Source organism: Roseovarius litorisediminis, assembly GCF_900172295.1.
GTDB classification, from domain to species: domain Bacteria; phylum Pseudomonadota; class Alphaproteobacteria; order Rhodobacterales; family Rhodobacteraceae; genus Roseovarius; species Roseovarius litorisediminis.
In genome coordinates this window covers 286609-399507 of sequence record NZ_FWFL01000001.1, presented here as the reverse complement: position 1 = coordinate 399507, position 112899 = coordinate 286609, and the positions used below count along the sequence as shown (strand labels likewise).

General features: G+C 56.7%; 117 protein-coding genes, 1 tRNA gene and 1 pseudogene (2 of these 119 cut by a window edge). 55 read left to right on the top strand and 64 right to left on the bottom strand.

Translation table 11 applies throughout. The features are described 5' to 3' along the window. Positions 1–803 carry the 5' portion of a serine/threonine protein kinase gene (locus PEL8287_RS01900; protein WP_085890653.1) on the bottom strand. The gene continues 319 nt to the left of window position 1, outside the view, so only the first 803 of its 1122 coding nucleotides appear in the window; it begins with the start codon at positions 801–803; its stop codon lies beyond the left edge, outside the window. A 527-nt stretch (positions 804–1330) separates the two neighbouring features. Here PEL8287_RS01900 and PEL8287_RS01895 point away from each other — a divergent pair. Next, positions 1331–1810 (top strand): hypothetical protein, encoded by a 480-nt coding sequence (locus PEL8287_RS01895; protein ID WP_085890652.1) that lies wholly within the window; start codon positions 1331–1333, stop codon positions 1808–1810. A 326-nt stretch (positions 1811–2136) separates the two neighbouring features. On the opposite strand, the gene tsf is transcribed toward PEL8287_RS01895, so the two are convergent. Together tsf and rpsB are read right to left on the bottom strand one after the other, a co-directional pair. Beyond that, a complete protein-coding gene (tsf, locus tag PEL8287_RS01890) occupies positions 2137–3012 on the bottom strand; it encodes a translation elongation factor Ts (protein WP_085890651.1) in 876 nt (291 codons plus the stop codon). A 77-nt stretch (positions 3013–3089) separates the two neighbouring features. Continuing rightward, complete coding sequence (gene rpsB / locus PEL8287_RS01885) at positions 3090–3875, bottom strand: 30S ribosomal protein S2 (RefSeq protein ID WP_085890650.1); 786 nt, start codon at positions 3873–3875, stop codon at positions 3090–3092. A 281-nt stretch (positions 3876–4156) separates the two neighbouring features. Between rpsB and PEL8287_RS01880 the strand changes: the two genes are divergently transcribed. The 3 genes from PEL8287_RS01880 (at position 4157) to PEL8287_RS01870 (ending at position 6677) form a co-directional block, all read left to right on the top strand. Then, entirely contained in the window at positions 4157–4909 is a 753-nt protein-coding gene (locus PEL8287_RS01880; RefSeq protein ID WP_085890649.1) for an SDR family NAD(P)-dependent oxidoreductase, read from the top strand. 30 nt (positions 4910–4939) lie between these two features. Next, positions 4940–5863 carry a pseudouridine-5'-phosphate glycosidase gene (locus PEL8287_RS01875; RefSeq protein WP_085890648.1) on the top strand — a complete coding sequence of 308 codons (924 nt, stop codon included), beginning with the start codon at positions 4940–4942 and terminating at the stop codon, positions 5861–5863. Between the two features lie 118 nt (positions 5864–5981). Continuing rightward, on the top strand, positions 5982–6677 hold the full coding sequence (locus PEL8287_RS01870) for a DUF502 domain-containing protein (RefSeq protein WP_085890647.1): 696 nt from the start codon (positions 5982–5984) through the stop codon (positions 6675–6677). A gap of 126 nt (positions 6678–6803) precedes the next feature. Here the strand turns inward: PEL8287_RS01870 and PEL8287_RS01865 are convergent, their stop codons facing one another. Beyond that, complete coding sequence (locus tag PEL8287_RS01865) at positions 6804–7577, bottom strand: 3-hydroxybutyrate dehydrogenase (RefSeq protein WP_085890646.1); 774 nt, start codon at positions 7575–7577, stop codon at positions 6804–6806. A gap of 272 nt (positions 7578–7849) precedes the next feature. Between PEL8287_RS01865 and PEL8287_RS01860 the strand changes: the two genes are divergently transcribed. The 3 genes from PEL8287_RS01860 to PEL8287_RS01850 are packed head-to-tail and all read left to right on the top strand — an operon-like array spanning position 7850 to position 10344. Then, on the top strand, positions 7850–9679 hold the full coding sequence (locus PEL8287_RS01860) for an extracellular solute-binding protein (protein ID WP_085890645.1): 1830 nt from the start codon (positions 7850–7852) through the stop codon (positions 9677–9679). Between the two features lie 30 nt (positions 9680–9709). Continuing rightward, complete coding sequence (locus PEL8287_RS01855; RefSeq protein WP_139837665.1) at positions 9710–9823, top strand: entericidin EcnA/B family protein; 114 nt, start codon at positions 9710–9712, stop codon at positions 9821–9823. Positions 9824–9867: 44 nt separating this feature from the next. Then, on the top strand, positions 9868–10344 hold the full coding sequence (locus PEL8287_RS01850; protein WP_085890644.1) for an arsenate reductase ArsC: 477 nt from the start codon (positions 9868–9870) through the stop codon (positions 10342–10344). Positions 10345–10514: 170 nt separating this feature from the next. Here the strand turns inward: PEL8287_RS01850 and rpsI are convergent, their stop codons facing one another. The 3 genes from rpsI to PEL8287_RS01835 form a co-directional block, all read right to left on the bottom strand. After that, entirely contained in the window at positions 10515–11009 is a 495-nt protein-coding gene (gene rpsI, locus PEL8287_RS01845) for a 30S ribosomal protein S9 (protein WP_085890643.1), read from the bottom strand. Beyond that, entirely contained in the window at positions 11009–11473 is a 465-nt protein-coding gene (gene rplM / locus PEL8287_RS01840; protein ID WP_085890642.1) for a 50S ribosomal protein L13, read from the bottom strand. Before rplM ends, rpsI begins: the two co-directional genes overlap by 1 nt. 164 nt (positions 11474–11637) lie before the next feature. Next, positions 11638–13014, bottom strand: coding sequence for an aminotransferase-like domain-containing protein (locus PEL8287_RS01835; protein WP_139837664.1), 1377 nt, complete (start codon positions 13012–13014; stop codon positions 11638–11640). Between the two features lie 91 nt (positions 13015–13105). On the opposite strand from PEL8287_RS01835, the gene PEL8287_RS01830 reads away from it, so the two are divergent. Continuing rightward, positions 13106–13336, top strand: coding sequence for a DUF1127 domain-containing protein (locus PEL8287_RS01830; RefSeq protein WP_235862111.1), 231 nt, complete (start codon positions 13106–13108; stop codon positions 13334–13336). 63 nt (positions 13337–13399) lie between these two features. Here the strand turns inward: PEL8287_RS01830 and PEL8287_RS01825 are convergent, their stop codons facing one another. After that, the gene (locus PEL8287_RS01825) at positions 13400–13819 is read right to left on the bottom strand and encodes a PaaI family thioesterase (protein ID WP_085890640.1); all 420 of its coding nucleotides are present in this window, start codon (positions 13817–13819) and stop codon (positions 13400–13402) included. Positions 13820–13877: 58 nt separating this feature from the next. Between PEL8287_RS01825 and PEL8287_RS01820 the strand changes: the two genes are divergently transcribed. The 4 genes from PEL8287_RS01820 to gluQRS all read left to right on the top strand — a co-directional run bounded on the left by PEL8287_RS01820 (position 13878) and on the right by gluQRS (position 18220). Next, a complete protein-coding gene (locus PEL8287_RS01820) occupies positions 13878–14666 on the top strand; it encodes an enoyl-CoA hydratase (RefSeq protein ID WP_085890639.1) in 789 nt (262 codons plus the stop codon). A 657-nt stretch (positions 14667–15323) separates the two neighbouring features. Further along, entirely contained in the window at positions 15324–16688 is a 1365-nt protein-coding gene (gene trmFO, locus PEL8287_RS01810; RefSeq protein WP_085890637.1) for a methylenetetrahydrofolate--tRNA-(uracil(54)-C(5))-methyltransferase (FADH(2)-oxidizing) TrmFO, read from the top strand. Between the two features lie 12 nt (positions 16689–16700). After that, positions 16701–17315 carry a class I SAM-dependent DNA methyltransferase gene (locus tag PEL8287_RS01805; RefSeq protein WP_085890636.1) on the top strand — a complete coding sequence of 205 codons (615 nt, stop codon included), beginning with the start codon at positions 16701–16703 and terminating at the stop codon, positions 17313–17315. Next, on the top strand, positions 17312–18220 hold the full coding sequence (gene gluQRS, locus PEL8287_RS01800) for a tRNA glutamyl-Q(34) synthetase GluQRS (protein ID WP_085890635.1): 909 nt from the start codon (positions 17312–17314) through the stop codon (positions 18218–18220). Before PEL8287_RS01805 ends, gluQRS begins: the two co-directional genes overlap by 4 nt. Here the strand turns inward: gluQRS and hisI are convergent. Continuing rightward, complete coding sequence (gene hisI, locus PEL8287_RS01795; protein WP_085890634.1) at positions 18217–18579, bottom strand: phosphoribosyl-AMP cyclohydrolase; 363 nt, start codon at positions 18577–18579, stop codon at positions 18217–18219. The two genes, gluQRS and hisI, sit on opposite strands and share 4 nt — an antisense overlap. Before the next feature lie 67 nt (positions 18580–18646). Between hisI and PEL8287_RS01790 the strand changes: the two genes are divergently transcribed. Continuing rightward, on the top strand, positions 18647–19102 hold the full coding sequence (locus PEL8287_RS01790) for an iron-sulfur cluster assembly scaffold protein (protein ID WP_085890633.1): 456 nt from the start codon (positions 18647–18649) through the stop codon (positions 19100–19102). Positions 19103–19340: 238 nt separating this feature from the next. Here the strand turns inward: PEL8287_RS01790 and PEL8287_RS01780 are convergent, their stop codons facing one another. The 6 genes and pseudogenes from PEL8287_RS01780 to sciP all read right to left on the bottom strand — a co-directional run bounded on the left by PEL8287_RS01780 (position 19341) and on the right by sciP (position 25737). Beyond that, complete coding sequence (locus PEL8287_RS01780; RefSeq protein ID WP_085890631.1) at positions 19341–19757, bottom strand: c-type cytochrome; 417 nt, start codon at positions 19755–19757, stop codon at positions 19341–19343. Positions 19758–20077: 320 nt separating this feature from the next. Beyond that, entirely contained in the window at positions 20078–20221 is a 144-nt protein-coding gene (locus PEL8287_RS19905; protein ID WP_176228516.1) for a hypothetical protein, read from the bottom strand. Between the two features lie 85 nt (positions 20222–20306). Continuing rightward, entirely contained in the window at positions 20307–22397 is a 2091-nt protein-coding gene (recG, locus tag PEL8287_RS01775; protein WP_085890630.1) for an ATP-dependent DNA helicase RecG, read from the bottom strand. Next, on the bottom strand, positions 22394–24514 hold the full coding sequence (gene ligA / locus PEL8287_RS01770; RefSeq protein WP_085890629.1) for an NAD-dependent DNA ligase LigA: 2121 nt from the start codon (positions 24512–24514) through the stop codon (positions 22394–22396). Before ligA ends, recG begins: the two co-directional genes overlap by 4 nt. A gap of 131 nt (positions 24515–24645) precedes the next feature. Next, the gene (gene ctrA, locus PEL8287_RS01765) at positions 24646–25362 is read right to left on the bottom strand and encodes a response regulator transcription factor CtrA (protein WP_085890628.1); all 717 of its coding nucleotides are present in this window, start codon (positions 25360–25362) and stop codon (positions 24646–24648) included. A gap of 96 nt (positions 25363–25458) precedes the next feature. Further along, positions 25459–25737 (bottom strand): annotated as a pseudogene (gene sciP / locus PEL8287_RS01760) (CtrA inhibitor SciP). A gap of 220 nt (positions 25738–25957) precedes the next feature. On the opposite strand from sciP, the gene mnmA reads away from it, so the two are divergent. After that, the gene (gene mnmA / locus PEL8287_RS01755) at positions 25958–27103 is read left to right on the top strand and encodes a tRNA 2-thiouridine(34) synthase MnmA (protein WP_085890627.1); all 1146 of its coding nucleotides are present in this window, start codon (positions 25958–25960) and stop codon (positions 27101–27103) included. A gap of 73 nt (positions 27104–27176) precedes the next feature. Here the strand turns inward: mnmA and PEL8287_RS01750 are convergent, their stop codons facing one another. Then, complete coding sequence (locus PEL8287_RS01750) at positions 27177–28580, bottom strand: MATE family efflux transporter (protein WP_085890626.1); 1404 nt, start codon at positions 28578–28580, stop codon at positions 27177–27179. A 216-nt stretch (positions 28581–28796) separates the two neighbouring features. Continuing rightward, the gene (locus tag PEL8287_RS01745; protein WP_085890625.1) at positions 28797–30020 is read right to left on the bottom strand and encodes an acyl-CoA dehydrogenase; all 1224 of its coding nucleotides are present in this window, start codon (positions 30018–30020) and stop codon (positions 28797–28799) included. A 115-nt stretch (positions 30021–30135) separates the two neighbouring features. On the opposite strand from PEL8287_RS01745, the gene PEL8287_RS01740 reads away from it, so the two are divergent. Then, complete coding sequence (locus PEL8287_RS01740; protein ID WP_085890624.1) at positions 30136–31044, top strand: LysR family transcriptional regulator; 909 nt, start codon at positions 30136–30138, stop codon at positions 31042–31044. Positions 31045–31207: 163 nt separating this feature from the next. On the opposite strand, the gene phoB is transcribed toward PEL8287_RS01740, so the two are convergent. The 10 genes from phoB to PEL8287_RS01690 form a co-directional block, all read right to left on the bottom strand. Further along, entirely contained in the window at positions 31208–31897 is a 690-nt protein-coding gene (phoB, locus tag PEL8287_RS01735; protein WP_085890623.1) for a phosphate regulon transcriptional regulator PhoB, read from the bottom strand. A 19-nt stretch (positions 31898–31916) separates the two neighbouring features. Next, complete coding sequence (phoU, locus tag PEL8287_RS01730; RefSeq protein ID WP_085890622.1) at positions 31917–32642, bottom strand: phosphate signaling complex protein PhoU; 726 nt, start codon at positions 32640–32642, stop codon at positions 31917–31919. Between the two features lie 9 nt (positions 32643–32651). Next, positions 32652–33449, bottom strand: a complete 798-nt coding sequence (gene pstB / locus PEL8287_RS01725; protein ID WP_085890621.1) for a phosphate ABC transporter ATP-binding protein PstB — start codon at positions 33447–33449, stop codon at positions 32652–32654. A 17-nt stretch (positions 33450–33466) separates the two neighbouring features. Continuing rightward, positions 33467–35239: a phosphate ABC transporter permease PstA gene (gene pstA / locus PEL8287_RS01720; RefSeq protein ID WP_085890620.1), complete on the bottom strand. Its 1773-nt coding sequence runs from the start codon at positions 35237–35239 to the stop codon at positions 33467–33469. Positions 35240–35249: 10 nt separating this feature from the next. Beyond that, on the bottom strand, positions 35250–36626 hold the full coding sequence (gene pstC / locus PEL8287_RS01715; protein WP_085890619.1) for a phosphate ABC transporter permease subunit PstC: 1377 nt from the start codon (positions 36624–36626) through the stop codon (positions 35250–35252). A 74-nt stretch (positions 36627–36700) separates the two neighbouring features. Continuing rightward, positions 36701–37699: a substrate-binding domain-containing protein gene (locus PEL8287_RS01710; RefSeq protein WP_085890618.1), complete on the bottom strand. Its 999-nt coding sequence runs from the start codon at positions 37697–37699 to the stop codon at positions 36701–36703. A gap of 281 nt (positions 37700–37980) precedes the next feature. Next, on the bottom strand, positions 37981–39030 hold the full coding sequence (locus tag PEL8287_RS01705) for a sensor histidine kinase (RefSeq protein WP_085890617.1): 1050 nt from the start codon (positions 39028–39030) through the stop codon (positions 37981–37983). A gap of 17 nt (positions 39031–39047) precedes the next feature. After that, complete coding sequence (locus PEL8287_RS01700) at positions 39048–39569, bottom strand: gamma carbonic anhydrase family protein (RefSeq protein WP_085890616.1); 522 nt, start codon at positions 39567–39569, stop codon at positions 39048–39050. Next, the gene (gene gmk, locus PEL8287_RS01695; protein WP_085890615.1) at positions 39566–40207 is read right to left on the bottom strand and encodes a guanylate kinase; all 642 of its coding nucleotides are present in this window, start codon (positions 40205–40207) and stop codon (positions 39566–39568) included. Before gmk ends, PEL8287_RS01700 begins: the two co-directional genes overlap by 4 nt. Before the next feature lie 95 nt (positions 40208–40302). Further along, on the bottom strand, positions 40303–41193 hold the full coding sequence (locus PEL8287_RS01690; protein WP_085890614.1) for a YicC/YloC family endoribonuclease: 891 nt from the start codon (positions 41191–41193) through the stop codon (positions 40303–40305). Positions 41194–41424: 231 nt separating this feature from the next. Between PEL8287_RS01690 and PEL8287_RS01685 the strand changes: the two genes are divergently transcribed. Both PEL8287_RS01685 and PEL8287_RS01680 read left to right on the top strand, forming a co-directional pair. Then, positions 41425–42099 (top strand): PAS domain-containing protein, encoded by a 675-nt coding sequence (locus PEL8287_RS01685; RefSeq protein WP_085890613.1) that lies wholly within the window; start codon positions 41425–41427, stop codon positions 42097–42099. A gap of 85 nt (positions 42100–42184) precedes the next feature. Beyond that, positions 42185–43306, top strand: a complete 1122-nt coding sequence (locus tag PEL8287_RS01680; protein WP_085890612.1) for an NADase-type glycan-binding domain-containing protein — start codon at positions 42185–42187, stop codon at positions 43304–43306. Between the two features lie 143 nt (positions 43307–43449). Here PEL8287_RS01680 and PEL8287_RS01675 read toward each other — a convergent pair whose 3' ends face one another. Continuing rightward, entirely contained in the window at positions 43450–44820 is a 1371-nt protein-coding gene (locus tag PEL8287_RS01675; RefSeq protein ID WP_085890611.1) for a class II 3-deoxy-7-phosphoheptulonate synthase, read from the bottom strand. 169 nt (positions 44821–44989) lie between these two features. Here PEL8287_RS01675 and PEL8287_RS01670 point away from each other — a divergent pair, with 169 nt between their 5' ends. From PEL8287_RS01670 to PEL8287_RS01620, 10 genes are all read left to right on the top strand, one after another. After that, positions 44990–45991 (top strand): GlxA family transcriptional regulator, encoded by a 1002-nt coding sequence (locus PEL8287_RS01670; RefSeq protein ID WP_085890610.1) that lies wholly within the window; start codon positions 44990–44992, stop codon positions 45989–45991. A 194-nt stretch (positions 45992–46185) separates the two neighbouring features. Then, positions 46186–47223: an alanine racemase gene (gene alr / locus PEL8287_RS01660; protein WP_085890608.1), complete on the top strand. Its 1038-nt coding sequence runs from the start codon at positions 46186–46188 to the stop codon at positions 47221–47223. After that, entirely contained in the window at positions 47220–48005 is a 786-nt protein-coding gene (locus PEL8287_RS01655) for an MlaE family ABC transporter permease (protein WP_085890607.1), read from the top strand. The genes alr and PEL8287_RS01655 overlap by 4 nt, the downstream gene beginning before the upstream one ends. Next, positions 48002–48748 carry an ABC transporter ATP-binding protein gene (locus tag PEL8287_RS01650; protein WP_085890606.1) on the top strand — a complete coding sequence of 249 codons (747 nt, stop codon included), beginning with the start codon at positions 48002–48004 and terminating at the stop codon, positions 48746–48748. The genes PEL8287_RS01655 and PEL8287_RS01650 overlap by 4 nt, the downstream gene beginning before the upstream one ends. A 401-nt stretch (positions 48749–49149) precedes the next feature. Continuing rightward, a complete protein-coding gene (locus PEL8287_RS01645) occupies positions 49150–49635 on the top strand; it encodes a paraquat-inducible protein A (protein ID WP_085890959.1) in 486 nt (161 codons plus the stop codon). 76 nt (positions 49636–49711) lie between these two features. Continuing rightward, positions 49712–51076 carry a DNA repair protein RadA gene (gene radA / locus PEL8287_RS01640; RefSeq protein ID WP_085890958.1) on the top strand — a complete coding sequence of 455 codons (1365 nt, stop codon included), beginning with the start codon at positions 49712–49714 and terminating at the stop codon, positions 51074–51076. A gap of 26 nt (positions 51077–51102) precedes the next feature. Beyond that, a complete protein-coding gene (locus tag PEL8287_RS01635; protein WP_085890605.1) occupies positions 51103–51663 on the top strand; it encodes a CvpA family protein in 561 nt (186 codons plus the stop codon). Positions 51664–51779: 116 nt separating this feature from the next. Beyond that, on the top strand, positions 51780–53234 hold the full coding sequence (gene purF, locus PEL8287_RS01630; RefSeq protein WP_139837684.1) for an amidophosphoribosyltransferase: 1455 nt from the start codon (positions 51780–51782) through the stop codon (positions 53232–53234). A gap of 169 nt (positions 53235–53403) precedes the next feature. After that, positions 53404–53667 carry a pilus assembly protein PilP gene (locus PEL8287_RS01625; RefSeq protein ID WP_139837663.1) on the top strand — a complete coding sequence of 88 codons (264 nt, stop codon included), beginning with the start codon at positions 53404–53406 and terminating at the stop codon, positions 53665–53667. Between the two features lie 35 nt (positions 53668–53702). Next, positions 53703–54140: a DUF1284 domain-containing protein gene (locus PEL8287_RS01620; RefSeq protein ID WP_085890957.1), complete on the top strand. Its 438-nt coding sequence runs from the start codon at positions 53703–53705 to the stop codon at positions 54138–54140. Between the two features lie 33 nt (positions 54141–54173). Here the strand turns inward: PEL8287_RS01620 and PEL8287_RS01615 are convergent, their stop codons facing one another. Beyond that, complete coding sequence (locus PEL8287_RS01615; RefSeq protein WP_085890602.1) at positions 54174–54743, bottom strand: biotin transporter BioY; 570 nt, start codon at positions 54741–54743, stop codon at positions 54174–54176. A 110-nt stretch (positions 54744–54853) separates the two neighbouring features. On the opposite strand from PEL8287_RS01615, the gene PEL8287_RS01610 reads away from it, so the two are divergent. The 6 genes from PEL8287_RS01610 (at position 54854) to PEL8287_RS01585 (ending at position 60328) form a co-directional block, all read left to right on the top strand. Further along, positions 54854–55510: an SDR family NAD(P)-dependent oxidoreductase gene (locus PEL8287_RS01610; RefSeq protein WP_085890956.1), complete on the top strand. Its 657-nt coding sequence runs from the start codon at positions 54854–54856 to the stop codon at positions 55508–55510. A 99-nt stretch (positions 55511–55609) separates the two neighbouring features. Continuing rightward, positions 55610–56392 (top strand): 5'/3'-nucleotidase SurE, encoded by a 783-nt coding sequence (surE, locus tag PEL8287_RS01605; protein WP_085890601.1) that lies wholly within the window; start codon positions 55610–55612, stop codon positions 56390–56392. Then, positions 56389–57045 (top strand): protein-L-isoaspartate(D-aspartate) O-methyltransferase, encoded by a 657-nt coding sequence (locus tag PEL8287_RS01600; RefSeq protein WP_085890600.1) that lies wholly within the window; start codon positions 56389–56391, stop codon positions 57043–57045. Before surE ends, PEL8287_RS01600 begins: the two co-directional genes overlap by 4 nt. A 59-nt stretch (positions 57046–57104) precedes the next feature. Then, the gene (locus tag PEL8287_RS01595) at positions 57105–58280 is read left to right on the top strand and encodes a peptidoglycan DD-metalloendopeptidase family protein (RefSeq protein ID WP_085890599.1); all 1176 of its coding nucleotides are present in this window, start codon (positions 57105–57107) and stop codon (positions 58278–58280) included. Positions 58281–58490: 210 nt separating this feature from the next. Continuing rightward, entirely contained in the window at positions 58491–59744 is a 1254-nt protein-coding gene (locus PEL8287_RS01590; RefSeq protein WP_085890598.1) for a PQQ-dependent sugar dehydrogenase, read from the top strand. Continuing rightward, positions 59741–60328, top strand: coding sequence for a c-type cytochrome (locus PEL8287_RS01585; RefSeq protein ID WP_085890597.1), 588 nt, complete (start codon positions 59741–59743; stop codon positions 60326–60328). Before PEL8287_RS01590 ends, PEL8287_RS01585 begins: the two co-directional genes overlap by 4 nt. A 19-nt stretch (positions 60329–60347) precedes the next feature. Here the strand turns inward: PEL8287_RS01585 and PEL8287_RS01580 are convergent, their stop codons facing one another. From PEL8287_RS01580 to PEL8287_RS01555, 5 genes are all read right to left on the bottom strand, one after another. Next, positions 60348–61142 (bottom strand): ATP-binding protein, encoded by a 795-nt coding sequence (locus PEL8287_RS01580; protein ID WP_085890955.1) that lies wholly within the window; start codon positions 61140–61142, stop codon positions 60348–60350. Between the two features lie 38 nt (positions 61143–61180). Then, positions 61181–62080, bottom strand: a complete 900-nt coding sequence (tatC, locus tag PEL8287_RS01575; RefSeq protein ID WP_085890596.1) for a twin-arginine translocase subunit TatC — start codon at positions 62078–62080, stop codon at positions 61181–61183. Then, positions 62077–62643 (bottom strand): Sec-independent protein translocase protein TatB, encoded by a 567-nt coding sequence (gene tatB / locus PEL8287_RS01570; RefSeq protein WP_085890595.1) that lies wholly within the window; start codon positions 62641–62643, stop codon positions 62077–62079. The genes tatC and tatB overlap by 4 nt, the downstream gene beginning before the upstream one ends. Positions 62644–62649: 6 nt before the next feature. Further along, on the bottom strand, positions 62650–62874 hold the full coding sequence (locus PEL8287_RS01565; protein ID WP_085890594.1) for a twin-arginine translocase TatA/TatE family subunit: 225 nt from the start codon (positions 62872–62874) through the stop codon (positions 62650–62652). A gap of 366 nt (positions 62875–63240) precedes the next feature. Continuing rightward, complete coding sequence (locus PEL8287_RS01555) at positions 63241–64329, bottom strand: ABC transporter ATP-binding protein (protein WP_085890592.1); 1089 nt, start codon at positions 64327–64329, stop codon at positions 63241–63243. 156 nt (positions 64330–64485) lie between these two features. On the opposite strand from PEL8287_RS01555, the gene PEL8287_RS01550 reads away from it, so the two are divergent. Next, positions 64486–64965, top strand: a complete 480-nt coding sequence (locus tag PEL8287_RS01550; RefSeq protein WP_085890591.1) for a DUF2059 domain-containing protein — start codon at positions 64486–64488, stop codon at positions 64963–64965. Here PEL8287_RS01550 and lpxB read toward each other — a convergent pair. The 13 genes from lpxB to pyrH all read right to left on the bottom strand — a co-directional run bounded on the left by lpxB (position 64962) and on the right by pyrH (position 77032). Further along, a complete protein-coding gene (gene lpxB / locus PEL8287_RS01545) occupies positions 64962–66131 on the bottom strand; it encodes a lipid-A-disaccharide synthase (protein WP_085890590.1) in 1170 nt (389 codons plus the stop codon). The genes PEL8287_RS01550 and lpxB overlap by 4 nt on opposite strands. Continuing rightward, positions 66131–66937: an LpxI family protein gene (locus tag PEL8287_RS01540; protein WP_085890589.1), complete on the bottom strand. Its 807-nt coding sequence runs from the start codon at positions 66935–66937 to the stop codon at positions 66131–66133. The genes lpxB and PEL8287_RS01540 overlap by 1 nt, the downstream gene beginning before the upstream one ends. 4 nt (positions 66938–66941) lie before the next feature. After that, positions 66942–67745 (bottom strand): acyl-ACP--UDP-N-acetylglucosamine O-acyltransferase, encoded by an 804-nt coding sequence (lpxA, locus tag PEL8287_RS01535; protein WP_085890954.1) that lies wholly within the window; start codon positions 67743–67745, stop codon positions 66942–66944. A gap of 5 nt (positions 67746–67750) precedes the next feature. Continuing rightward, complete coding sequence (gene fabZ, locus PEL8287_RS01530) at positions 67751–68215, bottom strand: 3-hydroxyacyl-ACP dehydratase FabZ (RefSeq protein ID WP_085890588.1); 465 nt, start codon at positions 68213–68215, stop codon at positions 67751–67753. A 69-nt stretch (positions 68216–68284) separates the two neighbouring features. Beyond that, a complete protein-coding gene (locus PEL8287_RS01525; protein ID WP_235862108.1) occupies positions 68285–68872 on the bottom strand; it encodes an OmpH/Skp family outer membrane protein in 588 nt (195 codons plus the stop codon). Between the two features lie 2 nt (positions 68873–68874). Beyond that, a complete protein-coding gene (gene bamA, locus PEL8287_RS01520) occupies positions 68875–71202 on the bottom strand; it encodes an outer membrane protein assembly factor BamA (RefSeq protein WP_085890952.1) in 2328 nt (775 codons plus the stop codon). A gap of 114 nt (positions 71203–71316) precedes the next feature. Beyond that, complete coding sequence (locus PEL8287_RS20420) at positions 71317–71442, bottom strand: hypothetical protein (RefSeq protein ID WP_268877790.1); 126 nt, start codon at positions 71440–71442, stop codon at positions 71317–71319. A gap of 203 nt (positions 71443–71645) precedes the next feature. Next, on the bottom strand, positions 71646–72992 hold the full coding sequence (rseP, locus tag PEL8287_RS01515) for an RIP metalloprotease RseP (protein WP_085890587.1): 1347 nt from the start codon (positions 72990–72992) through the stop codon (positions 71646–71648). 2 nt (positions 72993–72994) lie between these two features. Beyond that, the gene (gene dxr, locus PEL8287_RS01510) at positions 72995–74173 is read right to left on the bottom strand and encodes a 1-deoxy-D-xylulose-5-phosphate reductoisomerase (protein WP_085890586.1); all 1179 of its coding nucleotides are present in this window, start codon (positions 74171–74173) and stop codon (positions 72995–72997) included. Further along, entirely contained in the window at positions 74170–74949 is a 780-nt protein-coding gene (locus PEL8287_RS01505) for a phosphatidate cytidylyltransferase (protein WP_085890585.1), read from the bottom strand. Before PEL8287_RS01505 ends, dxr begins: the two co-directional genes overlap by 4 nt. Then, positions 74946–75671 (bottom strand): undecaprenyl pyrophosphate synthase, encoded by a 726-nt coding sequence (uppS, locus tag PEL8287_RS01500; RefSeq protein ID WP_085890951.1) that lies wholly within the window; start codon positions 75669–75671, stop codon positions 74946–74948. Before uppS ends, PEL8287_RS01505 begins: the two co-directional genes overlap by 4 nt. 17 nt (positions 75672–75688) lie before the next feature. After that, entirely contained in the window at positions 75689–76252 is a 564-nt protein-coding gene (gene frr, locus PEL8287_RS01495; protein WP_085890584.1) for a ribosome recycling factor, read from the bottom strand. Positions 76253–76300: 48 nt separating this feature from the next. After that, positions 76301–77032, bottom strand: a complete 732-nt coding sequence (pyrH, locus tag PEL8287_RS01490; protein WP_085890583.1) for a UMP kinase — start codon at positions 77030–77032, stop codon at positions 76301–76303. Between the two features lie 145 nt (positions 77033–77177). Between pyrH and miaA the strand changes: the two genes are divergently transcribed. Continuing rightward, positions 77178–78059, top strand: a complete 882-nt coding sequence (miaA, locus tag PEL8287_RS01485) for a tRNA (adenosine(37)-N6)-dimethylallyltransferase MiaA (protein ID WP_085890950.1) — start codon at positions 77178–77180, stop codon at positions 78057–78059. 137 nt (positions 78060–78196) lie between these two features. Next, complete coding sequence (locus PEL8287_RS01480) at positions 78197–78958, top strand: helix-turn-helix domain-containing protein (RefSeq protein ID WP_235862107.1); 762 nt, start codon at positions 78197–78199, stop codon at positions 78956–78958. A gap of 80 nt (positions 78959–79038) precedes the next feature. Here PEL8287_RS01480 and PEL8287_RS01475 read toward each other — a convergent pair whose 3' ends face one another. Next, complete coding sequence (locus PEL8287_RS01475) at positions 79039–79632, bottom strand: lytic transglycosylase domain-containing protein (protein ID WP_085890581.1); 594 nt, start codon at positions 79630–79632, stop codon at positions 79039–79041. Positions 79633–79826: 194 nt separating this feature from the next. Here PEL8287_RS01475 and PEL8287_RS01470 point away from each other — a divergent pair, with 194 nt between their 5' ends. The 4 genes from PEL8287_RS01470 (at position 79827) to PEL8287_RS01455 (ending at position 84123) form a co-directional block, all read left to right on the top strand. Further along, a complete protein-coding gene (locus PEL8287_RS01470; protein ID WP_085890580.1) occupies positions 79827–80324 on the top strand; it encodes a single-stranded DNA-binding protein in 498 nt (165 codons plus the stop codon). A gap of 274 nt (positions 80325–80598) precedes the next feature. Beyond that, positions 80599–81483 carry a GNAT family N-acetyltransferase gene (locus PEL8287_RS01465; protein ID WP_176228528.1) on the top strand — a complete coding sequence of 295 codons (885 nt, stop codon included), beginning with the start codon at positions 80599–80601 and terminating at the stop codon, positions 81481–81483. An 83-nt stretch (positions 81484–81566) separates the two neighbouring features. Beyond that, positions 81567–83387, top strand: coding sequence for a translational GTPase TypA (gene typA / locus PEL8287_RS01460; RefSeq protein WP_085890578.1), 1821 nt, complete (start codon positions 81567–81569; stop codon positions 83385–83387). A gap of 67 nt (positions 83388–83454) precedes the next feature. Continuing rightward, the gene (locus tag PEL8287_RS01455; RefSeq protein ID WP_503167644.1) at positions 83455–84123 is read left to right on the top strand and encodes a DUF6639 family protein; all 669 of its coding nucleotides are present in this window, start codon (positions 83455–83457) and stop codon (positions 84121–84123) included. Positions 84124–84127: 4 nt separating this feature from the next. Here the strand turns inward: PEL8287_RS01455 and PEL8287_RS01450 are convergent, their stop codons facing one another. The 4 genes from PEL8287_RS01450 to recA form a co-directional block, all read right to left on the bottom strand. Continuing rightward, positions 84128–84412, bottom strand: a complete 285-nt coding sequence (locus PEL8287_RS01450; RefSeq protein WP_085890576.1) for a DUF1330 domain-containing protein — start codon at positions 84410–84412, stop codon at positions 84128–84130. Between the two features lie 24 nt (positions 84413–84436). After that, positions 84437–84721 carry a DUF1330 domain-containing protein gene (locus PEL8287_RS01445; protein WP_085890575.1) on the bottom strand — a complete coding sequence of 95 codons (285 nt, stop codon included), beginning with the start codon at positions 84719–84721 and terminating at the stop codon, positions 84437–84439. A gap of 9 nt (positions 84722–84730) precedes the next feature. Next, the gene (gene alaS / locus PEL8287_RS01440) at positions 84731–87394 is read right to left on the bottom strand and encodes an alanine--tRNA ligase (RefSeq protein WP_085890574.1); all 2664 of its coding nucleotides are present in this window, start codon (positions 87392–87394) and stop codon (positions 84731–84733) included. Between the two features lie 128 nt (positions 87395–87522). Then, positions 87523–88605: a recombinase RecA gene (gene recA, locus PEL8287_RS01435; protein ID WP_085890573.1), complete on the bottom strand. Its 1083-nt coding sequence runs from the start codon at positions 88603–88605 to the stop codon at positions 87523–87525. A 194-nt stretch (positions 88606–88799) separates the two neighbouring features. Between recA and PEL8287_RS01430 the strand changes: the two genes are divergently transcribed. Then, positions 88800–89429, top strand: a complete 630-nt coding sequence (locus tag PEL8287_RS01430; protein WP_085890572.1) for a gamma-glutamyl kinase — start codon at positions 88800–88802, stop codon at positions 89427–89429. Positions 89430–89465: 36 nt separating this feature from the next. On the opposite strand, the gene PEL8287_RS01425 is transcribed toward PEL8287_RS01430, so the two are convergent. From PEL8287_RS01425 to guaB, 3 genes are all read right to left on the bottom strand, one after another. Further along, on the bottom strand, positions 89466–91754 hold the full coding sequence (locus PEL8287_RS01425; RefSeq protein WP_085890571.1) for an ATP-binding protein: 2289 nt from the start codon (positions 91752–91754) through the stop codon (positions 89466–89468). Between the two features lie 112 nt (positions 91755–91866). Then, on the bottom strand, positions 91867–93033 hold the full coding sequence (locus PEL8287_RS01420) for an RsmB/NOP family class I SAM-dependent RNA methyltransferase (protein ID WP_085890570.1): 1167 nt from the start codon (positions 93031–93033) through the stop codon (positions 91867–91869). A gap of 39 nt (positions 93034–93072) precedes the next feature. Next, positions 93073–94521 carry an IMP dehydrogenase gene (gene guaB / locus PEL8287_RS01415; RefSeq protein ID WP_085890569.1) on the bottom strand — a complete coding sequence of 483 codons (1449 nt, stop codon included), beginning with the start codon at positions 94519–94521 and terminating at the stop codon, positions 93073–93075. Between the two features lie 138 nt (positions 94522–94659). Between guaB and speB the strand changes: the two genes are divergently transcribed. After that, positions 94660–95619 carry an agmatinase gene (speB, locus tag PEL8287_RS01410; protein ID WP_085890568.1) on the top strand — a complete coding sequence of 320 codons (960 nt, stop codon included), beginning with the start codon at positions 94660–94662 and terminating at the stop codon, positions 95617–95619. A gap of 62 nt (positions 95620–95681) precedes the next feature. Here the strand turns inward: speB and yidD are convergent, their stop codons facing one another. Genes yidD through rpmH form a run of 3 tightly spaced genes read right to left on the bottom strand, consistent with a single transcriptional unit; the run spans position 95682 to position 96476 of the window. Beyond that, on the bottom strand, positions 95682–95924 hold the full coding sequence (gene yidD / locus PEL8287_RS01405; protein WP_085890567.1) for a membrane protein insertion efficiency factor YidD: 243 nt from the start codon (positions 95922–95924) through the stop codon (positions 95682–95684). After that, complete coding sequence (rnpA, locus tag PEL8287_RS01400; RefSeq protein WP_085890566.1) at positions 95921–96319, bottom strand: ribonuclease P protein component; 399 nt, start codon at positions 96317–96319, stop codon at positions 95921–95923. Before rnpA ends, yidD begins: the two co-directional genes overlap by 4 nt. Before the next feature lie 22 nt (positions 96320–96341). Continuing rightward, positions 96342–96476 carry a 50S ribosomal protein L34 gene (rpmH, locus tag PEL8287_RS01395; RefSeq protein WP_027241708.1) on the bottom strand — a complete coding sequence of 45 codons (135 nt, stop codon included), beginning with the start codon at positions 96474–96476 and terminating at the stop codon, positions 96342–96344. 284 nt (positions 96477–96760) lie between these two features. Between rpmH and PEL8287_RS01390 the strand changes: the two genes are divergently transcribed. The 4 genes from PEL8287_RS01390 (at position 96761) to PEL8287_RS01375 (ending at position 100464) form a co-directional block, all read left to right on the top strand. Then, complete coding sequence (locus PEL8287_RS01390) at positions 96761–97498, top strand: TVP38/TMEM64 family protein (RefSeq protein ID WP_085890565.1); 738 nt, start codon at positions 96761–96763, stop codon at positions 97496–97498. Positions 97499–97500: 2 nt separating this feature from the next. Next, a complete protein-coding gene (locus tag PEL8287_RS01385) occupies positions 97501–98919 on the top strand; it encodes a dihydrolipoyl dehydrogenase family protein (protein ID WP_085890564.1) in 1419 nt (472 codons plus the stop codon). 20 nt (positions 98920–98939) lie between these two features. Beyond that, positions 98940–100331, top strand: a complete 1392-nt coding sequence (locus PEL8287_RS01380; protein WP_085890949.1) for a sensor histidine kinase — start codon at positions 98940–98942, stop codon at positions 100329–100331. Positions 100332–100387: 56 nt separating this feature from the next. Further along, positions 100388–100464: transfer RNA gene (locus PEL8287_RS01375), tRNA-Arg, on the top strand. 505 nt (positions 100465–100969) lie between these two features. On the opposite strand, the gene trpB is transcribed toward PEL8287_RS01375, so the two are convergent. Beyond that, on the bottom strand, positions 100970–102196 hold the full coding sequence (gene trpB, locus PEL8287_RS01370; protein ID WP_085890948.1) for a tryptophan synthase subunit beta: 1227 nt from the start codon (positions 102194–102196) through the stop codon (positions 100970–100972). 301 nt (positions 102197–102497) lie between these two features. Between trpB and PEL8287_RS01365 the strand changes: the two genes are divergently transcribed. The 3 genes from PEL8287_RS01365 to PEL8287_RS01355 all read left to right on the top strand — a co-directional run bounded on the left by PEL8287_RS01365 (position 102498) and on the right by PEL8287_RS01355 (position 104209). Next, positions 102498–103001: a hypothetical protein gene (locus PEL8287_RS01365; protein WP_085890563.1), complete on the top strand. Its 504-nt coding sequence runs from the start codon at positions 102498–102500 to the stop codon at positions 102999–103001. A gap of 22 nt (positions 103002–103023) precedes the next feature. Then, positions 103024–103383, top strand: a complete 360-nt coding sequence (locus PEL8287_RS01360) for a hypothetical protein (protein ID WP_085890562.1) — start codon at positions 103024–103026, stop codon at positions 103381–103383. Between the two features lie 286 nt (positions 103384–103669). Then, on the top strand, positions 103670–104209 hold the full coding sequence (locus PEL8287_RS01355; RefSeq protein WP_139837661.1) for a hypothetical protein: 540 nt from the start codon (positions 103670–103672) through the stop codon (positions 104207–104209). Between the two features lie 108 nt (positions 104210–104317). Here the strand turns inward: PEL8287_RS01355 and PEL8287_RS01350 are convergent, their stop codons facing one another. From PEL8287_RS01350 to ihfB, 4 genes are read right to left on the bottom strand one after another with little or no spacing between them, the layout of a single operon-like run. Continuing rightward, on the bottom strand, positions 104318–104770 hold the full coding sequence (locus tag PEL8287_RS01350) for a GNAT family N-acetyltransferase (protein ID WP_085890560.1): 453 nt from the start codon (positions 104768–104770) through the stop codon (positions 104318–104320). Next, on the bottom strand, positions 104761–105408 hold the full coding sequence (locus PEL8287_RS01345) for a phosphoribosylanthranilate isomerase (RefSeq protein WP_085890559.1): 648 nt from the start codon (positions 105406–105408) through the stop codon (positions 104761–104763). The genes PEL8287_RS01350 and PEL8287_RS01345 overlap by 10 nt, the downstream gene beginning before the upstream one ends. A gap of 9 nt (positions 105409–105417) precedes the next feature. Further along, entirely contained in the window at positions 105418–105768 is a 351-nt protein-coding gene (locus tag PEL8287_RS01340) for a lipopolysaccharide assembly protein LapA domain-containing protein (RefSeq protein WP_085890558.1), read from the bottom strand. A 4-nt stretch (positions 105769–105772) separates the two neighbouring features. Further along, on the bottom strand, positions 105773–106054 hold the full coding sequence (gene ihfB, locus PEL8287_RS01335; RefSeq protein WP_085890947.1) for an integration host factor subunit beta: 282 nt from the start codon (positions 106052–106054) through the stop codon (positions 105773–105775). Between the two features lie 343 nt (positions 106055–106397). Between ihfB and PEL8287_RS01330 the strand changes: the two genes are divergently transcribed. The 4 genes from PEL8287_RS01330 to PEL8287_RS01315 all read left to right on the top strand — a co-directional run bounded on the left by PEL8287_RS01330 (position 106398) and on the right by PEL8287_RS01315 (position 110343). Further along, positions 106398–107339 (top strand): nucleoside hydrolase, encoded by a 942-nt coding sequence (locus tag PEL8287_RS01330; RefSeq protein WP_139837681.1) that lies wholly within the window; start codon positions 106398–106400, stop codon positions 107337–107339. Continuing rightward, a complete protein-coding gene (locus tag PEL8287_RS01325) occupies positions 107336–107782 on the top strand; it encodes a GNAT family N-acetyltransferase (protein WP_085890556.1) in 447 nt (148 codons plus the stop codon). Before PEL8287_RS01330 ends, PEL8287_RS01325 begins: the two co-directional genes overlap by 4 nt. A gap of 222 nt (positions 107783–108004) precedes the next feature. After that, the gene (locus PEL8287_RS01320; protein WP_085890555.1) at positions 108005–108826 is read left to right on the top strand and encodes an alpha/beta fold hydrolase; all 822 of its coding nucleotides are present in this window, start codon (positions 108005–108007) and stop codon (positions 108824–108826) included. 95 nt (positions 108827–108921) lie between these two features. Continuing rightward, the gene (locus tag PEL8287_RS01315; protein WP_085890946.1) at positions 108922–110343 is read left to right on the top strand and encodes a protein adenylyltransferase SelO; all 1422 of its coding nucleotides are present in this window, start codon (positions 108922–108924) and stop codon (positions 110341–110343) included. Between the two features lie 4 nt (positions 110344–110347). Here the strand turns inward: PEL8287_RS01315 and PEL8287_RS01310 are convergent, their stop codons facing one another. Beyond that, positions 110348–110983 (bottom strand): DUF2238 domain-containing protein, encoded by a 636-nt coding sequence (locus PEL8287_RS01310; RefSeq protein WP_085890554.1) that lies wholly within the window; start codon positions 110981–110983, stop codon positions 110348–110350. Positions 110984–110986: 3 nt separating this feature from the next. Here PEL8287_RS01310 and PEL8287_RS01305 point away from each other — a divergent pair, with 3 nt between their 5' ends. Both PEL8287_RS01305 and PEL8287_RS01300 read left to right on the top strand, forming a co-directional pair. Beyond that, positions 110987–111733, top strand: coding sequence for an endonuclease/exonuclease/phosphatase family protein (locus PEL8287_RS01305; RefSeq protein ID WP_235862106.1), 747 nt, complete (start codon positions 110987–110989; stop codon positions 111731–111733). 48 nt (positions 111734–111781) lie between these two features. Next, positions 111782–112899, top strand: the 5' portion of a protein-coding gene (locus PEL8287_RS01300) for a cation:proton antiporter (RefSeq protein WP_085890553.1). 130 nt of this gene lie beyond the right edge of the window; 1118 of the gene's 1248 nt are visible here — the first part of the coding sequence; its start codon is at positions 111782–111784; its stop codon lies beyond the right edge, outside the window.

Sequence of the window (112899 nt, the reverse complement as noted above, 5' to 3'; positions counted from 1 at the left end):
CGCTGCGGGTTGTTCAGAATCAGACCCGGGCGCAGAGGTGTGAACGTGGCGTCGATATGGATCGGATAAGGGTCTCCGGGGAAGTTCACCGTATGCACCCGGTGATCGGGAAAATGACGGCGGAGCCACTCGATCCCTTTCATATTCGTGGTGAACCCGTGCTGTACCACCAGATCACGACCAAAGCGCAGCACATCGGCGGCATCAAACAGTGGCTCTTCTTCGGTTGTGACAAAGAATTTCTCGGCGGCCCATTTCAGGCGCTTTTCCACGCCGATCTTGTCCGACAGGTAATCGGGGTGATAATCGGCATCCGTCAGGCGTGGCTTGGGCGCGGCCTCGTGGCGGAAATTCGGGTCTTCCTCCCAATATTGCTGCATCAAGGGACGATAATTGAGGTACTCGAACCAGCGGCATCGATAGGACATCGTCGCCTCAAGCATTTCATGCCCCACGGTCAGCAGCACATCACGCGGCGGCATGCAGCCAAACTGACTGTCGGTATGAAAATCCGGTGTGGTGGCAGGCAATGAATGGTCAATACAGGTCGGTCGGTCCACCCGAATGCCGCGCTTTTTCAGCATCGCGGCGAAATTGTCCAAAAGCTCATTGGCGCGATCTATGGTCTCCTGGGGCCGCCTGCCCCACTGGCCGCGCATATCGCTATCCTCGGGCACCTTGGCATCCAACGCGGGCTCTTCCGGCGGGATATGGCAATCATCGGCACGCCCGACGATGACATGTTTCAGCGGGTCCCATTCGTTCCAGCTGTTGACGACTGTTTTCTCTGGCGACCAAGACATGGCCTGCGTCTCCTCATGTGTCGGAGAAGAAGGCGGGGCCCTCAATCTCCCGATTGAAAGTCCCGGCGTACAGGAAAGTTGTCACGAGGCAAGAGCGCAAGTGCTCTTTGGCGACGCCATCGCCGATTGCCAGATCGGCTTATAGCACCGGCGGGAAAGGCACCGCAATCTTTTAGGTCGTTTGATAAGGCCGGGCTGCCGGACAAATTTTGATTGGGCGTTCGGCGAAATTATTCCTTGGATGGCCGTTTTGCGGGACTTAGCGGCCTGATGCTGTTGCAGTGAATTTTGATTGCCAGCGGCGTTCAATTCGTTGAACCGCTCGCTGCACCGGTGTCGGACGTCTGAGTTGCCGGACATATCTGGCATTCGCAAAGGCGAGATTGACTGACGTATTCCGCCCAAGCGGAGAGCAAGCAAACGCCGAACCAACATCTGACAGAACTTTTGATTTATATCAGCTTGGAGCAGACGCCATCCGGTATTCTTTCTCTGTCTGCTAAACAGTATACAGGGAGATAAATGATATGTCGCTGAAGTTGTTGATTGAAATTCTTGCGGTGGCAGGTCTAACGACTGTGTCGCTTTCCGGCCCTGCTCTGGCGCACGATGTCAACCACACCAATGGATGGCAAAACGGTTGGGGGCAAGGCTACATGATGGGTCAGGGCCACATGATGGGTCCGGGGTATATGATGGGTCAGGGCCACATGATGGGTCCGGGGTACATGATGGGTCCGGGGTACATGATGACCCCCGACTTCAACCAACGGGGCAATGTCGGTCCCGGGATGATGCAAACACTGCGAGAGGATCTCGGTATCGACGATGTCAGGCACATGATGGAGCACAGACTTCGCTGGATGAACAACCCGAATCTGAAACTGGGTAGTGTCGAGGAAAAGGATACCGATACCATCACCGCCGACATTGTCACGAAAGACGGCTCGCTTGTGCAGCGACTGAACGTAGATCGTCATACCGGTTGGATGCAGCCGAGCCAATAACAGCGCGTTCCGCCACTGCATCGCCGCGCGTACAGTTTGGTTGCGCGGTTTTGCAAAACATGGCGAATGTTATTCAGTCTCGTCGTGTCTGCTTTAGAAGGCGCAAAACTGCCCTTAGCCGCACACGGCACGAAGGTCCGGTATGGGCCCGTTCCAACGGGCTGGATTTCTGCTCATGCGAAATGCTGCGGGACGTTATTGGGTAAAGAGGGCTCAGTGCGGACATTGGTCCGGTGATTTGATGCAAGACCAAAGGTCTTCCTTATTGGGCTCTTAAACGAAAAAGGGGCACCAGAAGGTGCCCCCGAACTTGGAAGGGTGATGGCTCAGCCGCCTGCCGCCGTCTTGGCGACCTCGGCGGCGAAGTCTTCTTTTTCGACTTCGATGCCTTCGCCCACTTCAAGGCGCACAAAACCGGTGATTTCGGCACCTGCTTCTTTGGCTGCCGCCTCGACCGTCAGGTCGGGGTTCATCACGAATGATTGGCCCATCAGGGTAACTTCGGACATGAATTTCTTCATGCGGCCGACGATCATCTTTTCGATTACCTGCTCGGGCTTGCCGGATTCGCGGGCGATATCCATCTGAACCTGCTTTTCTTTTTCAACAACAGCGGGGTCCAGTTCGGCCTCGTTCAGCGCGGCGGGGTTGGTGGCGGCGATGTGCATGGCAATCTGTTTGCCAAATGCCTCGTCGCCTTTCAACGCGACCAGCACACCGATTTTTCCCATACCGTCCGCGGCGGCGTTGTGAACATAAGCCACGACCGTGTCGCCCTCAACACTGGCCATCCGGCGCAGCGACATGTTCTCGCCAATGGTGGCGATTTTGGCGGTGATCGTGTCGGCCACAGTTTTGCCACCCAGATCGGTTGCGGCCAGTGCCTCAACATCTGCTGCTCCAATAGCGGCAGCAGCGATATCACGCACCATCGACTGGAAGTCGGCGTTTTTCGCAACAAAGTCGGTTTCCGAGTTGATTTCGACCGCAACACCGCGCCCGCCATCAACCTTTACGGCCACCAGACCTTCGGCAGCTGTGCGTCCCGATTTCTTGGCCGCTTTCGCCAGGCCCTTGGTGCGCAGCCAGTCAACCGCGGCTTCCATGTCGCCATCGGTTTCGGTCAGCGCTTTTTTCGCATCCATCATGCCTGCGCCCGTCGAATCGCGCAGTTCTTTCACCATTGCAGCTGTGATCGCCATCTTGGCTCTCCTCAAAATTCGTCAAATTGGATGAGGGCGGACGTATCCGCGCCTCATATCAGTCAGGTAAAAGCGGTTCAGCTTTCTGCGGCTTCTTCTGCCGGGGCCTCTTCGGCAACCACTTCTTCAACCAGGGCCTCTTCCATCGCGCCCAGATCAACACCGGCAGCACCCATTTGGGCTGTCATGCCGTCCAGGGCTGCGCGGCTGACCAGATCGCAATAAAGGGCGATGGCGCGCGCTGCGTCGTCGTTACCCGGAATAAGATAGTCGATGCCATCGGGCGAACAGTTGGTGTCAACGACGCCGACAACGGGAATGCCCAGCTTGTTGGCTTCGGCCACGGCCAGCGCTTCTTTTTTCACGTCGATGACAAACAGCATATCCGGCACGCCGCCCATTTCGCGGATACCGCCAAGGCTGGCTTGCAGTTTGGCCTGGTCGCGCTCGATACCAAGACGCTCTTTCTTTGTCAGACCCTCGGCACCACCTTCCAGTGCTTCGTCAATCTGTTTCAGCCGCTGAATCGATTTCGACACGGTCTGCCAGTTGGTCAGCGTGCCGCCAAGCCAACGGTGGTTCATGTAGTACTGCGCGCATTTTTCAGCGGCTTCTGCCACGGGCACGGCGGCCTGACGCTTGGTGCCAACGAACAGGATACGGCCGTTTTTGGCAACGGTTTCACGGATCGCATTCAATGCAGCGTCCAGCATCGGAACGGTCTGTGTCAGGTCCATGATGTGGATGCCATTGCGCGAGCCATAGATGAACTCGCCCATACGGGGGTTCCAACGCTGCGTTTGGTGGCCAAAGTGAACGCCAGCTTCCAACAGCTGACGCATTGTGAACTCGGGAAGAGCCATCGTCGTATTCCTTTTCCGGTTTTCGCCTTGGCACGGGGTGTAAAGCGGATGCTTCAACCGGTGGACACAATGGGGATGTCTCCCCCATCAGCCCGCCCATGCCTGCGGATTTCAATGTCGCGCGTATAGCGGCCCCTACCAGACAGCGCAACCCTGTAAAACAAACTACGCCTTTTACACCAAACCAAAGCCACTGGTGATGACTAACACTGCATTTCGGTTTGGACATTCGCCTAAACTATGGCCAATCATGTCGTCAAACATGAAAGGGTTACTTGCGAATGATCACTTATGATTTTTCAAACCGCACCGCCGTCGTTACCGGCGCGGGCGGTGGCATGGGCTTTGAGATCGCAAACATGCTTCTCGATGCGGGTGGATCGGTTGTGATGATTGACGTCAAAGCTGAGCCAAGCGGCCTGAATGGTACGCCTGACCAGCGATTCTATGCGCAGGGTGATCTGACCGATACCGACTTTGTCGAGGAAACGATTCAGGCCGGTGCCAAGCGTTTCGGCGGCATCCACTATCTGGCCAACGTGGCTGGTGTTCTGTGGTTTGAGCAGGATGCCTCATTGCTTGAAATGGATCTGGATGTCTGGGACCGCGTATTTGACATCAACCTCAAATCCATGGTCCGCACCGCCCGCGCCGTTGTCCCGCACATGCAGCGCGCGGGGGGCGGGGCGATGGTGCATTTTTCATCCACGCAATGCCTGCGCGGAGACCCCCTGCCCCAGGATGCCTATTCAACCGCCAAGGCCGGCGTGGCTGCCCTGTCCCGTTCCCTGGCTATGCAGCTTGCCGGCGAAAACATCCGCTCGAACACTATTTATCCCGGTCTGACACAAACCCCGCTTCAGGCACGGTGGGACACGCCGGAAAAAATCAGGGATGTTGGTGGCTTTGTTCCCATGGGCCGCATCGGCACGCCTCAGGAATTGGCCGCAGTTGCGGTTTTCCTGCTGTCGGATGGCGCGTCCTACGTAACCGGCGCCGATCTGGTGGTGGACGGAGGACTGTTGCTGAAATAGCCGATCTGCCGTTCCGAAAGGTCTTGTCTTATGTCGATGCTTCAATTCTCACCCGAAGTTGCCGAAGCCAAACGCAATAACATCCCGTTGGTTGCGCTTGAAAGCACGATAGTAACCCATGGCATGCCGTTTCCCGACAACCTGGAAACCGCCTGGAAAGTCGAAGAAACCGTTCGGGACGCTGGCGCTGTTCCGGCTACAATTGCGGTTCTCGACGGCACCCTGCATGTAGGGTTGTCCGAAGGTGAACTTGAAGAACTTGCACAGGCGCAAACCGTGGCCAAGCTCAGCCGCGCCGATCTGGCGGTCTGCATGGCAACCGGGAACACAGGATCAACCACCGTTGCCGCGACGATGATCGCTGCCGCGAAGGCAGACATTGCGGTCTTTGCAACGGGCGGTATCGGTGGGGTCCACCGCGGGGCCGAAGACAGCTTTGACATTTCGGCTGATCTGCATGAATTGGCACAAACCCCAGTCACTGTCGTTTCCGCCGGGGCCAAGGCGATACTTGATCTGCCAAAAACGCTGGAAGTTCTTGAAACCCTTGGTGTGCCGGTTATTGCTTTCGGACAAGATGATTTTCCGGCCTTCTGGTCGGCCAGTTCGGGCTTGCGCGCACCACTTCGGATGGATGAGGCTGCACAGATTGCCCGCGCCCATCTGGTGCGATCAGAACTGGGCCTCAAGGGCGGACAATTGGTGGCCAACCCGATACCCGACGACAATCAGATCCCTGCATCCGAGCTTGAACCGTTGATCTACCGCGCCGCACGCGAGGCGCAACAGCAGGGTATCTCCGGCAAAGATGTCACCCCGTTCTTGTTGAACCGGATATTCGAGTTGACGCATGGCCGGTCGTTGAAAGCCAATATTGCGCTGATCTGTAACAACGCACGCGTCGCAGCTGCTATAGCTGCAGAAATAAACACCGCGCTCACATCCAGAGGTTGACCCTGGCCGCCAATTTGCGCTTGAGAACATCCAAAAGCGCATCTGCAGACTTTGCCCCATTGTCGCAGGACGGTTTTCTGCTTACATACCGACTGTTCCTAACCGTCTGCATTGAAACATGAACACACCCTTCGACGAAGAACCACCGCACCCCAAAAAACCGGGTATGTTCTCGGGCCTGCGCGCCAGTTTTCTGACTGGTCTGGTTGTTATCGCGCCAGTAGGGTTGACCGTCTGGCTGATGTGGACGCTTGTGGGCTGGGTAGATGGCTTTGTGCTGCCGCTGGTTCCGTATAAATTTAATCCCGAGAAATATATTGGCATCAACCTTCGCGGTGTAGGTGTGATATTTTTCCTGTTCTTCACGATCTTCGTGGGATGGGTCGCCAAGGGGCTGATTGGCCGATCTTTGATACGGTTCGCCGAGTCCCTGGTTGAGCGGATGCCGGTCGTCCGGTCGATTTATTCCGGCGTCAAACAGATCGCTGAAACGGTTTTTGCCCAGTCCGAACGCAGCTTTGAAAAGGCCTGCCTGATTCAGTATCCTCGCAAGGGCATCTGGGCGATTGGCTTTATCTCGACCACCGCCAAGGGCGAGATTTCACGCAGGGCAGAAACCGGAGGCGAGTTGATGAGCATCTTCCTTCCGACAACGCCCAACCCGACATCAGGTTTTTTGCTTTTCCTTCCCAAGGAAGACATCATTGAACTCGACATGAGTGTCGAAGAAGCGGCGAAACTGGTGATTTCGGCCGGGCTGGTCTATCCGAATATGGAAGACCCCGAAAAGCCCAAGATCGCCATCGCCAAATAAAATTTATCCCGTTGCCTGAAGGGTTTCGGCTACAGGTCAATCACGACGATTTTTTTATTGAAAATTGAAACGGAGGGGGCCGTGCCCCACCGCTTCTGATCAGACCAACGGCGCAGAGCAAATCACCTATAGCGCGGTCCAGCCACCATCAACGCTGATTGTGGTTCCTGTGATTTGGGCCGCCGCGTCTGAACACAGGAACAGGGCGGTTCCGCCCAACTGTTCAACGGTCGCGAACTCTTTGGACGGTTGCCGTTCCAGCATGACCTTCTTGATTACCTCGTCGCGGTCCATGTCGTATTTCTTCATGGTGTCGGGAATCTGGGCCTCGACAAGCGGAGTCAGCACATAACCGGGGCAGATGGCATTGGCGGTGATCGGCTCTTGTGCTGTTTCCAGTGCCACAACCTTGGTCATGCCGACGATCCCGTGTTTGGCGGCAACATAGGCCGATTTATAGGGAGAGGCCGTCAACCCGTGCGCCGAGGCGATATTGACCACCCTGCCCCATCTGGCCTTGCGCATCACTGGCAGGGCCGCGGCAGTGGTATGAAACGCTGATGACAGGTTGATCGCGACAATCGCATCCCATTTCTCAACCGGAAATTCGTCTATCGGCGCAACGTGCTGAATTCCTGCGTTGTTTACAAGAATGTCGCAGGTTCCGGCCTTTTCAATCAATGCGCGACATTGGTCCGCTTTTGACATGTCGGCCTGAATGTAGCGTGCGGTCACGCCATGCTTTCTGCCAATTTCCTCGGCCAGCGCATGATCTTCTTCCGAATCAGTAAAGGAGTTCAGCACCACATTGACTCCCGCCTTTGCCATCTCTTTCGCAATACCCAAACCGATACCCGAATTTGACCCGGTGATGACCGCGGTCTTACCTGCAACGCTCATAGTAAATCTCCCTTGATTTGCAGGTGCAGCATAGAAGCTGCCTTTGCAAATTGCACGTCTTAGAAGATCACGGTTTCGGGATAAAAAAAACGCCCGCACGAAGCGGGCGTTAAGTTATTGAGGCAGGTTTCATACAGGCAAGAAACCTATCGAGCAGTGATGCCTTTATAAGCAATCCGACGCCTTCCTCCAAGCTAAAAGTTTGATAAGGCTTAAAACCGGCTTTACGGTCGGCCACATATAAACAAGCGACGTCAGGGATTGTTGTCAAAATGAGATCAGAATTTTTCCGCGCATTCAGGGCGGCAATCGTGACGACGACAGTGATTTTTTCCACTCAATCAGCCCTTGCGGACAAGATGCATGGCATAGCTATGTATGGGCAACCCGCCCTACCACCTGATTTTGTGTCCCTCCCTTACGCCAACCCCGACGCCCCCAAGGGTGGCCGGGTGGTTACCGGCAATGTCGGCGGCTATGATTCGCTTAATCCCTTCATCCTGAAAGGCGAGCCGCCCTGGCAACTTAGATTCCTTTCATACGAGTCACTTATGGGGCGATCATGGGACGAACCGTTTACTCTTTACGGCCTTCTGGCCGAATCGGTCGAGGTGGGACCGAATCGGGAATGGGTTGAATTTACCCTCCGCGCGCAGGCCCGATTCTCGGATGGCAGCCCGGTCACGGTCGAGGATGTGATCTGGTCCTACAACACATTGGGTACGAAAGGGCATCTGCGCTATCGCGGGTTTCACAAAAAGATAGCCAGCATTACCGCCACCGGCCCCCGCTCGGTCAGGTTAACCTTCAACGAAGAAGACCGTGAACTTGCGCTGATCGCCGGTTTGCGTCCGATCCTTAAAAAGTCGCAATGGGAAGGCCGCGATTTCGCCGAAAGCAGCATCGAGGATATCCCTGTTGGCACCGCCCCCTACGTGGTCGACAATTTTGAGTTGGGCCGCAGCGTCGTGCTGCGTCGTAACCCCGATTACTGGGGAAACGATCTGCCTTTGCGCCGTGGAACCAATAACTTTGATGAAATACGCATCGAATTCTATGGCGACAACACCGTTCTGAAAGAGGCCTTCAAAGGCAAGGCGATCAGCTATGTCCGCGAATTCAATGCCGAACGCTGGGAAACCCAATATGATTTTCCGGCTGTTCAGCGGGGTGAGATCGTGAAATCGGAAATTCCCCATCAACAACCTTCGGGTATGACAGGGTTTGTGATGAACACGCGCCGCGCACCGCTGGAGGATTGGCGGGTACGCGATGCGCTGATCCATGCCTTTAATTTCGAGTTCATCAATGACACCCTGACCGGCGGACGCCAACCACGCATCACCTCGTATTTCTCGAATTCAGAACTGGGTATGAAAAACGGCGCTGCGACGGGCCGGGTACAAGAGTTATTGAAACCCTTCGCAAATCAGCTGCTTCCAGGCGCGCTCAAGGGCTATGCCTTGCCTAAAAGCGACGGCACCAAACGCAACCGCAGCAACATCCGCACGGCCATGAAACTTCTCCAAAAGGCTGGTTGGACCGTTCAAGAGGGTGTACTCAAAAATGCCAGTGGCCAACCGCTCCAGCTAGAGGTCCTGTTGCAACAGGACGGGCTTATTCAGCAGGCCACGGCGATCATGGATATCTATGCGCGCGCGTTGGAGCGTCTTGGGATCACCCTCACTGTGACGTCCGTCGACAAGGCGCAATATGCCGAGCGTGAGCGGAACTTTGATTTCGACCTGACCTTCATGCGCCGCTCGATTTCGCTTAGTCCGGGCAACGAACAAAAGTTCTACTGGGGGTCTGAAGCCGCCGATCAACCGGGCAGCCGTAACCTGATGGGAATGAAATCCCCGGCGGCTGAAGCCATGATCGACGCCATGCTCAAATCCGAAACGCGCGAGGATTTCATAGCCGCCAGCCGCGCGCTTGACCGGGTGCTGACAACCGGCCGCTACGTCATCCCGATCCATCAGTATGCTGTGGGCAGGATTGCCCATGTGAAGGAATTAAAGTACCCTGCCGATCGTCTGCCTATCTACGGTGATGGCATCGGATTCCTACCCGAGGTATGGTGGTATGAGGCAGAAGAATAAACAGGCAACGTTAACCGAAAGGCTGGACTCATGAAGAAACTGATTGCTTTGGGCCTGATCACAATCCTTGTCGGTTGTGGCACTGTCGAAGGTGCCGGGCGCGATATTTCGGGGGCGGCACGCGGCGTGAAAAGCTGGTTCTGATCTTCCGTCACATCAGTGTCATACAGATGTAGTTATAGAACAGCATGAATATTCTTGTTCTTTGCACTGGAAATTCCGCCCGCTCAATCCTGCTTGAAGCCATCTTCAATACCGCAGGCATGGGCCGCGTACGTGCCTATTCCGCCGGGTCGCAACCCGCCGGCAAAGTTCATCCCCAATCGCTGACCCTGTTGGATGAAATGGGTTACGACACATCGAATGCACGGTCCAAAAGCTGGGATGAATTTGAAGGGCCCGACGCGCCCCACATGGATATAGTTATCACCGTCTGCGGTTCTGCTGCTGCCGAGACCTGCCCGATCTGGCCTGGTGCCCCCATCCGTGCCCACTGGGAGGTCGAAGACCCGGCTACCGCACCCGAGGCCCTCTGGGATAACGCCTTTAGCACGGCCTATGACGTCCTCAACAGGCGGGCAACCGCACTGCTCAAACTGCCGATCGAGAGGATGGACGCAGAAGAACTGAAAGCGGCCCTTGACCGCATTGGAAAACTGGCCTGACTTAAGCGTTTCGAAATAAATCTGACGCACAAGTTTCTTCGATCATTAGGGTATGGGCGTTTCGTGAAAAACCCATGATCTAGCTTTGTCGCGAAACGCTGGAACCCAGTCCCGCGCAACGAAAAAGGCCGCCCTTGCTGGCGGCCTTTTCCGAAAGATATGTAATTGGCTTAACGCTTGGAGAACTGGAAGCTCTTGCGCGCTTTGGCCTTGCCGTATTTTTTACGTTCAACCACACGGCTGTCGCGGGTCAGGAAACCTGCGGCTTTTAGCGCGCCACGAAGGCTGGGATCATAAAGCTGCAGGGCCTTCGAGATACCGTGCTTTACTGCACCGGCCTGACCTGACAGGCCACCGCCTTTTACGGTGGCATTCACATCAAACTCACCGACGACACCGGCAACGCTGAAGGGCTGTGCCAGGATCATCTGCAACACGGGGCGTGCAAAATAGGCCTTCATCTCGCGACCATTGACCACCACTTTACCCGAACCGGGTTTGATCCAGACGCGGGCAACCGCATCTTTACGTTTGCCTGTGGCATAGGAACGGCCCAGTTCGTCGCGAACCTGCTCGTGGCGGACAAGAGTTTCAGTAGCGGCATCGGCGGTTACGCCTTCGGCAACCGCTTCCAGACCTTCGAGGGATTTGATTTCTTCAGTCATCAGTAAGCCACCCGCGTATTTTTGGGATTCATGGATTTGACATCCAGCACAACGGGGCTCTGGGCCTCGTGGGGGTGCTCGGCGCCAGCGTAAACGCGCAGATTTGTCATCTGGGTCCGGGCCAGAGTGTTGCCGGGCAGCATGCGTTTGACCGCCTGCATAACAACGCGCTCGGGGTGCTTGCCTTCCAGAATTTCACCGGTGGTGCGCGATTTGATCCCGCCGGGGTGGCCGGTGTGCCAATAGTTCGGCTTGGCGCGTTTGTTGCCAGTCAGCTGAACCTTTTCGGCATTGATGACGATCACGTTGTCACCCATGTCCATGTTCGGGGTAAAGCTAGCCTTGTGCTTGCCACGCAAGCGCATGGCGATGATCGACGCAAGACGGCCCAGAACAACGCCTTCAGCGTCGATCAGAATCCATTTCTTGTCGATATCTGCCGGAGTCGCAGAGAAAGTTTTCATTTCAGGTATAACCCTATATCTTGACGTGTCAGGACCGACGCATGCGCCTGTCCGGGTTTGATGGGCGGGTTATATAGAGAACGGATGTCACGTCAATGACGTTTGGCGTTAAATAATCTAATTAAATCATTAGCTTATTATTTGGGTATTATATTACCCCACCTTCAGACGCCAATTTCCTCTTGTGGATTGTCCAGAATGGTCCGTACCTTGTCGACAGCATTTTCAAAACATTCCGCGGCAATCTGCGAATTGACGGCCAGTCTAACGCAGTGAGGAGCGCGCGCATCCCGTGCAACGAACTCTTCCGATGATTTCAGGATCACCCCCTGCGCCTCGGCCACACGGACAAACCGACTGGCGCGCCAGCCCCTGGGCAATGAAATCCACAGGAATGGCACATCCTCATGCCACTTCACGTCATGACCACCCAGATGATTAACGGCCTGACGCACTTTGCTGGCTATTGTTGCCCGGGTCTCGCTTAGCGTGCTGTCCAAACGTTTGTCATTCAGAATCTCTAGGGTCGTATCGGTCAGGATCCTCGACAGTCCGAAACAACTAAACGCCACTGTGCGCGCCAGGTCACTGGCCTGTCCACTGGGGGCAATCGCCCAACCAACCCGCAAGGCCGGGCTGAACGATTTCGACAGCGAGGAAACATACCAGCCCAGATCAGGCAGCAGTGCACGATAGCTTTCGGCGCTGGCGGGCGTCACCTTGTAACAGTCATCATCGACGATATTCATGCCATAGCGACGCGCGACACGGGCAATCTGATACCGGCGCTCCGGCGTGGTGCGGCGTAGTGTAGGATTGTTCACCTCAGAGGAGGTCAGGAAAACCTGCGCGCCAAATTCACGCGCCGCAGATTCGATCTGATGAACTATTGGTCCGTCTTCGTCACAGTCGATTGTGATCACCCGGGCCCGGCACAGGTCGGCCGCACGTCGAAATCCGGGATAGGCTTGTGCCTCGATCAACACCACCGGATCAGGCCCCCGCAATACCGTCTGCAGAACAGCTATGATTGCACTTTGCGCCCCGTGTGTCAGTACAATGTCATCCACATCAAAGTTTCCAACTGGCAGATCAGCCAATAAGCGCCGCAATGTACTGCGCAATTCCTGATTTCCTTCACGGTTTGGATAATCGGTCAAGTCGACAACATCCCCGCGATCAGCCACCCTGTGCATCGCGTCTCGCGTTATCTCAACCTGACCGGCGTCAGGCAAAACCGGGCTGCGAAGATAAACCCTTTCCGGCCAGTCGGCTGGTTTTGCGCGCTTTGGTTTTTCGTCGGCTACATAGGTGCCTCGCCCCACCCCTGCAACCAAGCGGCCTTCACTGATCAATATGGAATACGCCCGCGCTGCTGTACCTGGCGTGACACCAACCCGATAGGCCAGGTCCCGCACCGGCGGTAATTTCTGCCCCGGCATCAGAGTTTTATCCGCAATGCCTTTCCGCAAAGCATCGGCCAACGCCAAATATTTGGAGCGTCCGGTTTTCGATAGGTCAGGCTGCCAAATTGTATCCATTACAATCTTTCTCTGGACGGTACACATAGCATTTTGTATCAGTATACCTGCAAGTAAATTTAACTTGTGTCAATACAAAATGGAGGTTCCCATGCCTGCAATGCGCACGATTAACCTGTCTGATAGCCTCAGCAAACTTGACCTTTACCAACCTCCCTTGGTGGCGCGCTGTGCCATCTGGCTTGCCGTGACGCTGACCGAATGGGACATGAAGCAAAGAACACGTCGACAGCTTGCTGGCCTGGATGACAGGCAATTGCGTGACATCGGCATCGAACGCGACGCGGCTGATACGGAGGCCGCCCGCCCCTTCTGGCGTTAACCATCCCCGACCGCCAGATTGGCCCTTGGGTCGGAGCATGCCTCCGGCCCATTTTTTTGGCCTTTACCTTGGCGGAATCGAATAGGTCAAGCTGGCACGCGCCACCGGTGACTCACCGCCCTCGGAAAAGATCAGCACCTCGCCTACAGCAAGAACTCGGCCAAGTTTCAGCAGCCGGCACTCGGCGATCAGATCAACGCCGGCTGCTGGTTTACGCATGAAATCGATGCTGCAGTTAGTGGTCACCGCCAACCCCTGCGGTCCGATCATTGCCAGAACAGCAAGGTAGACAGACACGTCCGCCAGCGCAAAGATCGACGGACCGGAAACCGTACCACCTGGTCGCAAATGACGCTCACCTACCTTAAGGCGGGTGCGGATCCGCATTTCACCCAGGTCCTCGATGGCAAAATCGCCCGTTACCTGAGGAAACTCACGGTCCAGAAAAACCATCAGCTCATCAGTGTTCATCTGCAATCCCATGCTTCCCTCGCAGCTTGTTCGACGATAAGAATGGCCACAACCCAGCAGGAGACACAAGATGGCAATTCTAGACCGAACAGATTCCGACGCCATTGCCCGGCTGACCCTGAACGCGCCTGAAAAACTTAATGCACTCAGTGATGCCATGTTGGCCGCCCTTCAGGCTGAATTCGACGCAATTTCAAACCAGCCCCAGATCCGTGCGGTGATTCTCGCGGGCAAAGGCAAAGCCTTTTGCGCCGGTCACGATCTGAAAGAAATGACCGCCGGTCGACAGGCCGAGGATGGCGGGAAGGCGTATTTCGCCGATCTCTTTTCCCGTTGTTCAAAGATGATGACAGCCATTCGCAACCTGCCGCAACCCGTGATCGCACAGGCGCATGGCATTGCCACTGCCGCAGGCTGCCAGTTGGTGGCGTCCTGCGATATGGCCGTTGCCGCCGAAGGCACGCGGTTTGGCGTCAATGGTGTAAATATCGGCCTGTTCTGCTCGACCCCGATGGTGGCCCTGTCGCGTAATATTCCGCGCAAACAGGCGTTTGAGATGCTGACAACGGGTAAATTCATCGAAGCAGACCGCGCGCTGGAACTTGGGCTGATCAACCGTGTGGTTCCGCATGACGACCTGGAAAACGCTACGATGGAGCTTGCACAGACCGTCGCGTCAAAGCTGGGAGCAGCGGTCAAGATCGGCAAACAGGCGTTTTACAATCAACTCGAAATGCCGCTGGATCAGGCCTACGCCTATACTGGTGCCGCCATGGTCGAAAACATGCTTTACCGCGACACGGCCGAAGGCATCAGCGCATTTCTGGAAAAACGCCCACCCGAATGGGATCAGTCCTGAGCATCGGATTGTTTTCATTTGGTGTGTAGTTATCATTTCCAGCAAGAATTGTTGCGTCCAAAGAAACACACCAATCCCTGTCTTTCGTCATAGCCGCACAACCTAACCGCGAAGTTCATTCAGCAAGTCACGCTTTATCAAGCGCTTACTCAGAATGTTTCGTGAAATGCGACAAATATTTTCCAAACCGGGGCTTGGTAACAAGGTCACGTTTTTGCCATCTTGAACCCAGAGTTGGCGACGGCGGTCCCAAGACCTTTCGAAACATCTTTGAATAAGCACTCCTTTTTCGCCCTTGCCAACTCTACGAACATCCCCTGAAAACAGCAGCTTGCCTTGATCACTGCGGCATTTTTACGGGATTTTTTCAGTGTTTCCGAATCCGGGTCACATTTTTTCCACATTTGCCATTTTCTTGCCACATTCCCCGGTTTATACATAAATCAACGGCGTGATGCAGTTGCGTTAAAGTATGCGAGTGTGGGTCACCACCGCCACTCGGTCCCTCCAAGCCAGCCTCTCTCTGGCCGACCTGATGACAAACGGTGACCCACTCGTTCTTCCCCAGAATTCACATTCCGCATTGACCATACGTCGAGCTGTCGGCGTTTGATCAGGCCCTTTCCAAATCAGCGGTAATGCCCTACATCGCGCCACATGACCAAGACATTACACATCGTCGGTGGCGGCATGGCCGGATCCGAGGCGGCCTGGCAAGCGGCAAATATGGGCGTGGCTGTCGTGATTCACGAAATGCGGCCCAAGGTGAAAACCTTCGCCCACCGCACGGGCGATCTGGCCGAAATGGTCTGTTCGAATTCCTTTCGTTCGGACGACAGCGAACAAAACGCCGTTGGCCTGCTGCATTGGGAAATGCGCGCTGCAAACGGCTTGATCATGCAGACTGCCGACCGTCACCGCCTGCCTGCTGGCGGTGCATTGGCGGTGGACCGCGATCCCTTTGCGGCTGCAGTCACTGCCGCTCTCAGGGATCATCCCCGGGTGCATATCGAATACAACGAAATCACCGCCCTGCCCGAGGGTGGTCATTGGATTTTTGCCACCGGGCCGTTGACCTCGGCGGGCCTTGGTCAGGCCATCGCCGCCGAAACAGGCAGCGATGCGCTGGCGTTTTTCGATGCCATTGCGCCGATCGTCTATTTTGACAGCATAGACATGTCGCAGGCCTGGATGCAGTCACGCTATGACAAAGGCGAAACCGAGGCTGAACGCACGGCTTACCTTAACTGCCCCATGGACCGCGACCAGTACGAGGCCTTTATTGACGCGCTTCTCGTCGCTGATAAGACCCAGTTTCACGAAGGTGAAACCGCCGGATATTTCGATGGATGCCTGCCAATCGAGGTGATGGCTGAACGCGGTCGTGAAACCCTGCGCTTTGGACCGATGAAACCCGTCGGTCTGACCAATCCGCACCGCCCCGATGAAAAACCCTATGCCGTGGTTCAGCTGCGCCGTGATAATGCATTAGGAACACTGTATAACATTGTGGGATTCCAGACTAAAATGAAATACGGAGCACAAACCGAGGTTCTCCGTATGATCCCCGGGCTGGAAAATGCCCAGTTCGCCCGTCTGGGCGGCATTCACCGCAACACTTTCCTGAATTCGCCCACCCTTCTGGACAATCAGATGCGCCTTCGATCACGCCCGAACATTCGTTTTGCTGGGCAGATCACCGGGGTAGAAGGCTATGTCGAGTCCTCCGCTATGGGTCTTTTGGCCGGTCGCATGGCTGCCGCTGAAATCCTGGGGCAGCCGCTGGCGCCCCCACCGCAAGACAGCGCGATGGGCGCGCTTATCCATCACATCACTGGCGGCGCAGAGGCAAAGACGTTTCAGCCGATGAATGTCAACTTCGGCCTTTTCCGCCCGGTTGACGGCCTCAAAGGGGGGCGGCGGGGCCGCAAAGATCGTTACAAGGCCTATACCGACCGGGCCAAGGAGGCCTGGAAAACCTGGCTGGAACAATCTGTACTGGACGCAACGCAAACAGTGTGATTTCCTTTTTCCATGGAAGATACATTTCTGGACAAGGCCTATAATCTAAGCACGCAGGAAGACACCAACGCGCTTTATGATCAATGGGCCGCAAGCTATGACCAAGAAATAGGTGCAAACGGCTACGCCACCCCGGGCCGTGCGGCGGAAGCGCTTTTTGCCCGCCTGCCACGGCCGCAAACCCCGATTCTTGATTTTGGATGTGGCACCGGGCTCTCTGGTCTTGCGTTGAAACTGGCCGGATTCACAGTGATTGACGGTATGGATCCCAGTCCGCAGATGCTGGAAGAGGCCAAAGCCAAAGATATCTATCGCACACTGATTCAGCTTGATGTGTCCGACAAAAACCCAATTCCGCGCGGCAGCTATCGCGCGATTGCCGCGATTGGCGTAATCGGCACCGGCGCGGCACCAGCCAGTACGCTTGACGTACTGATGCAAGCCTTGGGCAAGGGTGATCTGTTGGTTTTCAGCCTCAACGATCACGCCCTGGCCGATCCGGGATTTGAAGGTGTGCTGAACAATTGGCTGGATTGCGGGGCCGCCTGTCTGCTGGAAAAGAAATATGGCCCCCACCTGCCCAAGCAAGGGTTGAAGTCCAACGTTTATATCGTTGAAAGAAATTGACTTTAACCACCAGATTTGCGCCATCTCCAACCGGACCGCTGCACCTTGGTCACGCCTATTCGGCGTTGCTGGCTTACGATATGGCCATGGCAGCAGGTGGCAGGTTTCTGCTTCGGATCGAGGATATCGACCAAACCCGTTGCCACCCTAAATGGGAAATTCAACTTCTTGATGATCTCAACTGGCTTAGCGTCCACTGGGAAGGGGCCCCGATGCGCCAGTCCGACCGGCTGGGCGCTTATCGGTCAGCCCTTGACAGTCTTTGGCAACGCGAACTCATTTACCCCTGCCACTGCACCCGCCGTGATATCGCCGCCGCGGCGGCCGCCCCTCAGGAAGGAGCGGCCCTGCTTGGCCCCGACGGGTTGATTTATCCGGGCACCTGCCGGAACCGGGTGATCAAGCCTTACGGCGACGGTCCTCGACCTGAGGGTGTTGCCCTTCGTCTCAACATGTCACTTGCGGCCGCGATTTCCTGTGATCACCACGTCACCGGACCCGGCGCAACAGATTGGCATATCGGATTTGACGAAACCGGTGCCGGAACGGATGGGGAAACCGGCGATATCACAATGAGTCGCGACGGTCTTGAAAAAGAAATCGGCGATGTAGTCCTGTCGCGTCGCGATTTTCCGGGGTCTTATCACCTGTCCGTTGTTCTTGACGACGCAGCACAGGGCATCACCCACGTCGTGCGCGGTCAGGACCTGTTTGAGGCCACAAAAATTCACGTTGTCCTGCAACGACTGCTGGGATTGCCAACGCCCACCTATCACCACCACAGGCTGATCCGTGACGATCAGGGTAAGCGGCTGGCCAAACGTGATGATGCCCGGGCCATTTCGAAATACCGCGCCGAAGGGGCCAGCCCTCAGGATATCCGAAAAATGGTTGGTCTGGTTTAACCCGTCTCAGGCGTCAGGATCTCTACTTCGCCCCCGTCGCGCAGCGCCGTGTAAAAACAACTGCGCCGGTTGGTATGACAGGCCGGTCCGGTCTGGCGCACCCGCAGCAAAAGGCAATCGCGGTCGCAATCCACCCGGAAATCCACCAATTCCTGAACATGGCCCGAGGTTTCACCCTTCACCCAGAATGCTTGTCGTGACCGGCTCCAATAGGTCACACGCCCGCTTTGTAAAGTACGCAGGACTGCATTGGCATTCATCCACGCCATCATCAGCACTTCACCACTGTCTTCATCCTGCGCAATTGCCGGAATCAACCCGTTGACATCATACTTTAGTGTGAGTGGATCGAATCCCATTGCGGAAAACCTTTTGCATCTGACAGTTACGCCTCTATTTATGAGGTCAGCACTGAAAGGGAAAGCCATGAGCGGCGAAACAGACCTGATCAAACTATACTCGGCCCGTATCCTGGCGCTGGCGGCAGACATTCCACATCACGGACGCCTTGCTGCGCCCGACGCCACCGTTAAACGCCGCGCGCCTTTGTGTGGCTCGACCGTGACGGTTGATATCAACTGCGTGGATGGCCGGATTTCGAATTACGCCGCCGAGGTCAAAGCTTGTGCTTTGGGTCAGGCCGCCGCCAGCGTGGTTGGCGCCAATATCATTGGCTGTGACGCCGCACAGGTCACACAGGCGCGGGATGCTCTGAAAGAAATGCTCAAAAATGACGGACCAACGCCACCTGCCCCTTTTGACGGGCTTGAGGTGCTGCGCCCGGCAAGCGATTATAAGAATCGCCATGCTTCTATCTTGCTGACGCTTGAGGCCGCGGTTGAAGCGCTGGAACAAGCCAAAACCACCAGTTCCTGCGCCTGAAATACCTGAGGTAAACCATGTCACCCCGCACCGTATGGACCTTCAACTTCACCGGCTGGATCCTTTTTACCGTCTCAGCGGTGTTTTTTACGTGGGGCACGTGGAAGGCTGGCGACATCATTGGTGTGATTGCCAGTCTGGCGTTTCTGATTGCCTGCGTGTGTTTTGTAATACCGGTCTGGATCCACCGACCCTCAAAAACTGAGTAACCCCCACCAGACCGGCTACGCCCTCGCAATCAATCTTCCTGAATGCTTGCGAGGTGTTCTATCAAAGCCAGAATACGAACCCGCACAAAGGACTCTGGGTTTACGGCTAAATCAAACGACATCTGATCACCCGCTCGACGACGAAATCGATTACCCCAGGCTGGCATTTCCCGCGTTCCATGCGGCCCCATCGAGCCTTCGCCGTCAATGACCTCATAGACCCGGGTCACCGGAAACACACCGCCGTTATTCTTTTGAAGCAAAGTCAGATCCGGCAGTGACCCTGACAAAAAGCCGGCCATTGGCCCATTGCCTTTGCCTTCTGGTCCATGGCATTGCGCGCAGGCATTCATATACTCATATTCGCCAAAGGTTTTTTCCGCAGACCTTGCATTGTTCGCAACAAGGCCCATGGCAACGGCAAGAAACAAAACAGCGGTTTTCATTTATTTCCCTCCCTTAACTGATATGAGACACGCTAAGGCACAAAACGCAAAACAGATTGACGCGGATCAATCGTTGGCAAATCTCATCCTCCGGCTCTCGTTTTCCTGGTATAATTCTTACAAAAAAGCCGCCGCACGCTGGGGACAGCGGCGGCGGTCAGGTAAAGCGGGTTCTGTGGCACCCTAAGCGCTTCGGAGGGGAACGAGGCGAACCCCCGAGGACATCGGGACAGGCAGTGTCAGTCGTGTCGCATCATAACTAAGGGGACAGAGATGCGGTCACGCTCGGGCACAGAACGTCGCAGGCAGAAACCTTTCTATCAGACAAGACCCGGAAGATAGAGCCCGGCAACCAGTGTTACCATCAGGGCCGCCGCACCAATTGCATCGACAAGCAGCGTATCGCGGGACCGTATTGCAGCGGTTTTGATCTGGCCAAGCATCAGGCGTTTCCTTTCAAGCATCTTTGTTGCCTATTTGTTCTCACTTTATTAAGCGCTTGTAAAGAACTTTTTAGGAACATTCGTGAACTTTTTGCCACCCCGTTAGTTAACCCACTGAAATCAAACGAATTGCCTGGTCCTGTTCCATCAACCAAAGCAGAACACGCGCTGCCTGTCCCCGATCCCCGGTCAGGTCCGGATCGTCATGCATCAGTTTGCGCGCATCCGATTGTGCCACAGCCATCAACGCCGATTGGGCCTCCATATCCGCCACGCGGAAACGGGGAAGCCCCGATTGAGCTGTACCAATCAAATCACCGGCGCCGCGCATTTCCAGGTCGACCTCAGCAATTGTAAAACCGTCTTCTGTATCGCGCATCGTGGTCAGACGCCGCTCGCCGCCTTCGCTAAGCGGTGCCTGATACATCAGCAAGCAGGTTGAAGCGGCCTCGCCGCGGCCTACCCGGCCACGCAACTGGTGCAGTTGCGCCAGTCCAAAGCTTTCGGCGCGCTCGATCACCATGATCGACGCGTTGGGTACATCTACGCCCACCTCGATCACGGTGGTAGACACCAGCACACTGGTCTTGCCCTGCTGAAACGCCCGCATCGACGCGTCTTTGTCCTCGGGCGGCATCTGGCCGTGAACCAGACCGACCACTGCGTCGCCCAGGGCCGCGCGCAGACGTTTGAACCGCTCTTCAGCGCTGCTGAGATCGACGATTTCACTTTCTTCCACCAGCGGGCAAACCCAATAGGCCTGACGACCCTCGGCGATGGCCTTGCGCAGATGGTCTACCACCTCGTCCATCCGCCCCATGCTGACCAGCGCGGTCTTGATCGGTTTGCGTCCGGGAGGCTTTTCGTCGAGCACCGAGACATCCATATCGCCATATTGTGCCAGCGCCAGAGAGCGCGGAATTGGCGTAGCGGTCATAACAAGCACATCCGCATTGGTGCCCTTTTTGCCCAGCTCAAGCCGCTGACGCACACCAAACCGGTGTTGCTCATCCACGATGGCCAGCCGAAGGTCGCAAAATTCCACGTCCTTCTGAAACACCGCGTGGGTGCCTACCAGAATCTGTATCTTTCCCTCCGCCAGTGCAGCCAGTTTTGCCCTGCGTTCAGCACCCTTGTCGCGTCCGGTCAAAATCTCCAGCACCACGCCGGCGCTTTCCGCCAATGGCCGCAGTCCTTCCAGATGCTGGCGTGCCAGAATTTCGGTGGGGGCCATCATTACCCCCTGCCCGCCTGCCTCAACCGCGATCAGCAAGGCCTTGAACGCCACAAGCGTTTTTCCCGCGCCCACATCGCCCTGCAGCAATCGGTTCATTCGTGTGTCACTGGCCATATCCTCGGCAATTTCAGCAATCGCACGGGTTTGCGCACCGGTCAGCGCATAGGGCAGTTCTTCGAGTACCCTGGCTTGCAGCTTGCCTGTACCAATCGTCGCCCTCCCCTTTGCACGTCGCAACTTCGAGCGCGCCATCGCCAGCGTCAGCTGGTGTGCCATAAACTCGTCATAGGCCAGACGTTCGCGCGCGGGATGGGCCGCACTCAAATCGCCCAGATCCGTCGGCCCATGCGCCTCAACCACAGCCGTACGCCAGTCCGGCCATCCGGCCTGCGCCTTTTGCACCGGGTCAATCCACTCGGCCAAGTCGGGTACGCGTGTTATCGCACTGGCAACTGCCTTGCTCATCATTTTCTGCGTTACACCGGCGGTCAGCGGATAGACCGGCTCAAAATCCGGGATATCACCTGCCTCTTGCGGTTCAAGCACGTGATCGGGGTGCACCATCTGCGCGATCCCATCAAAAAGCTCTACCTTGCCTGAAACAACGCGCCGGGCACCTGTGGGCAGAATTTTCCGCAAATAGTCATCGCGGGCATGGAAGAACACCAACTGAAAGGTCGTTGCCGCATCCTCGACTGTTACGCGATACGCCCCGCCCCGCCGGCTGGGCGCGCGGTGCTGACCGACCGTGACTTCTACCGTCACGACACCGGGTAACTCGGCCCCCATCACAGTGGCACGTTTGCGCCGGTCTACCCCAGAATAGGGTAGTGTAAAAATCAGATCACGGGGACGTTCGATATCCAATGCGCGCAGATGCTGAACGGTCTTGGGGCCCACGCCCGCCAGTGTCTCAAGCTCCGCAAAAAGTGGAAACAGAATTTCCGGGCGCCCGCTCATGCGTCGCCTATCAGGGCTAGCCAACCGTCCTCGTCGATTGTCTCAACGCCAAACTCAGCAGCCTTTTTGGCCTTCGAACCCGCCCCCGGCCCGGCAACCAGCAGATCGGTTTTAGCCGAGACACTACCCGATACCTTGGCGCCCAGGCTTTCCGCCCGCGCCTTGGCCTCGGCCCGGGTCATCTTCTCCAATGTGCCGGTAAAGACCACGGTTTTGCCCGCGACAGGGCTGCTACTGGTATCCGGTTGCTCGGCATCCTGTACGGAAAGATGGGCAACCAGCCGATCAATGCCCGCGCGCTCATTCTCTTGCGCAAAAGCGCCAACCAGTGACCGCGCCATGACCTCGCCGACACCATCAATGCCCAGCAGGCGCTCCCATTCCGGCCCTTCGAAAGACGCGGCAGCATCCATCGCCGCAATAAATTCGTCCCATCTGCCATAAAACCGCGCAATCATGTTGCTGGCTTGTTCGCCCACATGCCGGATACCTAGCGCGAACAGCAACCTTCCGAACGGAATTTCACGTTTTTTATCAATCGCCTGAAAGAGGTTATTAGCGCTTTTCTCACCCCAGCCTTCGCGGTTCTTCAACTGCTGCATGCCTGAACCATATCGTTCTTGCAGCGTAAAAATATCCGCAGGTTCGACTATCCAGCCAACGTTATATAATTGCTCAACCTGTTTCGCGCCCAGCCCGTCTATGTCAAAGGCCGCGCGGGATACGAAATGCTTTAGCTTTTCAACCGCCTGCGCCGGACAGATCAGCCCACCGATGCAGCGCCGAACTGCATCACCTTCTTCGCGTACCGCGTCAGAACCGCATTCGGGGCACACAGTCGGAAACGTGTAGGGTACCGAAGTATCAGGCCGCTTTGACAGATCCACATCAGCCACTTTGGGAATCACGTCACCGGCACGGTACACCTGCACCCAGTCCCCCACGCGGATATCCTTGCCGCCGCGAATTTCACTGCCCTTGCTGTCAAGACCCTTGATGTAGTCCTCATTGTGCAGGGTGGCATTGCTGACCACCACGCCCCCCACTGTGACCGGCGTCAGCCGCGCCACCGGGCTAAGTGCGCCGGTGCGGCCCACCTGAATGTCAATCGCCTCCAGCCGGGTCCAGGCAAGTTCAGCAGGAAATTTATGCGCAATGGCCCATCGCGGCGTCGTGCTGCGAAACCCAAGCCGCGCCTGCAGACCCAGGTCATTCACCTTGTAAACAACCCCGTCGATGTCATAGCCCAGACTGGCACGCTGCTGTTCAATGCGGGCATAGTTCGACAGCATCTCAACCGGGCCATCGCACAGAACCGTCAGCGGGTTGGTCGCAAACCCCAGATCTGACAACCTGTCGATCGCCGCCATCTGCGTATCGGCCAGTGGTGCACTAAGTTCACCCCAGCCATAGGCGAAAAACTTCAGCGGGCGCGCGCGGGTAATCTCGGCATCCAGTTGCCGCAACGATCCGGCAGCGGCATTTCGTGGATTGGCAAAGGATTTGTCACCTCGTCCCGCCTGCCTTGCGTTCAGGGCGGCGAAATCCTTGTGGCTCATGTAAACTTCGCCGCGGATCTCGAGAACATCGGGGGCCCCCTGCAGCGTTTCGGGAATGTCGTCGATGGTACGGGCGTTGGCGGTGACGTTTTCCCCCACGGCGCCATCGCCCCGCGTTGCCGCCTGCACCAGTGCGCCGCCCTCATACCGCAGGCTCAGGCTCAGGCCGTCGATCTTTGGCTCCGAGGTGTAGGTAAGCCGCGCATCGGCGGACAGGCCCAGATACCGACGGATACGTTCGTCAAATTCGGTGATATCCTCATCGTCAAAGGCGTTGCCCAGGCTCAGCATCCGCACTGCATGGGTGACCTTGGAGAATCCCTCAGCCGGAGCGGCGCCCACCTGTTCGCTGGGGCTGTCGGCGCGTTTGAGATTTGGGAACCTCAGTTCAATCGCCGTATTGCGCCGCTTCAGCGCATCATAGTCCGCATCCGAAATTTCAGGAGCGTCTTTGCCGTAATATGCCTGATTTGCCCGGTTCAAAAGATCGGCAAGGCGGGCCAGTTCCTGGGACGCCTCAGCTTCAGTCAGCGCATCAACGGCGATTTTGTCGGTCATGCGGGCCCTCTGTGATCCTGCACCGGGGGCATCCCCGCCCCCGGCCCTTTTCAGATCAAAGTGATAGGGCGCTACGTCTCATAGGTCCAGTCGTGTGTGATAGCCTGGACGGCTAGGGAACCGATAAGGCCTCAGGCGCTGACCGCGACGCGCGGTTCCTCCAGTTCGCCCGGTTCGGGATCGCGCAACACATAGCCGCGTCCCCAGACCGTTTCGATATAATTGTCGCCGCCCGTTGCCTCGCTCAGCTTTTTACGCAGCTTGCAGATGAACACATCTATGATCTTCAGTTCAGGCTCATCCATGCCTCCATAAAGATGGTTCAGAAACATTTCCTTGGTCAGGGTGGTACCCTTTCGCAGGCTCAACAATTCCAGCATCTGGTATTCCTTGCCGGTCAGATGGATAGCCCTGTTTTCAGAACTTACTGTTTTGGCATCCAGATTGACATTGATCTTGCCGGTTCGGATCACGGATTGCGAATGGCCTTTCGAACGGCGGATAATTGCATGAATGCGCGCCACCAACTCTTCGCGGTGAAAGGGTTTGGTCAGATAATCATCGGCCCCAAAGCCAAATCCCTTGACCTTGTTCTCGGTATCATCCTGGCCCGACAAGATCAGGATCGGTGTTTCAATTCTGGCCAGGCGCAACTTGCGCAGCACATCATGTCCGTTCATGTCCGGCAAGCCCAGATCAAGCAGGATCAGATCGTAGTCATAAAGCTTTGCCAGATCGATGCCTTCCTCCCCCAGATCAGTTGTATAAACATTCAGGTTGGCATGAGTCAGCATCAACTCGATGCTTTTTGAAGTGGTGGGATCATCTTCGACCAGAAGCACACGCATAGGGATTTCTCCGATAACTTTAATTTCATTATGGTTGACTTTGGCCAAGATTGGTTAACCACAAGTTACCACTGGAGAACAATTTGCGATTTCTCGTCAAGGTTGTCTATACGTTTTCAACGCGGTTGCTTTCAAAGCATCCTCCCCAAAGTGGCTAACTGCTTTCACCCAAAAATTAAATTCCTCTTTGCTTATGTTATATCTCGCCTCCGCATCGCCCTGGGTGATCAGCCCATACACGACCCCTCGCACAACCTTTAATTTACGCGACGCGACCCACCGGCGTGTATCGGCCGGTGGCAGATCGGCCACTGTCATGATTTGCCCGTCAGGTAATTTGACCGCTCTTGGTCAATCCACTTTCTTCAGATACATTCTCTCACCCTCTCGTAATCGCCGACAGAATGCGGTTTCACCGCTTAACGACGGGTGAAGCGGGACCTTGAGAGTATTTCGGATTTTCCTATATTCGTAACGACCTGACCCTACAGGCCCGATCCGCCCCTTGCGGGAGCGGCCAAAACGGATGTATTGCAGGCGCTCTGTCAAACGGCCATAGGCCAGATCTTACACAACCACCCGACCGGAGGCCACGATGGCACTGGACAACGACACCAGACTGAACTCGCTGGGATTTGCAAAACCCCCGGCCGACACCCGCGTTGTCGTGGCCATGTCTGGTGGCGTTGACAGTTCGGTCGTTGCCGCAAAACTGGCCGAGGAAGGCTATGATGTGGTCGGGGTCACCCTGCAGCTATATGACCACGGGGCAGCTTTGGCCAAAAAAGGCGCCTGTTGTGCAGGTATCGACATCCACGATGCCCGCCGTGTGGCCGAAGATATGGGCTTTCCGCATTACGTGCTGGATTACGAAAATATCTTCAAAGACGCCGTGATCGACGAATTTGCCGACAGCTATCTGGCCGGTGCCACACCCGTGCCCTGTATCCGCTGCAATGAGCGGGTGAAATTCAAGGACCTGCTGGAAACAGCCCGCGATCTTGAGGCCGACTGCATGGCGACCGGCCATTATATCCAACGCAAGATAGGGGAAAACGGCCCCGAGCTGCATTGCGCAGCTGACGCCAACCGCGACCAGTCGTATTTTCTGTTTTCCACCACGCCTGAGCAACTGGATTATCTGCGCTTCCCGCTGGGCCACCTTCCCTCCAAGGATGCGACCCGCGAACTGGCGGCGAAATATGGGCTGTCCGTCGCGGACAAGCCCGACAGCCAGGACATCTGCTTTGTGCCGAACGGCAACTACGCCAGCGTGATCGAAAAGCTGCGCCCTGGCGCGGCCGAACCTGGCCAGATCGTCGATACCGATGGGCGTGTTCTGGGCGAACATAACGGTGTGATCCACTACACCATCGGCCAACGCCGCGGTCTGGGCATCGGAGGGCTGGAAGACCCGCTTTATGTTGTCAAACTCGACGTCGACACCAAACAGGTTATCGTCGGCCCCAAAAGCATGCTGTCCACCCGCACCATTCCGGTGCGCGAGATCAACTGGCTGGGGGACGAGGCCCTTGCCTCACGCCCGGAATGGGAAATCTCGGTCAAGGTCCGCTCTACCCGGCCCCCGCGCACCGCGATCATCCGGCCGCTCTCTGACACCGAGGCCGAAGTGGAGCTGCTGACCGCCGAAGAAGGTATCAGCCCGGGACAGGCCTGCGTGTTTTACGAAACCGAGGGCAGCCGCATCCTCGGCGGTGGCTGGATCTGGAAAGGCCGTTAAGAGCGGCGCCGTCAACAAGTGACCGCAACACTTTAATTGTTGAGCGAAGATGAACGGCGCGCCTTTTCAGGCTCTAAGATCGGCAACAACGGTTGGACATAATCTGCATGCGTTCGTCCGGGCACAGGAATTTGGGTTTAAGCGGTGACCTGTTCGGATCATCGATCATCCGCATGCTCAGGCTGACCGCAATGCCGGCGAAAATAATGCCGCCAATTGCCTGTCCGATCAAAACGCCATGGGCGCCCCAGATCGACGCCCCAAGAATTACCAGTGGCAGTGTTCCCAACGTGCTGCGTCCCCAGTTTATCCATGTGGAATACATTGGATGCCCGAGGTTGTTGAACGACGCATTCGATACAAAAATTGCACCGTTAAAGAACGCGGCCAGCGCCAGAGGACCGCAATAAATGAATATCAGGGATCGCATCATGCCTGTTGCATCAAAAAGATCCGCAATCGGTTCCCTCAGCAGGAACAGCAGGGCCGACATGACCAGCACATAAACCGCAACAAAGATAAGTCCGTCAAAAAACGCTTCGCGTACCCTTTTGTGTTGCCCAGCCCCGTGGTTCTGCCCAAAGATCGGTCCAATCGCACCCGAAAGAGCCAGCACGACAGCGAAAACCACCGGAACCATCCGGTTGATGACGGCCATACCCGCCACCGCATCCGATCCGAACTGGGCCATTTCACGGGTAACGATTGCCGCGCCGACCGGAGTGGCAACAGTGCCCAGAACCGCCGGAATGGCGATCTTTGCCGCATCGCCAAAGTCGCGCATGACGCAGCGCGGGCGCGGTATGGCAAAGGCCCGATACCGGGCAATAGCCGGATAAAGCGCGACAAGCATGGTGACAAACCGCGCCAGAACCGTGGCTAGGGCTGCGCCTTCCAGTCCAAATCCCAATGTAAAGATCAGGATTGGATCAAAAACAGCGTTGACAGCAGCACCGGCCAGGGACGGATACATCGCCCTGTTGGCGTCACCGTAGGCGCGCAACACGGCAACAGCTGTCATTGCCATCCCCGAAAGCAGGGTTGTAGGTAATATGATCCATAAATAGCTTGCGGCCATTTCTGCAACCTGCCCGGTCGCGCCAACAAGACTTAACAGGAAATCAATATTAGGTAGCGTTATTATAGGTATAAGGATGCCTACAATAACCGAGATCACCGCGACGCTGGTTGCATATTCGCGTGCGTCGACCTCGTTATCGGCGCCGATTGCCTTGGCAACCAGGGCCCCCGCAGCAATTGACAGTCCGATGTTGACCGCGCTGGCAAAGAACATCAGGGTGCTGGCATAGCCTGCTGCGGCCGCCAGCGACTCCTGCCCCAGCATCGAAATGAAAATGATGTCGATCAGGTCGACGGCAAAGATCGCCATCAAGCCGATGCTAGAAGTAAATGCCATCACTGAAACGTGTCGAAACAGGTTTCCGCTGGTGAAACTGGTTTTGGCCTGAATTGCCATTTCGCTCTCCGCTGAACAACCCCTAGGATTGAACAAGATTTTCCAAGGAGAGGTGCAGTTATGTCAGTACCGATCGGTAATCAATGGCGGCGTCGCCGATGAACAGGGAGTGTGCGTAAATGCAAATAGTGTCAACACGGTACCAAAAGGGGATTTACCAAGATATTTGGCAAATCCCCTAGTATAATCCGAAGTGATCAACACGCGCTGGCGGACCTAGAAAAAGGCCTGTAAGCCCGTCTGGGCCCGGCCCAGGATAAGAGCGTGCACGTCGTGCGTACCTTCATAGGTATTTACTGTTTCCAGATTCATCATGTGCCTGATTACCTGAAACTCTTCGGAAATACCGTTGCCACCATGCATGTCACGGGCATGGCGGGCGATGTCCAGTGCCTTGCCGCAGTTGTTGCGCTTGATGAGCGAAATCATTTCGGGCGCGGCATTGGCCTGATCCATCAACCGCCCCACCCTCAGGGCCGCCTGCAGACCCAAAGAAATCTCAGTCTGCATATTGGCAAGTTTAAGCTGGAACAGTTGCGTTTGCGCCAGCGGACGTTTGAACTGATGCCGATCCAGTCCATACTGACGGGCCGCGTGCCAGCAAAATTCGGCCGCCCCCATGACGCCCCATGCAATGCCATACCGGGCGCGATTCAAACATCCAAAAGGCCCTTTAAGCCCTTGAACATTAGGCAAAAGCGCGTCCTCTCCAACCTCGACACCGTCCATAACGATCTCGCCGGTGATGGATGCGCGCAGACTGAGTTTGCCGCCGATTTTCGGGGCGCTCAAACCCTTCATGCCCTTTTCAAGGATAAAGCCACGAATTTTACCGTCATGGGCATCGGATTTGGCCCAGATAACGAAAACATCGGCGATAGGGCTGTTCGAAATCCACATCTTGGACCCGGTCAGACGATAGCCGCCATCAATTTTTTGGGCGCGGGTTTTCATGCCGGCGGGGTCGCTGCCGGCATCGGGTTCCGTCAGGCCGAAACAGCCAATCAATTCGCCTTTTGCCAATCCTGGCAGATACTTAAGGCGCTGTTCTTCACTGCCGTAGGCATAGATCGGATACATCACAAGACTGGATTGCACGCTCATCATACTGCGATAGCCTGAATCGACACGCTCGATTTCGCGGGCGACAAGGCCGTAACTGACATACCCGGCGGATAACCCGCCATATTCTTCGGGAATCGTTGTACCAAGCAGGCCCATCCCGCCCATTTCACGGAAAATTCCCGGGTCGGAAGTTTCATCGGAATATGCTTTGATTACCCGGGGTTGCAGGACGTCCTGCGCAAATGCCCGGGCGCTTTCGGCGATCATCCGTTCGTCTTCTTCCAGTTGATCGTTCAGGCGCAGCGCATCTTCCCAATCGAATGCGTTAAGATCTGGTGCATCCTTTGCGCGGATTGCGGGCGTATCCAGGGACATTTCAGGCTCCTTATGAGTTTTCGGCAACAAAATCGCCAGGTTGATTGCAAGCTAGCGCATTTTATGCCAGAGGAATATCGATAAATCCGCATCCTATCATGAGTTATTCGCATAGATGGCCATTCCTCGCAGATTTCTGCCTTCCATTGCTTCGCTGCGCGCGCTGGAGGCACTTGACAGGCTGGGAAGCGCCACCGCCGTGGCCGAGGAAATGGCGCAGACCCAGAGCGCTGTCAGCCGTCAGTTGCAGGCGCTTGAGGAACAGTTGGGCGTGACCCTGATCATCCGCGAAGGGCGGCGGATGATGCTGACGCCCGAGGCGGAGGATTATGCCGAAAAGATACGTGGCGCATTGCAGCAAATCAGTCAGGCGTCGTTGAAGCTGACGGTCAACCCAACAGGCGGCAGCCTAGATCTGGCAATCCTTCCGACTTTCGGCATGCGCTGGCTGGTGCCACGACTGGCCGATTTTGCACGCCAATATCCAGAGGTGACGATCAATCTGTCAACGCGGCTGAAACCCTTCAGCTTCAACCAACAACCCTTTGATGCAGCAATACATTTCGGAACGGCCGACTGGGCGAACACCCAGGCGCTGCGGCTGAAGACCGAAACGGTTCTGCCAGTCTGTGCGCCCGGGATGATCTGCAACGTGGATATTCAGAGCCCCCGCGATCTGCTGAACCTGCCGCTCTTGCATATCGAAACCCGGCCCGAGGCCTGGCCGGCGTGGTTTGCCGGTCACGGCGTGCTGATGGGACAGGTGTCTGGAACAATCTATGACCAGTTCTCGACCATCACGCAGGCAGCTCTGCACGGGCTGGGGGTGGCATTGCTGCCCGATTACCTGGCCGAGCAGGATCTGGCGACCGGTCGGCTGGTATCAGCCTGGGGCGGCCCGACACAAAGCCCCGGCGCCTATTATCTGGTCTGGCCGGTGCGCAAGGCGCGTGATCCGGCGTTATTGAAGTTTCGTGACTGGCTGGCAGGACAAACCGAAGACGAAGACCCCCTGCCCCGGTGATGACGTTTTCATGCAGAATGCTCATGTACCACCGTACGGAAATGGTTAATGAGCGAGGATGCAAGGCGATGAAAAATTTCGTACGAAGCGTACGGATTGCACGTGGATTTCGTACGCGATTTGAGGGCTTTCGGGCGACCGGCGTACGTTTCGTACGAAACACCTAGCCCAGGGCGTATCCGGCTCCGCGCACGGTGCGCAGCGGATCATCACCGCCATGCACGCAAAGCGCTTTTCGCAGGCGCCCGATGTGCACATCGACAGTGCGGGTATCGACGTAGATATCGCGCCCCCAAACCCGGTCCAGTAATTGTTCGCGGCTCCAGACCCGGCCTGGTTTCTCCATGAAGGTCGACAGAAGGCGAAATTCAGTGGGGCCAAGTTTAAGGGGTTTGTCGCGGCGCGTGACACGATGCGTTTCCGAATCCAGAACAATATCGTCATATTCCAGGCGCTCGCCTACGGTGGCAGGTCGGGTGCGGCGCAGTTGGGCGCGAACCCGGGCCAGCAATTCGACCACAGAATAGGGTTTGACGACATAATCGTCAGCCCCAGTTTCCAGACCACGGACACGGTCCAGTTCTTCGGACCGGGCCGACAGCATGATGATTGGAATGGCGCGGGTGGCATTGCGGGTTTTTAACTGGCGACACACTTCGATCCCCGAGGTGTTGGGCATCATCCAGTCAAGCACGATGATGTCGGGTGTATCTTCGGCCACCAGCATCAGCGCGTCTTCGCCATTACTGGCTGTGAGCACGCGAAAACCATCGGCCGCAAGGTTATAGGAAAGTACTTCGCGCTGTGCCGGCTCATCCTCGACCAGAAGCACAGTGGGTTGGTCGGCTGACATAGGTTGGCCTCCTTATACCTTAACCCTGCACAGGTGGGGCAATGCTGGGGTCGGTTGAGGTACTGTCACTTTTCGGGCGGGCGTCATCGGGCATTTCACCTGTGACGAGATAAATCACCTGCTCGGCGATCGAAGTGACATGATCTCCCATGCGTTCGGTGTTCTTGGCGATGAAATGCAGGTGCATGCAAGGCGTGATATTACGCGGGTCCTCCATCATGAAGGTCAGGAATTCCCGGAAAAGCGCATTGTACATCTGGTCGACATCGTGGTCGCGTTCAATCACGTCGCTGGCCAGATCGGCGTCGCGCTGGATATAGGCATCAAGCGCGTCTTTCAACATACGCCCGACCTCTTTTGCCATGCGGCGCAGGGCGGCCGATGAGCCGTTGACCGGGGTCATGCCGGCCAGAACGGTGGTTCGTTTGGCCATGTTTTTTGCGTAATCGCCGATGCGTTCCAGATTGCCGGCGATCTTGATCACCGACAGAATGAGGCGCAGGTCACGCGCGGTGGGCGCGCGCAGGGCGATAACGCGGGCGGCTTCCTGGTTGATCTCCTCCTCCAACGCGTCAATGGCCTGGTCGGCGCGGCGCACCTTTTCGGCCTGTTCCGGGTCGCGCGCCTCAAGCGAGCTGGCCGCGTTGATGATCGCCTCTTCAACCAGCCCGCCCATCTTCATGATCCGGGCCAGGATGGTTTCAAGGTCGCGGTCAAAGGCCGAGGCAATGTGATCGTCTGACATGGGGACTCCTTAGCCGATACGGCCGGTGATATAGCTTTCGGTACGCGGATCATCGGGGTTGGTGAAAATCTGGCTGGTTTCGCCAAATTCCACAAGGTTGCCCAGATGAAAGAAAGCGGTTTTCTGGCTGACGCGGGCGGCTTGCTGCATCGAGTGGGTGACAATCACCAACGAATAGCGCGTGCGCAGCTCATCTATCAGTTCTTCGACCTGTGCGGTGGCGATGGGATCAAGCGCTGAACACGGCTCGTCCATCAGCAGCACCTCGGGTTCGGTGGCGATGGCGCGGGCGATGCACAGGCGTTGCTGCTGCCCGCCCGACAGGCCGGTGCCGGGGGCATGAAGGCGATCCTTGACCTCGTCCCAGATGGCGCCGCGACGCAGGGCCTTTTCTACAATCACGTCCAGATCGGCGCGTGTCCTGGCAAGCCCGTGGATCTTGGGGCCATAGGCGACGTTGTCGTAGATGGACTTCGGAAACGGGTTGGGCTTCTGGAACACCATGCCGACCTTGGCGCGCAGTTGCACCGGGTCGACACGTTTGTCGTAGATATCTTCGCCGTCCAGACGGATGTCGCCGGTGATGCGGCAGACGTCGATGGTGTCGTTCATCCGGTTCAGGCAGCGCAGGAAGGTGGATTTGCCACATCCCGAGGGGCCGATAAAGGCGGTCACGGTCTTGTCGGCGATATCCACGTCGACGTCTTTGATGGCGTGGGTGTCGCCATAGTAGACCTGCACGTTACGGGCGGAAAATTTGATGTCGGTCTGATCCAAGGCGCTTCCGTGGGTTTGAGTGTCATACATGGGGTTTATCCTGTGAGTTACCAGCGGCGCTCAAAGCGGCGGCGAAGAAGGATGGCGACGGCGTTCATGACCACCAGAAACAGCAGCAATACACAGATGGCCGCACCGGTCTTGGCCTCGAACGCGCGTTCTGGAAAATCGGACCAGCGGAACACCTGCACCGGCAAAACGCTGGCGCTGTCGGTGATACCGCCGGGGATGTCCACGATAAAGGCAACCATGCCGATCATGATCAGCGGGGCAGTTTCACCAAGGGCTTGCGCCATGCCGATGATGGTTCCGGTCAGCACGCCGGGCATGGCCAGCGGCAGCACGTGGTGGAAAGTAGTTTGCAGACGTGAAGCCCCAACCCCAAGCGCGGCGTCGCGGATTGACGGCGGCACCGCCTTGAGCGCGGCACGCGAGGCGATAATAATCGTGGGCAGGGTCATCAGCGCCAGCACGATCCCCCCTGCCAGAGGGGCCGAACGCGGCACGCCGAAGATGCCAAGGAAAACCGACAGCCCCAGCAGGCCGAAGACGATCGAGGGCACGGCGGCAAGGTTGTTGATATTGACCTCGACGAAATCGGTGAATTTGTTCCTGGGTGCGAATTCTTCCAGATAAACGGCTGCAGAGACCCCGATGGGAAAGGCCAGCAGGAAGGTTACCAGCATCGTCCAGAATGACCCCACGGTGGCGCCCCAGATGCCAGCCAGCTCGGGTTCACGCGAATCTGCCGACGTGAAGAAGCGCCAGTTGAACACCCGGTCCACCTGCCCCTGAACCCGGAGGGTTTCAATGGCGGCTATCTGGGTATCCGAGATTTTGCGCGCGGCTTCGGGCAGGTCGGTCATATAAAGCGACCAGTCGGCAACATCCGTGACGGCGCGCGTTTCGGTCAATACGGTGCCACTGGCCCGTGCGCGATCAAGTTTGGTAAGTTTGATCCAGCCGCCGGCAACATTGATCAGCATCGAGCGGTTTTCGTCATCCAGTTCCTCGGTGCCTTCGGTTTGCGAGGCGCGGATTTCGAGCGCCCGAGCCTGTGCCAGCAGTTTGTCACGGTTGGCCGCGCTTTTCTTGGCTTTTGCACTGTTCTTTTCGCGCTCTTTGTCGGTATCAGCCGTTTCAGCCCGCTGAGCATAAACCTGAGCTGCATTGTCCTGACGAGCAGCCTTGCGCCGCAGGTCTGCGGCATCCCCGAGCAAATGTTTTTTGACGGTCAGCAGCGCCGTTGCAAAGTCATCAGCGGTGGAGGTCACGGTGACTGCATCATCATCAAGAGTTATCGTCAGATTTCCCTTTGTCGGGCTTTCCACCAGTGCGCCGTATTCGCCTTTGAGATACAGGTCGGTGGCGTCAGAGGCGAGGAACGGGTATTCTATGGTCTGACCGATCAAAGCAGGGTTCAAGCTGGCCTTGGTAGCCAGTTCAAAAGATGCGCCGGAAGAGACCAGATCATAAAGCTCGCGTTTTGCCGTGCGGCCTTTGATCGACGGGAATTGTTCTTTCAGCACATCTTTGGTCAGCCCTGAAAAATCGGCCCGCAGGATGTCGTTTGGAGTGGCTGTGTCGTCAAGACCCAGTTCATTGGCCGACAGGGTGACCGGCAGAGTCAGGTAACTTTCGGTGATCGACGTTGCCGCCTGAGACAGCACTGACCATAGCAGGGTAAAAAGCGCCAGCCCGGCAACGGTGATAGCGGTAATGCCATAAGCGCGCAGACGCCATTCCGCGCGGCGGCGGGCCCGCAATCGCGGGCTGGATGTGCCCAGCAACGAGCGGTGATGTCCGGTCATGTCGGTCATGGAGCGGCCTCTACTCATAGGTTTCGCGGTATTTGCGCACAAGACGCTGGGCCGCCACATTCATCAAAAGCGTGATGCAAAACAGCGTAAACCCGAGTGTAAAGGCCGGGCCTGCAGCGGTTTCGGCCTCGGTATCGCCGGTGATCAGCATAACGATCTGCACGGTAACGGTTGTCACTGCCTCTAGCGGATTGGCAGTCAGGTTGGCACCCTGCCCTGCGGCCATGACCACGATCATGGTTTCCCCCACGGCGCGGCTGAATCCCAGCAAAGCAGCCGAGACGATACCTGGTAATGCGGCGGGCAGAACCACCTGACGGATGGTTTCGGCCTTGGTGGCGCCCAGCCCAAACGACCCGTCGCGCAGCGCCTGCGGCACGGAATTGATCACGTCGTCGGACAGCGATGATATGAATGGGATGATCATGATGCCCATGACAAGCCCGGCCACAAGGGCGGATTCGGACGCAATGGAAACACCGATGGCATCGCCGGTGTTCCTGAAAAACGGCGCCACGGTGATGGCGGCGAAAAATCCATAGACCACAGTGGGAATACCCGCCAGAATTTCCAGCATCGGCTTGACGATGGCGCGGGTTCGGTTCCCGGCAAAATCACTGAGATAGATGGCGGCAAACAGACCCACGGGCACGGCCACGAGCATGGCGATAAAAGTGATCATCAGCGTACCGGCGAAAAGCGGGACCGCGCCTACCTTGTCGGCGTCCATATGCCCCTCTTGTACGCCAGAGAGCGGGCTCCAGGTTGTGCCGAACAGAAACTTGTGCAGCTGCCAGTCGATTTTTGAAAAGAAGCTGTAAGTTTCAAAAATCAGTGAAACCACGATACCGATGGTGGTAAGGATCGCGATGGTGGCCATGGCGGCCAGGATCAGGCGCACGATGTTTTCTGCGCGGTTGCGCGCGCGCCAGTCCAGTGACACGGTCGCCTGAGTGGCAATGGCTGCTATCAGGGCTGCACCAACAACCAACGCGATACGGATCCAGCCCCAAAAGGCGGCTTTGGCGGCATAGGCGGCTGCAATCTCTTGACGCAGCGGGTCTGTCTGGCTGGCGATGCGGCCGGTGGCCAGCGCCTTGGCATCCGACAGGATCAACTGGCGCTCGATAAAAGCGCTGTCAGGAAGGGCCTGACCGATCTGAGACAGCAGGCTGTTTGTCATCAGATAGTTGGGCACAAGCGTCAGAACGATCAGAAAACCAATGCCCGCCATCAACACCCATAGCAGGCTGTAGAACCCGTGATAGGCGGGACGCGAATGCAGACTGGCCGGCGTGTCACCGGCAAGCTGCCCGGCGCGGGATCTGGCAACCAGAAACGAAGCCAGCGCCAGCACCAGAACAAAGCCGAAAAGCAGGGTTGTCATATGCGTTCCCCGGGTCCTTACATGTTAACGGGAGGCGTGGGACCGCCTCCCGTTCTGAGTTCAGGCGTGATGGATCAGTTCCACTCGTTGCCGGTCATGGTGGTCAGGTTCTTGACCGCGTCGCTGACAGTATTGAAGCTGTCGGCGGGCAGCGGGATCAGGCCTTTGTCCAGCAGATAGCCGTCTTCGCCAGCGGCGTTTTCCGACATGAACTCGACCGCGTATTCCTGAATGCCGGGCACCACACCAACATGGGCATTCTTAATGTAGAAATACAGCGAGCGTGACACCGGATAGTCACCCGAAGCGATGTTGTCGAAAGTTGGTTCCACACCATCAACCACCGCGCCTTTGATGGCATCAGCGTTCTGATCCAGGAACGAGAAACCAAAGACACCCAGGGCATCAGGATTGGCCTCAAGTTTCGAAACGATCAGGTTGTCGTTTTCCCCGGCTTCGACATAGGGGCCGTCCTCGCGAATATGGCTGCCGTCCTTGCCGCAGAAGTCTTTTTCATGGCCTGCCTCAAGACAGCCCTCGATCATAACCAGCTCCTCGAACGCATCGCGGGTACCCGAACTTGGCGGCGGGCCCAGAACTTCGATGTCGATGGCGGGCAGCGCCGGGTCAATCTCGTCCCATGTGGTGGGTTTGTCCCCTTCGGCGGCCAGCGCCTGCCACAGCTGTTCACGGGTCACTTCGAAATCGGCACCGGATTTGGCGTTGGCCACAACGATGCCGTCAAAACCTACGGTAACTTCGGTAATCTCGGTTACGCCATTTTCGGCGCAAAGTTTGAATTCCTTAGCCTTCATACGGCGCGAGGCGTTGGCGACGTCAGGATGTTCCACACCGACGCCAGCACAGAACAGTTTCAGACCCCCACCCGATCCGGTCGATTCAACAACCGGTGTCCGGAAATCGGTGGTTTTGCCAAACTGTTCAGCCACGGCGGTTGAAAACGGAAAAACGGTGGATGACCCGACAATGCGGATCTGGTCTCGCGCCGATGCGGCACTGGCGGAAACAGCAGCGATGACCACGGCAGAGGCGGTCAGTTTTGCAAGGGACATATCAAACTCCTGATCTGTTTGTCCGGGCCATTCAGGCGATGACCTCTGGCGCCGTTGCTAATCCTCCGTGACAACGCTTTTGTTACGTTTTTGTAACGGTTTCATGACAGTCGGTATTTTTCTGTCAAAGCAATCGCGCGGACGTTTCGGGCGAACGTTCGTCACTCAACAAATTCTTGGGGGCCCGGGGGGGGCATGTCCCGGAATTGCGCGGTCACGCGAAACTGTAACGTGTTAACAACAAACCCTTTTTCGCAAACCGGCGCGGCGCGACTGAAGTTTCACCCGCGTGTTTCGCGGGGCAGGATCACCCGGAATTCGCTGCCTTTTCCCAGCTCACTGGAAATGCGCAGCCGGCCTCGGTGGCGATTTATGATATGTTTGACGATGGCCAGGCCCAACCCCGTGCCGCCCATTTCACGTGAGCGGTGACTGTCAACGCGATAGAATCGCTCTGTCAGGCGCGGGATATGAACCTGATCAATGCCGGGGCCCTGATCGGTCACCGTTACAATCACGGCAGGACCACGGACAGATGGGGCGTTTTCGGAAACATGTGCCGCAACTTCAACACTGTTACCGGCGCCTCCGTAGTTCACCGCGTTTTCAATCAGATTGGTGAAGACCTGCACAAGCTGGTCGGACGCACCGTTAACCGTCAGGCCCGTTTCGGGCAAAACAAGGTCGATTGTCACATCCTTGTCGGTCGCGACAGGGCGCAGCGCGTGCACGACCGATTGCAGACATTGCCCGATCTCCACGGTTTCAGTAGGGCGAACACGTTCCTGTCCTTCAACCCGGCTTAGGGACAGCAGATCGCGCACCAGCCGTTCCATCCGGGCCGATTCGGATTGCATGATTCCAAGAAACCGATCGATGGCGACGGGATCGTTGCGCGCGGGACCACGCAGGGTTTCGATAAATCCCATCAGCGATGTCAGCGGCGTGCGCAATTCATGGCTGACATTGGCAACGAAATCACGGCGCATCTGGTCCGCCTGCTGCAGATGGGTTGTATCCTCGAACGACACCAGAACGCCGGGGCCTGCCGCCGTGGGCACCGACGTACAAGTGACGTCAAAGCTTGTATCCTGGGCGCCGTCACTACCAAGATACCGGGTTTTGCCGGGCGTGCCCTTACGCAGGCAGGCCTCAACCGCGTCCAGCACGGTGGGCTGGCGCAGGGCGGCAATGAAATGGCGCCCGGTCAGCCCCTTGCCCAAAAACGCCTGGGCCGGATCATTGGCACCAAGGATAAGCTCATCCGGGCCGATCAGCAGAACCGGCAAGGGAAAAGCCTGCAGCAGCGGCTGGACCTGGGAGGGTTCCATTTATCCGTGCAGGGGCGTCACAGCGCCCGCAACCCGTCGCGAAACCGGCGCATGTTCTGCTGATAGTGCAGTGCGCTTTGGCGCAGGCCATCTATCGCTGCGGCATCCATCTGGCGGATCACCCTGCCGGGGGCGCCCATCACCAGGCTGCCATCGGGAATTTCCTTGCCTTCGGTAATCAGGGCGCCTGCCCCGATCAGACAGTTGCGGCCAATTCTGGCACCGTTCAGCACCGTGGCCCCCATCCCGATCAGGGAATTGTCGCCGATGGTGCAGCCATGCAGCATCGCCTTGTGACCGATGGTACAGCCCGCACCAATCGTCAACGGAAACCCCAAATCGGTGTGCATGACCGTGTTTTCCTGCACATTGCTGCCCGCGCCGATGGTAATCGTCTCGTTATCGCCGCGCAGGGTACAGCCGAACCAGACCGAAGCGGCAGTTTCCAGAATGATCTTGCCGATCAGGTTGGCATCGGGCGCCACCCAGGTATCGTCGGCAATCTGCGGTGCGGTTCCATCAAGACTGTAAAGGGTCACGTGGTTTCCTCGAATTCGGTGTGAAGTCGTTTGACATGGGCATTAAGGCCCGGTTGCTGAATACGTTTGAGCCGGGCCGCCGTCACAATGTTTTTCAGGCTTTTTTCGGTACAGTCCAGATCATCGTTGATCAGGACATAATCGTATTCGGCCCAGTGGCTGATTTCATCCCAGCTTTTGCGCATGCGTTTGGCGATGACCTCGTCACTGTCCTGTCCGCGCGTGGTCAACCGCCGGTGCAGTTCCGCGATCGACGGTGGCAGGATGAAAATCGACAGGGTGTGCGGACCCAGGGCCGAGTTCTGGATCTGCTGCGCGCCTTGCCAGTCAATATCGAACAGAACATCGCGGCCCGCGTCGATGGCCGCCTGAACCGGGGCACGCGGGCTGCCATAAAAATTACCGAAAACATGCGCATGTTCCAGCATGTCGCCATTGGCCACATCATTCTGAAACTGCTTTTCGGTCAGGAAATGATAGTCCTGCCCATCCACTTCGCCCGCCCGCGGTATGCGGGTTGTGGCCGAAACCGAAAAAGAAATTGTCGGATCCCAGTCGCGCAGGCGCCGCGACAATGTGGATTTGCCCGCGCCCGAGGGCGAAGACAGGATAATCAGAAGGCCGCGGCGGTTGGTCATTTTAGAGGTATCCTTAATTCAGTCCCTGCCCTTGGTCCCGGCTCTGCTTTCATTTTTCCAAAAATACTCAAATGCAACAGATCAGCCCTACGCGGTCATTCGACATTCTGCACCTGTTCGCGCATTTGGTCGATGACGGTTTTCAACTCCAGACCGATGGTGGTAAGTGCGGTGTTTTGCGCCTTGGCGCACAGGGTGTTGGCTTCGCGGTTGAATTCCTGGCTGAGGAAATCAAGCTTGCGACCAATCGGCGAGCCTTTGGCCAGCAGGTCGCGGGCGGCACCGACATGGGCGCGCAGTCGGTCGATCTCTTCGGTGACATCGGCCTTGACCGCCAGCATCGCAATTTCCTGGGCGATGCGGCCCTCATCGCCGCTGTCGGTATTGTCGAGCACCCTTTGAAGGGCATTGCGGAAATTCAGCGCCATATCGGCCTTGCGCGTTTCGGCTGTTTCGGCCGCCTGATCGGTCAGGTGGGCAATAACGTCAAGCTGCGCCGACAGAACGCCGGCCAGGGCCGTCCCCTCGCTGGCGCGCATGGCGATGAAACCTTGCAGCAGCGTTTCGAAATCGGCCAGCAGCGCGCTTGCCAGTGCGCTTGTGTCCTGATCCGCTGCCCCGGACTCCAGCACGCCCCGCACAGACAGAACGTCGGCCGCATTTGCAGGTGCCAGCGACAGGCCCATATCCATCGCGCGGGTCTCGATCTGGGCCATGGCGGCCAGAACACTGTCCAGTTGCACGTCATTGATGCGCTGGGTGCTGCCCTGATCCTCGGCCAGAAGCCGCAGCGACAGGGTGACATTGCCGCGGTTAAGCGCCTTGCCCAGCCGGGCACGCAGACCGGCCTCAAGGCCGTCAATCCAATCAGGCGCGCGCAGGCGCAGATCCAGCCCCTTGCCGTTGACGCTGCGCAGATCCCACGTCCAGCTGTATCCGTCATGCGCGCCCGTGGCCGACGCAAAGGCCGTCATTGAATGTAGCACAGCAGCATCCCTTTTCGATTGCCGCCCTGTCCTAGCCATTCGCCCCTGCGCTGGCAAGCACATGACATCGCCCGTGACTTACGGCGGAGTTAACCATTTGTTACGAATTTTAGATAAATCCGCCTCGAATTGTGGCATTCTGAACAAAGCCGTAAGAGTGGGTCCGGGCATGCAAGGGCATGTGCATTTGTCCGGATCCACTTTGACTTCAGAGTTTTCAAGGGTTTTGACATGCACGACGATCAGAAAAGACAGCCGTTCCCCGACACCGTTGTCAAATTTCGCGGCGACCGTACCTCGGCAAAGACAAAAGACATTGATGCATTTCGGGCCTATTGGCAAAGCATGCGCAAATCCGGTGATGTTCCGTGGCGTTCGGACATTGATCCGCGCGGGATCGAGGGACTGCTGGAAAATGCTTTTATCGCAGAAAACATCGCGCCAGGTGTGACGCGCCTGCGCATCGCGGGATCGCACCTGAGTGACCTGATGGGCATGGAGGTGCGCGGCATGCCGCTAAGTGCGTTTGTAGACCCCGGTCAGCGCAAGGATTTTGCCCTGCAACTGGTCGAGCTTTTTGACCGACCGGCGACACTGCATCTGAAGTTGCGATCCGATGGCGGCATCGGCCGGCCGGTGATCGAAAGCGATCTGGTATTGTTGCCACTGCGCAGTGATCTGGGAGATATCTCACGCGCTTTGGGGTGCCTGGTGACGAAAGGGAATATCGGACGGGCACCGCGCCGTTTCAATATTGCAAGCACAACACTTGAGCCACTGGACACAGGCAGCCCGGGTTTGATGGCAGAGTCAATGCAGGGTCCGGGAATGGCAGAAACCGGTCATCGTTTTGAGCATCGACCAGCCAACCCAAGCGAAAAACCTTATTTGCGCCTGGTCAAGTAGCCCTGCACGGGCACAAGAATTCGCGTCTCTCTTTACCAGTGCCAAAGAATTGGCCTAACCTGTTCTCAGAGAGGGGTCAGTCGACATGCGTGTACGTTTCATTCCCTGCGCCTTATGGCTTAGCCTGTTCGGTACTTTTGCGCCCGCACAGGAAGCCGCGCAGCCCCAGGTGGTCTGCACACTTGCGGGCTGTAAAGAAATTGTTCTTCCCAAACCACGCTATTCTGATGCCAGTGCGTTTTCGGTTCAGCAGGTCTGGTCAGTGGTGAACGACATTCTTTCTGTGTCGGGTCTGCTGCCCAATTTCCAGGTTGTCGAAACCGATGAAGTCGGCAATGCAGCCGCCGTGATTATCGACGGCGAGCGCTATCTGGCATTCAATCCTGATTGGATAGCGCAGTATAAAGCCGACCCATTTGCGCAATGGCAGCTTTATGGCGTGATGGCACATGAGGTCGGGCACCATCTGCAGGGTCATACGATCACCGGCACCGGATCGCGCCCGCCGACAGAACTGGAAGCAGATGAATACGCGGGTTTCACCTTATCCGCCCTTGGTGCATCTCTTACCGAAGCGCAATCATTGTGGGCCACGTTGTCGGAAAGCGGCTCTGTGACACATCCGCCGCGTCATCAGCGACTGGCTGCGGTCGAGCGGGGATGGATTCGCCGTAAAGGCCAGTCACCGGCATCGACACGCCCTGCGGCGCAACCTTCGACATCATCTGCCCCGCCGCCACCAGGCCGGTACATGCGCAACTGCGTTTCCATTTCGGCATCGAACCGCCCTGCGCAATTATGCTTTTCCTCGTATTTGGCTTCGCAGGGAAGCAACAGCTATGGTCCGGGAAATACACAGGACGGAAATCCGCGAACGGCCTGGGTTGAAGGCGTGTCTGGTCAGGGGGTCGGGGAAAACTTCTCGATTATCTTTGACGCACCGACGCATCTGAGTGTCCTGTCTATCCGTAATGGCTATGCCAAATCGGAAAGGGTTTATTCCCGTAACAGCCGCGTTCGTTCGATGAGGATCACAGGGTCGAACGGAAAACAGGCAAACTTCACATTGCGCGATACGTCAGATTGGCAACAAATCGGCACAATCGCTGACCTTGGACCGATTGCCTGGGCCAACTTTGAAATCCTCGATGTTTATGCCGGGACGCATTATCAGGACACTGCGATAACCGAAATTGTCTTCAAGTGAGAATTGCCAGGTTGTCATTATGACTTTTTGAAAGTTGCGCGGATGACTGAGCACCACAGCGGTTAACCGAGGACCGGACGCTCTTTTCCCCGAATGAAAAAGGCGCCCCCGACCGGAGGCGCCTTTGATTGATTTCAGCGGGCTCAGCCTGCCCGGGCGGCCTGACGGCTTTCACGCAGCGATGACAGCTCTTCTGCCACAAGGAACGCCAGTTCCAGCGACTGGCTGGCGTTCAGGCGCGGGTCGCAGGCAGTGTGATAACGGTCGGACAGATTTTCTTCGCTGACCGCGCGGACACCACCGATGCATTCGGTCACGTCCTGGCCTGTCATCTCAAAGTGCACGCCACCTGGGATCGTGCCCTCGGCCTTGTGCACACCAAAGAATTCGCGCACCTCGCGCAACACTGACTCGAACGGGCGGGTCTTGTAGCCGGTCGAGGATTTGATGGTGTTGCCGTGCATCGCGTCACATACCCAGACGACGCTTGCACCTTCTTCCTGAACAGTCTTGATCAGACGTGGCAGATGTTCGGCCACTTTGCCGGCTCCAAAACGTGCAATCAGCGTCAGGCGCCCCGCCTCGTTCTGGGGGTTCAGCGTTGCCATAAGCGCCTTGAGATCATCCGATGTCATAGAGGGGCCGCATTTCAGGCCGATCGGGTTTTGTACCCCGCGGCAGAAATCAACGTGCGCGCCATCGGGTTGACGGGTACGATCACCGATCCAGATCATGTGCCCCGAGCCTGCAAGCCATTTGCCCGAGGTCGAGTCAAGCCGCGTCAGCGCCTCTTCGTATTCCAGAAGAAGGCTTTCATGGCTGGTGTAGAAATCAACCGTTTGCAGCGTGTGGGCCTGGTGGCTGTCAACGCCGGCCGCCTTCATGAAATCCAGCGCGTCGCTGATGTGATTGGCCATCTCGCGGTATTTCGCGGCCTTTTCACCTTCGGTAAAACCAAGCGTCCAGGCATGCACCTGATGCACATCCGCATAGCCGCCGGTTGAAAAAGCACGCAGCAGGTTCAGCGTGGCAGCAGCCTGAGTATAGGCCTGCAACATTTTTTCGGGGTCCGGTATCCGGGCCTCTGGCGTGAAGGCCAGTTCGTTGATGATATCGCCGCGGTAGCTGGGCAGTTCCACCCCATCGATCACCTCGGTCGGGGCGCTGCGGGGTTTGGCGAACTGGCCAGCCATACGGCCCACTTTGACCACGGGCACCTTGGCGCCATAGGTCAGCACCATCGCCATTTGCAGCATCACCTTGAAAGTGTCACGGATTGCGTCGGCTGAAAACTGTTCAAAGCTTTCGGCACAATCACCGCCCTGTAGCAAAAACGCCTCGCCCCGCGAGGCCGCACCAAGCTGCGCCTTCAGGCGCCGCGCCTCGCCTGCAAAAACAAGCGGAGGATATTGCGACAGTTTCGATTCGACCCGGTTCAGGGCTGCGCCATCGATATATTCCGGCATCTGCACACGCGGCTTTGCGCGCCAGTCAGATTTTTGCCATTCCGTCATTGTCTTTCTCCGCTTTCAGAAATCTGAGCCCCGTCTATACTAAAGCAGCCCGCAAGAGGCTATATAGGATGTTCCTGAAATTTCGCAATTTCCTGCCTGGGCCCTTGCTATTTGCAACTGCTTCCTGAATCAGGCCAGAATGGGCGCACTCCCTAAGGATTCGGCACTAATGCAACCAGAAAAACACACAATAAAGATAACCGCCCCCAAGGCGCCGCGGCGTTTTGTGTTTGTGTTGCTTGATAACTTCACGCTGCTTTGCTTTGCTGCAGCCGTGGAAAGCCTGCGGATTGCCAACCGGATGGCTGATGCAAAACTGTATGAATGGGTGCTTGCCGGTGAAGGCGGGGAATCGATTACCTGTTCTGCGGGGGCCGAATTCAAGGTCGATATCGACCTTGAAGAGCTGCGCCGCGACGATACGGTGATGATCTGTGGCGGCATCAATGTGCAGTCCGCGACAACCAGAAAAATTCTAAGCTGGATACGGCGCGAAGCCCGGCGCGGTTTGAAGATTGCAGGGCTGTGCACGGCGGCGTATAGCGTGGCCAAGGCGGGCCTGCTGGATGGTAAACGGGCGACGATCCACTGGGAGAACCACGACAGTTTCAGCGAAGAGTTTGACGAGGTTGAACTGACAAAATCGATCTTTGTGGTTGATGGCAACCGGATGACAACTGCGGGCGGCACATCCTCCATCGACCTGATGCTCAAACTGATAGCCGACGATCATGGTGAAAAACTGGCCAATTTGGTGGCCGATCAGCTGATCTATTCCTCGATCCGCACCGATCAGGATACACAACGCCTGTCTGTGCCCACGCGCATCGGCGTACGCCACCCCAAGCTGAGCCAGGTCATCCAGATGATGGAGACCAATGTCGAAGAACCGATCAGCCCGTCTATCATGGCCAAGAATGTGGGCATGTCGACCCGACAGCTTGAGCGGTTGTTCCGCCGCTACCTGAACCGGTCGCCCAAGCGCTACTATATGGAGTTGCGGCTGCAAAAGGCCCGCAACCTGCTGATGCAGACGGACATGACGGTTATCAACGTCGCTCTGGCCTGTGGCTTTGCAAGCCCTTCGCATTTCTCGAAATGTTACCGCGCCCATTATGACACGACCCCGTACCGTGAACGTGGGGCCCATGCGGCCCGGTTGTCGGTCTAAGGAACGGAAAAGACCGCCATCAAGCCCGGCGGCAGGCCCCGCTTTGATCCTATCGGGTCATCGTCGCCCCAAACCGTTGCCGGGTGCCTTTTCCCGACAAGAGCGGCATCAAATTGGGCGCCGCGTTGCTCGTTCCGGAAGCGCCACCGGTCTTTCCCCTTGACCCCCGCGCCAGCCATGTCAAAACGCAGCGCATGAGTACTGCACACCTGACAATCCACCTTGACGCCATCATCGCCAACTGGCGGGCGCTTAACGCCATGACCGACAGCGAGACCGCCGCCGTGGTCAAGGCTGATGCCTATGGTCTGGGCGCCGACCGCGTCGGCCGGGCGCTGGCCAACATCGGTGTACGCACCTTTTTTGTCGCCGCCGCCGAAGAAGGCGCCGCCCTGCGCCTGGCGCTGGGCCCCGGCCCGGCAATCAACATCTTTTCGGGACATATGGCGGGGGATGCCGACATGATCGGGGACCTTCAGCTTACCCCGATGATCAACTCGCTGGATCAGATGATCCGCCATGTCGAGGCGCTGCCGAAACATCCGTTCGGCCTGCAACTGGATACCGGGATGAACCGCCTGGGCATGGAGCCCGCCGAATGGGCCGCCGTGCGCGAGATCGCCCTTGCCCAGGCCCCTACCCTGATCATGAGTCACCTTGCCTGCGCTGACGAGCCCGATCATGCGATGAACGCGCAACAGCTTGCAGCCTTCCACGACATGAGCGATGGCCTTGACGTACCGCGGTCTCTGGCCAATACCGGCGGCATTCTGCTGGGCCAGCCCTACCACTTTGATCTGTCCCGGCCCGGGATCGGCCTTTATGGTGGTCTGCCCTTCGTCGATGCCCAACCGGTGGTCACGCTTGACATACCGGTCATCCAGACCCGCAAACTGGAACCGGGCGAAACCGTGGGCTATGGCAACACCTTTACCGCCACCCGCGAAACCCGCATCGCAACGATTGCCGCGGGGTACGCCGATGGCATCATCCGCGCCATGGGCCCCAAAACCCAGCTTTTTTCAGGGGGCCAGAAATGCCCGGTTGCGGGTCGCATCTCGATGGACATGATAGGCGTTGATATCACCGACCTGGATCATACCCCTAAATCATTGGAACTTTTGGGGCGTCACCAATCAGTTGACACGCTGGCAGACAATGCCGACACCATCGGTTATGAAATCCTGACATCACTGGGCACGCGTTACAAACGGCGGTATCAAAACGGATGAATTTGACCCTTGGTTTCCTCGCCGCCATCGGGCGCCATGTTTTGTCCTGGCTTGCCTCTATCGGGCGGATTGCGCTCTTTGCCGTTGATACCATCAGCCACCTGTTGCGCCCGCCGTTTTATGCGCGTGAATTCAGCCATGCTCTGATGCAGATCGGTTGGCTGTCGCTACCCGTTGTCGGCATGACCGCGCTTTTTACCGGTGGCGCGCTGGCCTTGCAGATCTACGCCGGTGGCTCGCGCTTCAATGCCGAAACCGTAGTGCCGTCGATTGTCGCCATTGGCCTCACGCGCGAACTGGGCCCGGTTCTGGGCGGCCTGATGGTTGCAGCGCGCGTGGCCTCAAGCATCGCGGCAGAGATTGGCACCATGAAGGTGACCGAGCAGATCGATGCGCTGACCACCCTGTCGACCAATCCGATGAAATACCTAACCCTGCCCCGGGTACTGGCCGCCACCCTGGCCGTGCCGGTACTGGTTGGCGTGGGCGATGTGCTGGGTATCATGGGCGGTTTTCTGGTGGGCGTCGGGCGGCTTGATTTCTCTGCCGCCACCTACCTGCACAACACCATGGACTTTCTGGAAACCTGGGATGTGGTCTCGGGCCTGATCAAGGGGGCGGCCTTTGGCTTTATCGTGGCGCTGATGGGCTGTTATCACGGAATGAATTCGGGCCGCGGCGCGCAGGGCGTGGGCCGCGCCACCAAGGCCGCCGTAGTCGCCGCATCGGTGCTGATCCTGGCCTCGAACTACCTGCTAACGGAGCTCTTTTTCTCGGCATGATCGAACTCAAGGATGTCCATAAGGCCTTTGGCAGCAAACACGTTCTGCGCGGAATCAATCTGACGATTGAATCCGGCACCTCGATGGTGATTATCGGCGGCTCGGGCACCGGCAAATCCGTGGCGCTTAAATGTATCCTTGGCCTTATCAAACCCGACAGCGGCATGATTTCGCTGGATGGAAAGGATGTGACAAAAGGCGACCGGGATGCGTTTCTGGCCCGCTTTGGCATGCTGTTTCAGGGGGGCGCGCTGTTTGATTCCCTGCCCGTCTGGCAGAACGTCGCCTTCCGTCTGCTGCGCGGATCGCTGAAACGCCCCGTTGCCGAGGCGCGCGAGATCGCCATTGAAAAACTTCGCCGGGTCGGGCTGAAACCCGATGTGGCCGATCTGTTTCCGTCCGAGCTTTCAGGTGGCATGCAGAAACGTGTGGGCCTAGCCCGTGCCATCGCCGCCGAACCCGAGATCATCTTTTTCGACGAGCCGACCACCGGCCTTGATCCGATCATGGCAGGCGTCATCAACGAACTGATCCGCGAGATCGTAACCGAGATGGGCGCCACCGCCATGACCATCACCCACGACATGACATCGGTGCGCGCCATCGCCGACAACATCGCCATGCTGCATGACGGCGTGATCAAATGGACCGGCCCGGTGTCGCGGATCGACAATTCCGGCGATCCCTACCTTGATCAGTTCATCCACGGCAGGGCTGAGGGGCCGATTGAAGCGGTGAGATAGACCTTTCCGAAGGGGGCGGAAATGTCGCCAGAGCCTACTGAATTACGCTTTGAAATGCCGGGCATACGCGCGATTTTGAGCTTTTGTTGCCGTTGGAGACGAGCATCAACGGGACGCGCTATGGCGATCGGTCGTTAGTATTCCGCCGCTTTAAACCAGCCAAAATCGTAAAATATCGAATCATTGTGCGAACCCTGGCCAAATCGCCGTGCCGGGGGCCGGTCATACCGAAATCATGCCTTTGGCATACCCGATTTGCGGGGGCCGCGGCCTTGAATCCGCGCGGGGCGGTTCGTCAGTTAGAGCTCTTCGCGTCGTTCAAATGGTTTACACTTACGCCCCTTGCTTGCGTGCGCCGCGCGCAGTCTTTAGGTGAGGTTGATCGTTATCATGAGGGTCCGATGCTCAAACTCGCCAACCTAGCGCTGCTTGTCCTTTTCCCCATCTCGTGGTTCGCGCCGCTTATTCGCGCAGGCTGGTTGCCGCTGTTCAGCCTGAACGAAATCAGCGTCATCTCGGGCCTGCAGAGCCTGTGGGATTCGGATGTCTTTCTTGCGCTGGTCGTGACGTTCCTGGCGCTCTTCGCGCCCTATGCTAAAACCATCGGTCTGGCGCTCATTCACTTTGGCCTGTTGCGCCGCAAGGTGCTGCCGGCGCTGCAAATCCTGGGGAAGCTGGCGATGGCAGATGTTTTTCTGGTCGCGGTCTATATCACCCTGTCCAAAGGCATTGGTGTGGGCCGGGTTGAAACGGCCTGGGGGCTATATCTGTTTACTGCCTGCATTCTGGTTTCTGTTTTTATAGGTCATTTCACGCAAAAATCGGCGACGACACAAAGGATTGTCGCCCAAAGCGAAACAAACGAAACCACCGACTCTCATATCTGACCTACCGCCTTTGACCACTCGGCCCTGTTGAATTCTGGGTTTGACGCTGACGCGTGCTTGGGGCATCACGCTGGCTATGGCGAAAAGCGTTTCCTTTTCCTGCACGGCCTGCGGCGCGGCTCATACCAGATGGTCGGGGCGCTGTGACGCCTGTGGTGAATGGAATTCCATTGTTGAAGATACGCCACTTTCCACCGGACCTGCGTCAAAGTCTCTGGGCTCAAAACGCGGCAACGCCATCCAGCTTACCGATCTGTCGGCGCAGGAGGTCCCGCCGCCGCGTACCAATTCCGGCATCAACGAACTTGACCGTGTTCTGGGTGGCGGCATGGTTCCGGCCAGTGCCATCCTGGTGGGGGGCGATCCGGGTATCGGCAAATCCACGCTGCTGTTGCAGGCCGCCGCCCGGTTCGCCCAGGCCGGGCTGAAAACCTTTTATGTATCCGGTGAAGAGGCCAGTGCGCAGGTAAGAATGCGCGCCGCCCGTCTTGGTCTTGCCGATGCGCCTGTAAAACTGGCCGCCGCGACTTCGCTGCGCGATATCCTGACCACACTGGAAGCCGAGAAGCCCGACCTTGTGGTTATCGATTCGATTCAGACTGTCTGGTCCGACGCGGTGGAAAGTGCGCCCGGCAGTGTTTCACAAGTCCGTGCTGCCGCCCATGAACTGACAAGTTTTGCCAAACGCAAAGGGACGTCCGTGGTCCTTGTTGGCCATGTCACCAAGGAGGGGCAGATCGCAGGGCCCCGCGTGGTCGAACATATGGTCGACACAGTGCTATATTTTGAAGGCGAACGCGGCCATCAGTTTCGCATTCTGCGCTGCGTCAAGAACCGCTTTGGCCCGGCCGATGAAATTGGCGTGTTCGAAATGACAGGGTCCGGATTGGCCGAGGTCGCCAACCCGTCGGCCCTGTTTCTGTCAGGTCGCGGCGATCCCAGCCCCGGGTCGGTCGTGTTTTCCGGCATTGAGGGCACCCGTCCCCTGCTGGTTGAAATGCAAGCGCTTGTCGCCCCCACCCCGCATTCACAACCGCGCCGCGCCGTTGTGGGCTGGGATGGCGCGCGACTGGCGATGATTCTGGCTGTACTGGAATCGCGCTGTGGAATCCCCTTTGCGGGCCTGGATGTTTATCTGAATGTCGCGGGCGGCCTGAAAATTTCCGAGCCCGCCGCTGATCTGGCTGTTGCCGCCGCCCTGTTGAGCGCACGCGAAGACGTGGCATTGCCCGCCGATACGGTGGTTTTTGGCGAAATCAGCCTGTCTGGTGCCCTAAGACCGGTGGGTCAGACCGAAAACAGGTTGAAAGAAGCGCAAAAACTTGGTTTCACAACCGCAATCGCACCTTCCGGTGGAAAATCGGTGGGTAGCAGCGGCCTGAAACTTATGCAAATGGGTGATCTGACCGCGTTTGTAGGTGACATTTTCGGCGCAGGGTAAACGCGCCATGGGACAGGAAGAGGCATATGGAAGGTTTCACAATCATTGACGGCGTGGTGGCGCTGGTCATCGTACTGTCGGCCCTTCTGGCCTATTCACGCGGTCTTGTCCGCGAGGCGCTGGCCATTGCTGGCTGGGTTGCCGCCGGGATCGTGGCCTTTATCTTTGCGCCACAGCTTGAACCATTGGTCAAGGAAATACCCGTTGCAGGCGAATTCATCGCCGACAGTTGCGAGCTTTCGATGATCGCGGCTTTTGCCGTGGTTTTCGCCGTTGCACTGATTGTGGCCTCATTGATTACCCCGCTGTTTTCGTCGTTAGTGCAGCGCTCGGCACTTGGTGGAATCGACCAGGGGCTGGGTTTTATCTTTGGCGTGGCGCGTGGCGTTCTGCTGGTGGCAATTGCCTATTTCGTCTACGAAACAGTCATTTCATCGCAAAATATCCAGGTAATTGACGACAGTCGCTCGGCCCGTGTGTTTGCGCGAATGACCGACAGCATCAACAGCGGCAACCCCGAACAGGCGCTTGGCTGGATCACCGAGCAATACGAAGAACTTGTCGGGTCCTGTGACAAGGGCCTGTAAGAAGGTTCCGCAAGGCAAGTTTTTGCGATAGTTTCGTGACATAGGCAGGCTGACCCCTTAAGAGGGGGGCAATCGATATAACTCGGATTCGGAGCTGCCCCGCCTTGTCCATTCAGATGCCCCCCGCGCACCCCTTTGACGATGACAAACTGAAAGAAGAGTGCGGTATCTTTGGCGTTCTTGGCGTTACTGATGCAGCAAACTTTGTGGCGCTCGGGCTGCACGCCCTTCAGCACCGCGGCCAGGAGGCCGGTGGCATCGTCTGCCATCACCCCGAGCGTGGCTTTAACTCCGCCCGCCGATTTGGCTATGTGCGCGACAATTTCACCAAACAGTCGCTGATGGAAACGCTGCCGGGGCCTTTGGCCATCGGCCATGTGCGTTATTCCACGGCAGGCGCAAAAGGACCGGCGCAGATCCGCGACGTGCAGCCGTTTTTCGGCGAGTTTTCAATGGGCGGCGCAGCAATCGCCCATAACGGCAATATCACCAATGCCGTTGCCCTGCGCAAAGAACTGATCGAACGCGGTTCGATCTTTCAGTCAGGCTCGGACAGTGAATGTATCATTCATCTGATGGCCCGCTCTTTGCAGCGCACCATCCCTGAACGGATGGAAGATGCGCTGCGCCGGGTTGAAGGAGCGTTTTCGATTGTGGCCATGACGCGGACCAAAATGATCGGCGTGCGTGATCCCCTGGGCGTGCGCCCGTTGGTTCTGGGTCAGATTGCCGATGGCTGGGTGCTTAGTTCGGAAACCTGCGCGCTGGATATCATCGGCGCCAAGTTCGTGCGCGAGATAGAACCCGGCGAGATGGTTGTGGTGTCGGATAAGGGCGTCGAAAGCCACTTTCCCTTTCGCCGCCAGTTGCCCCGTTTTTGCATCTTCGAACATGTCTATTTCTCGCGCCCCGATTCCATCATCGGCGGCCGTTCGGTGTACGAAAACCGGCGCCAGATCGGTGTGGAGCTGGCCAAGGAAAGCCCCGTGGACGCCGATCTTGTCTGTCCCGTGCCCGACAGCGGCACCCCGGCGGCGATCGGTTTCAGCCAGCAAAGCGGCATTCCCTATGCCATGGGGATCATCCGTAATCAGTATATGGGCCGGACCTTTATCGAACCGACCGAACAGATCCGCAACATGGGTGTGCGTCTCAAGCTGAATGTGAACCGCGCCCTTATTCAGGGTAAACGCGTTATTCTGGTGGATGACAGTGTGGTGCGTGGAACGACCAGCCGCAAGATCAAGGAAATGATTCTGGATGCCGGCGCCGCCGAGGTCCATTTCCGTATCGCCTCGCCGCCCACCGCCTGGCCCTGTTTTTACGGGGTCGACACGCCGCAACGTGAAAAACTTCTGGCCGCCACCATGTCCGAGGATGAAATGCGCGATCACCTTCAGGTCGACAGCCTCAGGTTCATCTCGCTTGACGGGCTTTACCGCGCTGTGGGCGAGGCACAGGGACGCAATGCAAAATGCCCGCAATATTGCGATGCATGTTTCTCGGGGGAATACCCGGTTGCGCCGTCTGATATGATTGAAAACGGGTTCCAACTAAAAGCCGCCGAATAACTTTTACTGACGTTGCCAAACGGAACGCTGCAGATGCAATGCTGCGTTGCAGCAAGTTCTCGCCGATACTCTTAACACCTGCTTTTCTTTCCCATGCCGCGTTGATACCTGCCTTTTCTGCACCGGAGCGCACCCTGCGGTTCCGGCAGAGATATCAGGCGAAATCCCGTTGTCACAAAACACAGATACCCCGAGGGAAACGCTGCTTACAGCAACGCTCCATGATGCTTTGCCAGCGTCGCGTCTGGCCTTGCTGGGCACGATTATCAAACCCGATAGCGTGTCCGCCCTTGTGCGTGTCGGCGCTACCAAGGTTCAAAACGTTACCATTGGCGATTGGGTCGACGGCGCAATGGTGGTTGCAATCGACGAAGGCGTCATGGTTCTGTCTGAATCTGGTCAGACCCGCAAGCTTACCCTGCCCGGTGATTGACAAACGGGCCGTTTTTCCACCAAAAGGCCTTTGACATGGCCCTTCCAACCGTTACGTTCCGTCCGCACCACTTTCTTTGCTCGCTGGGTTTTCAGGGCAAAGGTTATTCCGATGGCTTTACCGCCAACATGGCGCGCATCGTGGTGGAAGGTCTGCGCGCGCCCGGTGGTGACGATACCCTGATCGAAGTGACAGGCGCCACCGATGACATCTGCGCACCATGCCCCAAACGCCGTGGGCAGATATGTGATGCGCAGGAAAAGATCGCCGCACTGGATTCCCGTCATGCCCGCGCACTTGGCCTGTTCTCGGGCACCTGCCTGACATGGGCCGAGGCCAAGCGGCGCATTGTAAAACGCGTGCCACCCGGTGCGTTGCAAAATCTCTGCAGCGGCTGCCAGTGGCTGGATCTGGGTCTATGTGAACAGGCGCTTTTCGATCTGCACACCGAAACGAAAAACGCCGCCCCCTGAGGGACGGCGCCATATACCCAATATGCACAGGGTTTAGCCCTTGCGCGCGCGCATTGTAGCCCAGCCACCGGCGACAACCATCGCGGCAATCACTGCTTTGACAGCATCACCCAGCAGGAAGGGGCTCATCCAGTAGGTCCACAGTTCGGGCATGCTCTTGCCCAGAACCGCCGCAGGCCACGCCAGACCGGGCACATACAGCAACGCCGAAATGGCGATGCCGCAGACGGCTGTCGTGACAACACCGCGCGCCAGACCCTTTTCAACCGCAAGACCGGCCAGATACGCCATGCCGACAAAGCCAAAGAGGAAACCGGCGGTCGGCCCCATCAGGGCTGCGCCGTTCATGCCATTGGCAAACACCGGCAGACCCATGGCGCCCTCGGCCAGATAGGCCAGCAGGGTCACCGCCCCAAGGCGCGAGCCGAAGGTCAGGCCAACAATCAGGATGGCCAGTGTCTGTAGCGTCAGCGGTACGGGAAAGAACGGCACACTGACCTGAGCAGCCAGCGCAATGAAGAACGAGCCGCCCAGAACAAGGCCGGCCTTACGTAGCAGTGTTTCCTGACCGATGACGGCCTTGGCTAGAACAGTATTGCGCATTGGCTTGCGTCCTTTGATTTGTTTAATTTGCGTAACTTTTTCGCTGCACGTGCAAAAAAGTCAAGCGAATGCCCTTGATTATTATGCCCACTGGTGGGATTTGCCGCATTATGACCGATAAAAACAACTTAAAAATCGCCCTTGTCACCGGCGCCTCGCGGGGTCTGGGGGCTGCTTTGGCAGAAATCCTTGCCGAAACCCATCATATCGTGGCCGTCGGCCGCACCACTGGTGCGCTGGAAGAGCTGGATGACCGCATTCAGGCGGCCGGGGGGCAGGCCACACTGGCACCGATGGATATTACCAACATGGATGCCATGGCGCAGCTTTGCCGATCGATCTTTGATCGCTGGGGCGCGGTTGATATCTGGGCACATACCGCAATCCATGCCGCCCCGCTGACACCGGCCGCGCATCTTGATGCCAAGGACTGGGCAAAATCGGTAGCGACCAATATCACCGCCACGGGCCAGCTGATCCCTTTCATCGCGCCGTTGCTGGGGGTTAGCGGTAAAGCGCTATTCTTTGACGATGCCACCACAGCGGGGGCCAAATTTTTTGCCGCCTACGGCGCCACCAAAGCCGCACAGATCGCGGTGGCCCGAAGCTGGCAGGCCGAAACCGTAAAAACCGGCCCGCGTGTTCACATCCTTTCGCCCGCGCCCATGCCGACCGCCACACGTGCTCGATTTTTCCCCGGCGAGGATCGCAACCCGTTGGCCGATCCGCGCGCTGAAGCGCGCCGGTTGCTTGATACCATTGAATAACCTTTCATTCTGAGCCATCCCGGCCCCAAAGCCATTGCGGTGCTTGCCGCTGGACCGCCGCAGCGATAGACAGGAGCAAGGGCAGTCAGGGAAGAAAAAATGCGTATTCTCATCACCAATGACGACGGTATCAACGCTCCGGGACTTGAGGTGATGCATCAGATTGCCACCGAACTTGCGGGTCCGGATGGTGAAGTCTGGACCGTGGCCCCCGCGTTTGAGCAATCGGGCGTCGGACACTGCATTTCCTTTACGCAGCCGATGATGGTCAGCCAGATGGGCGAACGCCGTTATGCCACCCAGGGCAGCCCGGCAGATTGCGTGCTTGCCGGTGTGCATGACATCATGAAAGGCACCCTGCCCGATCTGGTGCTTTCGGGTGTCAACCGGGGCAACAATTCGGCGGAAAACGCTGTCTATTCGGGTACCGTCGGCGCGGCAATGGAAGCCGCGCTGCAGGGCATACCCGCCGTCGCCCTCAGCCAATATTACGGCCCTGCCAACAGGGACATTGACGACACCTTTGAGGCCGCCCGAATGCACGGGTTACAAACCCTGCGTACCTTGCTTGACAAGGGGGTGTGGACCAAAGACGACTACGGCATATTTTATAACATCAACTTCCCGCCGGTGCCTGCAAACGAGGTCAAAGGCGTGCGCGCCGCCCCTCAGGGATTTCGCCGCGACATGGGCTTTGGTGTTCAGCCGCACGATTCGCCCTCGGGAAGGCGCTTCCTGTGGGTCACAGGTGCGCCGCAACAGCAGCCCACCATGCCCGGTTCGGACGCGGACGTGAATCTGCAGGGCTACATCTCGGTCACACCGATGCGGGCCGATCTTACGGCGCATGACGCGCTGGAGCTGCTGAAAGCTATCGAATGACCGAAGACGCAGACGATATCGCCGAACGCAAGATGCAGTTCCTGTTTGCGCTGCGCTCGAAAGGGGTGACAGATGCGCGGGTTCTTACGGCGATGGAAAAGGTTGACCGCGGTCCGTTTATACGTGGCTATTTCACTGACCGCGCCTACGAGGATATGCCACTGCCGATTGCCTGCGGTCAGACGATCAGCCAGCCTTCGGTTGTGGGGCTGATGACACAGGCGCTGAAACTCACCCCGCGAGACAAGGTTCTTGAAGTGGGGACCGGCTCTGGATATCAGGCCGCCATTCTAAGCCACCTTGTGCGACGGGTTTATACGGTCGACCGTCACAAACGCCTTGTGACCGAGGCCAGCGCGATTTTTCAGGAACTGGACCTGACAAATATTACCGCCCTTACCGCCGACGGCAGCTTTGGCCTGCCGGATCAGGCGCCGTTCGACCGCATCATCGTTACCGCTGCTGCCGAAGACCCACCCGGGCCACTCTTGGCGCAACTCAGAATCGGGGGTATCATGGTGGTACCGGTCGGACAGTCAGATGCCGTTCAAAGCCTGATCCGTGTAACGCGGCACGAGACGGGGTTCGACTATGACGAATTGCGACCGGTACGGTTTGTGCCCCTTGTCGAAGGGCTGGGGCGTGACGGTTAGCGTAACGAGGATCTGAAGTAGAAACAAAGCCCCGAAAACAAGGGGCAAATTATGAGGACATGATCGAGATGACCTTCCATATTCGCCCTGGGTTGCTGGTGGTCAGCACAGCGCTGATGGCAGTTACCGCCTGTAGCGAGCCGATTGATCTGGACTTTCGCGGTGCTTTTGGCAATGCCCCCAGCACCGCCGCCGCAGCCCGCAACGCAGTTTCCGACCGACCAGAACCGGACGCGCGTGGTATAATCTCTTATCCGGGCTATCAGGTTGCCGTGGCACAACGCGGCGATAATCTGGCCAGTCTGGCGGCGCGGATTGGCGCTGATCCGCAGGCCCTGGCCCGTTACAACGGCATCCAGACAGGTGACCCCCTGCGCGACGGAGAAATCATTGCCCTGCCCGGCCGTGTCTCTGAACCTGCCGGCGGCCCGATTCACGCCCCGGCAGGTGTCGACATAACCACACTGGCCGATGGCGCCATCAGAAAAGCTGATGCAAACAAAGTTGAAACCACAACCCTTGCCCCCAGTTCGCAAGTCGGGATCCAGCCGATCCGTCACCGGGTGGAACGGGGCGAAACCGCCTTTACCATCGCGCGTCTATACAACGTCTCGATCCGCAGCCTTGCCGAGTGGAACGGGTTGGGTAGCGATTTCTCGGTGCGCGAAGGTCAGTATTTGCTGATCCCGGTGGCGCCTCCGGGTGAGCAGGTCAAACCGTTTGATTCTGCTGAAGTTCAGGCAGTCGAACCGCCGGGCGCGGGATCACTTACGCCGACACCACCAAGCGCCAGCAAGCCTTTGCCAGCGGAAAAAACCGTTCCGAAATCAACGCCGGTGAAATCAAGCGCTCCAAATCTGGGCACGACCCAGACAGTGGCAAGCAATTCACGCATGGCCTATCCGGTGCGCGGCGACATCATCCGCGAATATGCCAAAGGCAAGAACGATGGTATCGACATCGCGGCCAACCCGGGTACAGCGGTCAAGGCAGCGGCGAACGGCGTTGTCGCCGCGATCACGGAAGACACCAATGGTATTCCGATCATCGTGGTCAAACATCCCAACAACCTGCTGACGGTCTATTCCAATATAGGCAATCTGGCGGTCAAAAAAGGGGATTCGGTAAAGCGCGGGCAAAAGCTTGCTGAAATCCGGCGTTCGGGCACGGCCGCGCTTCACTTTGAGGTACGCGAAGGCTTCGACAGTGTGGATCCGATACCTTATCTGGGCTGATCAAAACCCATCGGACCACCGGATGTTCTGGTAGAGATCCGGAGGGATTCTTCCCTCGCAGGCGGGTTTGGCCCATTTCTTTACGACCACAGCATTTCGCCCTGTGTACAGGGCGAAATGCTGTATTGCCGCCGACCTTGGTAGCGATTGACAAGAAACCGGCGCACGACGTTTTATTTCCGGGTGACTAAATCAATTCGGGAGGAAAACATGAAACGCGTATGGACGTTAACTGCTGCGCTGGCACTGGGCGTTGGAATGGCATCGGCACAGTCAGCCGATGTTCCAGACAACCTGGAAAAACTATCCAGTTTTCAGACCACAGGCGTGACCGATTTCACCTTTGTTGATCAATCGGGCCCTTACGCAGATGGAATCAAGAAAACACTTGAGCGCATTACCCTGCCCCCCGGCTTTAATATTTCGCTTTATGCAGTTGTCCCCGACGCCCGCAACATGGCTGTGGGGCCGCAGGGCATCGTGACCTTCGTTGGCACCCGCAAAGACAAAGTCTGGTCCGTCACCGATCGCAACAAGGATGGTGTTGCTGACGAGGTCAAGGATTTCGCACCGTCACTGGATTTTACCATCCCCAACGGGCCGTGTTTCTCGAAGGATGGGTTTTTATATATTGCCGAGCAAAACCGCGTACTTCTTTTCCCCGCAGCAGAGTTCTTTTACGAAAGCCCCGATGTGGCGGCTTTCAACCTGGTGGCGCAGGGCGATCTGATCCCGGCATCCGAGGAAAGTTTCAACCATACGGCACGAGTCTGTAAAATCGGACCAGATGGCAAGATCTATATCTCTCTTGGTCAGCCCTTCAACGTTTCTCCCCCCGAAAAGCTGGCACTTTACAAGGAAAAGGGTATTGGCGGCATCATCCGCATGAATACCGATGGCACAGGCCGCGAGGTTTATACCTACGGCGTGCGCAACTCGGTCGGGCATGACTTTCACCCCGTCACAGGGGAATTATGGTTCACCGATAATCAGGTGGATGGCATGGGGGATGATATCCCGCCGGGCGAATTGAACCGCCAGACCGCCATGGGCCAGCATTTCGGACATCCGTGGTATGGCGGTGGCAGTGTTCGGACGAACGAGTACAAGAATCAAGAAGTCCCTGTTGAAGTTGTCATGCCAGCCGTTGAGATGGTTGCCCACGCCGCCGATCTGGGTATGGAATTCTATGACGGTAAAATGTTCCCGGCCAAATACAAGAACGCCATTTTCTCGGCTCAGCATGGATCGTGGAACCGCACCGAACCTGTTGGCGCGCGGGTCATGGTGACCTTCATTGACGACGAGGGCAATGCCACGTCCGAGCCTTTTGCCGAAGGCTGGCTGAATGAAAACGGCGAATATCTTGGCCGTCCAGCTGCCATCGCCGAATTGCGAGACGGCTCGATCCTTGTCTCGGACGATCTGGCCGGGGCAATCTACAGGATCAGTTACGGCGAATGAAACAGATCATCATCACAGCCCTTGGCGGGGTTTTCCTCGCCGGGGTTACTTTTGCCCAGGAGGTCCTGAACGGGGACCCCGAGCAAGGCCGACAGATATCGGGCCAATGCCGTACCTGCCATGGGGTGGACGGGTTTGCCAAAATCCCTATCGCACCGCATATCGGCGGCGAGCCGGCCCCGTATCTTGCTTCGCAGCTTACCGCGTTTCGCGACGGGACTCGTGAGCATGAAATGATGAGTGTTGTGGCAAAGGGCCTTACCGATAGCCAGATTGCCGATCTTGCCGCCTGGTACAGTGCGCAACAGGCCACCGCAACTCTTGCGCCGGGTGTTATCGCCGCCTTTGCCCCTGAGGGCTGCACGGGTTGCCATGGCGAAGATGGCATGGGCCGGGCCGAAGATGTTCCCAATCTCGCGGGCGAGTCCAACATCTATATCGAAACGCAGCTCAAGGCGTTTCGATCTGGCAAACGCAAGCATGAAATCATGTCGGATATCGCCGCCGATCTCAGCGATTCGGACATTCGGGCGGTCGCAAAATGGTATGGAAACGTGAAACTGACGATCAAGATGACGGAATAGGCGTTTCGTCTGCTTTGGATCAGATCGCCACACCCTTGCGTCCGGCAAGGTCTGTGAAGTATTGCCAGGCCACCCGACCGGACCGTGATCCGCGCGTTGCCTGCCATTCGATGGCCTCGGCGCGCAATGTGTCATCGTCAATTCTGACACCGTGGGCATCACAATAGCCACGGATCATCGCCAGGTATTCGTCCTGATCACAAGGATGGAAACCCAGCCACAACCCGAACCGATCTGACAATGAAACCTTTTCTTCGACCGCCTCGGACGGGCTGATCGCGCTGGACCGTTCGTTTTCGATCATGTCACGCGGCATCAGGTGGCGGCGGTTAGACGTGGCATAAAACACCACATTTTCCGGCCTCCCCTCGATTCCGCCATCCAGAACCGCCTTAAGCGATTTGTAATGCTGGTCGTCATGGCTGAACGACAGATCGTCACAAAACAGCAAGAAACGTTCACCGCTTTCGCGCAACAGGTTCAGCAGCCGACCGACACTTGGCAGATCTTCACGCTGCAATTCGACGATCTTCAACCCCAGTCCCTGGGCCCGCACAGCGGCATGCACGGCCTTCACAAGGCTAGATTTTCCCATGCCCCGCGCGCCCCAAAGCAGTGCGTTATTCGCGGGCAACCCCCTGGCAAATTGCAGCGTGTTTTCCAGTAGCGTGTCCCGCGCCCGGTTGATCCCCACCAGCAAAGACATCTCGACCCGGCTGACGTCGGGCACGGGTTGCAAGCGGTCGGGGTCCACATGCCAGACAAAGGCATCAGCGGCATTGAAATCTGGGGATGCCAGGGGCGCCGGGCTCATCCGTTCCAGCGCGTCGGCAATCCGTTCCAGGGCCTCACTCACGACTTGGCCCCTTCGTCGGCCTCATCTTCACCAAAGTCAGCGGTCATGGGGTCTTCGTCCTCGTCGTCGTCTACCCATAGGCCCTGCGCCCGCAACTCGGCCTCGCGCTTGATTTCAACCCGCTTCACCAATTGGATCGAGACCTCATAAAGACCGTAGACGACCACAAACAGGATCACCTGAGTGATAACATCGGGAGGCGTAACCAACGCGGCCAGCACAAGAATGCCAACAACCGCGTATTTGCGAACGCTGCGCAACCCCTGCGCGCTGACCAGTCCGGCCTTACCCATCAGGGTCAGCAGAACAGGCAATTGAAAGCAAAGACCGAAGGCCACGATGAATTTTATCGTCAGCCGCAGATATTCCTGCGCAGACCCCTGAAACGCAATTGCAGCGATCCCGCCGCTTTTTGCATCGTCTTCGCCGATAAGAGATCCGGCCTGCTGGAAGCCCAGGAAAAAGTCAAAAGCCAGCGGCGTGACCACGTAGAAGGCAAAGCTTGCGCCCAGGAAAAACATGAACGGCGAAGCTACCAGAAACGGCAGGAACGCACCTTTTTCTGATTTATACAGACCCGGCGCCACAAACCGCCACATCTGGTAGGAAATGTAGGGAAAGGATAGCACCAGCCCCCCCAGAAGCGAGATCGAGATCGCGACAAAGAACCCTTCCTGCAGCTTGATCAGGATCAGCCCGCAATCGGACTGGCCGCGTTCCATCATTGCCGAGCACAGCGGATGGGTCAGAAAATTGAAGATCGGGTTCCAGATGGTGAAACAGATCACCATACCGATGATGAAAGCGACAACAGAATGGATCAGCCTTGTGCGCAGTTCTGCCAGATGTTCGATCAGCGGTGCGCTGCTGTCCTCAATGTTATCCGGAGAACTCATGCTTTGCCCTCAGTCTTCTTTTTAGCAGCGGTTTTCCTGGCCGTGGTTTTTTGAGGTGCGGCCTTTGCCGGCGCTTTCGTCGCTGTCTTTTTGGCTGCAGGCTTGGGCGCAGGCGCTTTTTTCGCAGCAGGCTTTTTGGTGGCGGGCTTTTCAGCAGCAGGTTTGGCCGCTTCAGCTTTGGCTGCATCTTCGGCCACTTTACGCTCGGTCGCCAGTTCAGCGGCCTTTTCGCGGATCTTGTCGGCCTGTGCCTGACGTTCTTCGCTAAGCTTGGGTTTGCCGCTTTCCATAGTCTGCTTGGTAAAGCTGTCTGTGGCTTTCTTGACATCGTCCAAGGCAGAATTCAGCGGATTGCTCGCCTTTTTCAGCGTATCCTGAATATCGCCGACACCCGAATTGTCGGCAGCGTCATTCATAGCCTGGCTGAACTCACGCGCCATGCCTTTGGCTTTGCCGATAAATTTGCCCAGGGTCTTGAACATACCCGGCAAATCTTTTGGCCCCACGACGATCAACGCCACGATGCCGATCAGCAGCAGCTCGGTCCAGCCAAGGTCGAACATCTAGGTTCAGGCCTTGTCTTTTTCGTCTTCGGGCGTCACGTCCTTGGCCGCATCCGCAGCGTCGGTCGCTTCGTCTTCCAATTCTTTGGTACCTTCAGCCACGCCCTTTTTGAACGAGGTGATGCCTTTGCCGACCTCGCCCATCAACGATGAGATTTTGCCGCGTCCAAAAAGCACCAGCACCACAACTGCGATAAGCAGAAGGCCCGGCAGGCCAATATTATTCAACATGTCATCTTCTCCCTATGTCGGGGCCAGTTTTGGTCGGCCCCGGCAATTTCGTCAACCGTATCTAATCCGTCAACGCGCAGGTTGAAAGAACCAAAGCGCCATCACCCGGTTTAAATTAACAAAAATCTTCTGATGGACCGATTTTTAATACCGTTTAAACCGGCGCGAAGCCCCCTGCAATGACTGTGAGCGATGGCGATGCCATCGCAATCAACGCGTGAATTGCTTCGATGCCGCTGATGCGCAGCCCATAATCGGTTTTCCAGCGCCAGTTCGTCTGGCCGGGCGTAACGCTTGATCGGATTCGGGCGCGCCAGAAACAAGGGCGTGTTTTTTTGCAAGAACGTAGATTTTTGCCTGACTTCTTCAGTCTTTCTTAACCGGAAAGACAAAACACCGGTCCCTGCGGATCATCAACCACAAAGGTTTCCCGGGGCTGGGCAGAAAAACGTTTGGCACAGTTGCGCGCAGGGTTGACCCATCGTGGTCCATCTTGAACTCGATCAGGCTTTCACTGCCCATGAATCTTGCGCGCCTCACCACACCCCTTGCGGCAGTTCCGTATTCGATGGTTGGGTCGGGGCCCCGGCCCTGACGGTCAAAATCTATCTTCATGTGCTGCGGCCGGATGACAATATCTACTTCGTTGCCCTCATGCGCGCCCGGTGCCAGAAACTGGCCAAAAGCCGTCTGCACCAAAGATCCTTCTACCCTGCCGCGGATCACATTGATGTCGCTGAAGAATGCAACCGAATCTCGGTCAACCGGGGCGTTATAAATGTTGTAGGGAGCACCTTGCTGTATAATCCGCCCATCCCGCATCAACGCAATTTCATCCGCCATGCGCATTGCTTCTTCCGGTTCGTGGGTTACCAGCAATACCGCCGTATCCTGTTCTCGCAGGATATCAAGCGTTTCATCGCGAATACCATCGCGCAAGCGGTTATCCAGCCCCGAAAACGGTTCATCCATCAGCATTATCCGTGGCCGGGGCGCCAGTGCACGCGCCAGCGCAACCCGCTGCTGCTCGCCCCCCGACAGCTCGTGTGGATAGCTGTCAACAAAGCGTCCCATGCCGACGCGCTTCAATAACTCCAGGACCCGCTTGTCCATTTCCGTCTTATCGCCTGACAGGCCGAACGCCACATTCGCGCCGACAGTCAGATGCGGAAACAACGCAAAATCCTGAAACATCAAACCAATATGGCGCCGTTCGGGAGGAACCCGGAAAACAGTGTCACAAATCAGGCTGCCATCCACCCAGATCTCGCCGCTGTCCTGCATCTCGACGCCCGCGATCATCCGCAATGTCGTGGATTTGCCGCAGCCCGATGGCCCCAGCAAGCAGGTCACCTGCCCCGGCCCCACCCGCAACGACACATCGTCAACAACAACGCGCCCGTCATAGCGGCGGGTCAGGTTCCTGATCTCAAGTCTTGGAGTCTCGAGCTGCACTTCGGCCTCATGGTTATCCGATCAAATTGATCGGAATTATTCAGGCCAGATAACAACCCTGCCCGCCCGACGCAAGTCATCTGAACTGATTCCACCATTGACACCATCGCCACAGAATGTTCGGGTAAGCCGGTATTTCATCCAAGGAGTTATTCCGTGACCCGCATTTTAGCCGCTGTTTTTACTGCACTCTGCCTTACCCTTCCAGCCACCGCCCAGGATTCCGATCAGGCTGAACGCCTTGCTGTTGCACAGGAATATGTCGATGCGACAATGGCCGATATGGATATGGCGGCCTTCATCAAGCAGATGTGGATTCCGGTCATTCAACAGATGAAGAACAGCGGGAAAAACCTGTCGCCGGAACAGATCACGCAGATTGAAACGCTTTACAACGACACCCTGACCGAACCGCTGACAAATGTCATGCTGCAACAGGTCGATCTGATGGCAGAGTTGATGACCCTGGAAGAGCTTTCCGCCCTGCGGGATTTCTATAATTCCGAAGACGGTCGCGCCGTGATGCAGAAGATGCCAACCCTGTCGCAGCGCCAGCAGCCGATGATCGCAGAGATGCTGCGCAACATCACTCCCCAGATGTTGCCCAGGCTTCAGGAAATCATCTCGGGGAGCTAATGCGTATCAGCGGCCTGGTTGAAATATTTCAAAACGGCACGGGCAGCCCGCAATCCAGGTGCCTCGCCGCCGCGACCAAGCCGTTCCATGGTCACGCGCATCGCATCGGCCTGTGCGCCCGGCATCTCCATCAATTTCAATAGTGCTGCCGCAATCAAGTCAGGCCGGCAGTTGTCGCCCAGAAACTCGGGCACGTCACGGGTTTCACTTACCAGATTGACCAGAGTCAGCGTATCCACCTTTAGCATCCGGGCAATCAGTCTCCGGCTGATCCAGTTCATGTCGTATGCGATCACCATCGGCGTGTTTGCAGCGGCAAGTTCCAACGATACCGTGCCTGACGCGGCAAGCGCCCAATCCGCCGCATGAAAAGCGCAGGCCTTTTCAACCGCATAGGCAGCGGTGCTCATACCGGTCGGATCAAGTATAACCGGGCGCCCAGACCAGTCTCTGGTCATGTCCCGCACCATGCCGACAACATTCCGGGTGGTGGGCACAATCAATCGGGTGGCCGGGCGTGCCTTTAAGACTTCTTTGACTGTTTCACCGAAAACAGGGGTCAGTCGCCCGACTTCACCCTTTCGGGACCCTGGTAATACCATCAACAAAGGCTGATCCAGCAGGTCGTGTCGTGCCTTGAAAGACCGAATTTCGGTGGAATCGGGCACCGGTTCGGTCACAACCGGATGTCCGACAAAATCGCAGGCCATCCCGGCCGCTTCCATATAGGGCGGTTCAAACGGCAGCAGGGCTAAAACCTGGTCGATCATCTGTGCCATCTTGAAAGCGCGTTTTTCGCGCCAAGCCCAAACCGACGGGGCAACGTAATGCACTGTTCTTATGTTGGTTTTCTCGCGAACCTTACGTGCAACCCGCAAACAGAAATCGGGGCTGTCGATGGTTATCAGAACATCGGGATTATTTGCCAATACCGCATTCACAGTCTGGTTCAGCCTGCGCTTTAGCTGTGGATATTTCGGCAATACCTCGGCCAGCCCCATAACACTCAGCTCATCCATCGGGAAAAGGCTATTCATTCCCTCCGCTTGCATAAGCGGACCACCAACACCACAAAACTCAACGCTTTCCAGAGACTTCAATCCGGCCATCAACGCAGCGCCAAGCCTGTCACCGGACGCCTCGCCAGCGATCAGGAACACCCGCATCAAAGCACCTTTGCCGCCAGGAACAGCCCGGCCTCTTCAACGGCCTGAAGGGTCTTGTCGCGATCCAGAACCATGACCTTGTCCGCTTCGATAACTAGCCCCGCCAGCCCGGCCCGGGCCGCTGCGGTAATTGTATGGGGCCCGATTGCCGGCATATCTACCCGCAAATCCTGCCCGCGCTTGGCCGCTTTGACGTAAACACCCTTGCAATTTCGGCGGAATTTTTCGGGTGTAGCAGCAACAAACTGCAACAAAGCGTCAGTTCCCTGCACTGTCTCGATACCCAGACACTGCCCGCCCGCCACGACACAGCCCTGCCCAACATCCAAAGGCGACAATGCCATCAGAATATCCCAAGCCCTTGCAACATCGTCCAGGTCCGCATTCGACGGTGCAGATCCTACCTGCATCCCCTCAGAGGCGGTCAGGTCAGGCAGCAGTTCATGCGCGCCTACCACAGCAAACCCTTGCTCTTCGAATATCGCGATCACATCGCGCAGCAGGGCATCATCCCCCATTTGCATGGATGCCATCAATCGTGGCGCCAACTTTTGCATAACCGGGTCAAAACTGCTTGGGTCCAGCGATGGGCGTGACAATGCTCCTGCGAAAACCACGCGGTCCACCGCCTGCGATTTCAGGGCCGAAAACAGCCCGCCGAGTTCTTCGAACCGATGAACCTGAACACCGCCGTTCAAGTTATTGGTAACACCGGAAAAACCAATTCTTATCGCATCAGGATAGGCCTGAGCGATCTGAACCGGTAATGCACCGCTGCACGCCAATAGGGCAAGCCGTGCCGCCATCGGGTCAACCCTGTCCAGGTGTAAGAAAGGAACGATCGCTCTGGCCAGTTACGAAATCGACGATTTGCTGAACATAAACACTTTCGGTTTCTTCGCCCAAGCGGCGCGCACGGTCCTGAAACGCCCCTTCACCCTGTGCCAGCATCTGAAATGCGGCCCGCAAGGCAGTAATGTCCGCCCGCGCGACGCCCCGCCGTTTGAGGCCCACAAGGTTCAGCCCATCCAGCTCTCCTCGGGGGGCCTGGACCAGCCCAAAGGGAATAACATCGTTGGTCACCATCGTCACGGCGCCGATAATCGCGCCCTGACCGATGCGCACCCACTGGTGCACCCCGGAAAGCCCGCCGATGATAACGTCATCCTCAAGCACGCAGTGCCCTGCAAGGGCTGCGTTGTTGACCACGATTACATTGTTTCCGATCCGCACATCATGCGCCACGTGACAGCCCGCCATAAACAGCCCGTCGTTCCCTACCTGGGTCAAACCGCCGCCGCCATGGGTTCCTGTATTCATCGTTACATGTTCACGGATGCGATTACGGGCCCCGATCACCAAACGGGTCTTTTCCCCTTTGAATTTAAGATCCTGAGGAACCTCACCGATGCAGGAAAATGGGAAAACAACAGTGTCCTCCCCAATCTCAGTGACGCCTGTCACCACCACATGCGACTTGAGCTGAACACGGTCGCCCAGCCTGACATCGGCGCCTATGTGGCAAAACGGTCCAATCTGGCACCCCTGGCCAAGCTGGGCGCCATCCTCGACAATTGCACTGGGATGGATTTGTGTTTGTGAAGAACCGGCCATTGATGTCATTCCCCGGGAAGATCCATCATCGCAGTAAATTCCGCTTCAGCGGCCATTTCGCCTCCAACCTCGGCCAAACCGCTGAATTTCCAGACCTTACCACCGGGCTTGCCCCGCACCGTGATTAGATTCATTTCCAGAACATCTCCGGGAACAACCATGCGACGGAACTTGCATTTGTCGATCGCCATGAAATAGACCAGCATGTTGCGATCTTCCATACCCAGGGCGGTTCCTACCATGACAGCGGCTGTCTGGGCCATCGCCTCGACAATAGTCACACCCGGCATAATCGGCTTGCCTGGAAAGTGTCCCTGAAAGTGCGGCTCGTTCATGGTGACATTCTTGATGCCCCGTGCAGATTGATAGCCCTCGATGTCGACCACGCGATCAATCAGAAGGAATGGATAGCGATGCGGGATAAGCCGCTGGATCAGATGGATATCTGCAGTTTTTCGCGGCTCGGTCATTGGGTTTTCCTTTACTAATCCCGTTGTTCCATTTCCCTAGCAACTGGGCCCGGAATGGGCAAGCAACGGCTATTCCGATGTTTGGGACGGGTCTGTATCTTCCGTAGGATTCCGGGGCAGACCATCCCCTATTTCCTTGTTGATACGAACAATGGCAAGATCGGTAATATTGATGGCATCCGAACTGAGCAAAACCCCCCGCCTTTCCAGTATGACCGATCCACCTGCTTCCTGCATGACCTGCACCAGTACCGGTTCGGCCATCCGCATAAACTGCACCGGTGCCAGTTCGCGATTCCGCTCAAGGTCTCGTGCGGCCCTCTCGCTGTCGCGCCTGATTTCCTGAACTTTGGTGTCAAATGAATCTGCCAGGGCACGGAACTCTTCGGGCGATTTTTGCGACCGCAAATCTGTGAGCGCCTGCTCTTCTGCTTCTAACTCGGTTTCAATTTTCCGGTTTCTTGCGATCAGCTTGTCACGTTCGGCTTGAAGATCGGCAGTCAGGCGCTGGCCCAGAAGTGTCTCTGTCAATAGGCGTTCTGAATCGAGAATCAATATCTCACTGCGCACAACACCAATTTCCTGTGCTTGCGCCGGGCCCAAGGTCAGGCAGGTCAGAATACCAACCAGCCCGACAATGCGCATTAGCTTAAGCATGTTCAGAATTCCGTCTTCACCGTCAGGTCGAAGTTTTGTTCCAGATCTCCTGGCTCACTTTTGAGGGCCGTGGAAAAATTCATCCGAAGCGGTCCAAAAGGTGACTGCCAGAATACCGACAGGCCAATGACATGACGGTCTTTGAAATTTTTCGAACTAATAACCCCGGTGGCATTTCTGGTATTGACGCCCCAGATTGAACCCACGTCGTAAAAGGCGCCGCCCGTGATGCCATATTCATCTGGCAGGCCCAGAGGAAATTCTGCCTCAAGTTTGAGCGCCGCAAAATAATTGCCGCCAAGATGTTCGGTACCCTCGGTTGGCCCAATCCCATTTGGCTCGAACCCGCGAATAACCTGCTCTGTAAAGCGATCGATTGTCCGGCTGTTCTGGCCACCTTGGAAATTAAGGAAGCCACCCTCCAGCGATGCCCTCAATGTCACTTCTTCATTCAGAACCTTGGTCTGACCAATCAGACGGGCGGATGTTTTGATAAAGTCATTGTCGCCACCCAGCCCGGCAAATTCCTGACCAAATGCCAGCAATATCCCCGCGTTCGGATTCAAACCTGTCCTGCGGGTATCGAAGGTATACTCATACCCAACTCCGCTGGTCCACAAATCACCCTGGGCCGTCTCGGCGGCTATTATTCCTGACAAACCGGTATAGTTGGTCATATCCTGATAGCTGGCGTTGTAGAAAAACCCCAAACGTCCGTTTTCGCTTACCGGAAAGGTAAGGCTTGGACGGAAAATTGCGGTCGTTGTATCGAACAAGTTGTTATCGCTGTCGGTTTCCAGCAATGCAAAACGCAGGCCAAAAGCCACGTTGCGACCCAGAAATGCGGGTTCCACAAAGTCGATGTTGTAATTTGCCCGGTCTGCCCCGGCCAAGACCGAAGCAGTCAGGCTTTGACCCCGGCCCAGAAAATTTCGTTCACTAAAACCAAGCTGAATACCAAGGCCGTTACTGGATGAAAAACTGGCCCCGATTGACACCGACCCGGTGGTGGTTTCTTCGACATTCACATCCACAACCACCTGATCAGGTCGCGAGCCTTCCCGGGCATCAACGTCTGCGGTGTTGAAATAGCGCAACGCCCTGATACGCTCGGCGGCTTCTCTTATCTGGCGTGGATTGAATGGGTCGCCTTCTACCACGTCAAACTGGCGGCGAATGACCCGGTCCAACGTCGTCGTATTGCCTTCGATATCGATCCGCTCAATGAAGATTCGCTGACCGCGTACAAGCGCAAATTCAACATCAAGGGTCAGTTCCCGGTCATTGCGGGTAATCCTTGGCTCGACACGTAGAAAATCAACGCCGTTTTTGATCGCGAGACGTTCCATCCGCGAGATCGAATTTTCAACCAGTGTCGGCGAGTAAACAACACCTGGGCGAATCTTCAGAGCCTTGTGGTATTCATCTGCGTCTGCTTCAGAAATTTCGCTGACGGTGGTGATCTCACCGAAACGGAACTGCTGGCCTTCCTGAACGTTGAACGTCACAAAATAAGCATCACGTTCGCGGGCAAGTTCGGCATTGGTTCCGGTAACCCGAAAATCAACATAGCCCCGGGACTGGTAGAAATCGCTCAGGACCTGACGATCAAATTGAATGCGGTCCTCGACAAAAGTGTCCCGTTCAATCAATGCCCGCAGCAATCCCGCCTGTTTGCTTCCGATAACCCGGCGCAAACGGCGGTCAGAATAGGCGCGGTTCCCGACAAATCCGATACGCTGAACTTCAATCTTCTTGCCTTCAAAGATTTCAAACACCAGATCGACACGGTTATCGCTGCGCCTGATCACCTTGGGTGTAACGCGCGCTGACACCCTTCCGTTCTGTGAATAGGCTTCAGCCAGTACGCCCGCATCGCGCTCTGCTTTTGTCGGGCTGAAAACCTGACGAACGCGGCTTTCAATAAACCCTTCAAGGTCCTCGTCTTTAAGCTTTCTGTTGCCTTCAAAGGCGATCTTGTTGATCGTGGGGTATTCGGTAACCTTGATCAAAAGCCGGCTACCCTGGGGTTCGATCGACACAGACTCGAACAGGCCACTTCCCAAAATACGCTGATAGGCGTCATTCAACTGGGCCGCAGATATGGTCTCGCCCTGCGCAATGCCTGCGTAATTGATGATTGTACCGGGCTCAACACGTTGATTACCCTCAATGGCAACTGTACTGAAACGATAATTCTGCGCTTCGGCATGACCCGTCATCGAAAGACAAAGCACCGTCGCCAAAGCGACAAAAAGCAGGTGCACCTTGTCTTTCGCTAAAGAAGTTCTTACCGGGCGTATCAGTCGCCCCATACCGAAGTTATACATTGGCCAAACCCAGTCAGACATCCCATTACTGACTGTCAGTAACCGGTCTTCCGGGGCTTGTCAAAACGCCAGTTCAGGTATCTGTGAAACCCGCCATTGCCCGATCCGGCCGCTTTAAAGCGAGCCAACAAAGGCAGCCGCATAAAGTGCAGCGCCGATCGTGGCCAGATAAAGAATCCGGTCCCAGTTCAGGTCGACCAACAGGCTAAGGCCTCGGTATCCGCTTGCTATATTTTGCATGGTCTTACTTTCACCATTTCATTTCACCCCGACAATATCACCAATAATTAAGGCTGAATTCGGGCGATCAATGTGGCAAAACTTGGGCACCCCCGGCTCAGCCCCTTTTTTGCCTTTGCATCACGCAGTTAGCGCGATTTCGCCCAAATCCGGACTTTCCGCAATGTCGTGACAGGGACCCAAGCCGGACAATAGAAATGCCGCTACGGGCAAAAAAGATCATTCCCCAGAGCAAAAACCATCAACCCCAGAATCAATACCAGCCCGGCAGTCATCAGAACCCGAAGCGCTGTATCACTGGGCGGCTTTCCGGCGACGGCCTCGTAGGCATAAAACACCAGATGCCCGCCATCCAGAACCGGAATCGGGAAAAGGTTCAGCAAACCCACCGCGGCAGAAAGAAACGCGATGAACGTGATAAAACTACCGGCCCCCTGACTGGCCATTGCACCAGAAACCTGCGCGATTCCGATTGGCCCGGACATGTTGCAACTGCTGATAGCGCCGGTGATCATATGGAACAGCCCGGAAAACGATGTTTCGATAACCCGCGCTGTCTGTTTCACTCCGCCAATCAGCGCCGCGCCGACACCTAGGGTTTCGGTCGATGGCTCAAACGCCAATCCGCCCGAAATCCCTATTCGCCAGCTGGCTTTGAATCCGCCTTCGGGCTGAGGTTCGTCTACCCGGCGCGGGGCGAGGGCAAAATCGATGATCTCGCCATCGCGCCAGACTTTCAGCGCCAGAACCCGGCCATTTGACGTCTCGACCACGTCTTTCAATTCCGAAAATGACGATATCTCCTGCCCATCTACTGACGTGATGACGTCACCGGGTTGCATGTCGATATCATACGCTGCAGATTGTGGTGCCAACCCGACCACTACAGGTGGCAAAGGATAGGGCCCCTTGGCCACCACCGGCTGGCCATCTCTGAGCACTTCGTAATCCAGCAACGCATCCGTCGGCAACTGATCGGTAAATTCATCAAAGGAATCGCCGTTTTCAATGCTCGGGACGTCCACACCGGCAACGCGCAACAATGCATCACCGGGTTGCAGCGTGATCCCTTGCACCGGCGAAGGCTTCAACGTGCCCACAGTCAAAGGATCCACTGTTTTGCCTTGCGACATCATCACCGCACCAAAAACCAGAATGGACAGAATGAAATTGAAAACAGGACCCGCCAATACTGTTGCAGTACGTGCCCACAAAGGCGCCCCGTGCATCGTTTGCCGCAGCAATTCGGGCGGCGTTTCTTCCATAACCCTAGCGCTTTTGGCGCTTGCCGCATTGGCATCGCCCAGAAACTTTACGTATCCGCCAAAAGGTAACAGCGCAAATTGCCAACGGGTGCCACGCCGATCTACCCGGGACCAGATAACAGGCCCAAACCCCAGGGAAAACACTTCGGCTTTGATGCCGGACCAGCGCCCGACGATATAATGCCCGTATTCATGGATGGCCACGATGACCGATAAGGCCACAACAAAGGCCAGCATCGTCGAAAAGAAACCACCGAACTGCGGAAGAAGCGACGTAATATCCAAACTCAAGTCCTATTTGCCTGTTCCAGCACCAGTTGATCGGCGCATTGTCTTGCTAGATGGTCTGCTTTCCCGACACTATCAAGGGTGATCTCGGCATCAATGAGGCCGTTCTCGGAAGACAGGCGGGTCAAAACCTCTTCGACCACTGAATTCATCCCGGTAAACCCGATCCGCCCTGCAATGAAATGATCAAGTGCGCGTTCCTTGGCCGCATTAAAGACAGCACCGCTTAAACCACGTTGGGCCATGACGTTGCGCGCCAGCCGCAGAGCCGGATAACGCGCGATGTCCGGTTCGCGAAATGTCAGCTGCCCCGCAGCCGCAAGATCAAGTTGATCAACAGGCAGCGATCGCCGCTGTGGCCAGTTCAGCGCAAATCCGATGGCATGGCGCATATCTGGTGGCCCGACATGGGCCATCAGGGCCCCATCACAAAACCCGACCAGCGCATGTACCAGCGACTCGGGGTGCACCAGAACCTCAATTTGATCAGGCTGGAAATCGAAAAACTCGCGCGCCTCGATCATCTCTAGCGCCTTGTTGAACATTGATGCGCTGTCGATGGTGATGCGCTGCCCCATGTCCCAGTTTGGATGTGCAGAAGCCTGTGCGACGGTGGCACCGGCAAGATCATTCAGCGGCCAGTCGCGAAAAGCCCCGCCGCTTGCTGTGATGATCACACGGTTGACCGCGCTTATATCTTCCCCGGCAAGCGCCTGAAAAATCGCTGAATGCTCGCTGTCAACGGGCAGGATACGTGCACCGTTCCGGCGCGCGCTATCCATCAGAACCGGCCCGGCAGCGACCAGTGATTCCTTGTTTGCCAGCGCCAGCGTGGCGCCCTGTTCCAACGCGGCCAGTCCGGGCGGCAGGCCGGCGATACCAACAATCGCCGACATCACCCAGTGTGCGGGATGCGCCGCCGCCTCTTTGAGCGCCGCCTGCCCTGCTGCGACCTCAATCCCGCTACCAGCAAGCGCGCGGCGCAGGTCATCAAGACGATCATCATGCGCGGTGACCGCAATATTGGCCTGCAATTCGATCGCGTCTTTCGCCAATTGACCGATATTGTGCCCACCGCTAAGGGCGACGACATCAAATTCTTCCGGTTGGCGGCGCAGCAGATCAATCGTATTTTGCCCGATCGACCCGGTGGCGCCAAAAATCGACACCCGCTTCATGATATGCCTGGCAACATCTGCAATGCGGCAAGAGCGATTACCAACACAGCCGCGCCCAGCATGGCATCCAGCCGGTCAAACACACCGCCATGGCCGGGAATGAGGTTGGAACTGTCCTTGATGCCCGTCCGGCGTTTGACCGCACTTTCGGCGATGTCCCCCATTTGCCCGGCAAAACCTATGATCATGGAAACCGGAACAAGGGCAAAACCCGCCTGCAACGGGGACATGAAAGCCAGCCCGACAAGGGCTGCACCGATCCAGCCGGCAATAGTGCCCGACCATGTTTTCTTTGGGCTGACCTGTGGCCAGAATTTAGGCCCGCCCAGTAACCTGCCTGCAAAATATCCAGCGATATCCGAGGCTACGACAATCGCGATCAGCCAAAGAACCCAAGTCAGGCCAAATTGAGTGCGAAGAACAATCATCGCGTAGCAACTGCACAAAATCCATGCGATCGTGACCAGAAATAAAGGCCGGTCCCGCGCTACCATCCCAGAACCGACGATTGCGACAGCCAGCAACACGGGCAGCACCAACAGTGCCGGAGAAAATGCAGATACCGCCAGCGCGGCAGACCCAAAGACCGCGATTCCAACTGCCTTTGTTGCACCAAACATCCGGGCGGTTTCCCAAATCAGCAAACCGCACAGGCCCCATACAGCAGCCGAAAAAACCCAGCCCCCGGCATACACGATTCCGACACCAAACACCGCCATCGCGATGCCCGACAAAACCCGCGGTGCCAGGTCAGACCATTGGGCCGGGTCACTCATGCAGTTACCGCCCCGAAACGCCGGTCACGTGCACCGTAGCCACTAAGAAGGTCAATAAATATCTCGCGCGTAAAATCGGGCCAGAGCGTGTCGATAAATTCGTATTCCGCATAGGCAGACTGCCACAGCAGGAAATTTGAAATTCGCGCCTCGCCGCTTGTGCGGATCACCAGATCGGGATCGGGCAGCACATAGGTATCAAGGTATTTCGGCAAAGTCTCTTCATCAACGTCGGCCGGGTTCAACCGCCCTTCAGCAACATCCAGCGCCAGCCGTTTGGTCGCGCGCGAGACTTCGTCGCGCCCGCCATAGTTAAGGGCAATGGTCAGGTTGGTGCCGGTGCAATGTTGGGTCATGCGTTCGGCCTCGTCCATCAAGCCCCGCAGTTTTGCATCCAGGCGTGGCCGGTCCCCGATAAAGCGAACCCGCACATTTTCTTTTACGAACTCCTGCATTTCCTTCATGATGTAGCGCCGAAACAGGCTCATCAATCCAGCGACTTCGGTTTGTGTGCGTTTCCAGTTCTCAGTCGAAAAGGCAAATATCGTAAGGTATTTCACACCAACGTCCGGGCAGGCGCTGACAATCTCGCGTACGCGTCTTGCACCGGCATGATGACCAAAAAGGCGCGGGCGCCCGCGGGCCTGCGCCCAACGGCCGTTTCCATCCATGATAATCGCCACATGGCGCGGACCGCTTAAATCGGCCTTTGTATCTTCCATTGTGGCGCCTCTGGTCATTAAACCTGCATGATTTCGGATTGCTTGTTTTCCAATGTCTCGTCCACCACTTTGATGAAACGGTCGGTCAGTTCCTGAACCTCGGTCTCCCAGAATTTCTGGTCATCTTCCGACATGCCATCGGTTTTGGCCTTTTTGATCTGGTCCATCCCATCCCGGCGCACATTACGTACCGCGACACGCGCATGTTCTGCATACTGCGAGGCGACCTTGGTCAATTCCTTGCGGCGCTCTTCGTTCAGTTCGGGAATGGGCAACATGATAATCGTGCCATTCAGTTGCGGGTTGATCCCCAAGCCGCTTTCGCGGATTGCCTTTTCAACCTTGCCGACCAAGCCCTTGTCCCAAACGTTGATCGTGACCATCCTCGGCTCAGGCACGTTCACCGTACCCACCTGGTTGATCGGGGTTTTCTGGCCGTAGGCATCCACCATCACCGGTTCCAGCATGCTGGCCGAAGCACGACCAGTGCGCAGGGATGCAAATTCGGTCCGCAACGAAGCGATGGCACCGTCCATCCGTCGCTCCAGGTCACCCGTGTCAATCTCGAAATCATCCGCCATGTTGTACTTCCTTCTTAGGCGTCGCCCGTTATCTGCTTCTTTTTAGCGCTAACCGTGTACGGTTGTATAGGTGCCGTCCCCAGCTAAGATCCCCTTGAATCCCCCCGGTTCGTCCAGACTGAAAACAATGATCGGCAGGTTGTTGTCACGGGCCAGTGCAATCGCGCTGGCATCCATCACCCCCAGATGTTTGGCCAGAACCTCGTCATACGAAATGCGGTCATACCGTTTGGCGTCAGCATGTTTGACAGGGTCTTTGTCATAGACCCCATCCACCTTGGTGCCCTTGAAGATCGCTTCACAGGCCATTTCATTGGCGCGCAGTGTCGCGGCGGTATCGGTCGTAAAATAGGGGTTACCGGTACCTGCGGCAAAAATGCAGACCCGTTTTTTCTCAAGGTGGCGCACAGCCCGACGGCGAATATAGGGTTCGGCGACCTCATCCATTCGGATCGCACTGATCACCCGGCAGAAAACACCAAGTTTCTCCAAAGCGCTCTGCATGGCCAGGGCATTCATGACAGTGGCCAGCATTCCCATATAGTCCGCCGTGGTTCTTTCCATCCCCTGCGCGCTGCCCTGCAACCCGCGGAAGATATTGCCGCCACCAATTACCATACAAATCTCAACGCCCATATCGTGAACCGTTTTGACCTCGCGCGCGATCCGTTCCACGGTCGGAGGATGCAGGCCGAACCCCAGATCCCCCATCAAAGCCTCACCAGATATTTTTAAAAGGACACGGCTGAAGGTCGTCTTGGGATCATCGGCATCGGACATTTTGTTGCTCTCTGTTCAGGCCATGGATGTTGGCGCGCAAAATGTCGGAAAAGCCCGGCAGGTTCAATCGCAGAGTTTCGATCCCGTGGAAAATGAATAAATGCACCTCGCAAATCTGCACAATGTCGCTTATTTCGGGCAGCAAATGAAACCTGATCTGGATATTTCACCCAACCGCCCGGTTCTGATTGCGGGGCCAACTGCCTCGGGAAAGTCTGCGCTTGCGCTGCAGATTGCCCGGGAACAAGGCGGAGTGATCGTCAATGCTGACGCTATTCAGGTCTTTGAAAACTGGCGCATATTGACCGCACGCCCCTCTCCGGAAGATGAATTAACCGCCCCACATCTGCTTTATGGCCACATCCCCGGCACTGCCGCATACAGCGTCGGCCATTGGCTGCGTGATCTGGAACCCTTGTTGAAATCGGGCGAACGGCCCATCATCGTTGGCGGTACCGGTCTGTATTTCACCGCCCTGACCGAAGGGCTGGCCAATATACCGCCAACCCCGCCCGAGGTTCGGGCGCAGGCGGATAACCTTTTAAAAAACCATGGCACCCCTGCCCTTCTGCCTGCCCTGGACAAAGAAACACTTGCACGTATCGACATTCAAAACCCGATGCGCGTGCAACGCGCATGGGAAGTGCAGAAAACTACGGGGCGGGGTTTGGCGTCATGGCAGGATGATACGCCGCCGCCCCTGTTACCCCTGAATAAATGCACGGCAATTTTGTTTGATACAGATAAGCAATGGCTGAACCAGCGTATCAGCCAACGTTTCAACCAGATGCTGGCCGACGGTGCGCTGGAAGAGGCAAAGGCAAACCTGCCACAATGGAACCCTGATCACCTGTCCTCCAAGGCCATTGGCGCGCCTGAATTGATCGCCTGTTTGCGTGGTGAAATCTCTTTGGATCAGGCCCGCGAGGCGGCAACGGTCGCGACCCGCCAATTTGCCAAACGGCAACGCACCTGGTTCAGGGCGCGGATGCGCAGCTGGCTCCGGCTGCAACCTGAACAAATTTAGAATTTTCAACTTTTCCCACAAAATTCCCCCGCTTTTTCATCGAAAGTTTCTAGAATATCCTGCATATCTGAGATATTCCTCACAACAACATGGTTGAACATGCGCACATATTAACTCTGGCCGAATGGGCCTGTGGCGTGAGCTGGCGGGCCTCCTTGCTGCATAGCAGCGCCAAACATGCGCTTATCTGGGTTACCCGTGGTCAGGGCATCGCAGTCATAGATGGCGTCAGACGTGGCGTTGGCGTCCACAATGCTGTGGTCATTCCTGCTGGTACGATGTTTTCGCTTGAATTGGGCAAACAGGGTTTCGGGCTAGTCTGCCTGATCCCCACCTCTGGCCCTATCATGATGCCGGATTTATCCCAGCATCTCCGCATTAGGGATGTTCAGGCCCAGACAGAACTGACCGCCATTCTGGATGCCATGCAACGCGAACAAAACACGAAACGCGCGTTCATGGACGAAGCCCTGAATGCGCAGGCGGGCCTTTTGACTGTCTGGCTGCGCAGGGCGATGATTGAACATGGCGCACCCGACGGAAAGAAACCGGCCGCTGTCAGGCTGGTCAATGCCTATGCCGCCCTTGTGGAGCGTGAGTTCAGACAGGGCAAGACAATGGCCGAATTTGCCAGCCAACTTGGGGTGACGCCCACCCACCTGACGCGGAGTTGCCGACACTGCGCAGGACTGACCGCTGCGGACTTGCTGACTCAACGGGTTTTGTATGACGCACGCACAATGCTGGAAGACTCCAGCGAAGCCATTCGCCACATCGCAGCCCTTCTGGGTTTCACCAGTGCTGCGTATTTTTCGCGTTTCATATTGCACCACACTGGCAAAAGCCCGTCTGACCTGCGCAAACAGTCCCGCGCAATACCCAGGGTCAGTGGCCGGTAAAGGCGATTGCACCACGTCCTGCAGAAACCGCAGCCCTGGAACAGACAACTTTTCATGCTGGTCGAATAAAAGATCTGGCCCTAGCTGCCCCAGATCTTGCGCACGTAATTCTTTGTTTCGCGGTAAGGGGGAACCCCACCGTATTTCTGCACAGCACCCGGCCCCGCATTATAGGCCGCCAAAGCCAGCCTCCACGATCCGAAATCGCGGAATTGCAAGGCCAGATATCGCGCCCCACCATCCAGATTTTCATAGGGGTCATGGGGGTCGACATTCAGTTTTCGGGCGGTGCCCGGCATCAACTGCGCCAGACCGATCGCCCCCTTGTGCGACCTTGCCGATGGTTTCCAACCCGATTCCTGTTGGACCAAGCGCAGAAACAGGTCTTCGGGCACACCATGCCGGCGCGCGGCGTCCTTTGCCATGTTCAGGTACCTGCCCCGATATTCACCGCGATATGATTTCGAAGACCCATCCCCCCATTTCGTGGGCGTATTGATCTTCCTTGGCTGCAACCGAACCGAGTTGTTGTATTGCTGCCTGGCCCGGGTATCCAGAATGCTGGTCTGGGATCTGAACAGCTTGATGCGGTTCTGAGTCGAAAGAACGTCGGCAACGGCCACATGCGGTGCCACCATCCCCATGGTCAAAAGCATAAGTGTAGCGAAACGCATACTGATACCGGCCCCCCGTACCTTGAACTTAGAGCACTATACTGACATTTGCGCAGATTTCCAGAATTCAGGTTGTACTTCGTGCTTTCTAGCGCGATTCCTGCAAATCGACGAAAAATTTAACCTTTCCTTCACGCGCATACGGTGGTGTAACCGCCCAGAGGAATCCGAACACGAAAAACAAGGAGGTCGCGATGGCCGGCTCAGTCAACAAGGTAATTTTACTCGGCAACCTAGGCCGCGACCCCGAGGTCCGCACCTTCCAGAACGGTGGCAAGGTCTGCAACCTGCGCATTGCCACCTCGGAAACCTGGAAAGACAAAAACACCGGGGAACGCCGCGAACGCACCGAATGGCATTCGGTTGCGATCTTTTCGGAGGGGCTGGTGCGTGTTGCTGAGCAGTACCTGAAAAAAGGCTCCAAGGTTTACATCGAGGGCAAACTTCAGACCCGCAAATGGCAGGATCAATCCGGCCAGGACCGGTATTCAACTGAAGTGGTTCTGCAAGGCTTTGATGCCTCTCTGGTCATGTTGGACGGGCGCGGTGAAGGTGGCGGCGGAAGCGGCGGCGGATATGGCGGCCAAAGCAGCGGCGGAGACTATGGCGGCGGTTATGACAGCGGGCCGTCTCAGGGCGGTTCCAGCGGCAGCAGCCCAGCCCGGGACATGGATGACGAAATCCCGTTCTGACCCAAATACACAAGGTCGCCCAATCGGGCGGCCTTTATCTTTGCAAAACCAGCGCAACCAGGCTCAGCACCACAAAAATGGGAAATGACAGTGCTGCGGCAAACAGCAAAGCGGCCAGAAACGTCGGTCTTGGTCCTGGCGCGTCAATTCCCATGACGCTATTTCTTTTCCCGCTCATAACGCCATTAACCACGCTTTAGGTTTTCATCCGGTTAATTGACCCATGAAAATCTCTCTGGCCAGCCCACACACCTCACCCCCTGCGCCCTCCGCCATGCAACAGCACCCTAGCTATGGTCAGGCGATTGCAAGGCTGGGCGCAACTGTGCAGGTGGCCACTCTGTCTCAGGATGGTGCCGTTGCAGCGCAGGCTCAGATTATTCTGCGTCGTTTCGGCCCTTTCAGCGTTGCCTGGATGCCACGTGGTCCGGTCTGGGCCCCTTCCCTTCCGCCAGATGACAAAAACAATGTTCTCAAAACCATCATGGCCTCGTTTGGAAAATCGGTACAATGGCTTGCAACCCCCGAAACACTGCCCGAAACAGAGCTTTTCAGAGGCCATGGATTCGCCGCGCTTATCACGCCGCAAACATTATCAGAAATTGACCTCACGCTTTCTGCCGACCAGCAACTGGCAAGGCAGCACGTCAAATGGCGCAACCGGCTGCGACATGCCTTTAAATCCAGCCTGGATGTTCGCAACACGCCTTTCGATTCGTGCCGGCACAAATCACTGTTGGCGTATGAAGCCGACCAAAGGCGACGGCGCGGGTATCATGCCCTGCCGCCGGCTTTTACCATTGCCTGGGCGCAAAATACCCTGCATCAAACCCGCCTTTTCATTGCGCGAAAAAACTCTCAGATCGTTGCTTATATGCTGATCCTGCTCCACTGGCCGGTGGCGACCTATCATATCGGCTATACAGGGGGTGAAGGCCGACGCCTGTCAGCCCATAATCTGCTGTTGTGGACAGCATCAAAGTGGCTTCGCGAAAACGGATACAGCCGGTTAGATCTGGGGCAGGTCGACACCCGGAATTCGCCCGGCCTGGCGCGCTTCAAGATCGGAAGCGGCGCTGCCGTCCGCGCCCTTGGTCCCGGTATGTTGGCGCTGCCACGGCTGATTTATCCAAGACAATCCCGCCACGCGGCCGCCTGAAACGCAGCATGAGGCGCTTTGCCTCTGGCCTTTCAGTGCAACGGCGTATAGGGCGCAGGCGAACAATCTTAGGACATCACCCAATGGACCTGCGCAACATCGCAATCATCGCCCACGTCGACCACGGCAAAACCACGCTTGTGGACGAACTGCTGAAACAATCCGGCGCCTTCCGGGAAAATCAGGCCGTGGACGAACGCGCTATGGACAGCAACGACCTGGAGCGTGAGCGCGGGATTACCATTTTCGCCAAACCCACATCCGTGGTTTACAAATCCACACGCATCAACATTGTCGATACCCCCGGCCACGCCGATTTCGGTGGCGAAGTTGAACGGATCCTGTCGATGGTTGATGGCGTTGTTCTGCTGGTAGATGCTGCCGAAGGCCCGATGCCGCAGACAAAATTCGTAACATCCAAGGCACTCGCCCTTGGGTTGCGACCCATCGTGGTACTCAACAAGGTCGACAAACCCGATGCTGAACCCGACAGAGCGCTGAACGAATGCTTTGATCTTTTCGCCAACCTTGATGCGTCAGACGATCAGCTGGATTTCCCGCACATGTACGCCTCGGGCCGCTCGGGCTGGGCCGACCACGAGTTGAACGGGCCGCGCAAAGATCTGTCGGCATTGTTCGAGCTTATCGTCAACCATGTCCATGCTCCCAAGCAGATCGCCCATATCAACGAAGATTTTCGCATGCTGGCCACAACGCTTGGTGCCGATCCATTCGTCGGTCGCCTGCTGACCGGACGCGTGGAGTCGGGCCGTCTCAAGGTAGGGGCGACGGTGCAGGCCCTCAGCCGCGTCGGCCAGAAAATCGAACAATTCCGCGTCACCCGCATTCAGGCTTTCCGCGGTCTGTCCAGTCAGGATATCGACGAAGCGACAGCTGGTGATATTGTCAGCCTGGCCGGCATGTCCAAGGCCACCGTGGCTGACACGATTTGCGCTTTGGCCGTCGACACCCCGATTGCAGCACAGCCGATTGATCCGCCCACCATCACCGTCACCTTTGGCATCAACGATTCGCCGCTCGCAGGCCGTGAAGGCAAAAAGGTACAATCCCGTGTGATCCGTGATCGCCTGATGAAAGAGGCTGAATCAAACGTCGCCATCCGCGTGACCGACACGCCGGGAGGTGAGGCATTTGAAGTGGCCGGTCGTGGCGAATTGCAGATGGGCGTTCTGATCGAAAACATGCGCCGCGAAGGGTTTGAACTTTCAATCTCGCGCCCGCAGGTGTTGCTGCGCGAAGATGAAAACGGCAATAAACTTGAACCCATTGAAGAGGTTACATTCGACGTCGACGATGAATATTCCGGCGCTGTAATCGAGAAAATCACAGGCCCCCGTAAGGGTGAACTGGCCGAGATGAAACCCGCCGGTGCTGGCAAGACGCGGATCATCGCTCTGGTGCCGTCGCGCGGGCTTATCGGGTATCATGGCGAGTTTCTGACCGATACCCGGGGCACCGGGGTGATCAACCGGGTCTTTCACAGTTGGGCCCCTCATAAAGGCGCGGTGCCGGGCCGTCGCGCGGGTGTCCTGATTTCGATGGAAAATGGTGAATCCGTCGCTTATGCCCTATGGAACCTCGAAGATCGCGGGCGCATGTTCATCGGCCCGCAGGCAAAAATCTATACGGGCATGATCATCGGCGAACACAGCCGTGAAAACGATCTTGAGGTGAACCCGCTCAAGGGCAAGAAACTGACCAACGTTCGCGCATCAGGCACGGACGAGGCCGTTCGCCTGACCACACCAGTTACAATGAGCCTTGAACAGGCCATTGCCTATATCGACGACGATGAACTGGTTGAAGTCACACCCGAATCGATCCGTCTGCGCAAACGTTATCTGGACCCCCATGAGCGCAAACGTATGTCCAAAACCTATTAACTATTTTTGGACGTACTCTGCTATTGTGATGCCTTAGACAGTCAAAAACGGGGCAGTTTCGGTGCAGATGGCACGAAAATTGATTTGGTCTTGCGTCCTGTGTCTTGGGACGCAAGCCACGTCTGGCGATGCGCTTTCTTGCACTGGCATTCCGGTTTCAGTGAGCGCTTCGACATCTGAAATGCGTCAACGCACCTGCCAATCCGCACGGCGGGCATATAAGCTACTGCGTGAGTGCAATGTGATCATAACCGACCCTGTCGAAATAGAGGTCGTCAAATCTTTGCCGGAAAACTGTATGGGGCTTTATCACTGCGGCGAGAATCGAATTGAAATCTTGCCACCTGACGCCACAGGTGCCCTGCGTAAACCCAACAGCGCCTTTGCGGAGTTTCCCACCGAACAGTTCTTTGACAGCATTGTGACTCACGAACTCTCACATGCTGCCTTCGACAAGATCCCCTGCGCTACCGGCATTTGTCCGGCGACCGCCGAATATGTTGCCTATACTATGCAAATCAGGTCGCTGATCCATGCGGGCCACAGCGATCTGGGGGTAGGGATGAATCTGGACAAAACAATCGAAAACGATGAAATAAACGCCGTTTTCCTGATGATGGCGCCAGATATTTTCATTCAAAAGGCATGGACTCATCTGTCACAGCAGGAAGATGCCTGCAGCTATGTCGGACAGATCATGTCGGGGAAAATCCGTTTTGATTTCGAAGCCCCGTAATCGTTCAGGTGGTTTCCACAATCAGTAACTCGCGCTCTGATGCGCCGCGGGCGTGGCTTAACGCTTCTTGATATTCGGCCGAGTGATAACATGTTTCAGCAGCTTCAACCGATGGAAACCGGGCAACAACATTGCGCGGCCGATCCCTGCCTTCCAACTGCACATAACGTCCGCCTCGAGCGATAAATTCTCCGCCATGTTTGGCTATCGCGGGCCCCGCCAGTTTGGCGTATTTGGCATAGGCTTCTTCATCGGTCACGGTGACATGGGCGATCCAGAGTGCAGGCATCGCATTTTTCCTTTCCTTTGGATGCTAAATGCCGTCCACGACGACAATATCTCTCTCGCTGCTGCTCAGCGCGATGGGTAAAATGCGCCGATAGGCGTCCGAGTTATACCAGGCCAGCGCCGTCTCGTGATCGGGAAACTCGATGATCACATGCCGGTCAGGGCAATTGCCCTCTAACTGCGTCTGAGCCCCACCTTTTGCAAGAAACCGTCCCCCGGCTTTTTCCGCCAATGCCACAGTCTGGCTGGCATAGGTTTTGTAGTCCTCAGGGTCCGTCACATTGATCCGGGCAATGATATAGGCGCTCATATTTCCTCCTCAGGGTGTCAAAACCCCTTCGGCAGCCTTGATTGCGGCATCGGCATTGGCGGCATCCTTGCCACCACCTTGTGCCATGTCGGGCCGGCCACCCCCGCCCTTGCCGCCCAGCTCAGCCACAGCAGCCTTGACCAGATCAACAGCAGAAACCTTATCCGTCAAGTCATCCGTCACACCTGCGGCGACCGCGACCTTATCACCCGTGTCGGCAATCAGCAGCACGGCACCAGACTCAAGTCGGGACTTGTGTTCGTCGATCAGGGCCGGCAGGTCTTTGCCAGACACGCCTGTCATCACCTGCGCCAGAAATCTGACGCCGGCAATTTCCTTTGCCTCGGGGCCGGCGCCCTGGCCTGCGCCGCCGGCCATCGCCAACTCGCGACGCAACTGGGCCACCTCGTTGGACAGCGCCTTGCGTTCATCCATCAACGTCTTGACGCGTATGACAACATCCTCGGGCTTGGCTTTCAGTTCACCGGCAAGCGCCTCAATCCGCCGGGCCTGTTCACTGAGATGGTCAAAGGCTGCCTGACCCGTCAGCGCTTCGATCCGGCGCACACCGGCGCTCGACGCCTGATCGCTCGTGGCCACAAACACACCAATATCGCCTGTCTGACGCACGTGGGTGCCGCCGCACAGCTCCAGCGAATAGGTCTGCCCGTCCAGCCCCTTGCCAGACCCTTCTTCAAGGCCCATCGACACAACGCGCACCTCGTCGCCGTATTTTTCGCCAAAAAGCGCCTGCGCGCCCAGTTCACGTGCATCATCTGGCGTCATGATCCGGGTTTCCACCGGCGCGTTCTGACGGATATAGGTGTTAACCTCTTCTCCCACGCGTTTCAGTTCCTCTGCCGACAGCGCCTTGCTGTGGCTGAAATCAAACCGCAGCCGATCCTCGGCATTAAGCGATCCGCGTTGCGCCACATGATCGCCCAGGGCGTTGCGCAGCGCTTCATGCAGCAAATGTGTTGCCGAATGGTTGGCGCGGATGGCGGTGCGGCGCGCGTGGTCAACCTCCAACTGGGCCGCCTGCCCCTTGCTGATAACCCCGTCGGTCACCTCTGCTATGTGAATAAAAAGGCCCGCAGCCTTTTTGGTGTCGGTGATGCGCGCCGTGCCGCTTTCGGTTCTCAGCATGCCCTTGTCACCGACCTGCCCCCCGGATTCGGCGTAGAACGGCGTTTGATTCAGAACTATCTGCAACGTCGTACCTTTTTCGGCCCGATCTGTCTGACCACCTTCGCGGACCAGGGCAATGATCTGCCCTTCGGCTTTTTCCGTGTCATACCCCAGGAAATCCGTGGTTCCGCTTGCCTCGGCTATATCGAACCAAACCGATGCATCCGCGGCTTCGCCCGTGCCCGACCAGGCCGCTCGTGCTTTGGCCTTTTGCTCGGCCATGGCGGCATCAAAGCCTTGGGTATCCACCTCGCGTCCCTTTTCGCGCAACGCATCCTGTGTCAGGTCGAGCGGAAACCCATATGTGTCGTAGAGCTTGAACGCGGTTTCGCCCGCCAATGCCGCGCCCTCGGGCAAGTCCGACAGCTCTTCATCCAAAAGCCGCAGCCCCCGATCGAGGGTTTGCTTGAACCGCGTCTCTTCCAGTTTGAGTGTCTCTTCGATCAGCGTTTGCGCCCGGCCAAGTTCGGGAAAGGCCTGCCCCATCTGCGTCACCAGCGCCGGTACCAACTGATGCATCACCGGGTCTTTTGCCCCCAACTGATGGGCGTGGCGCATCGCGCGCCGCATGATACGGCGCAGCACATAACCACGCCCCTCATTCGAGGGCATGACCCCATCTGCAATCAGAAAAGAGGTGGAGCGTAAATGGTCCGCAATCACCCGGTGGTGCACGTTGCCCGGCCCGTCCGGATCCTGACTGGTTACATGTGCGCTGGCCTCGATCAGGCTTCGCATCAGATCGGTATCGTAATTGTCGTGCTTGCCCTGCAACAGCGCGCCGATCCGCTCCAGCCCCATGCCTGTGTCAATCGACTGCATGTCAAGATCGCGCTGTGTGCCATCCTCGAACCGTTCGTTCTGCATGAAAACAAGGTTCCAGATCTCGATAAACCGATCCCCGTCCTCTTCGGCACTGCCCGGAGGACCACCCCAGATTTCGGGGCCATGATCATAGAAAATTTCCGTACAGGGCCCACAGGGGCCGGTGGCCCCCATCGACCAGAAATTATCATCCGTGGCGATGCGGATAATCCGATCATCGGAAAGCCCGGCATATTTCTTCCAGATATCCGCTGCTTCGTCATCGGTATGGTAAACCGTGACCAGCAACTTGGATTTATCCAGACCAAAATCCTTGGTCAGCAGATCCCAGGCATACGGGATTGCCTGTTCCTTGAAATAATCGCCAAAGCTGAAATTTCCGAGCATTTCAAAGAAGGTATGATGCCGCGCGGTGTAGCCCACATTATCCAGATCGTTGTGCTTGCCGCCGGCGCGTACACATTTCTGACTGGTAGTCGCTCGTTTGTAATCACGATGCTCTACCCCGGTGAAACAGTTCTTGAACTGCACCATGCCCGAGTTGGTAAACATCAGCGTCGGGTCGTTGCGCGGCACCAGAGGCGAGCTTTCGACGATCCGGTGATCGTTTTTTTCAAAGAAGTTCAAAAAGGTGGAGCGGATTTCATTCAGTGTGGGCATGGGCGTCTCTTTCTGGGCATTTGTGGCCAGGCGTCCCGCTGATTTAGCGGTGCCGGAACCCCGTGTCCACCGCAAGAAAAAGCCCAAGGCAAAGACCTTGGGCTCTCTTGGTTACTCAGACGTTGGTATCACGCTTCCAGAATGTCACCATCGTCTGCTTCTGGCTCAACTTCAGGCATGTCAAAATCGAGCCCGTGTGCAGCACGAATCTTATCTTCGATCTCCAGGGCGGTCCTGACATTCTCCTTGAGAAAGGTTTTGGCATTTTCGCGACCCTGGCCAATCCGTTCGTCAGCATAGCTGAACCAGCTACCTGATTTCTCTACCACACCAGCCTTGACGCCCAGATCCAGCAATTCGCCCATCTTGCTGATACCTTCGCCATACATGATGTCGAATTCAACCTGTTTGAAGGGCGGTGCCACCTTGTTCTTGACCACCTTTACGCGCGTGGCATTGCCGACAACCTCGTCGCGATCCTTGATTGATCCGATGCGGCGGATATCCAGCCGGACCGAGCTGTAAAACTTCAGCGCGTTACCCCCTGTGGTGGTTTCGGGGCTGCCAAACATCACGCCAATTTTCATGCGGATCTGATTGATGAAGATCACCGTGCATTTGGTGCGGCTGATGGAACCGGTCAGCTTGCGCATCGCCTTGCTCATCAACCGGGCATGCACGCCAACACTGCTGTCGCTCATTTCGCCTTCAAGTTCAGATTTCGGCGTCAGTGCAGCAACTGAATCGACCACGATCATGCTCACCGCGCCCGAGCGTACCAGCGTATCCACGATCTCCAGTGCCTGCTCCCCCGTATCTGGCTGCGAGATCAGTAATTCATCCAGATTGACGCCAAGTTTGCGGGCATAAATCGGGTCCATCGCGTGTTCAGCATCGACAAAGGCGCAAACCCCGCCTTTTTTCTGTTCTTCGGCGATGCAATGCAGCGTTAGCGTTGTCTTGCCCGAGCTTTCGGGTCCGTAAATCTCAACCACCCGGCCTTTGGGCAGACCGCCAATGCCAAGAGCAATATCCAGCCCCAGTGACCCGGTCGGTGTAGCTTCGATATCCTGCGCCGGGTTATCGGCGCCCAGTTTCATGATCGAGCCCTTGCCGAACTGCCGTTCAATCTGCGCCAACGCGCTATCAAGCGCCTTTTGCTTGTCCTCTTTTTTCTTGCTGTCCATGGATAAAAGATCTGCCGTTGCCATTGTTCTGGTTCCTTATTCCACACCCTGTCACGGGCGGCAATCACTGCGTTTGTTCGCCTCTTGTTCTCATTAACTTATGGATACAAAAAGAGAACATTTCAAGAGAATTCTTTGTGCCTTCACTTTTGCCTGAAACGGTTAAAGAGTAGTTTACGACCAATAAATTCAGGTCATTCAAAAGGAGTTGCCAAAAAATGCTTGTGTTTTCAAAGGCCCGGTTGGTTTTTTTGTCCGTTCCCAAAACCGGAACCTCGGCTTTCGAGGCGGCACTTGGCCCGCAAGCGGCGATGATCATCTCGGATCCACCCGAGTTAAAACACGCTCCGGTTTTTCGCTACAACCGTTTCTTCCGTCCAATGCTGGAAAAATTTGTGTCTGAAAAGATGGATGTTCTTGCCGTCATGCGTGAACCCATCAACTGGCTGGGCAGCTGGTATCGGTACCGGCAGCGCGATGCCGTGCAGGGGCAGGAAAATGCAACCCATGGCGTTACCTTTGACGAATTTGTTCTTGCCTATATGAAAGGAAACAGACCTGCCTTTGCCGAAGTGGGGTCTCAGGCGAAATTCCTTGAAACGCAAAAAAACGGCACCGGCGTCACGCATCTGTTTCGCTACGAAGATCAGCCCGGCCTCATCGCTTTTCTGGAAGAGCGCCTGCAAACCAATATCACGCTGCCAAACATCAATGTCTCACCAGCAGCGCCTTTAACTCTGTCATCCAATGTCGAGATGCGATTTCGCCGGAAATTTGCCGGCGAATTCCAGCTTTATGATAGTATCGAGGCTTGCGGCCGGTATAAGCCATTGCCCAACGCCCGGTAGCACGCGACCGCAGCACCCCAAGCTTTTCCAACCGCTTCACGCAAGTTGTCGTTGAACAACTTCCGTTAGTTCGGTCAGTGAAAAGGGCTTGGGCAGGAAAACAGAGTTGGGAATCCTGGCTTGCGTGTCGCCGAATGTTTCCTCGGCATAGCCTGAAACAAAGACAACATTTACACCCGGGCGTTTTTTCAACGCTTGCTGAACCCAGCTGGGGCCATCAAGGCCCGGCATGACAACGTCTGTTACAAACACATCCACTTTCAGGCTTTCATCTGCCAAAAGCTCCAGCGCGTCTTCTGCAGACTCGGCCTCAAGCACCGTCAGGCCGCGCATTTGCAGTGCGCGGCTGGCAAAAGCGCGCACCGGCGCCTCATCTTCGACCAGCAGAACAACACCTTCGGTTACCGTTTGTGCATTCGATATTTCGACCGGTAAGGGAACTTCTTTTTCCTCAACCATATGAGCAGGCAACAACAACAGAAAGCAGGTTCCCTCTCCCACATTGCTGTCCGCGAAGATGAAACCGCCAGTCTGTTTTATGATGCCATACGCGGTCGAAAGGCCCAGTCCCGTTCCTTCGCCTGTGCGTTTGGTCGTATAAAACGGCTCGAACACTTTCTGAAGCTTGTCAGCCGGAATCCCTACACCTTCATCAATCACCTTGACCGAAACATAACGGCCCGGCGCCACGACCGCCCGGTCGCGCTGCATCGGTTCGGTCAAGATCAGATTCTCAGTAATGATCTGAATATCCCCACCGTTCGGCAGGGCGTCGCGGGCATTTACAACCAGATTCATCAGCACCTGTTCCAGCTGCCGCTTGTCTGCGCGAATGGCCGACAACATTGGATCATGGCGCAACGACAATGTCACTTTCTCGCCCACCAACCGGTTTAGTAGATGAGTCAGATCGGACAATGTATCACGCAAATCAACCACTTCTGGCCGCAGGGTCTGTTTGCGTGAATAGGCCAAAAGCTGACTCACCAACGCGGCTGCGCGATTGGCGTTTTGGTTAATCTGCATCAGATCAGCATAGTCTGTGTCGCCTTGGTCGTGACGCAGTAAAAGTAAGTCGCAATGGCCCGATATCGCCGTCAAGAGATTGTTGAAATCATGGGCCACACCGCCCGCAAGCTGGCCGATGGCCTGCATTTTCTGGCTCTGAACGAACTGCGCCTCCAGTGATTTCAACTGGGTTGCATCACTCAGCACCGCAATCAGAACCGTTTGTCCCCCTTCCAGGGCCCGGTTCAGAGTGACCTGAACAAAAACCTCTTTGTCTTCCCGGCGTACCCGCAGGAATTCAGAATGAACTGTTCCGCGCCCGGTGGCGGCGTCATCAAGCCAGTCGGAAATCGAGCGGCCCAGCCCTTCCATCAGGTCGCCAAGCACCTTGCCAGAACAGCTTTCTACGCCCAGCAGATCCCGGGCGGGACGATTGGACAATTGAATGTCCCCGTTGCGCGCTATTTTCAGCAGCGGAACGGGCAGTTCATCAAAAAAGGCCCATCCATCCGGTTGTCTTTCAGTGGCCGCAACACCGGGCAACAAAAACACTTCTCGTCGGCCAGCCGTCCCCTCCAGCTCGACCACCAGACAAGAGGCCAACCCGGTGTGCGTATTGATATCGTTCAATTGTCCCGATCTTAAGGGCAGCTTGGGACAAATCCGATCAAGCGTGCGCACTCTTTCCCCAACCAGTGTGCGTGCCGCTGCATTCATGAACAAAACCGCGTCATTGCGACCGACCGTCAGCATTGGCAATGGCACCGGATCACCGTCGCGTTGCGGCTGATTTGCTGATTTTTCGATGCGCCACAGAAATTGTTCTTTTCCGGCCCGATTCACACTCAATCGCAAATGGCCTTGCCGGGTCACAAGATCTTCATGGGCCGATCCCATTGCTTTGGCGCGTGTCTCCATTCGGAAAAGGATCGCGCCAGGATTGGCCAAAACTTGTTGCAACGCCCCCGCAAGTGTCTTTGAAACGCCTGCGTCATAGGTCTTGTTGGCCGCGTCATTGCCGTACACGATATCCCCGTTGGCCCCGGTCAAAAGACACGGCACGGAATCATCACCAATCAGCTCGGCAATCGTCGCAGCGGCCCGCTGCCCTGCCTGGTCCGCCCCCCAGGTCACAGCGTTGATCCACAAAGCGGCCAGCCAAAGTGTTATGGCCACGGAAAAAAGCAGCAACTGTGGAACAGCGCCGGGGGTTAACCACGCGGACAAGGCGAACAACAGGCCAGCGATCAGTATGAACCCGATCCTGGATCTGAAATGCATCGCAGCAAGATGAACCGGCGATGCAGAGAAACTCATGAATGCCACCGAACGCTCCCAATTGCCGATTCGTCACGACCGTTTTGGGCGAAAAGGTTTAAGCCAAACTTAATGACATCCGTCTTGGCACGTCAAGATTGCGCTTTAAGGCTCAGACTCTACTTAAGAGTGCTACGAAGAATCCGTCGCCGGCCTCACTGACAGGCCAGCGTTTCTGATATCTGACAGCCCAGCCAGGTGTCTGGCCTGCAAAATCAGCGATCTGACCCTCATTTTCCTCGATCAGAACAGAACAGGTGCTGTAGGCCAGTACGCCACCAGAAGCGACCAGTCCGGCGGCCTTGTGCAAAATGTCCGATTGAAGGTTTTGCAGCTCTTTCAGGCGATCCGGCGTAAACCGCCATTTGGCATCAGGGCTTCGGCGCCATGTCCCGCTGCCCGAACAGGGAACATCGCACAGAACCAGATCAAACGAGTCCTGTGCTTCAAGGTCAGCAGTTTCCAACAAGGTCACGGACACACCGGCACGTGTTGCCCGCTCGGGCAGGTCTTTCATCCGTTGCGGCAAGGCATCATGCGCGAACCATCTTGCCTCATGAAGGCCCGCCATCGCCAGAACCTTGCCACCACCGCCCGCGCAATAATCCAGAATGCGCGCGCCGGCCGGTATTGTCAGCGTTTCAACCGCTGCCTGGCTCGACCCGTCCTGCAATTCAACAAAGCCGTCCAGATAAGCCGACGACGAGGCAATGCGGCGTTCGCCTTCAACCACGCGCAGCGCTGTTTTTGCAATCGGGTCAGGTTCGGCGACAATCCCGTCTTCCGCCAACTTCGAAAGCACCTGATCGACCGCTGTCTTACGCAGATTGGCCCGCAGCATCACCGGTGCACGTTCCCGCAGGGCCAACGCAGTCTGTTCAGCGTTTCCCCCCAACGAAACGTTGAACAACGGCAATAGCCAATCGGGAAGGTCCAGACTCTGGCCGCCGTTCAGCGGCGCCTGAACAGTCCCGGTCTCATCGGGTGTCAGTGGCGCGGGCGCATATCCTTCCCCGGTAAAAACCGAACCGAGGTCTGTTCCCGCAGCGCGCAAAGCCCCGATCATAATTCCCCGCCCGGTCTCGGACCCGCCCAGACAGGCGTAGGATCGTCGGCATCGCAGCGCTTGAAACACGTGATCACGCACCGCGGCGCGATCTTTTGATCCGGCAAACCGCGAACGTCTGGCCCATCCGGTCAGCGCCTTTTCAACCGCGCTTCCCGCAAGGATGTCATCAAGCAGGTCAATGGAAGCCTGAACGCGCGCAGCCGGGGTCACGGTTTCACACCAACTTTGTGGAATAGTAATCTGATAAGGCTACCCAATTCTGTAATTCGGGCTTTCACGGGTGATCTGTACATCATGCACATGGCTTTCTTTCAGGCCAGCCCCGGTGATACGGACAAACGCACAGTTCCGGCGCATGTCTTCCACAGTGGCGCAACCGGTATACCCCATGGCCGCGCGCAGGCCGCCGACCAGTTGGTGGATGACCGTCCCTGCAGAACCTTTGTAAGGCACCTGCCCCTCAATCCCTTCGGGCACCAGCTTGTCACTGGCTGCGTCCTTCTGGAAATAACGGTCCGCGCTGCCACGTGCCATCGCCCCAAGCGAGCCCATACCGCGGTAGGCCTTGAAACTGCGGCCCTGATACAGAATCACCTCGCCCGGGCTTTCATCGGTCCCCGCCAGCATAGAGCCGACCATGGCACAGGATGCGCCTGCGGCGATAGCCTTGGCGAAGTCGCCCGAAAACTTGATGCCACCATCAGCGATCACCGGCACATCGCCCGCGCCGCGAGCACAATCCATGATCGCAGTCAACTGAGGTACGCCCACACCAGCCACCATCCGCGTGGTACAAATGCTACCCGGACCGATGCCCACCTTGATTGCATCCGCACCCGCCCCGATCAGCGCGCGTGTTGCCTCGGCGGTGGCGACGTTCCCGGCTACGATCTGCACTTCGTTCGACAATTTCTTGGCGCGCTCCACGGCGATGGCGACACCCTCGGAATGGCCATGTGCCGTGTCGATCACAATCATGTCCACACCAGCTTCGACCAGGGCCTGACTACGCTCAAACCCGGCGTCCCCCACGGTCGAGGCGGCAGCCACTCGCAAACGCCCCAGCGTATCCTTGCAGGCATGCGGGTTCAGCACCGCCTGTTCGGTATCTTTCAGCGTCAGCAAACCGGTCAGCTTGCCCTTTCCGTCAGTGACCAGAAGCTTTTCGATCCGGCGTGCCTTCATCAGGCTTTTTGCCTCATCAAGATCAGCAGGCTCGGTCAACATCGCCAGATCGTCACTGGTCATCATCACCCGCACAGGCGTGTCATCATCAGTGGCAAAGCGCATATCGCGGTTGGTCACGATACCTACCACCCGTCCCTTTTCATCAATCACCGGAAAGCCACTGACGCGGTAACGGGCCTGCAGTTCTTTCGCATCCGCCAGAGTCTGATCAGCCGTCAGGGTGATCGGGTTGTAAACGATACCACTTTCAAACCGCTTCACGCGGCGCACCTGGCGGGCCTGCTCTTCTATATCCAGATTGCGGTGTAGAACCCCCATGCCACCAGCCTGTGCCATGCAGATCGCCATTTCCGACTCGGTCACCGTATCCATGGCCGAACTCAGCAGTGGTATATTCAGGTTGATCGAACGGGTTGCCCGCGTACGCGTATCCGCCGTATTGGGCAGCACGCTGGACGCAGCAGGTACAAGCAGAACATCATCGAAGGTCAGCGCCTCACGAATCTCCATCACGTTTCTCCATGGACAGATCGTTTGGCGCTTCCCTATCTCATGGATTGCGCGCGGGGGAAAGGCCAATTCGTGCCTTGCTGCTTGCGACATTTCAGGCCAACGTGACTGCAACATATTGCATGAGGAGCATCAGATTTGGGCAATCACGGATACGATAGCGGGCGGTTGGACCTGCCCTTTGTTGGCATCTCGACATTTGGCAAGCGTCCTTATGTCAGCGACTGGGGGAATATCGATGCCGATGTTGCCATCCTTGGCGCGCCGTTTGACGCCGGCACCCAATGGCGCCCCGGCGCCCGGTTCGGCCCCAGGTCCGTACGTGAGGCCTCGACCCTGTTCAGCTTTGGCCACGGCGGAGCTTATGATCACGAGGACGACGCTACCTATTTGCCCGGTGACGTGCGCATCGTCGATATCGGGGATGCCGATATCGTCCATACCGACACGATGAAGAGCCACGCCAATATCGAGACCGGCGTACGCGCCATTCTGGCGGCGGGTGCGCGGCCCGTTACCATCGGTGGCGACCATTCGATCAACATTCCCTGCATCAACGCCTTTGACGATCAGGGCGAAATCCACGTCCTGCAGATCGACGCGCATCTGGATTTCGTCGATGAGCGCCACGGCGTGCGCTTTGGCCATGGTAACCCGATGCGCCGCGCCGCTGAAAAACCCTATGTCACCGGACTGACCCAATTGGGCATCCGCAATGTCAGTTCGACTGCGAAAGAGGGCTATGAAGACGCCCGTGCGCGCGGCTCGGATATCCTGTCGGTGCGCCAGGTTCGCAAACTGGGCACCGATTCCGTTGCGGGCCGTATCCCGCCGGGGGCACGGCTTTATGTCACCATCGACATCGATGCCTTTTGTCCGTCAATCGCACCGGGTACCGGCACACCCAGCCACGGCGGATTTTTGTACTACGAAGTGCTGGAATTGATGCAGCTTGTGGCCCACAATCATCAGATCGTCGGTATTGATCTGGTCGAGGTTGCACCGGCCTATGATCCAACCGATAGCACCTCGATTCTTGCAGCGCAGCTATTGCTGAATACTCTGGGCTTTATTTTTCATGCCCGAAAAGCCACTTGATCAGCAATGCTTCAACTCCGCAGCTCTTGGAAAATTCGCAGAATTTTCGAAAACAAGCGTCGCTATCTCTTGGTTGAATCAGATGTGTCCGGCACCGGATCATATCCGCATTGCCCCCAGGGATTACAGCGCCCGATCCGTTTGGCGGCCATCCAGCCGCCCTTGAGTGCGCCGTGCTTTTCCAATGCCTCAAGCGCATATTGGCTGCAGGTTGGCTGATAGCGGCAGTTGAACCCGACCCAGGGTGAAAAGATCAGGCGGTAGCCCCTGATCGGCAGGGCAAGGATATGGGCAAGCGGGCTCATGTCTGTGTATGCAGCTTTTTCAGTGCATAGATAAGATCGTTCTGCAATTCCTGAAAGGGGCGCTGGGCGGTAACCTCGGCCCGGCCGATCAGCACATAGTCCCAACCGGCCTGTCCAAACCGGGGCAGCACCAGACGTGCAGCTTCGCGCAGTCGCCGTTTTGCTTGGTTCCGGGCCACGGCATTGCCGACCTTTTTCGAGCAGGTGAACCCAACGTTGATGCAAGGGTCATCATCGCCCCGTTCTCTGGCCTGCACCACCATCGACGCTGTACCTTGCCGCCCTGCCCGGGCGGTCGCCAGAAACTGGCTGCGCGTGCGCATGACCTTCAGGCAAACGGAAACCGCCGGGGGCTCATTCCCTGCATTTTCATCAGGGGCCTCCGGCGGTATCATGTCCGTAACCTGTAACTGGCGCTTACGCGCTCAGTTCTTTGCGGCCGCGGGCGCGACGTGCGTTCAGGATCTTGCGACCGGCTTTGGTGGCCATGCGGGCGCGAAAACCATGGCGGCGCTTGCGAACCAGGTTAGAAGGTTGAAAGGTGCGTTTCATCGCTCCATCTCCGACGTTGCGGGCAATACTCGATCAGGAATCGCGCTTGCCCGTGGGGTAACCGAAGCCCGGTCTATAGTGGCCCGTTTTTCACAAGTCAAACCCGTGCGGCAGGTTTTGCAACAAAAAACGTGCCACTGCGCGGCAGCAATGTTACAAAACGGCCAAATCTCTGCGGTTACGAAGGGTTACCTATCACCCGCGATCACCCACACGTGAGGTCTATGGCTATTCCCCCTCGTCGTGATCATGTTGAGTCTGAAGAGAACAATGCAGGCAACAACATGACCATGGAACATACCTCACATCCCGACAAGGCTTCGCCTTTGCGGCACTTGCCACTATTGATCATACTTGTGGTGGCGGTGATCGGGTATTTTACGCTTCGCGACTACCTGACTTTCGACACACTTAGACAACACCGCGAGACTTTGCTTGCATTTCGGGATAGCAATTACGTCGGGCTTGCCGCTGTCTTTATAGCTATTTACTTCGTTATCGTGGCCTTTTCATTGCCCGGCGCGGCTGTGGCGTCGGTCACCGGCGGATTTCTGTTTGGTTTGAGCTTGGGAACCCTATTCAATGTCACCGCTGCCACGCTTGGCGCCACCGCCATCTTTCTGGCGGCCCGCTGGGGGCTTGGGCGCGCGCTTGCAGCCAGGATTGAAACTTCGGATGGCACACTGAAGAAGATAAAAACTGGCCTGCATGAGCATGAAATCAGTGTACTTTTTCTCATGCGACTTGTGCCAGCTGTACCGTTTTTCGTGGCCAATCTTTTACCTGCGCTGGTCGGAGTGAAGTTTTTCAACTTCGTTTTCACCACCTTTCTTGGCATCATTCCCGGCGCGATCGTCTTCACCTGGATCGGTGTAGGCCTTGGCGAGGTTTTTGATCGTGGCGAAAGTCCGGATTTGTCGCTTCTGTGGGAGCCGCAGATCATCGGCCCCATTCTCGGCCTGTCTGCTCTGGCCGCCCTGCCGATTGTCATAAAGGCCGTTCGCGGCAAAAAGGATATCTGAACATGAGTGATCTGAAGACCGACCTGCTGGTCATCGGCGCCGGCTCGGGCGGCTTGTCCGTGGCCTCGGGTGCCGTTCAGTTGGGCGCCAGCGTCATCCTACTTGAGGGTCACAAGATGGGGGGGGATTGCCTGAATTATGGGTGTGTACCCTCCAAGGCGCTGATTGCCAGCGGCAAGGCCGCCTACGCACAGTCCCATGCCAGCCCATTTGGCGTGGCTGATGTGAAACCAAAGGTCGATTATGGTGCCGCAAAGGATCACGTCGCCGATGTTATTGCCCAGATTGCCCCGGTCGACAACCAGGAGCGGTTCGAAGGGCTCGGTGTCAAAGTCATCCGCGAATATGGCAGTTTCATCTCGGCAACACAGGTCAAGGCCGGGAATCACACCATCACCGCCCGCCGGATCGTGATAGCCACCGGTTCATCCCCCTTTGTTCCGCCGATTCCTGGGCTCGATTCCGTTCCATATGAAACAAACGAAACCCTGTTTGATCTGCGCGAACGCCCCAAACATCTGCTGATCGTAGGGGGCGGACCGATCGGCATGGAAATGGCACAGGCCCATCTGCGCCTTGGTAGCAAGGTCACCGTGATTGAAGGCATGAAGGCGCTTGGCAAGGACGATCCTGAAATGGCCGCCATCGTTCTTGGTAAGCTGCGTGCCGAAGGTATAGAAATTGCCGAGGATGCCATGGCCGCCGAAATCCGCGGCAAAGCAGGCGCGATTGAGATTGAGGCCAAGGATGGCCGCGTCTTCAAGGGCAGCCATCTGTTGATGGCCGTGGGGCGAAAGGCGAATACCGACAAGCTAAATCTAGACGCCGCCGGCATTGAAACCACCCGCAGCGGGATCAAGGTCGACGACTCGATGAAAACCACCAACAGGCACGTCTATGCCATCGGCGACGTGGCCGGTGGGCTACAATTCACCCATATGGCGGGCTATCACGCCGGGCTGATTATCCGTTCGGCCTTGTTTGGCCTGCCCGCGAAGGCGACAAATGCCCACATCCCCTGGGCCACCTATACCGATCCTGAACTGGCGCAGGTCGGCCTGACCGAGGCGCAGGCAAAAGAAGAACACGGTGGCAATCTTGAGGTCGTCCGTTTTCACTATACCCATAACGATCGGGCTATCGCTGAACGTAAAACCGACGGTCTGATAAAGGTGATGGTTGTGCGCGGGCGACCGGTCGGGGCCTCTATTGCCGGGGCTCAGGCGGGCGAATTGATAAATCTCTGGGCGCTTGTTCTGGCCAACAAACTGAAGATGAAACATGTTGCAAACATGGTTGCCCCCTACCCGACCATCGGCGAACTGAACAAACGTGCTGCGGGGGCCTATTTTTCTCCAAGGCTGTTTGATAACCCTAAGGTGAAAATGCTGGTCGGCTTTATTCAACGCTGGCTTCCGTAAACGGGACAAAAAAGATGCGGTTGCTGAATTCACTCTCGGGGCGCTTCCTGATCCTGACAGCGGCGTTCGTGATGCTGGCCGAGGTTCTGATATTCGTTCCGTCGGTTGCCCGCTTCCGCGCGGATTTTCTGCTCTCGCATCTGGAACGCGCCCAAATTGCTTCTCTGGCCCTTCTGGCCGACGAAATCATCAGCCCCGACCTGGAAGAAGAGCTTTTGATAAACGCGGGCGTGTTCAACGTGGTTTTGCGCCGTGACGAAGCCCGCCAGCTGATGCTGTCTTCGCCCATACCCTATCCTATTGCAGACACGTTTGATCTTCGAAACGCCAACGCGTTCCGGCTGATCGGCGACGCCATGCACCGCCTGATCACTCCTGAACCGCAAGTGATCCGCGTTATTGGCGATCCGGTAAGGATGGGTGGGCTTATCATTGAAATCACCATGGAAACGGCGCAGCTACGCAACGCGATGCTTGATTATGGCCTGCGCATTCTGTTGCTATCGGCAGTCATTTCGCTGTTCACCGCCGTCCTGTTGTTCCTGGCCGTGCGCCGGTTCCTTGTCAAACCCATCAAACGGGTCGTGGATCACATGAAATCCTATGCCGCCGAGCCCGAAGATGCCCGTCGTGTAATTACCCCCTCCGCCGGTGTAACTGAATTGCGCGAGGCGGAAGAAACTCTGCAATCCCTGCAAACGCAGCTTACCAGCGCCCTCAAGCAAAAAGAGCATCTGGCCCAGTTAGGCGGTGCCGTTGCCAAAATCAGCCACGACCTGCGCAACATCCTGACCAGCGCACAACTTTTCACCGACCGTATTGAAATGAGCGAGGATCCGGCGGTCAAACGCATGGCCCCCAAACTGGTCAGCTCCATCACGCGCGCGGTCCATCTTTGCGAATCCACCCTCGCCTATGGACGCGCCGAAGAACCCGGCCCGACCCTCAGCCGGTTTGCGTTGACCGAAATCGTCAGTGACGTGATTGACAGCGAACGGCTTTCGGTTGGCGAAAACCAGGTCAGTTTTTCGGAAGACGTGCCATCGAAACTTGTGGTTCGCGCGGATGCCGAGCACGTTTACCGCGTTGTGGCCAATCTTGTGCGCAACGCGCGACAGGCAATTATCAGCAGCGGCAAACCCGGTGAAATCAACGTTTCTGCCCATGAAGACAGTGATAGTTGGATCATCCGTATCGCCGATACCGGCCCCGGCCTTCCGCCCAAGGCCCAAGAGTATTTGTTCAAACCCTTCAAGGGTGGCGCCAGCAAGGGGGGCACCGGACTTGGCCTGAGTATCGCCGCTGAACTCATTCGGGGCCACGGTGGAGCACTGATGCTGGAACGCACCAATGAAAACGGAACAGTATTTTGTATCGAGCTGCCAAAAGGCGACTTGCAAAACATAAGCTGATTTCTGTCAAATCCCCCTTGCATCGCGGTGCGTCAGCGTCTAGATGCTCCTCTCACGGACCGATAGCTCAGCTGGATAGAGTACCTGACTACGAATCAGGGGGTCGGGGGTTCGAATCCTCCTCGGTCCGCCATTTCCCACTTTGAGATGACACACAGTTCTGCCTTTTTCGGCTGAACTTTACCATTGCGGCGGTTAGATATTCAGCTCCTCGCGGCCCCCTGGGAAACCCGGCCGGGGGCCCAACAAAGCTGTTCAGGATAAAGTTGGGGCGAAGGCACGTTTCAGAATCTGAAGCCTAAGGATCGGGGGGTAAGCTGCGGCAACTCCAGAACCAAATCCCAATTGGGTTTGGTTGTGGTACTTCCGGCAACATTCATTGCACCCCGACCTGATCTTGTTTTGCAGGTGCCTTCGGCCCGCATGAGATGAGAATCCCACGCGTACCAGAAACCGGTTTGGTCAATCAAACAGATCGTGGTCAAACAAGTAAAATAAATTCCGCCGTTTTTAGCGAAGCGATTCCAGTAGAGCGCCTGGCGTTTGCTTGTATCAAACCAATGCGTTTACAGCCAAGCGGCTCGTACACGCGGACGCAGTGCCAGATACCCGATGCTTTCGATCTGCACCGGTGGCGCTTAACCTTCGTCCATGCCAAATCCCAGATGCTTCGCGACGGTAAAGATATCCTTGTCGCCACGCCCGCACATGTTCATGCAAATCAGATGGTCGGCGGGAAGCTCCGGCGCGATCTTCATCACATGGGCCAGCGCATGGCTGGGTTCAAGCGCCGGGATGATCCCCTCTTGCATGCAACACAGCTGAAACGCCTCCAGCGCTTCCTTGTCGGTGATCGCGACATATTTGGCGCGGCCGATTTCGTGTAACCAGCTATGTTCCGGTCCGATGCCTGGGTAATCCAGGCCCGCCGAGATCGAATAACCTTCCAGAATCTGCCCGTCGTCATCCTGCAAAAGATAGGTCCGGTTGCCGTGCAGAACCCCAGGACGCCCGCCGGTAAGCGACGCACAATGTTCCATTTTGGCGTTCACACCCTTACCGCCTGCCTCGACCCCGATGATGTTCACCTCTTTGTCGTCGAGGAAGGGAAAGAACAGGCCCATGGCGTTCGACCCGCCGCCGATGGCGGCAATGATCGTGTCGGGCAGACGGCCTTCGGCCTCCATCATCTGCTCTTTCGCCTCTTTGCCGATGATCGCCTGAAAATCGCGGACCATCGCCGGATAGGGGTGCGGTCCTGCCACTGTACCGATGCAGTAGAAGGTATCACGCACATTAGTGACCCAGTCGCGCAACGCATCGTTCATCGCGTCTTTCAGGGTGCCTCTTCCGCTCGTCACGGGAACCACCTCGGCCCCCAGAAGACGCATGCGGAAGACATTGGGCTTTTGCCGTTCCACATCATGTGCACCCATATAGACCACACATTTCAGCCCGAACTTGGCGCAAACGGTGGCGGTGGCCACACCGTGCTGACCGGCACCGGTTTCGGCAATGATCCGGGTCTTGCCCATGCGCCGCGCCAAAATGATCTGCCCCAGCACGTTGTTGATCTTATGGGCGCCAGTGTGGTTCAGCTCATCCCGCTTGAGATAAATCTTCGCCCCGCCCAGATGATCGGTCAGACGTTCTGCGAAGTATAGTGGGCTGGGACGGCCCACATAGTGTTTCCACAGATAATCCATCTCGTCCCAGAAAGTCTGATCGGTCTTGGCATGCTCATACTGCGCTTCCAGCTCAAGGATCAGGGGCATCAGGGTTTCTGAAACAAACCGCCCGCCAAAATCGCCGAACCGGCCCTTTTCATCGGGGCCTGTCATGAAGGAGTTGAAAAGGTCGTTCATCGTATATGCCTTTGCCATCCGGGTGTTCGCCCCGTTGAATATGGGACGATTGGGAGATTTTCCAGCGAAAACCGGTTTGGACTTGCGCAAAGACACTTGGGCTTGCGATTTACAGCGTTAGAAACGCGGTTGCGGCCTCCTTTTGGTTGCAAGCCAAAACGCTGCAAACCCTGGTCTGGAGCGCACTCTGGTTGTGCCACACGCCCGGAAGAGGTGAAACATTCAACCTTGACCGGGACCAGCATGCGCCTTTACCCTTCTGGGATTATTATAAAGATCATTTTTACGAAGGGGGTTTGTCATGACGCACCTACGTCAATTGTGTCTGTCAGCTTTTATTTTTCTGACCGCCTGTACGGTCAGCCTGTTACCCGACTATGATCAGAAACTGCATCAGGGCCTGAATGATGCAAACAAGGATGCGCATATATTGTTCAGCGCGCTGTCGGGGGGCTCAAGCAAGGCACAGTTCAGCAAACATGCCGCGCAATATCACAAGGTGATAGGCTCGTTTGGCGCGCTTCTGACCCGCGCAAAAACACGACCCCAGCCAGATGGTGCGCAAAAAATCAGTTCAAAATTCAGAAAACTTCCAAAGCTTGGCGAAATTTGCGCCGAGGTTGAAGCGGATCAGGGCTGTGCCATTGTTACACCAAGGGCGATTAATGAAATCATCGAAACCCTTTCGAAAATGCGGGACCGCCACAAAACCCGCGGGCTGCCTGACGGTCTCCTGACGCTGTTGGTCGCAGACTATGAAATTTCGATTGAGCAGGCGCTGACCGTCGAGGCCGCATTGCAGTAAAGTTTACTTGAGGAGAAACACCATGGCAGAATCTTTGAACGCAATTGCCGGTGAAATCGCTGAGGCCTGGAAACAGGAGTTGGCCGAGGGCTGGGATCAGATCAGCAGTTTCCACAAATCCCAGACCAAAAAAATCTCAAAACAGGCTGCCCTTATTTCCCGAATGCGGACTTCCGGAGAGTTGAGAGATGACGACGACATGTTCGAGTTCCTGATGGAGCAGCTGGAAGACAAGATCAGAAACTTTGCCATTGCCGTCGCCAACCTGACGGCGCTGACCCTTGAAAAAGCGTGGAATGCTTCGGTGGGTGTCGTTTGGGGCGTCATCAACAAACTGCTGAAAGGGGCCGGAATTTCGGCGGTGCCGATCCCGAAGCTGTAAATTCACGGCCCCGGCCCGTCGGTTTGCCTTTGTGAAACGGCGGAAAAAACTGACCCGACCCGGACGTGATCGGCGGCATCAAACGGCGCGGTTCGTCACCCAAGTTCAGCCCAAATGCCAAACAGAGTTGGCCCAAGAATTGCCACCCTTACAAAGTCTGCTCTGCGGACCAACTGGTTGTACGTCCAGCTAAAGCAAACTGGGTCGACTTGTTTTGCTTGACGGGGATCAATGTCAAAATGACGCCATCCTCTATTTTAAACGCGATGTGGTACAGAGAAGAACCATGAAAAAGGCGATAATCCACTTCGCAACCGCTCTTATTTATTCGGCTGTGATATCTGTTTCTGCGGCACAAGTTGCCGCGGCGGACTTCAAGAAATTTGGTCGCGCCGGTGTTTGGGAGGTGTCTGGGCAACAAGGTCAGTGTCAGATCGGGAGAAGCCTTGATGCTGGCCAAATGCAATTTGTGCTTTCGAAGGATGGGACCGTCATTACTCTTCAAAGCCTTAGCTGGACCAAGATGCGTCAACCTCCTTCGAACACGTTCAAAATAACGTTGTACTTGGATAACAAAAAATTCGTTCGGACTGATGCTCTGGTTATTGCACAGGTTCGCGCCTTTCAGATTTTCCTGTTGGACGCATCAAATCCGAAACGTCAAAGACAATTCTGGCGAGCACTTGCCCAATCAAAGGAAATGGCAGTCTCTGTACCGTTCCAGTCAAGTCGGCTGCGTTTCAGTGTATCCGGGATAGCCGAAGCATATAGATTAGTACCCAAGTGTAGCCAGCGTTATCTCAAAGGCGTCGCGTTGCCGTTTTGATAACATGAAATGACATCCGTTCAGGGCTCGGATCAGACCTCGGGCATTCGTTGGCGTGGGTCAATGTTCTGACGGAAAGTTCAAATGCCTCTGACGGTTCACGCCATGTCAGTCCAGATAAAGCTTGAACCCGATATGCGACGCCTCAAACCCAAGACTTTCGTAAAACCGGTGACTGTCGGTACGGGTCCGGTTCATGGTCAGCTGGATCAGCCGACACCCCGCTGCGCGCGCCCGTGCCTCGACATCGGCGAACATCTGGTGACCCAGACCATGACCGCGCATATGGCTGGCAATGCGTACGCTTTCCACCTGTGCGCGCCGCGCCGCCGACAGCGATAGACCGCTGATGAGGGTCAGCTGATAAGTGGCGACCACCGCTCCCGTTTGGTCTTCGCCCACAATCACCGTGTTTCCACCCTCGGCCTGCATCCTATCAAAGGCTGCAAGGTAAGGTGCCATATCCGTCAGTTCACGCCCCTGCCCTAGCGTATCGTCGATTAAAAGGGCGACAACGCTAGCGACATCTTCGCGACGGGCTTCTCTGAATTTCAGCTGCATTTTGCAGCCTTTATGAACGCGCGGATCATCTTGGCATCCTTGACGCCCGGTTCGCTTTCCACACCAGACGAGACATCAATCTGACGCGCACCCGTAAGCTGGATCGCCTGTGCCACGTTTTCAGGCGTAAGCCCCCCGGCCAACATCCAGGGCACCGGCCAGCGGCGGCCGGCAATCAGTTTCCAGTCAAAGGCCAGCGCATTCCCACCGGGGCGGTCGGCGCCTTTTGGTGGCTTGGCATCGACCAGCAACTGGTCGGCCACGCGGGCATAGGTATCAAGTTGCGGCAGATCCTCGGCAGTGGCGACGCCCACGGCCTTCATCACTGGCAGACCATAACGCTTTTTGATCTCGGTTACACGTTCGGGTGTTTCGTGCCCATGCAGCTGCAACATGTCCAGCGGCACGCTGTCGGTCAGCATGTCCAGCATCGCGTTATCAGCGTCAACCGTCAGCGCCACCTTGGCAATCCCTTCAGGAACCAGGGTGGCCATGTCGCGGGCACGGTCCAGTTCAATATTGCGAGGGGATTTGGGAAAGAAAACAAACCCAACATAAGCAGCCCCCGCCGATACGGCAGCGGGGATATCGGCCAACTGGGTAAGACCGCAGATTTTGACTTTGACTTCAGCAGACATGGCGCTGATTTAACTGGCCTGCTCCAGGATTGCCAGCACCTCGTCCTTGCCTTCGTGCTTTTCGCCCTTTAGGCGCTTCACCTCGGCGCGCAGGGCCTGCATTTCACGGGCCTGACGGGCAGCGGCAGCGCGTTCTTTGGCCTCGCGGATCCATTCCCAGATAAATCCGACAATCAGCCCGGCCAGAATGCCGCCGTAGATCACGATAAAGAGCGGGACTTCGTAAGACGGGTTAAGCGCAGCAAGGCCTGCCAGTTCATCCGGCAGCACCTTGACCATGACCGATGTACGGTTGGCCAGCGCAATCAGGATCAGGGCCACCGCGAAGATGGCAATCGAGGCATAACGAATATAACGCATGGGTTTATTTCCCGTTCAGACGGTCCCGGAGAAGCTTGCCGGTCTTAAAGAACGGAACATGTTTTTCTTCAACATGCACGCTTTCGCCGGTGCGCGGATTTCGGCCGGTACGGGCATCACGCTGTTTGACCGAAAACGCCCCGAACCCCCGCAGCTCAACCCGGTTTCCATCTGCCATGGCATCGGTGATCTCGCTGAAAATCGTATTCACGATCCGTTCAACATCCCGTTGAAATAGGTGTGGATTTTCATCAGCAATTTTCTGAATCAGTTCCGAACGGATCATCGGTTTCATCTCCCAGGATTTTTTTGTTATGGCCGTGGTGGCATCGGAATGACTATAGATAGAAACGCAAAAAACAGAAACAGAAAGCACAGCCGCTTTTTAGGGATTTGCGTCTATATTTCGCTATCGCGCTAGAATTTTCCGTCTGTGTCACGCTGTTGTGAGGCATGCGACATGTCCCGGCCTGCTTTCTGCACTGCGGCAAAGCCCTTGATTCGCAACGGGATTCGGCCCCCGGACGCATAAGCTGAAACAGCCGGCAATTCGGCGCCGAAAGGCACAGGCGATGTAGACAAACACCCGGGCGCGCTTCATGGTCCGACCAAAGCGAACGGGGCGGAATGTGGGCGCGCGAAAAATCATTATTGATACCGATCCCGGACAGGATGACGCCGTCGCAATATTGTTGGCGCTGGCCAGCCCTGATGAGATTGATTTGCTGGGCCTTACCTGTGTGGCCGGCAATGTCCCGCTGAGTCTCACGTCAAAAAATGCGCGCATGGTGTGCGAATTGGCAGGACGCCCGGATGTAAAGATTTTTGCGGGCTGCAACCGGCCTTTGGGCCGTGATCTGGTGACAGCAGAACATGTGCACGGGCGCAGCGGGCTGGACGGCCCTTCCCTGCCCGACCCGGTGATGCCACTGCAACCGGGCCATGCGGTGGACTTCATTATAGAAACGCTACAGCGCGAAGCCCCCGGCACGGTAACGCTCTGCCCGATCGGGCCGCTGACCAATATCGCAACCGCCTTTCACCGCGCGCCCGACATCATCGGCAGGGTGCAAGAGATTGTGCTGATGGGCGGGGCCTATTTTCAGGTGGGCAACATCACACCGGCGGCCGAATTCAACATCCATGTCGATCCACAGGCCGCCAAAATAGTCTTTGACGCCGGTGTGCCGTTGGTGGTGATGCCCCTGGATGTGACGCACAAGGCACTGGTGACAAAACCGCGCAACGATGCATTTCGCGCACTTGGCAACAAGGTCGGTATCGCAGTGGCGCAGATGACCGAATTCTTCGAGCGTTACGACCGCGAAAAATACGGCAGCGAAGGGGCGCCGTTGCATGATCCCTGTGTTACTGCCTATCTTGTCCGCCCTGAGCTGTTTTCAGGGCGGCATATCAATGTCGAGATTGAGACAACCTCCGAGCTAACCATGGGCATGACCGTGGCCGACTGGTGGGGCGTGACTGATCGAGCACCCAACGCCCTGTTCATCGGTGATCTGGACGCCGATGGATTTTTTAACCTCTTAACAGAAAGGCTGGCCCGCCTGTGACCGCACTGAACCTTGCCAAACCCGAAGATCTGGATCGTGTGGTCCAGCTTGTTCGCGATTTTCATCTGGAACACGGGATCGAACAGGATGATGACACCCGACGTGCGGCAATCCGGCCCCTGCTGGAAGGCTCGCCCCATGGGGCGGCCTATCTGATCGGCCCGGGACGCGCGCCCATCGGCTATATCGTGTTCTGCTTTGGCTGGTCGCTGGAGTTTGCCGGAATGGACGGGTTTGTCGATGAATTCTATATCCGGCCCAGTGTACGAGGGCGCGGGATCGGCAGTGAGGTGCTGCGCAACCTGCCCAAGGCGCTGGCAGGCGTGGGCCTGAAGGCCCTTCATCTGGAAGTGCGTCGCGATAACGAGCGGGCGCGGAAACTGTACAAACGCCTGCATTTCGAGCCGCGCGAAGATTACATGCTGATGACCCGCCGGATATAGGTTTGGAAGATTGGGGAAATGTCCGGCGTGCGGACGAAGCCGCCTTTCGACATCGACTAAATTCCACGAACAGCACTACATCGCCAGTTTGTCTAGAACTGCCCTTTGGGAAGTTTTTTGCATGCACTGACGAGGGTTTCGTGCCATAATCATAGCAAAATGGAACCCAAGCCTGAGGAAATTGGAGCTGCATGTCCAAGCCTATGACCGGCGATTTCTACCATGAAGTTCAAAACAAGCGACGGTGTTAACCTTTTTTATCGGCTCGATGGTGAAGGGCCGCCGCTGCTAATGCTGAGCGGCATTTGGAGCGACACCAACACCTGGAGTGCGCAGGTTCGTAGTTTCTCTGAATATTTCACCTGCATTCGTCTCGATCATCGGGGTATCGGCCAATCCGACAGATGGGCAGGAGAACACAGCTATGAGCTTCATGCCCGAGACGCAAAAGAGCTGTTGGAACACTTGGGGTTGAAGTCGGCGGCTATCCTGGGCGCCTGCCATGGCGGCATGGCCGCTGTCACCCTTGCAGTGAATTATCCCGGCTACGCGAATGCTCTTTGTCTTAACGCGACACAGTTGCTTGGGTCAGAGAGGCTCAGGCAGATGTATTTCGGCTGGAAAAAGATACTAGAGACTTCTGATTTTGAGACCCTGTATACCGTGATAATGCCTACGATCATGTCAGATCATTGGCTAAGTCATAATCGAGAGCGTCTTCCTGATCTGCTTGCTACGATTGAAGAGAGGATAGAGTATTCTGCGGCCCAGAAGATGGTTGATGCGCTCGTCGCTTACTCTGCCACCGGGTTAATGCCCGAGGAACTAGCATCAATCTCGGTTCCAGCATTGTTAATGGCTTCCAGCGAAGACAGATTTATTCCACCACAAGTTATTAAAAACGAAAGCCAGTATTTGCCTAATGCTAAATATCATTTGTTCGAACAGTCCGGGCATTTCCCGCAAAGAGAGATGCCGGAGACCTACAATTCTGTCGTTTTGGGTTTTCTACAGAATCTCACGACATCGAGAAGATTAGCTTGAATGGCTCATTCGGGCTCAAACCAGCCATTGGCCTTCAGTGGTTATTCACACCTTCTGGCATTGGTGTTTTACAGGTTACCCCCTATCTTAGCCTCATGACCCTTCATATCCCCTTTGACAACTCCTATGGCCGCCTGCCCGTGCGGTTTTTTACACGTCTGACGCCGGTGCCCGTCAAGGCACCGAAACTGGTTGCCTTCAATCTTGCGCTGGCAAAGGAGCTGGGGATCGAGACCGGCGATGAAACGACAATGGAGCTGGCCTTTGCCGGGAATGCGCCGCCAGAAGGGGCCGATCCGCTGGCGCAGGTTTATGCCGGTCATCAGTTTGGCGGCTTCTCGCCGCAACTGGGCGATGGCCGGGCCAATCTGCTGGGCGAAGTTGTGGACGTGAACGGCAAGCGCCGCGATATCCAGCTCAAGGGCTCGGGCCCCACACCCTATTCGCGCCGCGGCGATGGGCGCGCCTGGCTGGGGCCGGTGCTGCGTGAATATGTCGTGTCCGAGGCGATGCATGCCATGGGCGTCCCGACCAGCCGTGCGCTGGCGGCCGTGACCACGGGCGAACCTGTCTACCGCGAAACCGGCGCCCTGCCCGGCGCTATCCTGACCCGCGTTGCGGCCAGCCATATCCGTGTCGGCACGTTTCAGTATTTCGCCGCCCACCGCGATCTGGAAGGGCTGCGCGAGCTTTATGAGTATACTGTGGCCCGCCATTACCCCGACGTGACCAGCCCCACCGAGCTGTTACAGGCCGTGATCGCGCGGCAGGCGAAACTGATGGCGAAATGGATGGCGGTCGGTTTCATCCACGGGGTGATGAATACCGACAACACAACAATATCGGGCGAGACGATTGATTACGGCCCCTGCGCGTTCATGGACGAGTTTCATCCAACGACAGTGTTCAGTTCGATCGACGTACACGGGCGCTATGCCTATGATGCGCAGGCGAATGTAATTGTCTGGAATATGGCCCAGTTTGCCACGGCTCTGGTGCCTCTGATGCCCGATCAGGATGCCGCGATCGAGGCCTTTACCGAAGCAGTGCATGCCATGCCGGGCTTGATCCATCAGGAATGGCTTCAGGCCTTCGGCCGTAAGATCGGGATCGCCGAGGCCAAGCCCGAGGACGAGCCGCTGATCACTGGGCTGCTAAAGCGGATGGCCGACAACCAGTCCGATTTCACCAACACGTTCCGCTCGTTGGCAAAGGGATCACTTATGGATCATTTCGACAAGGTCCTCGCTTTTGACGATTGGGAAATCGATTGGATGGGGCGAATTATCGGCGAGAAAGACCCTTTTGCCTGCATGGCCGCCGCCAACCCGGCATTCATCCCGCGCAACCATCAGGTGGAACAGATGATCGCTGCGGCAGTCGAAGGCGATTTCGCCCCTTTCGAACGGATGCTGGATGTGTTGAGCCGCCCGTTTGAGGATCAGCCGGAAGCCGAAGACCTGACCCGGCCGCCGCAACCATCGGAAGTGGTGCAGCAAACCTTTTGCGGCACCTGACGGGCTATTTTCTGAGGCGTTTGAACAAGCGCGGGTTACGGCGGATGAATTCATCAATCACGCTGGTCAGCCAGCCATACTCGCGTTGTTTAAGGTAGACATATCCGGTGGCGGCCCCGATCCCGGCGCCGATCATGTCAACGATCAGATCGCCCATCGTATCGATCAGCCCGGATTTCTGCATGTTGAAACCAAATAGCTGATCCATACCAAATTCGAACATCTCCCACACTGCACCGATGCTGAGACCAAAACAGAACGCAAAAAACGACACTGCCACGGGCGGCGCAGCAAACCGGTCACCCTGAAACATCATGAAGACCAGCACAAACCCGATCAGGCCGAACCCCACGGCCGAGCTTCCGTGCATGGCGACATCCCACCACCAGAAACGTTCATAAAAGTCAAAGACTTCACCCAGAAAAAGCGTGCCGCCGACAAACACCACCACAGCTGAGATAAAGCTGGCGGGCACGGTAATCTCGGCCCACCTCGCCACAAAGACCGGCACCAGCGATAAGGTAAGCGTGGCCAGAGCAACAAACGCCAGTTCCCACCGCAGTTGCACCATGGCGGTGAATGCCACAAGCAAAAGGGCGATCCAGATAAGGCGCGCCAGCCATGTCTGATCGGAAAACACAGGATGAAACCTTCTGATATTCTCTGCTATTATCCGACTATGACAGCAACCACAGTCAGAATTGCAAGTTATAACCTGCAGAAATGTGTGGGGCTAGACCTGCGCAGGCGACCCGATCGCAGCCTGAAGGTGATCAATGCCCTGAACGCGCAGGTTATGGTGCTGCAAGAGGCTGACAAGCGCCTGCCACCGCGGCCTGCCGCTCTGCCCCACGACATGATTGCAGCTGACGGCTGGCAGGTCCTGCCCTTTGGAGCACCCGGAGGGTCACTTGGCTGGCATGGCAACGCCATGCTGGTAAGGCCCGGAATTAAGATGACCGCCACCGCCCATATAGACCTGCCCGGGCTGGAACCGCGGGGCGCCATCCGGGCGGAATTGGAAACCCCCATCGGGCCGCTGCGGGTGGTTGGGCTGCATCTGGGATTGATCCAGCGCTACCGCTTGTTACAGGTGGCTGCGATCATGCGCGCGCTGGAACGATTGCCCGACTGCCCCACGGTGCTGGCCGGTGATTTCAACGACTGGAGCAATGGCGCGGCACTGGACGCCACGGCGCAGGGGGTAGCTTTCATTCGCGGGGCACCCAGCTTTCCGGCCCTGCGACCGGTGGCCTTGCTGGACCGCTTTGCGTTGAGCCCCGAGTTGCAGGCACTGGCCTCGGGCAGTCATTCGGCGCAGCCCGCGCATATCGCGTCAGACCATTTGCCGGTCTGGGTGGATCTGGCACGCAGTCTGGCCGCAGGCTAAGCAGCATGATAGGAGGCAGACGACGCCCGGAATTCAGGACCAACGCCAATGAATATCCTCCAGATCGCCTCGCTTCTGATTGTGCTGGCCGGGGCCTTCGGCGCCATCAATTACCTGTTTCTGAAACTGCCCTCGTCGATTGGCATTCTGATAGTGGCGTTGCTGGCTTCTTTCGTGCTGCTTGGACTGGACTGGATGATGCCCGGCCTTGGCATGGCCGATCAGGTACGCCGCATCGTGACAGGTATCGGTTTCTCGGATGCGTTGTTGGAGGGGATGCTGGGGCTGTTGCTGTTTGCCGGGGCACTGCATGTGAAAATCTCGGATCTTCGCGAGCAGTGGCGTGTCGTTTTCCTGATGGCCACCATCGGCATAGGTTTGTCGACGGTTGTTGTCGGCGTCGGGTTCAGCTGGATGACGGGCATGCCGCTCATTGTGGCGCTGGTTTTTGGCGCGCTGATTTCCCCCACCGATCCGGTCGCCGTGCTGGGGGTGCTGCGCGAGGCAAACCTGCGCAAATCACTCGAAACCAAAATCGCCGGGGAAAGCCTGTTCAATGACGGTGTGGGCTACGTGGTATTTCTGGTGCTGGTCGGTTTGGCGTTTCCGTCAGGCGATAGTCATGGCAGCGGGTTGGCAGATGCAGCACAGCTTTTTCTGCGCGAGGCAGGCGGTGGCGCCGTGCTGGGCATTGTACTGGGCTGGCTAACCTTCCGGGTGATGCGGCAGATTGATGATTATTCACTCGAGGTTCTGCTGACCCTCGGACTGGCCTTTGGCGGATACGAACTGGCGGTATATCTACATGTTTCCGCCCCTATAATGGCGGTCTGTGCCGGGTTGCTGATCGGGGACGTGGGCACAAAATACGGGATGAGTGAAGAGACGCGACGGTACGTCGAAGGGTTCTGGACGCTGATCGACGAGATTCTGAATGCAGTGCTGTTCCTGATGATCGGCTTTGAAGTGTTCGCTGTGGCGTTCAAGATGGAGTTTCTGGCCACCGGGGTTCTTTCAATCGCACTGGCCCTGGTCGGGCGGCTGGCAGCAGTGGCCATTCCTGTACTGTTGCTGAGACCTTTCCGCAGCTTTTCTTCGGGTGTTGTCCCGATCATGACATGGGGCGGATTGAAAGGCGGCATTTCGGTCGCTCTGGCGCTAAGCTT

Bases quoted from the DNA above. Each gene is read 5' to 3' on its own strand.
- pstB (WP_085890621.1), bottom strand. From the start codon at position 33,449: ATGTATGACACTCAAACCCACGGAAGCGCCTTGGATCAGACCGACATC.
- PEL8287_RS01455 (WP_503167644.1), top strand. From the start codon at position 83,455: ATGGCACGAAAATTGATTTGGTCTTGCGTCCTGTGTCTTGGGACGCAA.
- trpB (WP_085890948.1), bottom strand. From the start codon at position 102,196: ATGAACGACCTTTTCAACTCCTTCATGACAGGCCCCGATGAAAAGGGC.
- PEL8287_RS01315 (WP_085890946.1), top strand. From the start codon at position 108,922: ATGACCCTTCATATCCCCTTTGACAACTCCTATGGCCGCCTGCCCGTG.
- trmFO (WP_085890637.1), top strand. From the start codon at position 15,324: ATGACCAAGACATTACACATCGTCGGTGGCGGCATGGCCGGATCCGAG.
- PEL8287_RS01855 (WP_139837665.1), top strand. From the start codon at position 9,710: ATGAAGAAACTGATTGCTTTGGGCCTGATCACAATCCTTGTCGGTTGT.
- alaS (WP_085890574.1), bottom strand. From the start codon at position 87,394: ATGCCCACACTGAATGAAATCCGCTCCACCTTTTTGAACTTCTTTGAA.
- PEL8287_RS01870 (WP_085890647.1), top strand. From the start codon at position 5,982: ATGAACACACCCTTCGACGAAGAACCACCGCACCCCAAAAAACCGGGT.
- miaA (WP_085890950.1), top strand. From the start codon at position 77,178: ATGAAACCTGATCTGGATATTTCACCCAACCGCCCGGTTCTGATTGCG.
- PEL8287_RS01580 (WP_085890955.1), bottom strand. From the start codon at position 61,142: ATGAGCCCGGCGCCCCTGGCATCCCCAGATTTCAATGCCGCTGATGCC.
- PEL8287_RS01350 (WP_085890560.1), bottom strand. From the start codon at position 104,770: ATGCAGCTGAAATTCAGAGAAGCCCGTCGCGAAGATGTCGCTAGCGTT.
- PEL8287_RS01790 (WP_085890633.1), top strand. From the start codon at position 18,647: ATGAGCGGCGAAACAGACCTGATCAAACTATACTCGGCCCGTATCCTG.
- pstC (WP_085890619.1), bottom strand. From the start codon at position 36,626: ATGACAACCCTGCTTTTCGGCTTTGTTCTGGTGCTGGCGCTGGCTTCG.
- PEL8287_RS01470 (WP_085890580.1), top strand. From the start codon at position 79,827: ATGGCCGGCTCAGTCAACAAGGTAATTTTACTCGGCAACCTAGGCCGC.
- PEL8287_RS01565 (WP_085890594.1), bottom strand. From the start codon at position 62,874: ATGTTGAATAATATTGGCCTGCCGGGCCTTCTGCTTATCGCAGTTGTG.
- dxr (WP_085890586.1), bottom strand. From the start codon at position 74,173: ATGAAGCGGGTGTCGATTTTTGGCGCCACCGGGTCGATCGGGCAAAAT.
- PEL8287_RS01895 (WP_085890652.1), top strand. From the start codon at position 1,331: ATGTCGCTGAAGTTGTTGATTGAAATTCTTGCGGTGGCAGGTCTAACG.
- bamA (WP_085890952.1), bottom strand. From the start codon at position 71,202: ATGTATAACTTCGGTATGGGGCGACTGATACGCCCGGTAAGAACTTCT.
- ihfB (WP_085890947.1), bottom strand. From the start codon at position 106,054: ATGATCCGTTCGGAACTGATTCAGAAAATTGCTGATGAAAATCCACAC.
- lpxA (WP_085890954.1), bottom strand. From the start codon at position 67,745: ATGGCCGGTTCTTCACAAACACAAATCCATCCCAGTGCAATTGTCGAG.
- PEL8287_RS01880 (WP_085890649.1), top strand. From the start codon at position 4,157: ATGATCACTTATGATTTTTCAAACCGCACCGCCGTCGTTACCGGCGCG.
- PEL8287_RS01710 (WP_085890618.1), bottom strand. From the start codon at position 37,699: ATGTCCCTTGCAAAACTGACCGCCTCTGCCGTGGTCATCGCTGCTGTT.
- PEL8287_RS01780 (WP_085890631.1), bottom strand. From the start codon at position 19,757: ATGAAAACCGCTGTTTTGTTTCTTGCCGTTGCCATGGGCCTTGTTGCG.
- PEL8287_RS01655 (WP_085890607.1), top strand. From the start codon at position 47,220: ATGAATTTGACCCTTGGTTTCCTCGCCGCCATCGGGCGCCATGTTTTG.
- PEL8287_RS01430 (WP_085890572.1), top strand. From the start codon at position 88,800: ATGCTTGTGTTTTCAAAGGCCCGGTTGGTTTTTTTGTCCGTTCCCAAA.
- PEL8287_RS01360 (WP_085890562.1), top strand. From the start codon at position 103,024: ATGGCAGAATCTTTGAACGCAATTGCCGGTGAAATCGCTGAGGCCTGG.
- PEL8287_RS01365 (WP_085890563.1), top strand. From the start codon at position 102,498: ATGACGCACCTACGTCAATTGTGTCTGTCAGCTTTTATTTTTCTGACC.
- tsf (WP_085890651.1), bottom strand. From the start codon at position 3,012: ATGGCGATCACAGCTGCAATGGTGAAAGAACTGCGCGATTCGACGGGC.
- PEL8287_RS01675 (WP_085890611.1), bottom strand. From the start codon at position 44,820: ATGACGGAATGGCAAAAATCTGACTGGCGCGCAAAGCCGCGTGTGCAG.
- PEL8287_RS01705 (WP_085890617.1), bottom strand. From the start codon at position 39,030: ATGGAACCCTCCCAGGTCCAGCCGCTGCTGCAGGCTTTTCCCTTGCCG.
- PEL8287_RS01670 (WP_085890610.1), top strand. From the start codon at position 44,990: ATGCAACCAGAAAAACACACAATAAAGATAACCGCCCCCAAGGCGCCG.
- rplM (WP_085890642.1), bottom strand. From the start codon at position 11,473: ATGAAAACTTTCTCTGCGACTCCGGCAGATATCGACAAGAAATGGATT.
- PEL8287_RS01600 (WP_085890600.1), top strand. From the start codon at position 56,389: ATGACCGAAGACGCAGACGATATCGCCGAACGCAAGATGCAGTTCCTG.
- rpsB (WP_085890650.1), bottom strand. From the start codon at position 3,875: ATGGCTCTTCCCGAGTTCACAATGCGTCAGCTGTTGGAAGCTGGCGTT.
- PEL8287_RS01620 (WP_085890957.1), top strand. From the start codon at position 53,703: ATGGCCCTTCCAACCGTTACGTTCCGTCCGCACCACTTTCTTTGCTCG.
- PEL8287_RS01540 (WP_085890589.1), bottom strand. From the start codon at position 66,937: ATGGCGGCACGGCTTGCCCTATTGGCGTGCAGCGGTGCATTACCGGTT.
- PEL8287_RS01475 (WP_085890581.1), bottom strand. From the start codon at position 79,632: ATGCGTTTCGCTACACTTATGCTTTTGACCATGGGGATGGTGGCACCG.
- frr (WP_085890584.1), bottom strand. From the start codon at position 76,252: ATGGCGGATGATTTCGAGATTGACACGGGTGACCTGGAGCGACGGATG.
- PEL8287_RS01645 (WP_085890959.1), top strand. From the start codon at position 49,150: ATGCTCAAACTCGCCAACCTAGCGCTGCTTGTCCTTTTCCCCATCTCG.
- PEL8287_RS01825 (WP_085890640.1), bottom strand. From the start codon at position 13,819: ATGGGATTGCAGATGAACACTGATGAGCTGATGGTTTTTCTGGACCGT.
- PEL8287_RS01830 (WP_235862111.1), top strand. From the start codon at position 13,106: ATGCCTGCAATGCGCACGATTAACCTGTCTGATAGCCTCAGCAAACTT.
- PEL8287_RS01865 (WP_085890646.1), bottom strand. From the start codon at position 7,577: ATGAGCGTTGCAGGTAAGACCGCGGTCATCACCGGGTCAAATTCGGGT.
- guaB (WP_085890569.1), bottom strand. From the start codon at position 94,521: ATGGAGATTCGTGAGGCGCTGACCTTCGATGATGTTCTGCTTGTACCT.
- PEL8287_RS01305 (WP_235862106.1), top strand. From the start codon at position 110,987: ATGAAACCTTCTGATATTCTCTGCTATTATCCGACTATGACAGCAACC.
- PEL8287_RS01385 (WP_085890564.1), top strand. From the start codon at position 97,501: ATGAGTGATCTGAAGACCGACCTGCTGGTCATCGGCGCCGGCTCGGGC.
- PEL8287_RS01875 (WP_085890648.1), top strand. From the start codon at position 4,940: ATGTCGATGCTTCAATTCTCACCCGAAGTTGCCGAAGCCAAACGCAAT.
- phoB (WP_085890623.1), bottom strand. From the start codon at position 31,897: ATGTCAGCCGACCAACCCACTGTGCTTCTGGTCGAGGATGAGCCGGCA.
- PEL8287_RS01750 (WP_085890626.1), bottom strand. From the start codon at position 28,580: ATGGCAATTCAGGCCAAAACCAGTTTCACCAGCGGAAACCTGTTTCGA.
- rpmH (WP_027241708.1), bottom strand. From the start codon at position 96,476: ATGAAACGCACCTTTCAACCTTCTAACCTGGTTCGCAAGCGCCGCCAT.
- alr (WP_085890608.1), top strand. From the start codon at position 46,186: ATGAGTACTGCACACCTGACAATCCACCTTGACGCCATCATCGCCAAC.
- PEL8287_RS01850 (WP_085890644.1), top strand. From the start codon at position 9,868: ATGAATATTCTTGTTCTTTGCACTGGAAATTCCGCCCGCTCAATCCTG.
- fabZ (WP_085890588.1), bottom strand. From the start codon at position 68,215: ATGACCGAGCCGCGAAAAACTGCAGATATCCATCTGATCCAGCGGCTT.
- tatC (WP_085890596.1), bottom strand. From the start codon at position 62,080: ATGAGTTCTCCGGATAACATTGAGGACAGCAGCGCACCGCTGATCGAA.
- PEL8287_RS01585 (WP_085890597.1), top strand. From the start codon at position 59,741: ATGAAACAGATCATCATCACAGCCCTTGGCGGGGTTTTCCTCGCCGGG.
- recG (WP_085890630.1), bottom strand. From the start codon at position 22,397: ATGAGCGGGCGCCCGGAAATTCTGTTTCCACTTTTTGCGGAGCTTGAG.
- ctrA (WP_085890628.1), bottom strand. From the start codon at position 25,362: ATGCGTGTGCTTCTGGTCGAAGATGATCCCACCACTTCAAAAAGCATC.
- PEL8287_RS01635 (WP_085890605.1), top strand. From the start codon at position 51,103: ATGGAAGGTTTCACAATCATTGACGGCGTGGTGGCGCTGGTCATCGTA.
- purF (WP_139837684.1), top strand. From the start codon at position 51,780: ATGCCCCCCGCGCACCCCTTTGACGATGACAAACTGAAAGAAGAGTGC.
- uppS (WP_085890951.1), bottom strand. From the start codon at position 75,671: ATGGAAGATACAAAGGCCGATTTAAGCGGTCCGCGCCATGTGGCGATT.
- PEL8287_RS01745 (WP_085890625.1), bottom strand. From the start codon at position 30,020: ATGTCCCTGGATACGCCCGCAATCCGCGCAAAGGATGCACCAGATCTT.
- PEL8287_RS01685 (WP_085890613.1), top strand. From the start codon at position 41,425: ATGCACGACGATCAGAAAAGACAGCCGTTCCCCGACACCGTTGTCAAA.
- PEL8287_RS01740 (WP_085890624.1), top strand. From the start codon at position 30,136: ATGGCCATTCCTCGCAGATTTCTGCCTTCCATTGCTTCGCTGCGCGCG.
- PEL8287_RS01355 (WP_139837661.1), top strand. From the start codon at position 103,670: ATGAAAAAGGCGATAATCCACTTCGCAACCGCTCTTATTTATTCGGCT.
- PEL8287_RS01450 (WP_085890576.1), bottom strand. From the start codon at position 84,412: ATGCCTGCACTCTGGATCGCCCATGTCACCGTGACCGATGAAGAAGCC.
- PEL8287_RS01680 (WP_085890612.1), top strand. From the start codon at position 42,185: ATGCGTGTACGTTTCATTCCCTGCGCCTTATGGCTTAGCCTGTTCGGT.
- lpxB (WP_085890590.1), bottom strand. From the start codon at position 66,131: ATGCGGGTGTTCCTGATCGCTGGCGAGGCGTCCGGTGACAGGCTTGGC.
- hisI (WP_085890634.1), bottom strand. From the start codon at position 18,579: ATGGGATTCGATCCACTCACACTAAAGTATGATGTCAACGGGTTGATT.
- PEL8287_RS01860 (WP_085890645.1), top strand. From the start codon at position 7,850: ATGAGATCAGAATTTTTCCGCGCATTCAGGGCGGCAATCGTGACGACG.
- rpsI (WP_085890643.1), bottom strand. From the start codon at position 11,009: ATGACTGAAGAAATCAAATCCCTCGAAGGTCTGGAAGCGGTTGCCGAA.
- phoU (WP_085890622.1), bottom strand. From the start codon at position 32,642: ATGTCAGACGATCACATTGCCTCGGCCTTTGACCGCGACCTTGAAACC.
- PEL8287_RS01425 (WP_085890571.1), bottom strand. From the start codon at position 91,754: ATGAGTTTCTCTGCATCGCCGGTTCATCTTGCTGCGATGCATTTCAGA.
- PEL8287_RS20420 (WP_268877790.1), bottom strand. From the start codon at position 71,442: ATGCAAAATATAGCAAGCGGATACCGAGGCCTTAGCCTGTTGGTCGAC.
- radA (WP_085890958.1), top strand. From the start codon at position 49,712: ATGGCGAAAAGCGTTTCCTTTTCCTGCACGGCCTGCGGCGCGGCTCAT.
- PEL8287_RS01320 (WP_085890555.1), top strand. From the start codon at position 108,005: ATGAAGTTCAAAACAAGCGACGGTGTTAACCTTTTTTATCGGCTCGAT.
- yidD (WP_085890567.1), bottom strand. From the start codon at position 95,924: ATGAGCCCGCTTGCCCATATCCTTGCCCTGCCGATCAGGGGCTACCGC.
- rnpA (WP_085890566.1), bottom strand. From the start codon at position 96,319: ATGATACCGCCGGAGGCCCCTGATGAAAATGCAGGGAATGAGCCCCCG.
- PEL8287_RS01445 (WP_085890575.1), bottom strand. From the start codon at position 84,721: ATGAGCGCCTATATCATTGCCCGGATCAATGTGACGGACCCTGAGGAC.
- PEL8287_RS01345 (WP_085890559.1), bottom strand. From the start codon at position 105,408: ATGTCTGCTGAAGTCAAAGTCAAAATCTGCGGTCTTACCCAGTTGGCC.
- gmk (WP_085890615.1), bottom strand. From the start codon at position 40,207: ATGACCAACCGCCGCGGCCTTCTGATTATCCTGTCTTCGCCCTCGGGC.
- PEL8287_RS01615 (WP_085890602.1), bottom strand. From the start codon at position 54,743: ATGCGCAATACTGTTCTAGCCAAGGCCGTCATCGGTCAGGAAACACTG.
- ligA (WP_085890629.1), bottom strand. From the start codon at position 24,514: ATGACCGACAAAATCGCCGTTGATGCGCTGACTGAAGCTGAGGCGTCC.
- PEL8287_RS01505 (WP_085890585.1), bottom strand. From the start codon at position 74,949: ATGAGTGACCCGGCCCAATGGTCTGACCTGGCACCGCGGGTTTTGTCG.
- PEL8287_RS01650 (WP_085890606.1), top strand. From the start codon at position 48,002: ATGATCGAACTCAAGGATGTCCATAAGGCCTTTGGCAGCAAACACGTT.
- PEL8287_RS01590 (WP_085890598.1), top strand. From the start codon at position 58,491: ATGAAACGCGTATGGACGTTAACTGCTGCGCTGGCACTGGGCGTTGGA.
- PEL8287_RS01610 (WP_085890956.1), top strand. From the start codon at position 54,854: ATGACCGATAAAAACAACTTAAAAATCGCCCTTGTCACCGGCGCCTCG.
- PEL8287_RS01820 (WP_085890639.1), top strand. From the start codon at position 13,878: ATGGCAATTCTAGACCGAACAGATTCCGACGCCATTGCCCGGCTGACC.
- PEL8287_RS01595 (WP_085890599.1), top strand. From the start codon at position 57,105: ATGATCGAGATGACCTTCCATATTCGCCCTGGGTTGCTGGTGGTCAGC.
- PEL8287_RS01805 (WP_085890636.1), top strand. From the start codon at position 16,701: ATGGAAGATACATTTCTGGACAAGGCCTATAATCTAAGCACGCAGGAA.
- PEL8287_RS01835 (WP_139837664.1), bottom strand. From the start codon at position 13,014: ATGGATACAATTTGGCAGCCTGACCTATCGAAAACCGGACGCTCCAAA.
- tatB (WP_085890595.1), bottom strand. From the start codon at position 62,643: ATGTTCGACCTTGGCTGGACCGAGCTGCTGCTGATCGGCATCGTGGCG.
- pstA (WP_085890620.1), bottom strand. From the start codon at position 35,239: ATGACCGACATGACCGGACATCACCGCTCGTTGCTGGGCACATCCAGC.
- surE (WP_085890601.1), top strand. From the start codon at position 55,610: ATGCGTATTCTCATCACCAATGACGACGGTATCAACGCTCCGGGACTT.
- pyrH (WP_085890583.1), bottom strand. From the start codon at position 77,032: ATGTCCGATGCCGATGATCCCAAGACGACCTTCAGCCGTGTCCTTTTA.
- PEL8287_RS01465 (WP_176228528.1), top strand. From the start codon at position 80,599: ATGCAACAGCACCCTAGCTATGGTCAGGCGATTGCAAGGCTGGGCGCA.
- PEL8287_RS01525 (WP_235862108.1), bottom strand. From the start codon at position 68,872: ATGCTTAAGCTAATGCGCATTGTCGGGCTGGTTGGTATTCTGACCTGC.
- typA (WP_085890578.1), top strand. From the start codon at position 81,567: ATGGACCTGCGCAACATCGCAATCATCGCCCACGTCGACCACGGCAAA.
- recA (WP_085890573.1), bottom strand. From the start codon at position 88,605: ATGGCAACGGCAGATCTTTTATCCATGGACAGCAAGAAAAAAGAGGAC.
- PEL8287_RS01340 (WP_085890558.1), bottom strand. From the start codon at position 105,768: ATGCGTTATATTCGTTATGCCTCGATTGCCATCTTCGCGGTGGCCCTG.
- PEL8287_RS19905 (WP_176228516.1), bottom strand. From the start codon at position 20,221: ATGCTTGAAAGGAAACGCCTGATGCTTGGCCAGATCAAAACCGCTGCA.
- PEL8287_RS01390 (WP_085890565.1), top strand. From the start codon at position 96,761: ATGACCATGGAACATACCTCACATCCCGACAAGGCTTCGCCTTTGCGG.
- mnmA (WP_085890627.1), top strand. From the start codon at position 25,958: ATGGCACTGGACAACGACACCAGACTGAACTCGCTGGGATTTGCAAAA.